105 protein-coding genes, 1 pseudogene and 1 riboswitch (2 of these 107 cut by a window edge) are annotated in these 115,343 nt (G+C 40.9%); of the genes and pseudogenes, 83 read left to right on the top strand and 23 right to left on the bottom strand.

The genetic code is table 11. The features are described 5' to 3' along the window. The 14 genes from AC3ANL_RS24640 to purD form a co-directional block, all read left to right on the top strand. On the top strand, positions 1-140 hold the 3' end of the coding sequence (locus AC3ANL_RS24640) for a DUF2179 domain-containing protein (RefSeq protein WP_488326944.1). Its footprint begins 403 nt before the window's first position; only the last 140 of its 543 coding nucleotides appear in the window; its start codon lies beyond the left edge, outside the window; it ends in the stop codon at positions 138-140. After that, complete coding sequence (locus AC3ANL_RS24635; protein WP_488326943.1) at positions 137-334, top strand: NETI motif-containing protein; 198 nt, start codon at positions 137-139, stop codon at positions 332-334. Before AC3ANL_RS24640 ends, AC3ANL_RS24635 begins: the two co-directional genes overlap by 4 nt. An 89-nt stretch (positions 335-423) precedes the next feature. Then, positions 424-525, top strand: a riboswitch (purine riboswitch). Positions 526-653: 128 nt separating this feature from the next. Further along, entirely contained in the window at positions 654-1,145 is a 492-nt protein-coding gene (gene purE, locus AC3ANL_RS24630; RefSeq protein WP_488326942.1) for a 5-(carboxyamino)imidazole ribonucleotide mutase, read from the top strand. Next, positions 1,135-2,283, top strand: coding sequence for a 5-(carboxyamino)imidazole ribonucleotide synthase (gene purK / locus AC3ANL_RS24625; RefSeq protein ID WP_488326941.1), 1,149 nt, complete (start codon positions 1,135-1,137; stop codon positions 2,281-2,283). Before purE ends, purK begins: the two co-directional genes overlap by 11 nt. A gap of 3 nt (positions 2,284-2,286) precedes the next feature. Next, positions 2,287-3,585, top strand: a complete 1,299-nt coding sequence (gene purB, locus AC3ANL_RS24620) for an adenylosuccinate lyase (RefSeq protein ID WP_488326940.1) — start codon at positions 2,287-2,289, stop codon at positions 3,583-3,585. A gap of 183 nt (positions 3,586-3,768) precedes the next feature. After that, positions 3,769-4,482 carry a phosphoribosylaminoimidazolesuccinocarboxamide synthase gene (gene purC, locus AC3ANL_RS24615; protein ID WP_488326939.1) on the top strand — a complete coding sequence of 238 codons (714 nt, stop codon included), beginning with the start codon at positions 3,769-3,771 and terminating at the stop codon, positions 4,480-4,482. Then, positions 4,475-4,729 carry a phosphoribosylformylglycinamidine synthase subunit PurS gene (purS, locus tag AC3ANL_RS24610; RefSeq protein WP_488326938.1) on the top strand — a complete coding sequence of 85 codons (255 nt, stop codon included), beginning with the start codon at positions 4,475-4,477 and terminating at the stop codon, positions 4,727-4,729. Before purC ends, purS begins: the two co-directional genes overlap by 8 nt. Further along, a complete protein-coding gene (gene purQ, locus AC3ANL_RS24605) occupies positions 4,726-5,409 on the top strand; it encodes a phosphoribosylformylglycinamidine synthase subunit PurQ (protein WP_488326937.1) in 684 nt (227 codons plus the stop codon). Before purS ends, purQ begins: the two co-directional genes overlap by 4 nt. After that, positions 5,393-7,609: a phosphoribosylformylglycinamidine synthase subunit PurL gene (purL, locus tag AC3ANL_RS24600; protein ID WP_488326936.1), complete on the top strand. Its 2,217-nt coding sequence runs from the start codon at positions 5,393-5,395 to the stop codon at positions 7,607-7,609. The genes purQ and purL overlap by 17 nt, the downstream gene beginning before the upstream one ends. Next, a complete protein-coding gene (gene purF, locus AC3ANL_RS24595; protein WP_488326935.1) occupies positions 7,594-9,000 on the top strand; it encodes an amidophosphoribosyltransferase in 1,407 nt (468 codons plus the stop codon). The genes purL and purF overlap by 16 nt, the downstream gene beginning before the upstream one ends. A 5-nt stretch (positions 9,001-9,005) precedes the next feature. Beyond that, positions 9,006-10,037, top strand: a complete 1,032-nt coding sequence (gene purM / locus AC3ANL_RS24590) for a phosphoribosylformylglycinamidine cyclo-ligase (RefSeq protein WP_488326934.1) — start codon at positions 9,006-9,008, stop codon at positions 10,035-10,037. Continuing rightward, positions 10,037-10,639, top strand: coding sequence for a phosphoribosylglycinamide formyltransferase (gene purN, locus AC3ANL_RS24585; RefSeq protein WP_488329826.1), 603 nt, complete (start codon positions 10,037-10,039; stop codon positions 10,637-10,639). The genes purM and purN overlap by 1 nt, the downstream gene beginning before the upstream one ends. Beyond that, the gene (gene purH, locus AC3ANL_RS24580; RefSeq protein ID WP_488326933.1) at positions 10,614-12,152 is read left to right on the top strand and encodes a bifunctional phosphoribosylaminoimidazolecarboxamide formyltransferase/IMP cyclohydrolase; all 1,539 of its coding nucleotides are present in this window, start codon (positions 10,614-10,616) and stop codon (positions 12,150-12,152) included. Before purN ends, purH begins: the two co-directional genes overlap by 26 nt. Before the next feature lie 180 nt (positions 12,153-12,332). After that, positions 12,333-13,604: a phosphoribosylamine--glycine ligase gene (gene purD / locus AC3ANL_RS24575; RefSeq protein WP_488326932.1), complete on the top strand. Its 1,272-nt coding sequence runs from the start codon at positions 12,333-12,335 to the stop codon at positions 13,602-13,604. Between the two features lie 131 nt (positions 13,605-13,735). Here purD and AC3ANL_RS24570 read toward each other — a convergent pair whose 3' ends face one another. Then, a complete protein-coding gene (locus tag AC3ANL_RS24570; protein WP_488326931.1) occupies positions 13,736-14,041 on the bottom strand; it encodes a YgaP family membrane protein in 306 nt (101 codons plus the stop codon). Between the two features lie 165 nt (positions 14,042-14,206). On the opposite strand from AC3ANL_RS24570, the gene AC3ANL_RS24565 reads away from it, so the two are divergent. From AC3ANL_RS24565 to AC3ANL_RS24535, 7 genes are all read left to right on the top strand, one after another. Next, positions 14,207-15,952, top strand: coding sequence for an adenine deaminase C-terminal domain-containing protein (locus AC3ANL_RS24565; RefSeq protein WP_488326930.1), 1,746 nt, complete (start codon positions 14,207-14,209; stop codon positions 15,950-15,952). A gap of 73 nt (positions 15,953-16,025) precedes the next feature. After that, positions 16,026-17,075, top strand: a complete 1,050-nt coding sequence (locus tag AC3ANL_RS24560; protein ID WP_488326929.1) for a DUF3048 domain-containing protein — start codon at positions 16,026-16,028, stop codon at positions 17,073-17,075. A 21-nt stretch (positions 17,076-17,096) separates the two neighbouring features. Then, a complete protein-coding gene (locus AC3ANL_RS24555; protein WP_488326928.1) occupies positions 17,097-17,411 on the top strand; it encodes a YerC/YecD family TrpR-related protein in 315 nt (104 codons plus the stop codon). 170 nt (positions 17,412-17,581) lie between these two features. Next, positions 17,582-18,265: a heptaprenylglyceryl phosphate synthase gene (gene pcrB / locus AC3ANL_RS24550; protein WP_488326927.1), complete on the top strand. Its 684-nt coding sequence runs from the start codon at positions 17,582-17,584 to the stop codon at positions 18,263-18,265. A 71-nt stretch (positions 18,266-18,336) separates the two neighbouring features. Next, complete coding sequence (gene pcrA, locus AC3ANL_RS24545; protein WP_488326926.1) at positions 18,337-20,601, top strand: DNA helicase PcrA; 2,265 nt, start codon at positions 18,337-18,339, stop codon at positions 20,599-20,601. A gap of 61 nt (positions 20,602-20,662) precedes the next feature. Continuing rightward, positions 20,663-22,669, top strand: a complete 2,007-nt coding sequence (gene ligA / locus AC3ANL_RS24540) for an NAD-dependent DNA ligase LigA (protein WP_488326925.1) — start codon at positions 20,663-20,665, stop codon at positions 22,667-22,669. Positions 22,670-22,682: 13 nt separating this feature from the next. Continuing rightward, positions 22,683-23,843 (top strand): CamS family sex pheromone protein, encoded by a 1,161-nt coding sequence (locus AC3ANL_RS24535; protein WP_488326924.1) that lies wholly within the window; start codon positions 22,683-22,685, stop codon positions 23,841-23,843. A gap of 82 nt (positions 23,844-23,925) precedes the next feature. Here the strand turns inward: AC3ANL_RS24535 and AC3ANL_RS24530 are convergent, their stop codons facing one another. After that, positions 23,926-24,738 carry a hypothetical protein gene (locus tag AC3ANL_RS24530; protein ID WP_488326923.1) on the bottom strand — a complete coding sequence of 271 codons (813 nt, stop codon included), beginning with the start codon at positions 24,736-24,738 and terminating at the stop codon, positions 23,926-23,928. A 228-nt stretch (positions 24,739-24,966) separates the two neighbouring features. On the opposite strand from AC3ANL_RS24530, the gene AC3ANL_RS24525 reads away from it, so the two are divergent. The 9 genes from AC3ANL_RS24525 (at position 24,967) to AC3ANL_RS24485 (ending at position 35,824) form a co-directional block, all read left to right on the top strand. Then, positions 24,967-25,194: a hypothetical protein gene (locus tag AC3ANL_RS24525; protein ID WP_488326922.1), complete on the top strand. Its 228-nt coding sequence runs from the start codon at positions 24,967-24,969 to the stop codon at positions 25,192-25,194. Positions 25,195-25,249: 55 nt separating this feature from the next. Continuing rightward, positions 25,250-26,236: a hypothetical protein gene (locus tag AC3ANL_RS24520; RefSeq protein WP_488326921.1), complete on the top strand. Its 987-nt coding sequence runs from the start codon at positions 25,250-25,252 to the stop codon at positions 26,234-26,236. Positions 26,237-26,913: 677 nt separating this feature from the next. Then, a complete protein-coding gene (gene nirB / locus AC3ANL_RS24515; RefSeq protein WP_488326920.1) occupies positions 26,914-29,337 on the top strand; it encodes a nitrite reductase large subunit NirB in 2,424 nt (807 codons plus the stop codon). Next, positions 29,334-29,654 (top strand): nitrite reductase small subunit NirD, encoded by a 321-nt coding sequence (gene nirD, locus AC3ANL_RS24510; protein WP_488326919.1) that lies wholly within the window; start codon positions 29,334-29,336, stop codon positions 29,652-29,654. The genes nirB and nirD overlap by 4 nt, the downstream gene beginning before the upstream one ends. 31 nt (positions 29,655-29,685) lie before the next feature. After that, complete coding sequence (gene cobA / locus AC3ANL_RS24505; protein WP_488326918.1) at positions 29,686-31,140, top strand: uroporphyrinogen-III C-methyltransferase; 1,455 nt, start codon at positions 29,686-29,688, stop codon at positions 31,138-31,140. After that, positions 31,137-31,754: an NAD(P)-binding protein gene (locus tag AC3ANL_RS24500; RefSeq protein WP_488326917.1), complete on the top strand. Its 618-nt coding sequence runs from the start codon at positions 31,137-31,139 to the stop codon at positions 31,752-31,754. The genes cobA and AC3ANL_RS24500 overlap by 4 nt, the downstream gene beginning before the upstream one ends. A 244-nt stretch (positions 31,755-31,998) precedes the next feature. Further along, a complete protein-coding gene (aceB, locus tag AC3ANL_RS24495) occupies positions 31,999-33,591 on the top strand; it encodes a malate synthase A (protein WP_488326916.1) in 1,593 nt (530 codons plus the stop codon). A 59-nt stretch (positions 33,592-33,650) separates the two neighbouring features. Continuing rightward, positions 33,651-34,940, top strand: a complete 1,290-nt coding sequence (gene aceA, locus AC3ANL_RS24490) for an isocitrate lyase (RefSeq protein WP_488326915.1) — start codon at positions 33,651-33,653, stop codon at positions 34,938-34,940. 452 nt (positions 34,941-35,392) lie between these two features. Beyond that, positions 35,393-35,824, top strand: a complete 432-nt coding sequence (locus AC3ANL_RS24485; RefSeq protein WP_488326914.1) for a YueI family protein — start codon at positions 35,393-35,395, stop codon at positions 35,822-35,824. A gap of 226 nt (positions 35,825-36,050) precedes the next feature. On the opposite strand, the gene AC3ANL_RS24480 is transcribed toward AC3ANL_RS24485, so the two are convergent. Beyond that, on the bottom strand, positions 36,051-36,503 hold the full coding sequence (locus AC3ANL_RS24480) for an OsmC family protein (protein ID WP_488326913.1): 453 nt from the start codon (positions 36,501-36,503) through the stop codon (positions 36,051-36,053). 91 nt (positions 36,504-36,594) lie between these two features. Here AC3ANL_RS24480 and AC3ANL_RS24475 point away from each other — a divergent pair, with 91 nt between their 5' ends. Further along, positions 36,595-37,074, top strand: coding sequence for a VanZ family protein (locus tag AC3ANL_RS24475; protein WP_488326912.1), 480 nt, complete (start codon positions 36,595-36,597; stop codon positions 37,072-37,074). A 7-nt stretch (positions 37,075-37,081) separates the two neighbouring features. Here the strand turns inward: AC3ANL_RS24475 and AC3ANL_RS24470 are convergent, their stop codons facing one another. After that, positions 37,082-37,741, bottom strand: coding sequence for a lysozyme family protein (locus AC3ANL_RS24470; protein ID WP_488326911.1), 660 nt, complete (start codon positions 37,739-37,741; stop codon positions 37,082-37,084). A 219-nt stretch (positions 37,742-37,960) separates the two neighbouring features. On the opposite strand from AC3ANL_RS24470, the gene gatC reads away from it, so the two are divergent. The 3 genes from gatC to gatB are packed head-to-tail and all read left to right on the top strand — an operon-like array spanning position 37,961 to position 41,164. Beyond that, positions 37,961-38,254, top strand: a complete 294-nt coding sequence (gatC, locus tag AC3ANL_RS24465) for an Asp-tRNA(Asn)/Glu-tRNA(Gln) amidotransferase subunit GatC (protein ID WP_488326910.1) — start codon at positions 37,961-37,963, stop codon at positions 38,252-38,254. Positions 38,255-38,266: 12 nt separating this feature from the next. Beyond that, positions 38,267-39,724: an Asp-tRNA(Asn)/Glu-tRNA(Gln) amidotransferase subunit GatA gene (gene gatA, locus AC3ANL_RS24460; protein WP_488329825.1), complete on the top strand. Its 1,458-nt coding sequence runs from the start codon at positions 38,267-38,269 to the stop codon at positions 39,722-39,724. A gap of 12 nt (positions 39,725-39,736) precedes the next feature. Further along, a complete protein-coding gene (gene gatB / locus AC3ANL_RS24455; protein WP_488326909.1) occupies positions 39,737-41,164 on the top strand; it encodes an Asp-tRNA(Asn)/Glu-tRNA(Gln) amidotransferase subunit GatB in 1,428 nt (475 codons plus the stop codon). A 423-nt stretch (positions 41,165-41,587) separates the two neighbouring features. Here the strand turns inward: gatB and AC3ANL_RS24450 are convergent, their stop codons facing one another. Beyond that, positions 41,588-42,019: a VOC family protein gene (locus AC3ANL_RS24450; protein ID WP_488326908.1), complete on the bottom strand. Its 432-nt coding sequence runs from the start codon at positions 42,017-42,019 to the stop codon at positions 41,588-41,590. A 282-nt stretch (positions 42,020-42,301) separates the two neighbouring features. On the opposite strand from AC3ANL_RS24450, the gene AC3ANL_RS24445 reads away from it, so the two are divergent. Continuing rightward, positions 42,302-42,844: a DUF1697 domain-containing protein gene (locus AC3ANL_RS24445; RefSeq protein WP_488326907.1), complete on the top strand. Its 543-nt coding sequence runs from the start codon at positions 42,302-42,304 to the stop codon at positions 42,842-42,844. Between the two features lie 43 nt (positions 42,845-42,887). Here the strand turns inward: AC3ANL_RS24445 and putP are convergent, their stop codons facing one another. Further along, complete coding sequence (gene putP / locus AC3ANL_RS24440) at positions 42,888-44,381, bottom strand: sodium/proline symporter PutP (protein WP_488326906.1); 1,494 nt, start codon at positions 44,379-44,381, stop codon at positions 42,888-42,890. A 222-nt stretch (positions 44,382-44,603) separates the two neighbouring features. On the opposite strand from putP, the gene AC3ANL_RS24435 reads away from it, so the two are divergent. After that, complete coding sequence (locus AC3ANL_RS24435) at positions 44,604-45,155, top strand: thioredoxin family protein (RefSeq protein ID WP_488326905.1); 552 nt, start codon at positions 44,604-44,606, stop codon at positions 45,153-45,155. 52 nt (positions 45,156-45,207) lie between these two features. On the opposite strand, the gene plsY is transcribed toward AC3ANL_RS24435, so the two are convergent. Next, a complete protein-coding gene (gene plsY / locus AC3ANL_RS24430; RefSeq protein WP_488326904.1) occupies positions 45,208-45,834 on the bottom strand; it encodes a glycerol-3-phosphate 1-O-acyltransferase PlsY in 627 nt (208 codons plus the stop codon). Positions 45,835-45,940: 106 nt separating this feature from the next. Here plsY and AC3ANL_RS24425 point away from each other — a divergent pair, with 106 nt between their 5' ends. From AC3ANL_RS24425 to AC3ANL_RS24335, 19 genes and pseudogenes are all read left to right on the top strand, one after another. Then, positions 45,941-46,723: a class I SAM-dependent methyltransferase gene (locus AC3ANL_RS24425; protein WP_488326903.1), complete on the top strand. Its 783-nt coding sequence runs from the start codon at positions 45,941-45,943 to the stop codon at positions 46,721-46,723. A 154-nt stretch (positions 46,724-46,877) separates the two neighbouring features. Then, the gene (locus AC3ANL_RS24420) at positions 46,878-47,456 is read left to right on the top strand and encodes an RNA polymerase sigma factor (protein ID WP_488326902.1); all 579 of its coding nucleotides are present in this window, start codon (positions 46,878-46,880) and stop codon (positions 47,454-47,456) included. Continuing rightward, positions 47,453-47,959, top strand: a complete 507-nt coding sequence (locus AC3ANL_RS24415; protein ID WP_488326901.1) for an anti-sigma factor family protein — start codon at positions 47,453-47,455, stop codon at positions 47,957-47,959. The genes AC3ANL_RS24420 and AC3ANL_RS24415 overlap by 4 nt, the downstream gene beginning before the upstream one ends. Continuing rightward, positions 47,956-49,047: a hypothetical protein gene (locus AC3ANL_RS24410; RefSeq protein ID WP_488326900.1), complete on the top strand. Its 1,092-nt coding sequence runs from the start codon at positions 47,956-47,958 to the stop codon at positions 49,045-49,047. Before AC3ANL_RS24415 ends, AC3ANL_RS24410 begins: the two co-directional genes overlap by 4 nt. 72 nt (positions 49,048-49,119) lie before the next feature. Then, entirely contained in the window at positions 49,120-50,049 is a 930-nt protein-coding gene (locus tag AC3ANL_RS24405) for a hypothetical protein (protein ID WP_488326899.1), read from the top strand. Positions 50,050-50,220: 171 nt separating this feature from the next. Continuing rightward, positions 50,221-51,162 (top strand): diacylglycerol kinase, encoded by a 942-nt coding sequence (locus AC3ANL_RS24400; protein ID WP_488326898.1) that lies wholly within the window; start codon positions 50,221-50,223, stop codon positions 51,160-51,162. A gap of 202 nt (positions 51,163-51,364) precedes the next feature. After that, positions 51,365-51,916, top strand: a complete 552-nt coding sequence (locus AC3ANL_RS24395) for a cysteine hydrolase family protein (protein WP_488326897.1) — start codon at positions 51,365-51,367, stop codon at positions 51,914-51,916. Between the two features lie 64 nt (positions 51,917-51,980). Continuing rightward, complete coding sequence (locus AC3ANL_RS24390; RefSeq protein ID WP_488326896.1) at positions 51,981-53,447, top strand: nicotinate phosphoribosyltransferase; 1,467 nt, start codon at positions 51,981-51,983, stop codon at positions 53,445-53,447. A 772-nt stretch (positions 53,448-54,219) separates the two neighbouring features. Continuing rightward, a complete protein-coding gene (rlmD, locus tag AC3ANL_RS24385) occupies positions 54,220-55,590 on the top strand; it encodes a 23S rRNA (uracil(1939)-C(5))-methyltransferase RlmD (RefSeq protein ID WP_488326895.1) in 1,371 nt (456 codons plus the stop codon). 142 nt (positions 55,591-55,732) lie between these two features. Beyond that, a complete protein-coding gene (locus tag AC3ANL_RS24380) occupies positions 55,733-56,272 on the top strand; it encodes a sigma-70 family RNA polymerase sigma factor (protein WP_488326894.1) in 540 nt (179 codons plus the stop codon). After that, the gene (locus AC3ANL_RS24375; protein ID WP_488326893.1) at positions 56,265-57,680 is read left to right on the top strand and encodes a DUF4179 domain-containing protein; all 1,416 of its coding nucleotides are present in this window, start codon (positions 56,265-56,267) and stop codon (positions 57,678-57,680) included. The genes AC3ANL_RS24380 and AC3ANL_RS24375 overlap by 8 nt, the downstream gene beginning before the upstream one ends. 429 nt (positions 57,681-58,109) lie before the next feature. Then, on the top strand, positions 58,110-58,349 hold the full coding sequence (locus AC3ANL_RS24370; protein ID WP_488326892.1) for a sulfurtransferase TusA family protein: 240 nt from the start codon (positions 58,110-58,112) through the stop codon (positions 58,347-58,349). Between the two features lie 43 nt (positions 58,350-58,392). Then, on the top strand, positions 58,393-58,755 hold the full coding sequence (locus tag AC3ANL_RS24365) for a DsrE family protein (RefSeq protein ID WP_488326891.1): 363 nt from the start codon (positions 58,393-58,395) through the stop codon (positions 58,753-58,755). Positions 58,756-58,887: 132 nt separating this feature from the next. After that, positions 58,888-59,601 (top strand): OsmC family protein, encoded by a 714-nt coding sequence (locus tag AC3ANL_RS24360; RefSeq protein ID WP_488326890.1) that lies wholly within the window; start codon positions 58,888-58,890, stop codon positions 59,599-59,601. A 13-nt stretch (positions 59,602-59,614) separates the two neighbouring features. Continuing rightward, complete coding sequence (locus AC3ANL_RS24355) at positions 59,615-60,784, top strand: vitamin-B12 independent methionine synthase (RefSeq protein ID WP_488326889.1); 1,170 nt, start codon at positions 59,615-59,617, stop codon at positions 60,782-60,784. Between the two features lie 22 nt (positions 60,785-60,806). Further along, positions 60,807-61,259 (top strand): OsmC family protein, encoded by a 453-nt coding sequence (locus tag AC3ANL_RS24350; protein ID WP_488326888.1) that lies wholly within the window; start codon positions 60,807-60,809, stop codon positions 61,257-61,259. 12 nt (positions 61,260-61,271) lie between these two features. After that, positions 61,272-61,493 (top strand): annotated as a pseudogene (locus AC3ANL_RS24345) (IS66 family transposase); the annotation flags it as partial. Positions 61,494-61,918: 425 nt separating this feature from the next. Beyond that, a complete protein-coding gene (locus tag AC3ANL_RS24340) occupies positions 61,919-64,282 on the top strand; it encodes a bifunctional YncE family protein/alkaline phosphatase family protein (RefSeq protein ID WP_488326887.1) in 2,364 nt (787 codons plus the stop codon). 156 nt (positions 64,283-64,438) lie between these two features. After that, positions 64,439-67,570, top strand: a complete 3,132-nt coding sequence (locus AC3ANL_RS24335) for an efflux RND transporter permease subunit (RefSeq protein WP_488326886.1) — start codon at positions 64,439-64,441, stop codon at positions 67,568-67,570. A 425-nt stretch (positions 67,571-67,995) separates the two neighbouring features. Here the strand turns inward: AC3ANL_RS24335 and AC3ANL_RS24330 are convergent, their stop codons facing one another. Continuing rightward, the gene (locus AC3ANL_RS24330) at positions 67,996-68,322 is read right to left on the bottom strand and encodes an AzlD domain-containing protein (protein ID WP_488326885.1); all 327 of its coding nucleotides are present in this window, start codon (positions 68,320-68,322) and stop codon (positions 67,996-67,998) included. After that, on the bottom strand, positions 68,313-69,035 hold the full coding sequence (locus tag AC3ANL_RS24325) for an AzlC family ABC transporter permease (RefSeq protein WP_488326884.1): 723 nt from the start codon (positions 69,033-69,035) through the stop codon (positions 68,313-68,315). The genes AC3ANL_RS24330 and AC3ANL_RS24325 overlap by 10 nt, the downstream gene beginning before the upstream one ends. Before the next feature lie 109 nt (positions 69,036-69,144). Here AC3ANL_RS24325 and AC3ANL_RS24320 point away from each other — a divergent pair, with 109 nt between their 5' ends. Next, positions 69,145-70,530: an aminotransferase-like domain-containing protein gene (locus AC3ANL_RS24320; RefSeq protein ID WP_488326883.1), complete on the top strand. Its 1,386-nt coding sequence runs from the start codon at positions 69,145-69,147 to the stop codon at positions 70,528-70,530. 193 nt (positions 70,531-70,723) lie between these two features. On the opposite strand, the gene AC3ANL_RS24315 is transcribed toward AC3ANL_RS24320, so the two are convergent. Next, positions 70,724-70,966 (bottom strand): hypothetical protein, encoded by a 243-nt coding sequence (locus AC3ANL_RS24315; RefSeq protein WP_488326882.1) that lies wholly within the window; start codon positions 70,964-70,966, stop codon positions 70,724-70,726. Between the two features lie 87 nt (positions 70,967-71,053). Beyond that, the gene (locus AC3ANL_RS24310; RefSeq protein WP_488326881.1) at positions 71,054-71,686 is read right to left on the bottom strand and encodes an HNH endonuclease family protein; all 633 of its coding nucleotides are present in this window, start codon (positions 71,684-71,686) and stop codon (positions 71,054-71,056) included. A 717-nt stretch (positions 71,687-72,403) separates the two neighbouring features. On the opposite strand from AC3ANL_RS24310, the gene AC3ANL_RS24305 reads away from it, so the two are divergent. The 4 genes from AC3ANL_RS24305 (at position 72,404) to AC3ANL_RS24290 (ending at position 74,905) form a co-directional block, all read left to right on the top strand. Next, positions 72,404-72,562, top strand: a complete 159-nt coding sequence (locus AC3ANL_RS24305; RefSeq protein WP_488326880.1) for a DUF1540 domain-containing protein — start codon at positions 72,404-72,406, stop codon at positions 72,560-72,562. A 103-nt stretch (positions 72,563-72,665) separates the two neighbouring features. Then, positions 72,666-73,448, top strand: coding sequence for a transporter substrate-binding domain-containing protein (locus AC3ANL_RS24300; protein ID WP_488326879.1), 783 nt, complete (start codon positions 72,666-72,668; stop codon positions 73,446-73,448). Between the two features lie 35 nt (positions 73,449-73,483). Then, positions 73,484-74,149: an amino acid ABC transporter permease gene (locus tag AC3ANL_RS24295; RefSeq protein WP_488326878.1), complete on the top strand. Its 666-nt coding sequence runs from the start codon at positions 73,484-73,486 to the stop codon at positions 74,147-74,149. A gap of 12 nt (positions 74,150-74,161) precedes the next feature. Further along, the gene (locus AC3ANL_RS24290; RefSeq protein WP_488326877.1) at positions 74,162-74,905 is read left to right on the top strand and encodes an amino acid ABC transporter ATP-binding protein; all 744 of its coding nucleotides are present in this window, start codon (positions 74,162-74,164) and stop codon (positions 74,903-74,905) included. Between the two features lie 38 nt (positions 74,906-74,943). Here the strand turns inward: AC3ANL_RS24290 and AC3ANL_RS24285 are convergent, their stop codons facing one another. Beyond that, positions 74,944-76,404 (bottom strand): RNA-guided endonuclease InsQ/TnpB family protein, encoded by a 1,461-nt coding sequence (locus tag AC3ANL_RS24285; protein WP_488326876.1) that lies wholly within the window; start codon positions 76,402-76,404, stop codon positions 74,944-74,946. Between the two features lie 771 nt (positions 76,405-77,175). On the opposite strand from AC3ANL_RS24285, the gene AC3ANL_RS24280 reads away from it, so the two are divergent. The 4 genes from AC3ANL_RS24280 (at position 77,176) to AC3ANL_RS24265 (ending at position 80,502) form a co-directional block, all read left to right on the top strand. Next, the gene (locus AC3ANL_RS24280; RefSeq protein WP_488326875.1) at positions 77,176-78,159 is read left to right on the top strand and encodes a tRNA dihydrouridine synthase; all 984 of its coding nucleotides are present in this window, start codon (positions 77,176-77,178) and stop codon (positions 78,157-78,159) included. A 672-nt stretch (positions 78,160-78,831) separates the two neighbouring features. Then, positions 78,832-79,149 (top strand): winged helix-turn-helix transcriptional regulator, encoded by a 318-nt coding sequence (locus tag AC3ANL_RS24275; RefSeq protein ID WP_488326874.1) that lies wholly within the window; start codon positions 78,832-78,834, stop codon positions 79,147-79,149. A 102-nt stretch (positions 79,150-79,251) separates the two neighbouring features. Next, positions 79,252-79,887 carry an FMN-dependent NADH-azoreductase gene (locus tag AC3ANL_RS24270; protein WP_488326873.1) on the top strand — a complete coding sequence of 212 codons (636 nt, stop codon included), beginning with the start codon at positions 79,252-79,254 and terminating at the stop codon, positions 79,885-79,887. 48 nt (positions 79,888-79,935) lie between these two features. After that, on the top strand, positions 79,936-80,502 hold the full coding sequence (locus tag AC3ANL_RS24265; protein WP_488326872.1) for a DUF4256 domain-containing protein: 567 nt from the start codon (positions 79,936-79,938) through the stop codon (positions 80,500-80,502). A gap of 140 nt (positions 80,503-80,642) precedes the next feature. Here AC3ANL_RS24265 and AC3ANL_RS24260 read toward each other — a convergent pair whose 3' ends face one another. From AC3ANL_RS24260 to AC3ANL_RS24250, 3 genes are all read right to left on the bottom strand, one after another. Beyond that, positions 80,643-81,767 (bottom strand): cupin domain-containing protein, encoded by a 1,125-nt coding sequence (locus AC3ANL_RS24260; protein ID WP_488326871.1) that lies wholly within the window; start codon positions 81,765-81,767, stop codon positions 80,643-80,645. Positions 81,768-81,848: 81 nt separating this feature from the next. Next, positions 81,849-82,799 carry a fumarylacetoacetate hydrolase family protein gene (locus AC3ANL_RS24255; protein WP_488326870.1) on the bottom strand — a complete coding sequence of 317 codons (951 nt, stop codon included), beginning with the start codon at positions 82,797-82,799 and terminating at the stop codon, positions 81,849-81,851. Between the two features lie 103 nt (positions 82,800-82,902). After that, positions 82,903-83,664: an IclR family transcriptional regulator gene (locus AC3ANL_RS24250; protein ID WP_488326869.1), complete on the bottom strand. Its 762-nt coding sequence runs from the start codon at positions 83,662-83,664 to the stop codon at positions 82,903-82,905. 181 nt (positions 83,665-83,845) lie between these two features. Here AC3ANL_RS24250 and AC3ANL_RS24245 point away from each other — a divergent pair, with 181 nt between their 5' ends. Next, entirely contained in the window at positions 83,846-85,039 is a 1,194-nt protein-coding gene (locus tag AC3ANL_RS24245; RefSeq protein WP_488326868.1) for an FAD-dependent monooxygenase, read from the top strand. Between the two features lie 78 nt (positions 85,040-85,117). Continuing rightward, the gene (locus AC3ANL_RS24240) at positions 85,118-85,612 is read left to right on the top strand and encodes a DinB family protein (protein ID WP_488326867.1); all 495 of its coding nucleotides are present in this window, start codon (positions 85,118-85,120) and stop codon (positions 85,610-85,612) included. Between the two features lie 196 nt (positions 85,613-85,808). Here AC3ANL_RS24240 and AC3ANL_RS24235 read toward each other — a convergent pair whose 3' ends face one another. Both AC3ANL_RS24235 and AC3ANL_RS24230 read right to left on the bottom strand, forming a co-directional pair. Further along, entirely contained in the window at positions 85,809-86,099 is a 291-nt protein-coding gene (locus AC3ANL_RS24235) for a GNAT family N-acetyltransferase (protein WP_488326866.1), read from the bottom strand. A 20-nt stretch (positions 86,100-86,119) separates the two neighbouring features. Beyond that, a complete protein-coding gene (locus tag AC3ANL_RS24230; protein WP_488329824.1) occupies positions 86,120-86,305 on the bottom strand; it encodes a (4Fe-4S)-binding protein in 186 nt (61 codons plus the stop codon). Between the two features lie 777 nt (positions 86,306-87,082). Here AC3ANL_RS24230 and AC3ANL_RS24225 point away from each other — a divergent pair. The 16 genes from AC3ANL_RS24225 (at position 87,083) to AC3ANL_RS24150 (ending at position 107,843) form a co-directional block, all read left to right on the top strand. Further along, the gene (locus tag AC3ANL_RS24225) at positions 87,083-89,155 is read left to right on the top strand and encodes a sigma-70 family RNA polymerase sigma factor (protein ID WP_488326865.1); all 2,073 of its coding nucleotides are present in this window, start codon (positions 87,083-87,085) and stop codon (positions 89,153-89,155) included. Positions 89,156-89,619: 464 nt separating this feature from the next. Continuing rightward, entirely contained in the window at positions 89,620-91,143 is a 1,524-nt protein-coding gene (locus AC3ANL_RS24220) for an NADH dehydrogenase subunit 5 (protein ID WP_488326864.1), read from the top strand. Next, positions 91,140-93,743 (top strand): DUF2309 domain-containing protein, encoded by a 2,604-nt coding sequence (locus tag AC3ANL_RS24215; RefSeq protein WP_488326863.1) that lies wholly within the window; start codon positions 91,140-91,142, stop codon positions 93,741-93,743. The genes AC3ANL_RS24220 and AC3ANL_RS24215 overlap by 4 nt, the downstream gene beginning before the upstream one ends. Positions 93,744-93,919: 176 nt before the next feature. Then, complete coding sequence (locus tag AC3ANL_RS24210) at positions 93,920-94,282, top strand: Na-translocating system protein MpsC family protein (protein ID WP_488329823.1); 363 nt, start codon at positions 93,920-93,922, stop codon at positions 94,280-94,282. Between the two features lie 101 nt (positions 94,283-94,383). Continuing rightward, entirely contained in the window at positions 94,384-94,875 is a 492-nt protein-coding gene (locus AC3ANL_RS24205; RefSeq protein WP_488326862.1) for a carbonic anhydrase, read from the top strand. A 414-nt stretch (positions 94,876-95,289) separates the two neighbouring features. Beyond that, positions 95,290-95,610, top strand: a complete 321-nt coding sequence (locus AC3ANL_RS24200; RefSeq protein ID WP_488326861.1) for a heterocycloanthracin/sonorensin family bacteriocin — start codon at positions 95,290-95,292, stop codon at positions 95,608-95,610. A gap of 169 nt (positions 95,611-95,779) precedes the next feature. Next, positions 95,780-97,726, top strand: a complete 1,947-nt coding sequence (locus AC3ANL_RS24195; RefSeq protein WP_488326860.1) for a putative thiazole-containing bacteriocin maturation protein — start codon at positions 95,780-95,782, stop codon at positions 97,724-97,726. After that, on the top strand, positions 97,726-99,666 hold the full coding sequence (locus tag AC3ANL_RS24190; RefSeq protein ID WP_488326859.1) for a TOMM precursor leader peptide-binding protein: 1,941 nt from the start codon (positions 97,726-97,728) through the stop codon (positions 99,664-99,666). The genes AC3ANL_RS24195 and AC3ANL_RS24190 overlap by 1 nt, the downstream gene beginning before the upstream one ends. 22 nt (positions 99,667-99,688) lie before the next feature. After that, positions 99,689-101,278 (top strand): SagB family peptide dehydrogenase, encoded by a 1,590-nt coding sequence (locus AC3ANL_RS24185; protein WP_488326858.1) that lies wholly within the window; start codon positions 99,689-99,691, stop codon positions 101,276-101,278. A gap of 737 nt (positions 101,279-102,015) precedes the next feature. Further along, positions 102,016-103,416, top strand: coding sequence for a purine-cytosine permease family protein (locus AC3ANL_RS24180; RefSeq protein WP_488326857.1), 1,401 nt, complete (start codon positions 102,016-102,018; stop codon positions 103,414-103,416). Between the two features lie 372 nt (positions 103,417-103,788). Then, entirely contained in the window at positions 103,789-104,559 is a 771-nt protein-coding gene (locus AC3ANL_RS24175) for a transporter substrate-binding domain-containing protein (RefSeq protein ID WP_488326856.1), read from the top strand. Between the two features lie 56 nt (positions 104,560-104,615). Continuing rightward, positions 104,616-105,260 carry an amino acid ABC transporter permease gene (locus tag AC3ANL_RS24170; protein ID WP_488326855.1) on the top strand — a complete coding sequence of 215 codons (645 nt, stop codon included), beginning with the start codon at positions 104,616-104,618 and terminating at the stop codon, positions 105,258-105,260. Beyond that, complete coding sequence (locus tag AC3ANL_RS24165) at positions 105,257-105,985, top strand: amino acid ABC transporter ATP-binding protein (protein ID WP_488326854.1); 729 nt, start codon at positions 105,257-105,259, stop codon at positions 105,983-105,985. The genes AC3ANL_RS24170 and AC3ANL_RS24165 overlap by 4 nt, the downstream gene beginning before the upstream one ends. Before the next feature lie 114 nt (positions 105,986-106,099). Further along, entirely contained in the window at positions 106,100-106,966 is an 867-nt protein-coding gene (locus AC3ANL_RS24160) for an MBL fold metallo-hydrolase (RefSeq protein WP_488326853.1), read from the top strand. 86 nt (positions 106,967-107,052) lie between these two features. Further along, on the top strand, positions 107,053-107,448 hold the full coding sequence (locus AC3ANL_RS24155; protein WP_488326852.1) for a VOC family protein: 396 nt from the start codon (positions 107,053-107,055) through the stop codon (positions 107,446-107,448). Between the two features lie 23 nt (positions 107,449-107,471). Beyond that, positions 107,472-107,843 (top strand): MmcQ/YjbR family DNA-binding protein, encoded by a 372-nt coding sequence (locus AC3ANL_RS24150; protein ID WP_488326851.1) that lies wholly within the window; start codon positions 107,472-107,474, stop codon positions 107,841-107,843. A 90-nt stretch (positions 107,844-107,933) separates the two neighbouring features. On the opposite strand, the gene lspA is transcribed toward AC3ANL_RS24150, so the two are convergent. Further along, a complete protein-coding gene (gene lspA, locus AC3ANL_RS24145) occupies positions 107,934-108,386 on the bottom strand; it encodes a signal peptidase II (protein WP_488326850.1) in 453 nt (150 codons plus the stop codon). An 81-nt stretch (positions 108,387-108,467) separates the two neighbouring features. Beyond that, positions 108,468-108,914 carry an Rrf2 family transcriptional regulator gene (locus AC3ANL_RS24140; protein ID WP_488329822.1) on the bottom strand — a complete coding sequence of 149 codons (447 nt, stop codon included), beginning with the start codon at positions 108,912-108,914 and terminating at the stop codon, positions 108,468-108,470. 238 nt (positions 108,915-109,152) lie between these two features. On the opposite strand from AC3ANL_RS24140, the gene AC3ANL_RS24135 reads away from it, so the two are divergent. Continuing rightward, complete coding sequence (locus AC3ANL_RS24135) at positions 109,153-110,016, top strand: SDR family oxidoreductase (RefSeq protein ID WP_488326849.1); 864 nt, start codon at positions 109,153-109,155, stop codon at positions 110,014-110,016. 113 nt (positions 110,017-110,129) lie between these two features. Here the strand turns inward: AC3ANL_RS24135 and AC3ANL_RS24130 are convergent, their stop codons facing one another. The 4 genes from AC3ANL_RS24130 to AC3ANL_RS24115 all read right to left on the bottom strand — a co-directional run. Continuing rightward, complete coding sequence (locus tag AC3ANL_RS24130; protein ID WP_488326848.1) at positions 110,130-111,368, bottom strand: response regulator transcription factor; 1,239 nt, start codon at positions 111,366-111,368, stop codon at positions 110,130-110,132. Position 111,369: 1 nt separating this feature from the next. Beyond that, positions 111,370-113,181 carry a sensor histidine kinase gene (locus AC3ANL_RS24125; protein WP_488326847.1) on the bottom strand — a complete coding sequence of 604 codons (1,812 nt, stop codon included), beginning with the start codon at positions 113,179-113,181 and terminating at the stop codon, positions 111,370-111,372. A 252-nt stretch (positions 113,182-113,433) separates the two neighbouring features. Then, on the bottom strand, positions 113,434-114,774 hold the full coding sequence (locus AC3ANL_RS24120) for an ABC transporter substrate-binding protein (protein WP_488326846.1): 1,341 nt from the start codon (positions 114,772-114,774) through the stop codon (positions 113,434-113,436). 61 nt (positions 114,775-114,835) lie between these two features. Then, positions 114,836-115,343, bottom strand: the 3' end of a protein-coding gene (locus AC3ANL_RS24115) for a zinc-dependent alcohol dehydrogenase (RefSeq protein WP_488326845.1). 518 nt of this gene lie beyond the right edge of the window; the window shows 508 of its 1,026 coding nt (coding positions 519-1,026); its start codon lies off the right edge, out of view — the gene reads right to left on this strand; its stop codon occupies positions 114,836-114,838.

Raw genomic sequence — 115,343 nt, 5'->3', positions numbered from 1 at the left:
CTCCCAGAAAATTTGAATTAAAACTATACGATAAGATTAAAACGTTGGATCCCAAAGCGTTTATTATCTCTTATGAACCGAAAGCTATTCATGGAGGCTTTTGGGTGAAATCAGTGAAAAGAGGGAAGCTATTTTCATGAGCAAAAAGAAGCTGCGATTTGAAGTGCAGGAAAATGAAAGTATCGAGGAGTGCTTGGATCGAATGAAACAGCAAGGATATGCTCCTATCCGTCGAACTGAAAAGCCAATTTTTCAAGAAGTGAAAAAAGCTGGAGAAACGATTTATGAGCCAGTTGGTCGTCAAATTGTCTTCGAAGCCACGTTAATTGAGTAAAACACGAACAATATATTATTTTCCAAAAATAACGTTCGACATATTTGTTGACAGCCCAACGAGTTGGTTGGTAAGATAAAGCTATGAATTAAACCATTTATTTTTACCCTCGTATATCCATGGGAATATGGCCCATAAGTTTCTACCCAATAACCGTAAATTATTGGACTATGAGGGAAAGTCAATAGGTTCGGTATTAAGGGCTGGCCCCTTACTTTATTTTGTATGCATTATCATCGTGCCCGAACAAATGGCTTTCTCTTGGATGAGAAGCTATTTGTTGCGGGCATTTTATTTGGGTAAAAAAGGGGGAGAAGAGATGTCCATTCTTGTTGGCGTCATTATGGGGAGTAAATCGGATTGGGAAACGATGAAACATACGTGTGAGGTTCTCGACCAATTTGAAATAGCTTATGAAAAAAGAGTGGTATCAGCCCATCGTACACCTGATTTGATGTTTACATATGCAAAAGAAGCAAGAGACAGAGGGTTAAAGGTAATCATTGCCGGGGCAGGCGGTGCGGCCCATCTCCCGGGAATGGTAGCAGCACAGACCACCTTGCCAGTCATCGGGGTTCCTGTTCAAACACAGGCCTTAAAAGGGTTAGACTCTTTATTGTCTATCGTGCAAATGCCTGGCGGTGTACCCGTCGCAACCGTTGCAATTGGGAAAGCGGGTGCAGTGAATGCGGGTCTGCTGGCGGCACAAATTTTAGCAACGGGTGACACTGCATTAGCTGAGAAGTTAGACGCGAGAAGAGAAGCAGTGAAACAAGAAGTGCTGGAAAGTAGTGATCAACTTGTCTACTAAAACGATATTACCTGGAGCAACGATTGGCATTATCGGCGGAGGTCAACTGGGCCGAATGATGGCGTTGGCAGCCAAGGCACAAGGTTTTCGGATAGCTGTTTTAGAACCGACAGCAGACTCTCCATGCGGACAGGTGGCTGACGTGGAAGTTATCGGTGCCTATGATGACCGTGAGGCGATCAGCCAATTAGCAGAGATTAGTGATGTGATTACCTACGAATTTGAAAATATTGATGCCGATACATTAGCTTGGCTATGTAATCAGGCTTATGTACCACAGGGTCCGCGGCTGTTAACGATCACGCAGGATAGGATTAAGGAGAAAGCAGCGATCCAGCAAGCGGGTGTGGTTGTGGCACCATATGAAGTGATCGACAGCATGGCTGATTTATTTTTAAAAATAGAAGCGATTGGCTACCCGGCTGTTCTGAAGACGGCAAGAGGCGGTTATGATGGCAAGGGGCAGCAGGTGCTGAGAGAAAAGCAGGATTTAGCGAAGTGTGAACCGCTGTTGAAACATGGTGCCTGTGTTTTAGAAAAATGGATTGCGTTTGAAAAAGAAATATCTGTTATTGTGACCCGAAAGCTTAATGGGGAAACGGCATTTTTACCAGTGGCGGAGAACATTCATGTGGAAAATATTTTACACAAAACGATTGTTCCAGCACGGATTTCACAAATGATACAGTTAGAAGCCGTAGAACAGGCCAAACTGCTTGCTGATTCGTTACAATTAGTGGGGACATTGGCAGTCGAGATGTTTGTGACAAGTGGGGGCAAGCTATTTATTAATGAATTGGCACCACGTCCGCACAATTCCGGCCATTTTTCAATCGAAGCATGTGCGACATCCCAATTTGAACAGCATATTCGTGCCATCTGCAATTGGCCGTTAGGGAGTACAGTGCTATTAAAACCAGCCGTTATGGTCAACCTATTAGGTGAGCATCTTGAACACCTTTTTGCGGAGATTCCAACTATGAATGACTGGAAGATTCATTTGTACGGCAAAAAAGAGGCAAAAGTTAAACGTAAGATGGGTCACGTTACTATTTTGCGTGAAAATGTGGAGGCTGCTCTTACAGAAATTGAAGAAAGCAGCATCTGGAAATCAGCTAAAGAAATGATCGGGGGATAAAACATGATTGATCGTTATACACGACCTGAAATGGGTGCAATTTGGACAGAGAAAAACCGCTTTAATGCCTGGCTTGAGGTAGAAATACTGGCTTGTGAAGCATGGGCTGAATTAGGAGAAATTCCTAAGGAGGATGTTAAGAAGCTTCGCGAAAATGCTTCCTTCAATATTGACCGCATTAAAGAAATTGAAGAGGAAACAAGACACGATGTGGTTGCTTTTACGCGGGCCGTTTCGGAAACATTGGGTGAGGAACGTAAATGGGTTCATTATGGTTTAACCTCTACAGATGTTGTTGATACAGCCTTATCTTATGTCTTAAAACAAGCTAATACCATTTTAGTAAAAGACATTGAGAATTTTATTGAGATTTTAAAAAATAAGGCGATGGAACATAAGTTTACGGTGATGATGGGGCGGACACATGGCGTTCATGCCGAGCCAACAACCTTTGGATTGAAGCTTGCTTTATGGTATGAAGAAATGAAGCGAAACCTTGAACGCTTCAAGCAGGCGGCAGCTGGTGTGGAGTTTGGAAAAATCTCTGGGGCTGTCGGCACATATGCCAATATTGACCCGTTTGTGGAGCAATATGTGTGTGAAAAATTAGGGCTGGGTGCTGCACCGATTTCGACGCAAACATTGCAGCGTGACCGTCATGCTCACTACATGTCAACGCTTGCTCTGATTGCCACTTCGATTGAAAAGTTTGCGGTAGAAGTTCGCGGTTTGCAAAAAAGTGAAACTCGTGAGGTTGAGGAGTTTTTTGCAAAAGGACAAAAGGGTTCATCTGCGATGCCGCATAAGCGAAATCCAATTGGCTCTGAAAATATGACGGGGATGGCACGTGTTATTCGCGGCTATATGATGACAGCTTACGAAAATGTGCCGTTATGGCATGAACGGGATATCTCCCATTCTTCTGCAGAACGCATCATTTTGCCTGATGCGACGATTGCATTGAATTATATGTTGAACCGGTTTGGAAACATTGTGAAGAACTTGACCGTGTATCCAGAGAATATGAAGCGTAATATGGAGCGGACCTTAGGGTTGATTTACTCACAGCGTGTGTTGCTTGCGCTGATTGATAAAGGGTTATCACGCGAGGAAGCCTACGATACCGTGCAGCCTAAGGCGATGGAAGCATGGGAGAAACAAGTACCGTTCCGCGGTTTGATTGAAGCAGAGGATAAAATTACCACGTTGCTTTCAGATGCGGAAATTGCCGATTGTTTTGATTATAATTACCACCTAAAACATGTCGATATGATTTTTGATCGCTTAGGGTTGAATGGGTAAGGATTTTATAGAAGACGGTCGTCAATAGAAGTAGTAGACGACCGTAACGAAGAAAAATACGGATGCACGGCAGCCAATAGTAAGTACCCATAAAGAAAAACGGAATAGAGGCAGCACATGATGGAAATCTGCCTCTTTTCGCAAATTGAAGATTCCCAATATTGCGAATAGGAGTGAGCTCAGATGAAAGAATTGCTTTACGAAGGAAAGGCGAAACGAATTTACGCAACAGACGAAGAACAAGTGGTGTTGGTCGAGTACAAAGATTCTGCTACAGCCTTTAACGGAGGAAAAAAGGCAGAAATCAACGGAAAAGGACGTTTGAACAACGAGATTACTAGTTTGCTATTTTTAAAACTTAAGGAACAAGGAATAGACTCCCACTTTATTAAACGAGTCTCTGAAACAGAACAGCTGGTTAAAAGGGTATCCATCATTCCGCTTGAAGTGGTCGTTCGTAATGTTGCAGCCGGCAGCCTAGCAAGTAGATTGGGAATCGAAGAAGGCCGTGAGTTAACAAAGCCCATGGTTGAGTTTTACTTAAAAAACGATGAATTAGGCGACCCGCTCGTCACGCTTGATCACATTCTTGAACTACAGGTGGCTACAGCCCAGGAGGCAGCCATTTTACAAGAAAAAGCACTCCACATTAATACAGTCTTATCAAGCTTCTTCAATGACCAAGGCATAAGCCTGATTGATTTTAAATTAGAGTTTGGCAAAGACAGTGACGGCCAAATTTTACTAGCCGATGAAATTTCCCCTGACACCTGCAGGCTTTGGGATAAAGAAACAAATGAAAAGCTCGATAAGGATGTATTTCGCCGTGATTTAGGAAGTTTAACAGACGCCTATGAAACTATTTTAGAGAGACTTGGAGGACATCAGCATGTATAAAGTAAAGGTGTATGTAACATTAAGAGAAAGCGTGTTAGACCCGCAAGGTAAAGCAGTTACCCACTCGTTACATTCGTTAAATTACCAACAAGTAGCAGATGTCCGCATCGGTAAATATATGGAACTTACGATTGAAAAATCAGATCGCGATATTAATGAAGTGGTTAATGAAATTTGCACGAACCTGTTAGCGAATCCGGTTATTGAAGATTACCGTTTCGAAGTAGAGGAGTGTGTTACTAAGTGAAATTTGCGGTAATCGTCTTTCCAGGATCGAATTGTGACGTTGATATGTTCCATGCCATCAAAGATGAACTTGGGGAACAGGTTGAATATGTTTGGCATGATTCAGAAACCTTAGATGGGTTTGACGGAATTCTCCTCCCAGGCGGCTTTTCATATGGAGATTACTTGCGCACTGGAGCGATCGCTCGATTTAGTAATGTCATGAAGGAAGTCATCAAAGCTGCTGAGGCTGGAAAGCCAATCCTTGGTGTCTGTAATGGATTTCAAATTCTTCTTGAGGCAGGATTGCTGCCAGGGGCAATGAGGAGGAATGATAGTCTTTCCTTTATTTGTAAACCAGTGGGATTATCGGTACAAAATAATCAAACCATGTTTACATCCGAGTACAAGGCGGGGCAATCGATTACTATTCCTGTTGCTCATGGAGAAGGAAACTACTATTGCGACGAGGAAACACTCGCGAAGCTTAAGGCAAACAACCAAATTATTTTTACCTATAATCAAAATCCGAACGGAAGCTTAGCGGATATTGCCGGTATTGTGAATGACAAAGGAAACGTTCTAGGCATGATGCCACACCCTGAGCGGGCGGTGGATGAACTGTTAGGCGGAGCCGATGGACTGAAAATGTTTCAATCGATTGTGAAAACTTGGAGGGAAGCACATGTTGTTAACGCTTGAACCAAATCCGAACCAGATCAAAGCAGACAAAATATATCAGCAAATGGGTTTGTCCGACGCGGAATTCGCACTGGTTGAAAACATTCTGGGACGTACGCCTAATTATACGGAAACAGGCCTATTCTCCGTTATGTGGTCGGAACATTGCAGCTATAAAAATTCTAAGCCGATTCTCAAAAAGTTCCCGATTACAGGTGAGCGAGTGCTGCAAGGACCGGGTGAAGGCGCCGGTATCGTTGACATTGGTGATGAACAGGCGGTTGTTTTTAAAATCGAAAGTCACAATCACCCATCCGCGATTGAACCCTACCAAGGAGCGGCAACTGGTGTAGGCGGGATTATCCGCGATGTGTTCTCAATGGGAGCTAGACCAATCGCAATGTTGAACTCACTTCGTTTTGGTGAGTTAGACACTGCCCGGATGCGTTACTTATTTAAAGAGGTAGTCGCTGGGATTGCCGGCTACGGGAACTGTATCGGTATTCCTACAGTAGGTGGTGAAATTCAATTCGACCCTTGCTATGAAGGGAATCCGCTCGTTAATGCCATGTGTGTCGGTCTCATCGACCATAAGGATATCAAAAAAGGGCAGGCACATGGTGAAGGCAATACAGTCATGTATGTGGGAGCGAAAACAGGTCGAGACGGTATTCATGGGGCCACATTTGCCTCTGAGGAATTAACGGAACAATCCAATGAAGATCGACCAGCTGTTCAAGTAGGTGATCCATTCATGGAGAAGCTGCTATTAGAAGCTTGCTTAGAATTAATACATTACGATGCACTCGTAGGCATTCAGGATATGGGGGCAGCGGGTCTTGTTAGTTCATCTGCGGAAATGGCCAGTAAAGCTGGCATGGGCATTGAAATGAATTTAGACCTTGTTCCACAGCGGGAAACAGGGATGACTGCCTATGAAATGATGCTGTCTGAATCTCAAGAACGGATGCTCATCGTCGTGAAAAAGGGACGGGAGCAAGAAATCGTCGAGCTTTTTGAAAAATACGGGCTGGAAGCAGTCGGAATTGGGACGGTAACAAGCGATAAACAGCTTCGTCTCATTCATAAAGGAGAAGTCGTGGCGGATGTTCCGGTTGATGCGTTAGCAGAAGATGCACCGGTATACCACAAACCTTCAAAACAACCTGATTACTTCGCGGAATTCCAAGCGATGGAGAACGAGATTCCTCAGGTAGAGGATTTGAAAGAAACGTTATTAGCCCTCTTGCGTCAGCCGACCGTTGGAAGCAAGGAATGGGTGTATGAGCAATATGATTATATGGTGCGGACTAATACTGTCGTTTCTCCAGGGTCAGATGCCGCCGTGGTAAGGATTCGCGGCACACGGAAAGCCTTAGCGATGACAACGGATTGTAATTCTCGCTATGTCTATTTAGATCCTGAAGTGGGCGGGAAAATCGCCGTCGCAGAGGCAGCTCGAAACATTGTTTGTTCCGGTGCAGAACCATTAGCGATCACAGACAACTTAAATTTCGGTAATCCTGAAAAGCCAGAAGTATTTTGGCAAATTGAAAAAGCGGCTGAGGGCATGAGCGAGGCTTGCCGTGTTCTTGAGACGCCGGTTATTGGCGGTAACGTTTCTCTATACAACGAAACAAGCGGAACAGCAATCTATCCAACACCAGTAGTTGGTATGGTTGGATTAGTAACAGATATTGAACATATTACCACACAGCATTTTAAACAAAGCGGCGACCTCATTTATTTAGTAGGGGAAACCAAGGATGAATTTGGCGGCAGTGAGCTGCAGAAGCTTCTGAATGGACGGGTGTTTGGTAAGGCTCCTGAATTACATGTCACGATTGAAAAAGAAAGACAGAATCAAGTTCTTGCTGCAATCCGTGCCGGCTTGGTGAAATCAGCACATGATTTATCTGAAGGCGGTTTGGCTGTTGCTTTAGCTGAATGTCTGTTTGCTAATGAACAGCTTGGAGCAGAAGTAAACATAGCTGGAAACCCAGTCACCATGTTATTTAGTGAAACACAATCTCGTTTTCTTGTAACAGTTAAGAAAGAACAAAAGCTTGAGTTTGAAAGTTTAGTAGAGGCAGTGCAGATTGGCTGCGTGAATGATACGGCCCAATTGCAGATTACAAACGGTGAGGCAACGGTACTTAAAGCTTCAACTGAAGAATTGAAAGCAGCTTGGAAAGGAGCTATCCCATGCTTCCTGAAATAAAAGGATTAAATGAAGAGTGCGGTATCTTTGGTGTCTGGGGGCATCAGGATGCCGCCCAGTTAACGTATTATGGACTTCATGCCCTTCAGCATCGCGGCCAAGAGGGAACGGGAATTGTCGTCAACGACGGAAAAACACTTAAAGTAGTAAAAGGCGAAGGACTGGTAACGGAGATTTTTACGGCCGATGCGATGAAGGATTTAACCGGAAACTCCGCCATCGGTCATGTTCGTTACGCAACGGCAGGGGGCGGAGGCTATGAGAACGTCCAGCCGCTTTTGTTTCATTCGCAAACCGGAAGTCTTGCCCTTGCCCATAACGGCAACCTGGTAAATGCTAATTCACTTAAGCATCAGCTCGAAGGACAAGGAAGTATTTTTCAAACAAGCTCTGATACAGAAGTTTTGGCCCATTTAATGAGAAGAAGCGGCTATTCCCATTTGAATGATCAAGTCAAAAATGCACTGTCGATGTTAAAGGGAGCCTATGCCTACCTCATTATGACGGAAAATGAGTTAATGGTTGCGCTTGACCCGCATGGATTAAGACCACTTTCACTTGGCATTCTTGGAGATGCTTATGTGGTTGCTTCCGAAACATGCGCTTTTGATGTTGTCGGTGCGGAATATATTCGAGATGTTATGCCTGGCGAGCTATTAATTATTAATGACAATGGCATAAAATCCGAACGATTTGCGATGAGTACGACTAAAGCGATTTGTATGATGGAGTATGTTTATTTTTCAAGACCTGATAGCAACATCCAAGGAATCAATGTCCATACGGCCCGTAAAAACCTAGGAAAAAGATTAGCGATGGAGGCCCCGATTGATGCGGATGTCGTGACGGGTGTTCCTGATTCAAGTATTTCAGCTGCGATTGGCTATGCAGAAGCAGCAGGGATTCCTTATGAAATGGGCTTAATTAAAAATAAATATGTTGGCAGAACCTTTATCCAGCCTTCCCAATCTCTCAGGGAACAAGGAGTAAAAATGAAACTGTCACCTGTTCGCGGCGTAGTAGAAGGAAAGCGGGTCATTATGGTTGATGATTCGATTGTGCGCGGAACGACAAGCAGAAGAATTGTTAGGATGCTTAAAGATGCTGGCGCCACTGAAGTACATGTGGTCATTAGTTCGCCGCCGATTAAGAATCCTTGTTTTTACGGAATTGATACCTCTTCCAAGGAAGAGCTAATTGCATCTGATAAATCGATTGAAGAGATCAGAGAACTAATAGGGGCAGATTCCTTAACCTTTATCAGTATAGAGGGCATGATGAATGCATTTGGCCAAGAAGGAACGAATGGTTATTGCCTTGGCTGCTTTACCGGAAATTACCCAACCGAAATCTATCCAGACACACTTCAATATTATTATCAAAAGGGGTGACAACCATGGCAAATGCGTATAAACAAGCGGGCGTGAATATTGAGGCAGGCTATGAAGCCGTTGAGCGGATGAAAAAACATGTGCAAAAAACAGCCAGGGCCGGTGTAATCGGCGGCCTTGGCGGTTTTGGCGGTATGTTCGATCTATCTGCACTTGGATTGAAAGAGCCAGTTTTGGTGTCAGGCACCGATGGTGTAGGCACGAAACTGATGATTGCTTTTATGATGGACCGCCACGATACAATTGGCATTGATGCTGTAGCCATGTGTGTCAATGATATTGTGGTTCAAGGGGCAGAGCCGCTTTACTTTTTAGATTATATTGCCTGTGGCAAAGCTATTCCGGAAAAAATTGAAGCAATAGTAAAAGGGATTGCCGATGGTTGTGAACAGGCAGGCTGTGCCTTAATTGGCGGCGAGACAGCAGAAATGCCAGGGCTTTATCGGGAAGACGAATACGACCTTGCCGGGTTTTCAGTAGGGGCATGTGAAAAGCCGCGATTGATCACGGGAGAAACGATTAAGGCGGGAGATGCCCTCATTGGCCTAGCTTCGAGCGGAATCCATAGCAATGGGTACTCACTTGTTAGAAAAGTGTTTAACAATTGGTCGTTAATTGAGTTTGTCGATGAACTCGGTTGTACCTTAGGAGAAGAATTACTGAAGCCGACAAAAATTTATGTGAAGCCGATTTTGTCAGCATTAAAAAAATTCAATCTAAAAGGAATGGCTCATATTACCGGCGGCGGATTTATTGAGAATATTCCACGAATGCTGCCTGCTGGACTCGGAGCAGAGTTAGATGAAAAAAGCTGGGAAATTCCGTCTGTATTTAAATTGATTTCTGAGGTTGGACAACTAGATTATCAAGAGATGTATAATATTTTTAACATGGGAATTGGCATGGTCATCGCTGTAGATCAGGATGCCAAAGCCGATGTGATGGAGCATTTTAGACAGTCAGGTGAAACTGTTTATGATATGGGTATGGTTACGGGACAAGAAGGAATTAACATAAAGGGCCGTGGTATACGATGATGAAAAATATGGCGGTGTTTGCCTCTGGGAGCGGAAGTAATTTTCAGGCGATTATCGATGCCTTTCTGACGGAGGGACAAACTGCGAATATTTCCTTGTTAGTTTGCGATCAACCGGGTGCCTATGTGCTTGAACGGGCACGGGCGGCTGGTATACCCACTTTTGTGTTTAATGCAAAGGAATATCGTAGTAAGGCAGATTATGAAAGTGAAATATGGATGGAATTAAAAAAACGCGGTGTTGAATTAATCGTCCTAGCTGGTTATATGCGGTTAATTGGCCAAACACTATTAAAAGCATTTGAGGGTCGGATTGTGAACATCCACCCATCCTTACTTCCTGCCTTTCCAGGTAAGGATGCGATTGGTCAGGCCTTGGAGGCCGAAGCGAAATGGAGCGGGGTCACCATCCATTTTGTTGATGAAGGAATGGATACAGGTCCGATTATTGTCCAAGAGCGAGTACAGATTGCGGAAAATGAATCAAGAGCAAGCTTACAAAAGAAAATTCAAGCGATTGAACACAGATTATATCCAAATATTATACACATGTTGTTAACACGAGGAGAGGTTACAAATGACGAAAAAGCGCGCACTTATTAGTGTTTCTGATAAAGCCGGAGTGAGTGATTTTGCAAGAGAGCTAGTGAAACTTGGTTTTGAAATCATCTCAACCGGTGGAACGAAAAAAACGCTTCAAGAACAAGGAATACCTGTTTTAAGTGTGAGTGAGGTTACCGGATTCCCAGAGATTTTAGAGGGACGTGTAAAAACGCTAAATCCGCTTATTCATGGCGGCCTGCTTGCTAAACATGATGACCAAGCACATCAATCACAGCTTATTGAACATGGAATTGAGCCAATCCAGGTAGTTTGTGTGAATCTTTATCCATTCCAGCAAACGATTGAAAAACCAGATGTAACCGTCGCTGATGCAATTGAGAATATAGATATTGGCGGTCCAACAATGCTGCGCTCCTCAGCAAAAAATCACCAATATGTAACGGTAGTCGTTGATCCAGCGGATTATGGCCAGGTGTTGGCTGAGTTAGCGGCTGAAGGTGAAACCAAGTTAGAAACGCGAAGAAAACTAGCGGCTAAGGTATTTCGTCACACGGCTGCCTATGATGCATTAATCGCGGAATACATGACTAACCTTGCACAGGAAGAAGCACCGGAAAAGTTAACTGTTACCTATGAATTGAGACAGTCATTGCGCTATGGAGAAAATCCGCATCAACAAGCAGCTTTTTATAAAAAACCACTTGGTTCCACGTTCTCGATTGCCTATGCCGAGCAGCTTCATGGTAAAGAACTTTCTTATAACAATATCAATGATGCTGATGCAGCCTTGCAAATCGTCAAAGAATTCTCAGAACCCGCTGCAGTAGCAGTCAAGCATATGAATCCGTGTGGTGTTGGGACAGGGGAAAATGTGTATGATGCGTTTACGAAGGCATTTGCAGCTGATCCTGTGTCTATTTTTGGCGGTATTATTGCCTTAAATCGTGAAGTTGACGCTGAAACGGCTACAAAACTTCATGAAATTTTCTTAGAAATTATTATTGCCCCATCCTTCTCGGAAGAAGCGTTAGCTATTTTAACAGGTAAAAAGAATCTTCGCCTGTTAACCATTTCATTTGATAATGCCAAAAAACCGGAATTGAAAATGACTACGATTCAAGGTGGATTGTTAGTTCAGGAACAAGATCGTTACACATTCGAGGATGCTGACATCACGATCCCGACGAAGAGACAACCGACAGATGAAGAGTGGGACGCTCTAAAATTGGGTTGGAAGGTTGTTAAGCATGTGAAGTCGAATGCCATCGTTGTTACAAATAAAGACATGACGCTCGGGATTGGCGCTGGTCAAATGAACCGTGTCGGCTCCGCTGAGATTGCTTTAAAACAGGCAGGTGAAAAGGCAGAAGGTGCGGCACTAGCTTCTGATGCATTCTTCCCAATGGATGATACCGTTGAAGCAGCAGCAAAAGCAGGGATTACGGCGATCATTCAACCTGGCGGCTCCATTAAGGATGCCGATTCCATCAAAAAAGCAGACGAATACGGAATTGCCATGGTGTTTACAGGCGTTAGACACTTTAAGCATTAGACTCGGTTAAGCGATATTGTACATGGAGGGAATCGGCGAGACTCCTGCGGGAGAACGACCGAGGCAAGACCCCGGAGGGCGGAACGACCGAGAAGGCTTGCCCGGTCGCCCGCGGAAAGGGTGCTGATTCCCTCCATTTTCAACTGTAAAATGAACCCAAATTAAAACGAGGTGTTAGGGATGAAGGTATTAATCATTGGCCGCGGTGGAAGAGAGCATGCCATCTGCCGAAAAGCCAGCGAAAGCACGCTTGTTGAAAAAGTATTTGTGGCTCCTGGGAACGCTGGGATGACAGATGTGGCGGAACAAGTTCCACTGGAGGAATCGCAGCATGAACAACTCCTTCAATTTGCCAAAGACCAAAAAGTGGCCTTAACGATTATCGGTCCGGAAGTCCCTCTCCTTGAGGGGCTGGCCGATAAATTTGAGGCAGCAGGATTAGCGGTGTTTGGGCCGCGTAAAGCCGCAGCAGAAATTGAAGGAAGCAAGTCCTTTGCAAAAGAATTAATGAAAAAATATCAAATACCTACAGCTGATTACGCTGTGTTTACCTCCTTTGAAAAAGCGCGCAGCTATATAGAAGAAAAAGGGGCCCCGATTGTTATTAAAGCAGATGGTTTAGCGGCTGGAAAAGGCGTTACGGTTGCTTTAACAGTAGAGGAAGCACTAGCGAGTGTAGAGGAAATGCTCGTTGATGCGAAATTTGGCGATGCCTCTTCCCGCGTCGTCATTGAAGAGTTTTTAAGCGGCGAGGAATTTTCCTTAATGGCGTTTGTAAACGGAGATGTTGTTGTTCCGCTTGAAATTGCTCAAGATCATAAACGTGCTTATGATGGCGACCAAGGTCCAAATACGGGTGGAATGGGTGCCTATTCACCTGTTCCACAAATCGGAAGAGAAACAGTAAAGCTTGCAGTGGATACCGTGCTTATCCCGGCAGCCAGAGCGATGGTTCAAGAAAACCGGAGCTTCTGCGGCGTCTTATATGCCGGTTTGATTAAAACAACAGAAGGACCAAAGGTGATTGAATTTAATGCCCGCTTAGGTGATCCTGAAACACAGGTGATTTTACCAAGGTTAGCATCAGATTTAGTTCAAGCGATTTTAGAGCTATTGGATGGAAAACAGCCGGAGCTGGTGTGGGATTCTCAAGCCATGGTTGGCGTTGTTGTCGCTGCCAAGGGCTATCCAGAGGTTTATGAAAAGGGTGCGGTACTGACAGGATTAGCGGAAATTATTCCGGATGTGTACACCTTTCATGCCGGTACAGTAAAAAATGAACTCGGTGAGTTTACCACGGCTGGCGGCAGGGTGCTGCTGGTTGGGGCCAAGGCTGAAACACTGAAAGAAGCACAAGAAAAAGTGTATCATGAGCTAGAAAAGGTTACCTGTGAGGGCGTTTTCTATCGCAAAGACATTGGGGCAAAAGCGACTTTGCCTGTCATCGGATAAAAGGAATATGAAAAGAGGATGTCTCAAACCAAAGAGTCAGACCCCACAACCTCAACATATCACTGAACTTTTCCTAAGAGTGATTATTGAGTGTAACGTGAGGTCAGACCTTTTGAGGCATTCTTTTTTTGTTAGGTCGGATTATACGGTACGACCGAATCTCCATTCAAGTTGGTAAGTCCTTCTAATCCATCCATTGAATCCATTGTATCATTATGCTCTTGAACCATATTTTTGTATTTTTCATAAAAAGCTGTTAGTGGACAATAGCGGACAATTCCCTCAGCAACCTTCATCGCACCACACATTGCAGCAAATAAATAAGAATCTCTCCACGGGTGTTTGACCAGCTTTGAAGTGCTCCAGGCCAACACCGTTAACCCAAACGTAATCCGAATCAAGGCGTTTAAAATGCCAATATTAGGTTTAATATTCATTATGTTCACTCCTTCACAAATATTTTACAATTTTTATCAATTCTTTACTGCTTTAATTTGTAAAATATGATACTATAGTATCTACAAATAAATTTTGTAAGGGCTTTCTTTATTGTTAAATCAACTTATTATTATATAGATAGTTTTTTAAGGGAGGGACATGGTATGCTGGAACAACGCTACCGCTGGAAAAATAAACACTTACGCATGCATGTATCCGTAATAGATGGGAAAACAGCTCCAACCATATTATTGAAAAATGCCTTGTATTTAAATCAGACATTTCGGAAATGGATGAGAGCTAATATTTGGATTTATGAAGATCGGATTATTTATGTTGGAGAGAATCTGCCTCCATATTTAGAAAACTGTGAAGTCGTCGATTGCACCAACGAGATTCTTGTCCCGGGTTACATTGAACCACATGCACATCCATCTCAATTATATAATCCCCTGACCTTGGCAGCCTATGCATCACAATTTGGAACCACAACCTTAATTAATGATAGCATGGCGCTGATTTTACATTTAGAAAAAAAGGAAGCGTTTTCAATATTAAAGGATTTGCGTTCCATTCCATCAACGATGTATTGGTGGAGTCGATTTGATCCTCAAACGGAAATTTTGAATGAAGAAGAGATTTTTTCACATAGTAACGTTAAATCGTGGCTTGAGCATGATGCTGTCCTCCAGGGCGGAGAGTTAACGGGCTGGCCAAAGCTGCTTGATGGTGACGATATGATGCTTCATTGGATTCAAGAAGCAAAACGGATGCGTAAGCAAATAGAGGGTCATTTTCCTGGTGCATCTGAAAAAACATTAGCAAAAATGAGGCTCTTGGGCGCTGATTGCGATCACGAAGCGATGACAGGTGAAGAGGTTTATAACCGCCTTATGCAAGGTTATATGGTGTCGTTACGATATTCATCGATCCGCCCGGATTTACCGCAAATTTTGGATGACATGAAGCGCTTAGGCATCGAGGCATATGATAGATTAATATTTAATACCGACGGATCGTCATCTACTTTTTACGAGCAAGGGATGAATGATCAAATGATTCGAATTGCGATTGAAAAAGGTGTGCCTGTCATTGATGCTTATAATATGGCCACTATAAATATAGCCAAATATTACAACATTGACCATTTACATGGTAATCTCGCTACTGGCCGTGTTGCCAATATTAACTTTTTATCAAGTATGGAAAATCCTACACCTGTTTCGGTTTTGGCAAAAGGGAAATGGGTAAAGCGTGACGGCGTAAAGGTAGAAGATGTATATCCACCGATAAATTGGGAGCAGTATGGGCTTACGCCAATGGAATTCGATTGGGATCTATCATTGGATGATTTACAATTTTCTATGCCGTTTGGAATAAAAATGGAAAACTCTGTTATCACGAAACCATATTCCATCTCGATTGATGCCTCTGGTGATGAATTATCGTCCGATCATGATGAGTGCTTTTTTACATTGATTGACCGAAATGGAAAATGGAGAATCAATACGTTATTAAAAGGATTCGCCACAACCTTGCCGGCATTGGCCAGTTCTTATTCCAATACGGGAGATATTATTTTAATTGGAAAAAATAAACATGACATGGTGCATGCTTTTAATAGAGTAAAAGAATTAGGCGGGGGAATTGTAATGGTGGAAAATTCCCAAATTGTTTGCGAAGTGCCGTTACATTTAACCGGAATTATGTCAGACCTCCCGGTTGAAAAACTAATTGAACAAGAAAAAAGGTTATTAGTGGAACTGAGAAAAAGTGGATATCATTTTTCTGATCCTATTTATAGTTTAGCCTTTTTCTCTGCTACTCATTTACCATATATTCGGATTACGCCGCAGGGAATGTATGATGTCATGAACAAAACAGTACTCTTTCCGTCAATAATGCGTTAAACTGTAAATAATTAAAGAGTTAAAGCGTGAAAGTGTTCTGTCCTGCTAGGTGATGAAATTGGGGGAACATAAAATGAAAAAATGGGCTGTAGCCGTGGCAGCTTTCCTATTACTACTTTCTGGGTGTAGTCAAAAGGAAACCGTAAAAAGAACGGTTGAGAAAGAAAAAGTGGTTGAGAAGACCGAGGAGAAAGAACTGGAAAAGCAGGAGTTATCTTCCTATTTTCCGTTAACAGGCATTGGTTCCACAACGAGTACGGACGGCAGAGCAATTGCTGTGATGATTAATAATCATCCAAAAGCCAGACCCCAATCAGGCTTGAATAAGGCTGATATTGTCTATGAAATCCTAGCAGAAGGGGACATCACGCGATTTCTTGCTGTTTTCCAAAGTGAGAAGCCAACAAATATTGGCCCTGTACGAAGCGCCCGCGACTATTATATCGACATTTCCAAAGGCCTTGGAGCACTCTATATTGCCCATGGTTGGAGTGAAGAAGCAAAAAAGATGCTTGAAGGCAACTATGTCGATAATCTAAATGGAATCGTCTATGATGGTACCCTTTTTAAACGATCAAGTACCCGAAAAGCACCTCATAATTCCTATATTACGTATGAAAATATTCTAAAAGGTGCAAAGCAAAAAAAATATTCGATGGAAAACAGTCCGCCTAAGTTTCTTTTTATGTCTGAAGAAGAAAGAAAAGCCATCACCGGTAACGATGCAAATTCTGTGAAAATTACTTATTCTAAAGGCGGCATTTCGGATTCAAGGTTCGAATACGATCGTGCACTCGGCAAATATAAGCGTTTTTCAGGCGGTATGCAATCCGTGGATTTAGACACAAACGAACCTGTATTAGTGGATAATATATTTATTATTGAAGCCGTTCACAAGGTGATTGATTCAGTCGGACGCAGGGATATTGATCTGCATTCGGGAGGAAAAGGCTATCTATTGCAAATGGGCAAGGTCAACGAAGTAGAATGGGCTCATAAGGACGGCAGAATTGTTCCAATGAAAAATGGGACTGAGATTCCTTTTGTCCAAGGCAGGACTTGGGTAAACGTGGTACCAACAAAACCTGGACTGCAGACAAGTGTTTCTTTCGATGCAGAATAACTTATTAAAGGAGTAAAGTACATGCAAATTAATAAATTACGGGGCAAAGAACTCGACCAATTATTTCAAGCTGTTTTATCATTAAAAGATTTAGAAGAATGCTATCGCTTTTTTGATGATTTATGCACCATTAATGAAATCCAATCGTTAGCACAGCGTCTGGATGTAGCAAGAATGCTTCGCGAAGGAAACACCTATCATAAAATTGAAACAGAAACTGGCGCAAGCACAGCGACAATTTCACGTGTGAAACGCTGTTTGAATTTTGGTAATGATACGTATGAAATGGTTCTTGAACGGATTAAAGAAGATTCGAGCAATGCTGTAGAAGAATAAGCCAAACCGAAGAGAGCGCTCTTCGGTTTTTCTTTTTGTCCAGCTCCCAGGCTCTTCCGCTTTTCTTTCTGGTTAACATTTCTAGAATTTGAATTACTCTTTTATTTTTTTATCGTTTCCTCAAATGCTATAATGGGGAAATGGATAATGTGTGTGGGAGGATTCTTTTAATGTATGATTTTCGCGAGTGGCGGCATGTGTTTAAACTCGATCCGAATAAAGTGATCACCGATGATCAATTAGAAAAAATTTGCGAATCAGGAACGGATGCGGTCATTGTTGGAGGCACCGATGGGGTGACAATTGAAAACGTCTTGGATTTGATGGCTAGAATCCGTCGTTATACCATTCCGTGTGTACTGGAAGTATCAAGTATTGAGACCGTAACACCCGGATTTGACCTTTATTTTATCCCAACCATCCTCAATAGCAGTGACGCAAGGTGGATTACAGGACTTCACCACCAAGCCGTAAAGGAATTTGGAGAAATTATGGATTGGGAGGAATTCTTCATGGAAGGATACTGCATCTTAAACGAAGAGTGCAAGGCCGCACAGCTAACGTCAGCCAATACCAATCTGACCATCGATGATGTGAAGGCCTATGCGATGATGGCTGAAAAAATGTTCCAGCTTCCGATTTTTTACTTAGAATATAGCGGCAAATATGGTGATCCAGCAATAGTAGCAGAAGTGAAAAAGGGGCTTGAAAACACAACCCTTTTTTACGGCGGCGGTATCGCTACTCCTGAACAAGCATCTGAAATGGCCCAACATGCCGACGTAATTGTTGTGGGAAATGCCATTTATGAAAATTTTGACCAAGCCTTGGAAACCGTAAAAACGGTTAGATAGTATTTGCTTCCGAATGTAATGAACGATAAAATAAAAATAAGAACAAATGTTTGTGAATGGTGGTGGAAGAAGTGCAATATTTAACAGACAAGCTTTTAAATGGACTAAATCCAGAACAACAAAATGCTGTTAAAGCTACAGATGGCCCACTTCTACTGATGGCGGGTGCCGGAAGTGGAAAAACAAGAGTATTAACACATCGAATCGCCTATTTAATCGTTGAAAAACGCGTGAACCCCTATAATATTCTAGCAATCACCTTTACCAATAAAGCAGCCAGAGAAATGAGGGAACGGATTGGCAAAATGATGGGTGGTGTTGCGGAGGAAATTTGGATTTCTACCTTTCACTCCATGTGTGTAAGAATTTTGCGCCGTGATATCGATCGGATGGGTTTTAATCGAAATTTTACCATCCTTGATACAACCGATCAGCAATCTGTGGTAAAAGGAATCCTCAAAGATAAAAATCTTGACCCGAAAAAGAATGACCCACGCGCCATTTTAGGTTCCATCAGCTCAGCTAAGAACGAACTAATCACCCCAGAAGAGTATGCAAAAAATGCCGGGGGTTATTTTGAGCAAACGGTAAGTGAGGTATACACCGAATATCAAAAGCGATTACGGAAAAACCAGGCACTCGATTTTGATGACTTAATAATGATGACCATTCAGTTATTCCAACGGGTACCGGAAGTCCTAGAACATTATCAGCGTAAGTTTCAATACATTCACGTTGATGAGTATCAGGATACGAACCGGGCGCAGTATATGTTAGTAAAAATGCTCGCCAGCCGTTTCCGTAATCTATGTGTGGTGGGAGATTCCGATCAGTCGATTTATAGATGGCGCGGCGCGGATATTGCTAATATTCTATCTTTCGAAAAAGATTACCCAAATGCCACGGTCATTCTACTTGAGCAAAATTATCGATCAACCAAAAGAATCTTGCTTGCTGCCAATAAGGTAATTGAAAACAACATGAACCGGAAGGCGAAAAATCTTTGGACGGAAAACCCTGAAGGAAACAAACTTGTTTATTATCGTGCCGATAGTGAGCAAGGTGAAGCCCAATTTGTGGCTGGAAAAATCAAAGAATTAACGCGGGATCAAAAGTATAAGCTAGCCGATATTGCGATTCTTTACCGTACAAATGCTCAATCACGGGTAATGGAGGAAGTTTTACTTAAATCGAACATTGAATATGCCATCGTTGGCGGCACCAAGTTCTATGACAGAAAAGAAATTAAGGATATGCTTGCCTATTTACGGTTGATTTCGAATCCTGATGATGACATTAGTTTACAACGGGTCATTAATGTTCCAAAACGCGGGATTGGATCTACTTCGGTCGATAAAATAGCTGACTTTGCAGCGATGCATGATATTTCTTTATATCAAGCATTAGAATCGGTAGAATTACTTGGTTTAAGCCCGAAAACGACCAAGGCTGCTGCCCAGTTTCGTGATTTAGTTCGCAATTATACGAATATGCAAGAATTCCTTTCCGTCACGGAATTAGTGGAAGAGGTTCTAGACAAGACAGGATATCGAGAAATGCTGAAAGCGGAAAAATCGCTTGAAGCCCAAAGCCGGTTGGAAAACCTTGAGGAATTATTATCTGTTACGAAAAATTTTGAAGATACCAGTGAAGATAAAACCCTGATCGCCTTCTTAACAGATTTAGCCTTAGTGGCCGATATTGACTCCCTTGATGACGATGGTGAAAAGAATGATTCGATTACCCTGATGACTTTGCATTCCGCAAAAGGCTTGGAATTTCCTGTTGTCTTTTTAATTGGTTTGGAAGAAGGGGTTTTTCCGCATAGCCGTTCTCTTATGGAGGAAGCGGAGATGGAAGAGGAACGTCGTCTTGCCTATGTGGGGATCACACGTGCTGAGCAAACCTTGTTTTTAACCAATGCGCAAATGAGGACCTTGTTTGGCAGAACCAATATGAACCCTGCCTCAAGATTTATCAGTGAGATACCGGAGGACTTAATCGAAGGTGTAGAAACGGAGAAACGGGAGACTCCTTCGTTTGGCTCTAGTGGAAGACCTTTCAGGTCCACTGGTTCCTCTTTTGGAGCACCAAAGAGCACATTTGGAACGCCAGCTGCACCAAGAAAGCCCGTGATGCGTCCTGTTTCAGCTCCTTCCGGCGGAGAGGAAGCTGGCTGGAAAGTCGGCGATAAAGCAGAGCATGGAAAATGGGGAATTGGTACAGTTGTAAGTGTAAAGGGGCAGGGTGAAGGAATCGAGCTCGATATTGCCTTTCCTAGTCCAGTAGGCATTAAACGTCTCTTAGCGAAATTCGCCCCTATTAAAAAAGCATAAAATAAGAAACCTCCAACATGGAGTGAATATCTGGGGACTATGAAATGAAAGGGCTGGATATATGGACCTTCAATTGGCAGAACAGAAAATCACTGAAATAAGAAGTTTATTAACAAAATATGGCTATGAATATTATGTACTAGATAAACCATCCGTACCGGATGCCGAGTATGACAAGTTAATGCAGGAATTATTGAAGCTTGAAGACACGTTTCCAGAGTTAAAAACACTTGATTCTCCATCCGTTCGGGTTGGCGGCACGGTGCTCGATGTATTTGAAAAGGTCGTGCACCGCACCCCGATGTTAAGTTTGGGCAATGCCTTTAACGAACAAGACTTACGGGACTTTGACCGAAAAGTTCGTCAAGGAGTTGGCGATGATTTTTCTTATGTTTGTGAGTTAAAGATTGACGGACTTGCCGTTTCATTAAGGTATGAGCAGGGATTATTTGTACAAGGGGCCACCCGCGGCGATGGAACGATTGGTGAAGATATAACCGCGAACCTTAAAACGATTCAATCCATTCCCCTTCGATTACGGGAAGATGTCTCTATCGAAGTTCGTGGTGAGGCCTATATGCCAAAGCGTTCGTTTGAAGCGTTGAACAACGCAAGAGAAGCACGTGGCGAGGAACTGTTTGCTAATCCTAGAAATGCAGCAGCCGGGTCATTACGACAGCTTGATCCAAAGATTGCCGCATCACGAAAGCTGGATGTCTTTTTATACGGGATTGGCAATCCAGATGTCATTGGCGTTTTGTCGCATAGTGAAGGTCTCGATTACTTGGATCATCTTAACTTTAAAACCAATAAAGAGCGGAAAAAATGTGCAACCATTGAAGAAGTATTGGAATATGTAAGCGGATGGGGTGAAAAGCGGCCGCATCTTCCTTATGAAATTGATGGAATTGTAATCAAAGTAGATTCACTTGAGCAGCAGGCTGAACTTGGCACAACAGCCAAAAGCCCGCGCTGGGCGATTGCGTACAAGTTTCCGGCCGAAGAAGTAGTCACAACCCTGTTGAATATTGAATTAAGTGTTGGCAGAACCGGTGTAATCACCCCGACTGCTATTCTTGAGCCTGTTAAAGTAGCGGGATCGACAGTACAGCGAGCCTCATTGCATAACGAAGATTTAATCCGTGAAAAGGATATAAAAATAGGGGATAAAGTCGTCGTGAAAAAAGCTGGCGATATTATTCCGGAAGTAGTCAATGTTTTAGCAGATCAGCGGACAGGTCTTGAAATAGACTTTCATATGCCAACCCATTGTCCGGAGTGTGAAAGTGAGCTTGTCCGTCTTGAAGGGGAAGTAGCATTACGGTGTATTAATCCGAAATGTCCGGCCCAAATTCGTGAAGGTCTGATTCACTTTGTCTCACGTGATGCCATGAACATCGATGGACTCGGAGAAAAGGTAATCAGTCAACTTTTTGCAGAAAAATTAATTGGCGATGTTGCTGATATTTATAAGCTTACACATGAACAGCTTATAGCCCTTGAACGAATGGGGGAAAAGTCTGTCACAAATCTCTTAAAGGCTATTGAAACATCCAAGAGCAATTCCCTTGAAAAACTTCTATTCGGTCTTGGGATTCGTCATGTTGGTGCCAAGGCTGCCAAAACGCTGGCCCAGCAATTTGAAACAATGGATAAACTAGCGAAGGCTTCGAAAGAGGAGTTAATTGGCATTAATGAAATTGGTACTAAAATGGCTGACTCCATCGTTTCCTTTTTTGAACAAGAAGAGGCGAATGAGCTCATTAAAGAGTTAGTTTCTGTCGGAGTGAATATGGAATATAAAGGGGCCAAATCAGTATCGGCCGAAGCATCTGACAGTATTTTTGCAGGAAAAACGGTTGTTCTAACAGGAAAGCTAGAGCAATTATCGCGTAATGAAGCGAAGGAAAAAATAGAAGCACTTGGCGGCAATGTAGCCGGCAGTGTGAGTAAAAAAACACATCTCGTCATTGCGGGAGAAGATGCAGGTTCCAAGTTAACCAAGGCACAAGAACTAGGTATCGAAGTCTGGGACGAGGAGAAGCTTTTAGTAGAATTAAATAAATAAGAGGTGGATCGACGTGAGAAAGATCTCATTGCTCGCTCTCTCCCTGGTCTTTTTGCTTAGTGCTTGTGCACCTAACTTCCAAAAGCAAAATGAAACCGTCCAAACAAAGGAGAAAGCAACAGGGAAGGCGATTATTCCTAAATATAATATATCGGACAAATATTATAGAACCATCCTGCCATTTTTACCCGGGGAAGCGAGAGGATTGGTCGTCAACAATATTAATACAAGATATGACTTAAATGAGTTTGAAATGGGATTGATGAGAATTGCCCAAAATAGCTTTGATACAGAAAAATACTATTTTCAAGAAGGCCAGCAAATTAAAAGCAAGACGATTAAGCAGTGGTTAAGCCGCAAATATACAGATGCCCAGCTAAAACAAAATAATGTGAAGGCTGAAGATAATATTGGCTTAAACCCAGTGGATAATAGTGCAGCTGGCAGTGAACCGACAAGTCCCATCTATCTTGCGCATATTTTAGAACATGATTATCTTACAAAAGATGATAAAGGGAATGTGGCCCTTGCTGGCGTTACAATTGGTCTTGCCTTGAATTCGATCTATTACTATAAGTTAGCGCCCGGTGGCGATACCCTTGAGAAAAAGATTCCTTCTGCAGAGATGGTAGCAGAAGGCAAGAAAATGGCGGCAGAAGTGGTACAACGAGCCCGTAACATTAAAGGATTAAAAGATGTACCGATCACCATTGCTTTATTTGAACAACAAAGCAGATCATCTGTAGTACCAGGCACATTTATCACTTATACAACCATTGATAAGGGGAGCGCTAGTTTAAATGCTTGGGAAAAAGTCGATGAAAAATACTATCTATTCCCTTCAACAGCTGCTCAAAATGACCACCGGGATGATACGATTGCATTCCTAAACTTTAAACAGGATGTGGAACAATATTTTCCCAATTATAACGGTGTGATTGGCAGAGCTTTTTATATTGGTGACCAACTTCAAGATTTAAATATCACGATTCCGATTCAATTCTATGGAAAAACAGAAGGAATTGGCTTTGCTCAATATGTGACAGGCTTAGTGATGGAACATTTTCCTGAGTACCTTAATGTATCCGTAAGCGTTACTTCTGTTGATGGTCCTGAAGCACTAATTGTTAAAAAAGCTAATGACACGGAACCATTCGTCCATATTTATCAATAAGAGAATGTCCTAACATAAAGGGTCAGACCCCATCCACAACCTCAATGTGGATGGGGTCTGACCCTTTTGGGGCATTCTTTTTTTATTTTGATACGTTGATCACAAAGGGAACTGTAAAAACTTTGTCATTCTGTTTGAATTGGCCCCAAACTTTATAAACGCCTTCCGATGGAAAAATGGTCATAAATGTAACCTTCGGACCATTTCCTGTTGTCGTCATCGGATGAATGTGTAAGTACTTTTCCGTATCTGCACTTATTGCAACAGTATGTCCCAACGCACCTAAATAGGGCTGTAGATTTTTGATTGGTTTATTGGTAGAGGCATCATTGATCGTAAACGTCATATGTAACGTTTTTCCCGTCATTAGGCGGTCAAAGGTAAGTGAGACTTTTTTTCCATCAACCACCTTGGTTAAGCTTGTATCAGGAACAAGTGGCACTTCCTTTGCTGCCTCGCCCTCCACATGCTGCCAATGGGTTTCAATGCTGCTATCTCCGCCGCCTTTTGGTGTGACATCAGCGATTAGCTTGTAATCTCCTCCAGTCGGAAATACGGCAGAAACATTAAATTCTCCGTTTCCATTATATTTTGGATGGATATGAGAAAAATAAGCTAAGTCCTTACTGATAATAAATAAATGCATTTTTTTCTCATGAACCGTTTCAAAGGATTGAATGGGCTGATCTGACGAATCCTTAATGATGATGGAGATTGGTATTTCCTTATTGGCAGAAGGATTGTCTGGTACATTCCACTCGGACTTCGTCGGCACCACATCTCTGGGTGTAGCACTCATTTTGTGATCCATCGTTGATTTCGGTACTTTTATGGAATTACAACCAGAAAGTAGCACTGTGATCAAAAGAGGGATGACCATAAAATAATGTTTCAAGGGGAATCTCCTTTCCTATCCATAGTCCATTCATTTACTGTACATTACCTATTAAAACCAATGCAAGAATTTTATGTAAAACACCTTACCACCTATGATAATATTAAGAAAGCAAGAGAAAAAGGAAACATTTTAGCAAGATATTTCGTTAATAGTTAAGAAGGGTTTTTTTAATGTATGGACGATAGTCCTATTTACTAAAAAGTTATCCCTGGAGGAAATATGCCTTTGATCCCATTATATTTGTCCCATGTTACCACAGTCGAGCATAGTGAAAGCCTGCTTTGGATATTTTTAACATGTAATGTCTTTGTTGTCACGGCCGGAATTATTTTTATGTATAAATTATTTACGCAAAAAAAGATACGCATTGCCGGAACGATATTTGGCATTGCCTTAGCCATCAATTATATCCTAATAGCGATTTTCGGAGATCCATTTGACTTGCTGGGTTAACTGGTGTACGACTTATAAACTAATGACCACTATCAGAGTTGAGAGGAGATGAAATATGAAATATTACCGTTTATGGGTAATAGCTTTTTTATTGAAATTTATTGGGTCTGCCTGGGATGCGTCCTACCACTTTAAATATTTATTTGAGGAATACTCCATTCCCCATATTGTCAATACAATCGGTTTTGCATTGGGAGGTATATTGTTAATTCAAGAGTGGCGGCGCTCCCATCACATGGATCGGTTTTCAAGAAATCTGATTACAATTGGATACGTCTTGTTCCTGATCGGAATTCCGTTAGATTTTACTTACCATATTGCCTATGGCATTGATTTAACAACATGGAGTCCAACTCATTTTATTTATTATATTGGAACAGATATCATGATTTTTGGAGTTTGGCGTGGATATTACTTATTTACAAGGGATGTAAAGCCAACTTGGAAGTCGATGCATACGTGGTTCGCAATGTTTCTTCTTGAATGCTTGATGTTCCCGAATATGCAGCAGGAAAATGGTGCGATTTCTTATGATCAGTATGTCCATGGAAAATCCATCGCCTCACAAGAAATCCTGGAGTTAATCTCGGATCCGGCATCACAAATTTTCGGCGGCATTCCGGAATTTGTTTACCCAATTTATTCCGTCCTAATGGTTACATTGTTAACGATTCTCACCATTCGAATTTGTCGTGATTTCACCATTCCGGTCATGGGAGCGGCTCTCTATATTTTATTAAGATTCATCGGTAAAGGAATATTTGCAGCGGTTGGTTACCCTACATCCTACGTGCCGATCACACTGATCCTAATTCCGCTCGTCTTCTTGTTATTTAGAAAAACCAATTGGCTGGCAGGACTCGTAGGGAGCGTAGCTTACTTCCTGGCCTTATTAGCCATTCATCAGTCAGGACTGCTCATCACACCACCATTGGAATGGTGGGAACTTATACCCGTCGCCCTCATCGGCACCCTTGTTCCCATCATCAGCAGCCTAATCAAAATGCAACCAGCACTAAAAAAGAATAAACAACCTGCGTAACGTAAAAAGGGTGTCAGGCACCCTTTTTTTTTGATATAAGAATTTATAGTTTTAGCTTCGAGAATTGTCCAGCTCCATAGGAGTAAGCTTCGGAAGTATAACTTCGCACGAAGGAAAAGTGATAGCTTTTCCGAGGAGGCCATACGCCGCTAAAAGGGTGCTTGTGCTTTTCTGGAGGGTGTTTAAGGAAGTTGGAAAAATCAGTCGAGATTATTAACGATTGATTTCGTGATGGAGTCGCGGTTCCGGTCGGTTATCAAGTTTGTGATTGACCGAATTTGAGAAAAAAGAAGGAATTCGGTCGCTTATCGCGTTCTTAAACGACCGAACACAAGAAAAAAGAAGGAGGCCGGTAGGTTACAGTGATTCTAAACGACCGAACAGAAGAAAAACGAATCAAACATCAACTCCCCTCACCTCACCCCCTTTTTTAATCCACAAATAATCTCTCTCCGTTCCGTTCGTGGCTTATGAGCCACCGGTACATCCTTTCAGTTTTTTAAGGCAACGTTCAAGTGTAATTTTATTTTGACAATATTGTGAAGATATTCACATTGTTTTGGCGTTTTGTGACGTACCTCACAATTTTTTGGGACTCTACCAATTACAATTTAACTATAGAGAAAACCTTCATTATCTTAATAAATCTCAATTTAACATATAGGAGAGACCCAAATATGAAAAAACTAGTGATGATTGGAAATGGAATGGCAGGCGTTAGAACAATAGAAGAAGTTCTCAAAACAGCACCAGATCAGTTTGAAATAACAATATTTGGACAAGAGCCACATCCAAACTACAACCGCATCAAGTTATCGAATATTCTCCAAGGCGACACCCACTTTAATGATATTATTATCAACCCGCTAGACTGGTATAAAGAAAAACAGATTCAATTATTTACAGGCGAATCGATTATCAATATCGATGTGGATGGAAAACGGGTCATCAGCGACCAAAGTCGTGAAGTGCAATATGATGAGTTAATTATTGCGACAGGGTCAAATTCTTTTATTCTTCCGATACCAGGTGCAGATAAAATCGGTGTAACGGGATTTCGTGATATAAAAGATTGTGAAATGATGATCAAGTCATCTGAGCGGTATAAAAAAGCAGTCGTGATTGGCGGTGGTCTTCTTGGGCTTGAAGCAGCAAGAGGATTACTAAACCTGGGAATGACCGTCGATGTCGTCCACCTGATGCCCCATTTAATGGAACGTCAGCTTGATCCGATTGCTTCTTCTTTACTGAAAGCAGAATTAGAATTACAAGGCATGAACTTTTTAATGGAAAAGGAAACCGTCGAAATCCTTGGGGATGAACGTGTTACCGGCCTGCGCTTTAAAGATGGCTCTGAAGTCGAAGCCGACCTTGTTGTCATGGCAATTGGGATTAAGTCGAATACGGCCGTTGCAAAAAACAGCGGAATCTACGTTAATCGCGGTATTGTGGTTAATGATTTTATGGAAACAAGTATTCCGCACATTTACGCAGTTGGTGAATGTGCTGAGCACAGAGAAATTGTTTATGGGTTAGTCGCACCATTATATGAACAAGGTAAAGTGCTGGCGAATCGGATTTGCGGCTGTGTGGGAGAACCATACCAAGGCTCTATTACCGGCACGCAGCTGAAAGTTGCAGGCGTCGACCTTTTCTCTGCGGGAGAGATTTTTGAAGATGGCTCCACGAAATCGATTATGATTTACAATGAATATGACGGAGTTTACAAACACGTCTTAACAAGAAATAATCTCATTGTCGGAATTGTCCTCTATGGTGATACGAAGGATAGTACTAGATTATATCGAATGTTGACAAAAAAAGAAGATATCAGCGGGGTTTCTATTTTTCAAACAGCTTGTTCTGGCGAAAACGCAAGCGATGATATCGCCTCCATGCCCAATGATGAACTCGTTTGTGGCTGTAATGGAGTGACAAAAGGAGCGATCGTTGAGGCGATTCAGACCCAAGGGTTAACGACCCTTGATCAAGTCAGTCATTGCACAAACGCAGGCCGTTCGTGCGGGCGCTGTAAACCAATGGTTAGCAGCATTCTTGCTCATACACTTGGTGATCAATTCGATGCGGCTGCGGCTCAGAAAACAAGTATTTGCGGATGTACAACGATAAGCCGTGAGGAATTGGTAGAGGAAATTAAAACGAAGGGCTTAACAAGCGTAAAAGAAGTCATGAACGTTCTGGAATGGAACAATGAGGAAGGCTGCTCTAAGTGCCGTCCGGCCATTAACTACTACCTTGGTATGATTCACATGGATGAATATAAAGATGATCGAGATTCTCGTCTAGTTAATGAAAAAATGCACGCGAACATCCAAAAGGATGGAACGTATTCCGTTGTTCCAAGAATGTATGGCGGAGTAACAACAGCCGTTGATTTGAAAAAAATTGCAGAAGTTGCTGAAAAATATAAGGTACCTTTAGTAAAATTAACTGGTGGACAGCGGATTGGTTTGTTCGGAGTCAAAAAAGAGGATCTGCCAAGTATGTGGGAAGAGCTTGATATGCCATCCGGCTATGCCTACGGAAAAACACTAAGGACCGTTAAAACCTGTGTGGGTGCACAATTTTGCCGCTATGGCACACAAGATTCAATGGCACTCGGAATACAGCTTGAAAATAAATTTGAACGTCTTGATACACCACATAAAGTTAAAATGGGCGTTTCTGCTTGCCCAAGAAATTGCTCGGAAGCTGGCATCAAAGATATCGGCTTCGTCGGTATTGACGGCGGTTGGGAAATTTATGTTGCTGGGAACGGCGGCGTCGACCTTCGCCCAGGGGATTTATTATGTACCGTAAAAACGGAAGAAGAGGTTATGAAAATGACCGGTGCTTATTTACAATACTACCGAGAAACAGCCAGTTATTTAGAGCGTACCTCTAAATGGGTGGAACGCATGGGATTAGAGCACGTGAAGGAAGTATTAGCAGATGAAAATACCCGTAAAGCGTTAAATGAGCGTATGGGTCAAACCTTGAAAAAGTATATTGAGCCTTGGCATGAAGCCATTCAAAATGAAGAGATTCAAGACAAATATTATGTAAAACACATGATTCCAGTCGGGAGTGAAACCAAATGATTAACACGATTACCCGTATTCCAGTCGCACATTATAAGAATTTAAAAGAAAGAGCCGGCTATTCTATTAAAATAGATGACCAAGAAATCGTTCTTTTTAAACGATCAAATGGTGAGGTCTATGCCCTTGAAAACCGCAGTCCCCATCCGAAGGGAGGCGTCCTTTCAGAAGGACTGGTCAGTGGTGCCTATGTGTATTGTCCGGTTTATGATTGGAAAATCTCTTTAGTAGATGGAAAGGTTCAAGCACCGGATGAAGGTCAGGTAAAGACCTTTTTAGTAGAAAGGAAAGAGGATATTATTTTTATCGTCTTATAAAATGGACAACAAGGGGAAGGAAGGCTGCAGGATGAAAACAGGAAAAGTATTTTTAGTAGGAGCGGGACCGGGAGACGTTGGCTTAATCACGGTAAAAGGAAGGGAAGCAATTAAGCAGGCAGAAGTCATTTTATATGACCGGCTTGCCAATCCCAGGCTATTAGAATGGGCCGGGAGTGATTGTGAATTGATTTACTGCGGAAAATTACCTGACCGCCACATTTTGCGCCAAGAGAATATCAATGAACTATTGGTGCAAAAGGCATTAGCAGGAAAAATAGTTGTCCGCTTAAAAGGCGGCGACCCTGGCGTTTTTGGTAGAGTTGGGGAAGAAGCAGCCGCTTTAGCTGACTACCAGATTCCGTTTGAAATCGTTCCTGGCATTTCATCGGGGATTGCAGCCCCCCTTTATGCAGGAATTCCTGTGACCCATCGGGAGCACGCCGAATCATTTGCGGTTGTCACGGCCCACGATAAATCTGAAGATGGTAAACCGCTCCTTGATTGGGAAGGTCTTGCCCGTGGAATCGATACGATTGCATTTTACATGGGGGTCGGAAACTTGCCATTCATTTGCGAGAATCTCGTCAACCACGGGAAGCCCGCTGCTACACCTGTTATACTGATCCAATGGGGTACGTTTGGGCGCCAGAAAACCTTACAAGGCACACTTGCGGATATCTCTGAAAAGGTCTTGGCAGCCAAGTTCAGCAATCCTTCCATCATATTAGTTGGGAAAGTCGTTTCCCTGCGCGAAAAAATCAGCTGGTTCGAGAAACAACCTTTACATGGCCGGCAAATCCTGCTTGCCCGTACAAGTTCCAGCCCTAGCGAATTAGCGAATGAATTAATGACGTATGGAGCGGATGTGATCGAATTTCCAAAGTGGAAAAAGACTACATTGCCAGTTGATCTCTCAAACGTAACATCCTTTGAAAAAATTCTATTTTCTTCACCTGAAAGTGTTGCTGAGTTTTTTGCAGCGGTTTTTGAAAAAGGAATAGATATTCGAAAAATAAAGGCAGATTTGTTCGGTTTATCTAGTAAAACGATCAAAGCATTAAACCGACGCGGCTTGGTGGCAAATGTAATGGACCAGATTCTAGATGTAGAGGGTTGGCTGATTGTCGGCGACGATCGAATGGTGGAAAAAGAGTTTGAAAAAGCGGATAAAATAATCACAAGCAAAAGGGAGATTGACCACCAATTCCTGCCTATTTTTCAAAGAATGCTCGCGGAAGCACGTGTGAATACTATGGTTTTCCCTAGCAGTGCCTCTGTGAAACCGTTTATGAGCGCATTAGCAGTATGTGGTGTTAATGGAGAAGAATTATTGAGAGATGCAGAGGTTGTCTGTATGGGAAAACAAACATTGGCAGCAGCTGCCGACGCGGGGCTTGCACAAACTAGAATGCCGGAAAGTCCGACCAAGGAAGCTTTAGTTGCTTATTTGGCTAGCGATTTTGGAAAGGAATTAAAGGTATGAACGCAAACTATCCAATTATGGTACGGCTTGAAGGAAAAAGAATAGTGGTTGTTGGCGGCGGCAAGGTGGCGGAGCGAAAGGTTAACAGCCTGCTCGACACAGGTGCTCGTGTTTTGGTAGTCAGCCCTGAAGCTACGGATGACCTTCAAAGACTGTCACAGGAGGGTGCAATTGTCTGGAAACAGAAGCCCTTTTCAGCAGATGACCTAGAAGAAGCTTTCTTGATTTTTGCAGCCACCGATAACAAGGAGATTAATCATGCCGTAAAATTGTCAGCAGGGAGTCATCAGCTGGTGTCCATTGCCGATGATCCAGAAGGCTCGGATTTTCATCTACCCTCCCAATTGAAACGCGGCCATCTGAGCATCGCAGTTTCAACCGGGGGTGCAAGTCCAATGCTTGCAAGGAAAATTCGCAGGCAGTTAGAGCAGCAGTATGATGATCGCTATGAAGACTATCTTGATTTTCTTTTCGCAACAAGGCATTGGATTTTAAAGGAAGTGGACGATCCTTCTTTAAAAAGAAAACTATTAACAGCGATCGTCAGTGAAACATTTCTAAACAGCCAAGATCGAGCCAAAGACTTTCGGCGCTTATATAAAGAGATGATATAAGAGCGGGTGCCTTCCAAGAGGTTACCCGTTTTTTTATGTTTATTATAGGTAAAAATACCTAATTCAATAAAGCAAGCCATAGCAAGCTTTCTCCTGTTTTTACTGGAGGTTTTTTTAACTTGGACAGGGGAATTTTACCTATTTTTATAAAATTTTCAGAAAAGTAGTTCCATTTTCTGAAAACGTGTTATATAATACAAAACGAGGATGAGTACTGTATTATAACAAAGAGGTGATCTAGTTCATGTCAACCCAAACGACAGGTATTGAAGTGGTGGGGGCTCTAAATGCCCAATATGATGAGATTTTAACACCCGAGGCTTTAAACTTAATTGAAGAATTAGAAAGAAAATTTGGCGGGCGAAGAATGGAACTGTTACAGTCCAGGGAAAAACGCCAACAGGAATTAAATATTGGCAAATTGCCGGATTTCCTCCCTGAAACAAAACATATTCGGGATGGGAATTGGACCGTAGCACCACTGCCAAAGAATCTCCACAATCGCCGGGTGGAAATTACAGGACCAACAGATCGTAAAATGGTCATCAATGCGTTAAACTCAGGTGCAAAATTATTCATGGCTGATTTTGAAGATGCCACTTCACCGACATGGGAAAGCATCATCGAAGGACAAATCAACTTAAGAGATGCAGTAAATCGGACGATTTTCTTTACAAATCCTAATGGAAAAAAATATGCGCTCAATGAAGAAACGGCGGTTCTCATCGTTAGGCCGCGCGGATTACACCTAGAAGAAAAACACGTGCTTTTAGATGGCAAGCCTATATCAGGAAGCTTTTTCGATTTCGGAATGTATTTTTTCCATAATGTAAGAGGACTGCTGGCAGATGGTTCAGGCCCTTACTTTTACCTGCCAAAGCTAGAAAGTCACTTAGAAGCACGGCTTTGGAATGATGTATTTGTTTATGCACAGGAAAAGCTTGGGATTGCCCAAGGGACGATCAAAGCGACGGTATTAATTGAAACAATTCTGGCTTCATTTGAAATGGATGAGATTCTTTATGAATTAAAGGAGCACTCAGCTGGTTTGAACTGTGGCCGTTGGGATTATATTTTCAGCTATATTAAAAAGCTGCGCAATCACAAGGATGTTATTTTACCAGATCGTTCTCAAGTAACGATGACATCACCTTTTATGCGCTCCTACTCGTTACTATGCATTCAAACATGTCATCGCCGCAATGCACCGGCGATGGGCGGAATGGCAGCTCAAATTCCAGTGAAAAATAACCCGCAGGCAAATGTTGAGGCGTTTGCTAAAGTACGCGCCGATAAAGAGCGCGAGGCCCGGGATGGACACGATGGTACATGGGTAGCACACCCTGGACTCGTACCGGTAGCGATGGAAGTCTTCAATCGGGAAATGCCGACGCCAAATCAAATTCACACTGCAAAGCAGCAAAAAATAACGATAACCGCACAAGATTTGCTTGAGGTACCAGGCGGCACGATTTCTGAAGAAGGTGTCCGCACGAATATCAATGTAGGAATTCAATATGTCGCTTCATGGTTAGAAGGTAGAGGGGCAGCCCCTATCCATAACCTGATGGAGGACGCGGCCACTGCGGAAATATCACGGGCACAGCTTTGGCAGTGGATTCGCCATCCGAAAGGGATCCTACATGACGGCAGGAAAGTAACTGTTGAACTGTATGAGCAATTAAAGGAAGAAGAATTAGAAAAAATCAAACAGGAAGTCGGCGGGCAAAACTTTGAAACAGGTCGATTTGCTGAAGCTGTCCAGCTGTTTGATCGCTTAATTTTAAACGATGAATTTATCGATTTTTTAACCTTGCCTGGATATGAGCAGTTATAAGTGTATTAGTTCGTATTTTTTTAAAAAATATTCTAATAGATTAATAGGAGGATTTAACTATGACTGATTCTAGAGTAGCGCAATTACAAGAAAGCTGGGAAATGGATAGCCGTTGGAAAGGAATTACCAGACCGTATACGGCTGAGGATGTCATCAAGCTTCGCGGTTCCATTGATATTGAACATACATTGGCTCGTAAAGGATCGGAAAAGCTGTGGAAGCTTTTACATGAAGAAGACTACATTAATGCCCTTGGTGCCTTAACAGGAAATCAAGCCGTCCAACAAGTAAAAGCTGGGCTAAAAGCTATTTACTTAAGCGGCTGGCAAGTAGCAGCTGACGCCAACCTATCCGGCCATATGTATCCTGACCAAAGCTTATACCCTGCCAACAGCGTGCCAAGTGTGGTTAAGCGGATTAACCAAGCGCTGCAACGGGCTGACCAGATTACTCATTCTGAAGGGGACGACTCGATCGATTGGTTCGCCCCTATTATTGCTGATGCTGAGGCAGGATTTGGCGGACAGCTAAATTGCTTCGAATTGATGAAAGGTATGATTGAATCCGGCGCATCAGGCGTTCACTTTGAAGATCAACTTTCCTCGGAGAAAAAATGTGGTCATTTAGGCGGTAAAGTTTTGCTGCCAACACAGACGGCGGTTCGCAACTTGATTGCTGCTCGCTTGGCTGCAGATGTAATGGGCGTACCAACCGTATTAGTTGCACGAACAGACGCTAATGCGGCCGATTTAATTACCAGCGACATTGATATGAATGATGCTCCATTCATTACAGGAGAGCGCACAAGTGAAGGATTCTTCCGCGTGAATGCCGGGATTGAGCAAGCCATTGCCCGCGGCTTAGCCTACGCACCATATGCAGATCTTATTTGGTGTGAAACATCCGAGCCAAATATTGACGAAGCCAGACAATTTGCCGAAGCTATCCATGAGCAGTTCCCTGGCAAACTATTGGCCTATAACTGTTCACCATCGTTTAACTGGAAAAAGAAATTGGATCAAGAAACGATTGCAAAGTTCCAACAAGAGCTTGGCAATATGGGCTACAAGTTCCAATTCGTTACCCTTGCTGGCTTCCATGCATTGAATCACAGCATGTTTGAGCTTGCCCGCGGCTACAAAGAGCGCGGTATGGCTGCTTACTCCGAATTGCAGCAAGCTGAATTCGACAGCGAGCAATACGGCTACACAGCAACCCGGCACCAACGTGAGGTAGGTACAGGTTACTTTGACCAAGTTTCGATGGTGATCACAGGCGGAACGTCTTCCACCACAGCCTTGAAGGGGTCCACAGAAGAAGCGCAATTTACGGGTTCTAGCAAAGAATAACCAATGATCCTTCCCGCCTGGATAGTGGGAAGGATTTTTTGTATGGAGTGAATGACTTGCGGATAGAGTGAGCCAACTAGCGGATAGGCAGCTCTAACTTGCGGATAGGCGCTTCCAACTTGCGGATAAACGTCTCCAATTTGCGTCTAGCAGCGCAACTAGCGGACAGGCAGCTCTAACTTGCGGATAGGCGCTTCCAACTTGCGGATAAACGTCTCCAATTTGCGTCTAGCAGCGCAACTAGCGGACAGGCGCTTCCAACTTACGGATAAGCACCGCCAATTAGCGGATAAGCAAATCCAATTTGCGTCTAGCAGCGCAACTAGCGGATAGGCGCTTCCAATTTGCGGATCGCCAAATTAATCAGCCATAATAAGCACTTCTTTGGAACGGAACGTTTTTTGGGGTATGATCATACATAATAATAGCCTTTTATAATGGAGTTGATTTGTTTGAAAAAGACAACCGTTGACGAGCTCTTACAGCAAGGCATCCATGGGCCTCTAGAGACTAAACCGGAGGAGCGTCGTAAATACCTAGGAACGCTGCGTGAACGAATCATTGTTGCCCTTAATAAGAGCCAGGTAGCAGAGGAAAAAGTGTATCCTCAAGTGGAGCAGTTCATGAAGAAATATCCTGAAGCACAGCTTTTTTTAAATGGACATATGAATTATGAGGAATTATCTAAATATGTAAAAATGGCCGCGAAAAACAAAATTGAACATACGATTGTGACGAACAAAGAGCATGACACGGAAATTGGATTGGTCCTAGCGATGAGCCAGGCCATTGATAAGGAAGAAATATTTATTACCAAAAAGGTAGAAGAAATACAAAAACCGCAAGCGAAAAAAGGTTTTTTTGCCAAGCTTTTCAAACGGTGAAATTTTAATTTATGTATATGAACCCAAATCGACTTATGAGGACAACCCCGAGGTTAGCTAAATGTAAACTTGTCTTCATAAAGAGCTCATGAGGACAAACCGAGGTTAGCTGAAGGAAAATCTGTCCTCATGATGGGCTCATGAGGACAACCTCCATCGATCCAAGCAAAACCAGTCCCCATAAAGAAAAAAACACCTAAGAACCCGTCTTAGGCGCCTCCGCTTTTCACCCAGCCGTCACTTCCACCCTAGCCTGCAGTTCCATTTCTACATTACCTTGAATGGCACGGCTGATCATGCAGGAGGTCTCCGCTTTTCTGGCTAGTTTCTCAGCTAGTCCCACATCTTTTACCGAAGCCCCCGTTTTTAAGACAATAAGGGGTCGGTGGATGATTTTTTTATAGGTAAACACACCTTTGGTGACATCGACAATTCCTTCCGATTCCATCGTTAAGCTGTCTTTTTCCAACCCGCTGCGTTCCATCATCGCCGCAAGAGTAATGATGTAGCAGGTTGCAGCAGCCCCCAGCAGCATCTCATCGGGATTGGTTCCGATTCCCGGTCCGTCCATTTCCGGTGGGATTGAGATTTTTGTTTTTAAATTTCCGGCTTCAATTGCTCCGACATCATTTCGTAATCCCGGCCAGTTTGCTTTTAGGTGAAAGTGGTGTTCAGCCATACTAATTTCCTCCAATTTACGATTTGTCCCCATATATTTTGGCAAATATGGTATGGTTAGTTTGATATGTTAAAAATGGAGCAGTGAATGAATGAAAATTTTTTTTAAAATTGTCCTGTTGTTAATTCTTTGTTTATACATAGCGATTCTTTCAAAATTAATCTTGCTTAAATATATACCGTTATCGGAAATTATTCAGCATTTTAACTTTACTTATGATGAATATCATTGGAGGGATAATAATTTTGTCCCGTTTAAAACCATTTATTTTTATTTGTATTTAGCTGATATTAATTTAAATATTCGAATTGAGAACTTAGTTGGAAATGTAATTGGTTTTACCCCGTTTGGCTTTATTTTACCATTGCTTTCAAAAAAGTTTCAAAAACTTGTTCCTGTGGCCGTGACTACGTTGGGCTTAAGTCTGACGTTTGAAATTCTCCAGCTTGTATTTGAATTTGGCAGCTTTGATGTAGATGATTTGATCCTAAACACCTTTGGGGGAATACTGGGCTACATTCCTTTTAAAATAGGCTTCATCATCTTTCAGCGAAAAAAAAACAACCGGTGAATCTTTTTTAAAAGGATCCATCGGTTGTTTTTTCAGCGTTTGTCACGGGGACGCTATCAACTAATAATTGAATATTTTTTGTTACCTTTGTGCTGTAAGTAAAATCCCCATAGCAGTAGGGGTAACGGAAATTATCTTTATTGCCGCCGCAAGTATACAGATTCGGCTTTTCTTTTACACGAAGGAGTGAAAATTCCTTCGCAAGCTTCTCACTATGCTTTCCACCGTGCTGTGCCACATAATCTACATAACCAACACCCATATTGTAAGCCTGTATGATGGTTGGGAAATCTACCTTTTGCTGATTTCCATAGGTTAGAACACGCTGGAAATGTTGTACCCCAACTTGAATGCTTTGTTTAGGATCTGTAATCGAGTTCCTTGCTAGACCGGCTGATTCCGAAGCCTGCATCGGATCTCCACCGATTCCGCGGCTTTCTTGCTGCATGACGGCAACTAAGACTGGTGTTTGAGCCTCTAGATGATATTTTGCTAATTCCCCTTCGATTAAAGAGCTATATTTTTTTACATCAGCAAACGGATCATTTTTTGCAATCGGAGGGGAACTTTGCGGCTGTTGAAAATAATGTTGAAACATCGCCAAACCGCAAAAAAGCAAAAACAGCACGAAAAAAGTTTTGAATTTCTTCCGTCTTCGTTTTTTCATTTCTATACTCTCCCAAAAACATTTCTACTCTGATTATTATAAGGGAAGTCCTAATTGCGGTCATGTCAAAACGGTTAATAAATTATGAATTAATGCTAACGTTCATCTAAAACTCATTTTGTTTGTTAATACTGAAAAAGGAATCATTGCGGTAAAGCGGAAAAGTTTGGTATCATCAATATTAAATTAACTGATAAAAGGGATGGGAGGGAACAAGCGATGTCACGAATTTCAAATGAGCAAGTTAAACACGTTGCAAACTTGGCCCGATTGGCCATAACGGAAGAAGAGACTGAAAAATTAACCAAGCAATTAGATGCCATCATTACATTTGCGGAGCAGTTAAACGAACTGGATACGGAAAATGTTAAGCCTACATACCACGTGCTTGATATGAAAAATGTATTACGTGAAGACATTCCACAACAAGGATTGCCGCGTGAAGAGGTACTTAAAAATGCCCCAGAGCATCTGGACGGCCAAATTAAGGTACCATCGATTTTGGGAGAGTAGGGAGTGAAAACGTTGAGTTTATTTGATTATAGGGTCTCAGACCTTCATGAGCTTTTACATAAGAAAGAAATATCCGTAACGGACCTTGTCGATGAATCGTATAAACGAATTGGCCAGGTGGACGGCAAAGTTCAGGCTTTTTTAACATTGGACGAAGAAAGAGCCCGCCAAACCGCTAAATTGCAAGATGAAAAGTTGAGTACTGGCGATTCAAAAGGTCTCTTATTTGGAATGCCAATTGGTGTCAAAGACAATATTGTCACAAAGGGATTACGTACTACTTGTGCGAGTAAAATTCTTGAAAATTTTGATCCGATTTACGATGCAACTGTGGTTCAAAAGCTGCAGCAAGCTGAAACGGTGACAATTGGAAAGCTAAATATGGACGAGTTCGCAATGGGATCATCGAACGAAAACTCCCATTTTCAAAAGACACATAATCCATGGAATCTTGACAGGGTTCCAGGTGGTTCTTCCGGCGGTTCAGCAGCATCTGTTGCAGCAGGAGAGGTGCTTTTTTCATTAGGCTCTGATACAGGCGGTTCCATCCGTCAGCCAGCTTCTTTTTGTGGTGTCGTGGGCATGAAGCCAACCTATGGCCGCGTTTCTCGTTTTGGTCTTGTTGCCTTTGCATCATCACTTGATCAAATCGGACCGATCACAAGAACGGTTGAAGACAATGCTTATTTGTTACAAGCAATTTCTGGACTTGATCCAATGGATTCAACATCCGCAAACGTGGACATTCCAAACTTTGCCGCTGCGTTAACAGGTGATATAAAAGGCCTTAAAATCGCTGTGCCAAAAGAATATCTAGGCGAAGGTGTAACGGAAGCAGTTCGTCAATCCGTTATGAATGCCTTAAAGGTTCTTGAAGGTCTTGGAGCGAAGTGGGAAGAGGTGTCCCTGCCGCATTCAAAATACGCCCTAGCGGCCTACTATTTGCTATCTTCATCTGAAGCATCAGCTAACCTTGCTCGTTTTGACGGAGTGCGTTATGGATACCGTGCTAAAGATGCGGAAAGTTTGATTGAATTATATAAAAAGACTAGAGCAGAGGGCTTCGGTGATGAAGTAAAACGTCGGATCATGCTTGGAACATTTGCGTTAAGCTCAGGATATTATGATGCTTATTATAAAAAAGCACAGCAAGCTCGGACGCTTATTAAAAAGGACTTTGAAGATGTGTTTGCCCAATATGATGTTATTATCGGACCAACAACACCAACACCAGCGTTTAAAATTGGAGAAAAAATTGATGATCCTTTAACGATGTATGTAGAAGATATTTTAACAATCCCAGTTAACCTTGCCGGTGTGCCGGGAATCTCAGTTCCATGCGGCTTTGATGGCGGTTTGCCGTTAGGTTTACAAATCATTGGCAAGCATTTTGATGAAGCGACCATTTATCGCGTTGCCCATGCCTTCGAGCAGGCAACAGACTTTCATACACAAAAGCCGGAATTGTAGGGGGTGGAAACGATGGAATTTGAAACAGTAATCGGACTTGAAGTCCATGTTGAGTTAAAAACAGAATCAAAAATCTTTTCAGCAAGCCCAAACCGTTTTGGGGCTGAGCCAAATACCAATACAAGTGTAATCGACCTTGGTTATCCTGGAGTACTGCCTGTTCTGAATAAAAAGGCAGTCGAATTCGGAATGAAGGCTGCAATGGCCATCAATTGTGAGGTTGCGACTCATACAAAATTTGACCGTAAAAACTATTTTTATCCAGATAATCCCAAGGCTTATCAAATCTCGCAATTCGACCAGCCGATTGGTGAGCATGGCTGGATTGAGATTGAGGTGAACGGTTATACGAAAAAGATTGGGATTACGAGAATTCATTTAGAAGAAGATGCCGGTAAATTAAACCATGAAAAGGGCTATTCTTTATGCGATTATAACCGTCAGGGTACACCGCTTGTGGAAATCGTCTCCGAACCGGATATCCGGACGCCTGATGAAGCCTACGCCTATCTTGAAAAATTAAAGTCGATTATCCAATATACAGGTGTTTCCGATTGTAAGATGGAAGAAGGATCACTTCGCTGCGATGCCAATATTTCAATTCGACCAGTTGGACAAGAAGAGTTCGGCACGAAAACGGAATTAAAAAACTTGAATTCTTTCAACTTTGTCCGTAAGGGGTTAGAGTATGAAGAAAAGCGTCAACGCGAAGTGGTATCTTCAGGCGGAACGATTGATCAGGAAACACGCCGCTTTGATGAGGCAACAGGCACAACCATCCTCATGAGGGTGAAAGAAGGTTCTGATGATTACCGTTACTTCCCAGAGCCGGATTTAATGGATTTATATATTGATGAGGATTGGAAAGCGCGAATTCGTGCTGAGATTCCTGAGCTTCCAGACCAGCGCCAAAAACGTTATGTGGAAGAACTTGGATTGCCAGTGTATGATGCAAAGGTACTGACAGTAACAAAAGAAATGGCCGATTTCTTTGAGGCAACTGTTAATGGCGGGGCAGATGCTAAGCTCGCATCAAACTGGATCATGGGTGATGTTTCCGCGTATTTGAATGCTGAAGGGAAAGAGCTTGATCAGGTTTCATTAACTCCAAAAGGACTAGCAGGCATGATTAAGCTGATAGAAAATGGAACCATTTCCTCGAAGATTGCTAAAACTGTTTTTAAAGAGTTAATTGAAAACGGCGGCGTTGCAGAGAAAATCGTCAAGGAAAAAGGGCTTGTGCAAATTTCTGATGAAGGGACACTTCTTAAGATTATTGCAGAGGTACTCGATGCTAATCCGCAGTCAATTGAAGACTTTAAGAATGGAAAAAATAAAGCAGTTGGTTTCCTTGTTGGACAGCTGATGAAAGCGACAAAGGGTCAAGCTAATCCACAAATGGTCAATCAATTATTGCAGCAGGAATTGCAAAAACGGTAAAACGAAAGCTGGCAGAATTGTATCTGCCAGCTTTTTTCGTGCAATAAAAGTCGAAGCGGATTTCGACATTCGTCAGACCATTTCCCGGGAAAATTTCTTTCATTACAGGGCATTCCCCGAATCTAATCAAACGTTTGGTTGATAAGGAAATATGGGAGTATGTGTCGAAGCATGAGATATTCGTAGAGAAATGATGTTATCCGACATTATTTGCAGGAAAAAACACTAATGTGAACCTGTATTTCGACATGGTTTTCATCCTCTTTAGGCTGAAAAGCCTTTATTTATTTGGTCTAAATGCATTTTAATCAAACGTTTAATTAGTATGTTTAGAAACTAACTAAACGTTTGATTAAATAGTCAAAGGTCCTTGGTATTTAACCTTTTCTTGATAATTCATCGTGAAAATTTTGTAGATAGATCTTAAAAGGAAATCATCGCTCCGCGCTCGTCAAAAACGGAACTTGGATTCCAGGCCACTTCCCATAAGTTATTTTCAGGATCGGCAAAATAAGCTGTACGCCCACCCCAAAAGGCATCGCTAGGTTCCCTTAAGATCTTCCCGCCAGCTGTACGGATTTCGGTGATGGTGGAGTCTACATGTGCCGGTTGCTCTACATTGATAGCAAAGCTCACGGGACGGAAGGTTTCTGGGGATTGTGTGATCTCAATCCCTGCGTCTTTGGCTAATTCCGCAATCGGAAACAAGGATAGCAGGACACCGGCCGTTTTAAAGACCGCATATTGGTCTGAGCTAAACTCTGTTTCTTGCCAGCCTAACGATTTGTAAAAAGTACGAAGAGCCGGTAAATTATAGGCGCCAATGGTCAGTAAAGTTACTCTTTGTGGAATCATTCTTATTCCTCCATTAAATGTTATTTTTGTTTAGTAACCTTTTTCTTCAACTTATTCCTATTCTCCTTCCTAGCTCCCTAGTCAATTTTCGACATGTTTTTCTCGACTTTCAGAGTAAATGTCTTTAATCAATAGGGTTGGCACGGTTCTAATTAAACGTTTAATTAGTTTCGAAGGGACAGGAAACTGGTCGAAACAAGGCAGTTTCCACTGTTGTTTAGTTTATCCTAAAAATGGTAAGATTTAGAGATGATAAAAAAGAAAATAAGGCGAGGTAGATGAATGACGATTTATATTGCTCTGTTACGGGGAATAAACGTTGGCGGTCATCATAAATTAAAAATGGCAGACTTGAAAAGTCTATTAGAAGAGATGGGCTTACAGAAGGTAAAAACATATATTCAAAGTGGAAATGTTTTGTTCGAATCACCAGAGGAGGCAGAACCTCTCCGCGTACGGATGGAAGAGGAAATTAGCAAAACATTTGGCTTTCCTGTACCTGTTGTGCTAAGAACTGCGGAGGAGTACGAACAATTGATTCAAGCATGCCCGTACCCTATAGATTCGTTAATCGAGGGAGAAACTGTGCAAATAGCCTTTTTAGCAGACCTGCCTTCCGAGGAAGGGATTTGTTTTTTAAGCTCCTATAAAAGTGGTCAAGATGAATGCAGCATTGTTGGAAAAAATGTTTATCTATTTTTCCGTCAGAGTTTTAGAGATTCGAAGCTAGCTACTCAGCTGCCAAAGCTAGGTGTACCGGCGACAGTCCGAAATTGGAAAACGGTTATGAAGTTAGCTGATCTAGCAAAAGACATGGCGCAATAAAAAACGCTCGGATTATCATCAATAATCCGAGCGTTTAAGAATGCTATTCTTGTTTTAATAAGCGTACACTGTGATTAAATTCCTGTTCAATCTCATCATTTTTCTTATAAGTGATTAAGCTGACAATAACGGCTACAACTAAGTTTAAAAGAAAGCCTGGGACGATTTCATAAAGAGATTCACCAAAAAGGACTTTACCAAGGTCGCCATTCTTCCAAATGATGACGGTCACAGCGCCGACAATCATTCCAAGCAATGCTCCCCAGTTCGTAATCTTTTTCCAAAATAAACTTAATAAAATAATTGGACCAAAGGAGGCTCCGAAGCCTGCCCATGCATAGGCAACAAGCTCTAAGATTGTATTGTCTTGTTTGAACGCCAGTGCAACAGCAACGACAGCAACGAGGAGTACTGCCATTCTCCCTAAAAATACGAGTTGCTTTTCCTTCGCATTTTTGTTCATGACCATTTTATATAAGTCTTCTACAAGCGCACTTGAAGTCACAATTAATTGAGAAGAGATGGTGCTCATGATCGCTGCTAAAATGGCGGCTAAGACAAAGCCGGCGAAAATGGGATGAAATAAGATTTGTCCTAGCTGGATGAAAACAGCCTCGGGATCATCTAAGGTATACTGTGGATTTTGTTTAAAAAAGGCTAACCCAATCAGTGCAGTAAAAATAGTACCTAACAAGGAAAAAATCATCCATGCCATGCCAATCCGGCGGGCACTTTTTGTTTCTTTTATGGTTTTAATCGCCATAAAGCGAACGATGATGTGCGGCTGTCCGAAATAACCAAGCCCCCATGCCATTGCTGAAACAATGCCTATAAAGGATGTTCCCTTTAAAAAGTCTAGTTTAGTAGAATCGATCGCACGAATCGTATCAAAGGTTTCGGCTGGTCCACCTGTTTGAAAGATACCAATGGCTGGTACCAGAAGCAGGGCAATCAGCATCATTAACCCCTGAATAAAGTCAGTATAGCTAACCGCCAGGAACCCGCCAAATAAGGTGTAGGCGACCACAACACCGCCAACAATATATAGGCCTGTATGGTAGCTAGTTCCAAATGAGCTCTTAAAGAAAACAGCACCAGAAACCATCCCCGATGAAACATAAAAAGTAAAAAAGAGAAGGATTACAATACCTGAAACGATACGGAGAAGTTTGGTTTTGTCTTTAAGGCGGTTTTCAAGATAGCTTGGAATCGTAATCGAATCATTGGCAACTTGAGTATATGAACGAAGACGGGGAGCAACCAAAAGCCAGTTTAAATAGGCTCCGATTGTCAGGCCGACGGCAATCCAGGCGTCAGCTAAACCGCTAACATAGATTCCCCCTGGCAACCCCATTAGCAGCCAGCCGCTCATATCCGCAGCACCAGCACTTAAGGCGGTTACAGCCGGTCCTAATGACCTTCCACCCAACATGTAATCTGTCAGATTGTTAGTCTTTCGATAAGAATACCAGCCGATGAATAACATCATGATGATATAGATTCCAATCGTAACAAGTTGCAGTGATACATTGGACATAGATTTACCTCCTATTTTATTGTACAAACTAATTTATATAATATTTATTATATAAAAAATATTCTATCAACTTTATACTCCTATATCTACTGTAAAAAAGATTATTTTTTTGAAATAGGAAAAAATACTTGTGAGATAGTATAGGATGCACGAGGAAGGCAGTTCTTTTGTAACATGAAGTTGAATCGATTATCATAAAAGAAAAGTAAGGGGTGGTTGTAATTGAATTTAAATGAATGGTTTGAAAAAGGCTTGACCGCGGATGAGTACATTCAAGCGATGACACGAAATAAAGAAGAAATGCTGTCTATTTATGAGAAGTTTAGCTTATCGGCAGAGGATCAAAGCCAGCTGGAGACTTTGCGGGCACAACAACTACGAGGGATTGTGCTAACCGAGGATTGGTGCGGAGACGCGTTGCTGAATAACCCAATTTTGATGAGAGTAGCCGAAGCGGCGGGAATGGAACTTCGTTTTGTCCTACGAGACCAAAATCTCGAGTTAATGGATCAATACCTGACAAATGGCACGTCCCGAGCAATTCCTATTTATATTTTTATCAATCAAGAAGGGAAAGAAGTAGGAGTTTGGGGACCAAGGGCACCTAAAATTCAAGCTCTTGTGATGGAAAGGCGTGCAGCTTTACCTGACAAGGAAGCGGAGGATTTCCAAGCGAAGCAGATGGAAGTGTATAAGCAGTTAGGGGTTACCTATCAAAAGGATGCAACGATTTGGCAAACGGTTGCCGATAGTATTAAAGAATCTCTTTTATGACGAATAGGGGCCTTGGCGGATTTTAAATGCTGCCAAGGCCCTTTTTTTGTTCTTACATTTTAAAATCTCCGTTTTTGGGGGGAATTCGGTCGTTTAGCAATTTTTTATCCGTTATTTTGGGTTCGATGCCTAGGATGAAATTACGAATATTGGAGCGGTGCAGGTAAATGAGAAATAAAGAAAATAATAGAAAGATAAGTTCTAATTCTAGTTTTGGGGAGATGAAGGCATAGACCAGCATGGTAAGTCCGACAGAGATGGATCCCAAGAAAACGTATTTTGTTAAAAATATAATAAGAAAAAAGGTTACATAAGCAATTATAAGTAATGGAAGGTTGGTCATTAATAAGGCGCCAGCTGTTGTCGCAATGGCCTTGCCGCCGCGAAAGCCTGCAAAAATCGGAAAGCAATGTCCCGCTACTGCTGCTAGTCCAAAATAGAGCGGCTCAACATCCAAGTTAAAATAGATGGGCAGGTATGTGGCGATGGCGCCCTTTGCGAGATCAACCAGGAGCACGAATACAGCGGATTTCTTTCCAAGAACTCTGAGAGTGTTAGTGGCACCCGGGTTTTTACTGCCGTGTTCCCGAATATCAACACCATAGATAAGCTTGCCCACAATCAGCGCAGTGGGAACGCTTCCAATCAAGTAGGAAGCCACGAGTAACAGCCACAACATATGCATCATTCCCTCACTAAAATTTTTTTCTAATAGCATTCTATCATACATAAGTGGTATTATTTTGTTAAATTATCATTATAAGGAAGTAAAGGGAGCGCGCGCCATGAGACAGATTGATTTTGGTCAAGTTGCTAATAGCTATGCTCGGTCAAGAGAAGATATTCCCGTAACCTTAATGGACAGCTTACAGCTGCGCAATATTTTTTTTGACGGAAAAAAAGTGGCGGATATTGGTTCCGGTACAGGTGTGTTAACAAGAAAAATGGCAATGAGGAAAGCCGATGTTGTTGGCGTGGAGCCGTCACAAGAATTGCTCTCATTGGCAAAGGATATGAACCTGGTGAAAAATTTTACGATCCCTTATCAACAAGGGCGAGCGGAAGATACTGGGTTAAAAGAATCGCAGTTTGATATAGTGACGGTGATGCGGGCTTGGCATTGGTTTGATCGGCCTAAAGCGATCCAAGAAATACAGCGGATTTTAAAAGCTAACGGGACACTGATTGTAATTGATTCTGGTTTTCTATCTGGTTCAACGGTTGTCGGAAAAACCTTTGAGGTGTTAGCAAAATACGTAGAGGGCGGCTTAAAACCGGCTGGGTCGAAGGCAGATTCGAGGAGCCGGATTAATGGATTTCCAGTTGAATGGTTCGAGGAATGGCAAGGGAACGGCTTTGAGCTGCGGGATTTTTATAAGCTAAATTACATGGTTCGTTTCTCGAAAAAGGACTGGATGGAACGAATTGAACCTATTTCGTGGCTGGCAGGAATGGATGAGAGTGTTCGTAAAGAAGCTTTGAAGGTATTGAATGATGCTATAGCTGAAAAAGAGCCTTACGAGATTCTCCATGACTGTAATGTTTGTATACTAAGATTAGTAAATTAGAATATTTAACGTGCGGGGGCGGCCTCGCACGTTTTTAATTTGTTATGACAACTAATAAGTGGGTGTAAGTGGTAAAACAGCAATGGTATGATAAAAAGTAAAAAGTTTTTTTAAAAAAGTGTAGGGGTATGACTTAAACCGCTCGTCTATTGAAGTGAAAGATAAAAAAAGAAAGGGGGAGAGAACGATTAGCGACACAGCTTTAATTAAAAAAGTGCTTGAAGGCAATGATCATGCCTTTCGCCTTTTGGTGGAGAAGTACCGCAATGATGTGTTCCGGACCGTCTTTGCTGTTCTTCGCGATCAAAAGGAAGCGGAAGACGCGGCACAGGAAGTGTTTATGAAAATTTACACCTCTCTCCCCAAATATGAAAATCAAGGTTTTAAAACGTGGATGACGCGCATTGCCGTTAACCATGCGATAGATGTGAAACGAAAATTAGCGCGAAGAAAAGAGGATGTTGTTGACGCCATTGAACAACAAGTATTAGGAACACCGATGGATGGTGTGGAGAAGGAAATCATTGATCAAGATCGACGAAGTCTTGTTCGAAAGAAGCTGAATGAAGTACCAGAGAATTATCGTGAAGTGATCTACGGCTTCTACATAGCTGAAAAAAGCTATCAGCAAATGGCAGAGGAACAAAATGTTCAAATCAAGACTATTGAGACAAAGTTATACCGGGCACGAAGCTGGATGAAAAAGAATTGGAAGGAGGACGATTTTTCATGAAGCATTACAGTTACAAAGAATGGCTGCAATACGTTAATAACGAAATCAATGAAAACACCCGCGAGGAACTTGAAGACCATTTGTATACATGCGACCAATGCCTTGAACACTACCTGCAAGCTGTAACAGCAACTGAAACATCGCTTCCCGCACTTTCAAATGAAAACAGCTTCACCGACCAAGTCATGGCCATGGTGCCTGACACCGTTAGGACTCTTAGCACTATGTCAACAGTGGCTTCGGTGCCTGACACCGAAAGTGACACCAAGGGTCAAATTAAGAAGAGGCCGTTTTATCAGCAGGCGGTGTTTCATTATTTTTTGGCGGCGGCTGCGACGCTGTTGTTGATGTTTTCGGGGGCGTTCCGCTCGCTGGCAGCGTATGCGGACTCAATGGAACATCCGCGCGTGGAGGAAAAGAAGCCTTCGGTGACGGAAGGCGTAATTGATAAAACATTTGCATGGATGGATTCACTAGAAAAGAAGGAGGCAAATAAGAAATGAAAAGCTCGACGAAGGCATTAACATTATCGCTATTTCCGGGCCTCGGTCATATTTACTTCGGAAACATGGTGCGCGGAGTTCTCTATTTACTTTCAGTTGTAGGCTTGGCGTTCTTTACCGTTTTGTCATTAGCCACGGATAACAATGAAATTGCGATCATCACTTTTATGGCTGGAATCTTTATTTATTTGGTCAGTTTCATTGATATGGGTGTACAGATATCCAAACAAAAGAAAGCGTTGTTGGCTGCAAATCCTGATCCGCAAAATCCAAAGGAAGCACAGGATTCAGAACGCTTTTACACTATTGTCTTATCCTTTATACCGGGACTTGGCCACTTTCAAATTGGCCTGATGAACCGGGGCTTAACACTATTGGCTTCCTTTTTGGGACTGGCGGTCATGGTCAGTTTTGTGACAGCTTTGTCCAACCGTGGTGAATTTATGGTCTTTATGGCAGGTCTCCCGATTATCTGGGTGTACGGATTTTTTGATGCCGTTCAACAGGTTAATAAAAAGCAGCGTGGTGAGGAGCTGATCGACCGAACTATTTTTGAAGATTTTGAAATGCGCCGCGAGGATGGAAAAAAGAGTAAATCGATTGCAACCTTTCTGTCGATTTTCCCGGGAGCCGGGCATCTGTATTTAGGTTTACAGCGCCGCGGCATCCAATTAATGGCGGCCTTTCTTTTCTCTATTTATATCTTAGATGTCTTGCGACTCGGCATCTTCTTGTTCTTAATTCCGATTATCTGGTTCTACAGCTTTTTTGATGCGATGCAAAAGGTGTCAAAGTATGGAGATGAAAAGATCGAGGACGAACCGATCATCGCTTACTTTCTCAATCATCAAAAATGGGTGGGGATCGGCCTTATCCTCTTAGGGGTCTATTATTTAGTCATGAACGTTTTAGTACCAGCCCTTTCACCAATCATAAATCGATTGATCAATGTCGATATTATGTATTGGGTTCAAGGCTACATGCAGACCGGTCTTGTTTGTATCTTGTTGATTGGCGGCGGAATCAAGCTTTTATCGGGAAGTAAACAAAAAAGGGAGGCAAAGAACCATGAGAAAGTGGGGGAATAGAATTACAGGTGTAGTCTTAATCGGAGCCGGGATTGGGTTCCTTTTAAGAAAAAGAAGAGAGGTGTCAAACGGATGAGAACATGGCGTGTAGGGACATTTTCGATGGGGGCTTCGCTCGTTTTGCTCGGCCTCTTGCTTTTCTTTTCTAAGTTTCTTGATTTAAATTTGGTTCAAGTGATGACAGCGTGGTGGCCGCTCCTATTGGTCGTGTTGGGAATAGAAATTCTCCTCTATTTGTTTTTATCAAAGCAGGAAAAACCGCTGTTAAAATATGATTTTTTAAGTATTTTCTTTGTGGGATTGCTCGGAACAGCGGGAATTGCCTTTGCTATCTTAAGCTCCATAGGGGTAATGGGCAAGGTGGAAGAGGCGATGGTGAGAGAAGAACGCTCGTTTGAACTGCCAGCCTTTTCCTATAAAATGAATGATACGATCAAGCGAGTCGTGGTGAGGACGGTAGGTTATGACCTGACGGTGGAGGCATCAGCCGACAAAGAAACCGCCATGTTTGGTACGTACCGCGTGCAAACGGCGAAAAAGGCAAAGCTGCTCAAAAGTGCAGATGATCTTATCGTGGCCAATCAGAAGGGGGACACGCTCTATTTAAACTTTAAGATGCTCCCGACTGAAATGGGTCCTTTTCATTCGCAAGGTATTGTGGCAGCGACCCTCCTCGTTCCAAACGATGTGAAGCTAGAAGTGATCGGAAGCGCAGATTCTCTTACCTTGAAGCCTCGAACGCTCGAAAATGATTGGAATATTGAGAGTGCTTCGTCCGTTATCGTCAATGTTGCGAAAAATAGCAATTTGCAGGTGAGGACGTCGGGAATTGACGATCTGCGCGGAAAAGAGGGCGAGTGGCAGGTTGCAGGAAAACCGAAGGCAGGGGATGAAGAGAATCAGCCGCCGACATCGACAAGCGCTTTATACCAAGCTGGAGAAGGAAAATATCGAATTCAGATTGTGAATGCCTTTGATGTCAGCCTGAACACGAATCAATAATTTTTTTTCGTTAATTTTTTGCAAAAAATTAAAAAGGTGTTATTGTAGTAAATGGAATTGGAAGGACATAATATTTTTATGGCTTTGCAAGATGTTTGTAAGCATTCATAATAATTGGTAGAATATTGAATTGACAAAGCTAATTGTTATTTGAAAAATAGGATGATGATAATGAAAAGAGCACGACTGATTTACAATCCTACATCAGGACGAGAAATTTTAAAGAAGAACCTGCCTGAAATCCTTGAAAAATTAGAGATGGCCGGATATGAAGCTTCTTGTCATGCAACTATAAGTGCAGGCGATGCCACGAATGCAGCCCAATTAGCTGTTGAGCGGCAATATGATGTAGTAATTGCGGCCGGAGGCGACGGAACGATTCATGAAGTCGTAAATGGTCTCGCTGAACAGGACTATCGCCCAAAGTTGGGGATTATTCCAGCAGGGACAACCAATGACTTTGCCCGTGCCCTTCATATTCCAAGAGATATTGGGTCTGCCGTTGATATCATTACCAGAGGTGAATTGATTCCTGTTGATATTGGCCGCATCAATGATCGATATTTTATTAATATTGCGGGTGGCGGTAGAATCACGGAACTTACATACGAGGTACCTAGCAAATTAAAAACGATGCTCGGTCAGCTGGCCTACTACTTAAAAGGGATGGAAATGCTTCCTTTTATTAATGCTTCGGATCTTCACATTGAGTATGATGGAAAGCTGTTTGAAGGAGAAGCGATGATGTTTCTTATCGGTTTGACGAATTCGATCGGCGGATTTGAAAAGCTTGCACCGGACGCTTCGATTAACGATGGATTGTTTTCCCTGCTGATATTGAAAAAGGTAAACCTTGCCGAGTTTGTTCGGATCGCGACGCTAGCGATTCGTGGTGAGCATGTAAATGACCCGAATGTAATTTACACCCAGGCAAATCGAATTAAAGTTTATTCCGATGAAAAGGTACAGTTGAATTTGGACGGTGAATTTGGCGGATTGCTGCCGGCGGAGTTTGAGAATCTGTATCGTCATCTAGAGGTGTTTGTGCCCCTTGATGATATCCGCCCGAATGATCGGCCGACAGATTGGGTATCAGGAAAAAGATATAGCTAAAAAAAAGTTCGTTCCAGCCGGAGCGGACTTTTTTCAATTGGAGCGCTCCATAAGGAAGGCTTCGGAAGCATTGGCATCGTACGAAGGGAAAGCGTTAGCTTTTCCGGGGAGGCCATAAGCCGCTGAACAGGACGCTTCCACTTTTCTTAACTTTCTGTGTATAATGAATGAAAGACAGTAGTCAAGACAATAAGGGGGGCGTATGGATATGAAGGCATTAATTAATATCGATTATACATATGATTTTGTTGCAGATGCTGGAGCGTTAACCTGTGGTGTACCGGGACAGAAGATTGAAGGGAAAATTGTCGAGTTGACAAAGGAATTTATCAACAATGGCGATTACATCGTCTTTGCCATCGATGTGCATGATCCTGATGATGAGTACCATCCGGAAACGAAGTTATTCCCACCGCATAACCTTAGAGGGACTGCTGGAAGGGACTTGTTTGGTGCCCTTCAGGGAGTTTATGAAGATAATAAACAGCGTGAAAATGTTGCCTATATAGATAAAACTCGGTACTCAGCATTTGCTGGAACCGACTTGGAAATCAAATTGCGCGAGCGGGGCATTACAGAGGTTCATCTGGTTGGGGTTTGTACCGATATTTGTGTCCTCCACACGGCTGTTGATGCATATAATAAAGGCTTCAAAGTGGTTGTTCACAAGGATGCCGTGGCATCTTTCAATCCAGCAGGTCATGAGTGGGCGCTCGGGCATTTTGAACAATCACTTGGTGCTATAGTTAAATAGATTTAATAATGATATTATTGGATATAATGGTGAAAAGCTGTAATCGTATTCTGGAGGTCTAGTTATGAAACACATTTATCATGATGATAGTTTAGCTCTGCATACCGATCTGTACCAGATTAATATGGCAGAGACGTATTGGAGAGATGGCATACATAATAAACGTGCGGTCTTCGAGCTATTTTTCCGCAAGTTACCGTTTGGGAATGGCTATGCTGTTTTCGCAGGCTTAGAAAAGGTAATTCAATTTATTCAAGACTTCCGTTTTAGTGAAGAAGACCTTGAATACTTGAAAGATGAAGTAGGCTACAAAGAGGATTTTCTCGATTATCTAAAAAATATGCGTTTCACAGGCTCCATTCGGGCCATGAAAGAGGGCGAGCTTGTCTTTGGCAATGAGCCGATTATACGGGTGGATGCACCGCTAGGGGAAGCCCAGATTATTGAAACCGCCCTGCTTAATATAGTGAACTACCAAACGTTAATTGCCACAAAAGCTTCCAGAATCAAACAAGTGGTTGGGGATGCTGGGACCGCAGAATTTGGAACAAGACGGGCCCAGGAAATGGATGCCGCCATCTGGGGAACTAGAGCCGCCTATCTTGCAGGCTTCGATTCCACCAGCAACGTGCGGGCAGGTAAACTGTTCGGGGTGCCTGTTTCCGGAACACATGCCCATTCAATGGTGCAGGCCTATAAGGATGAATATATAGCTTTTAACAAATACGCTGAAACACATAAGGATTGTGTCTTTTTAGTAGATACGTATGATACGCTTCGTCTTGGCGTGCCAAATGCAATCAAAGTCGCTAAAGAGTTAGGCGATAAAATTAATTTTATCGGAATCCGCCTTGATAGCGGCGACCTTGCCTACCTTTCGAAGGAAGCGCGCAAACTGCTTGATGAGGCTGGCTTTAAAGAAGCCAAAATTGTTGCTTCCAGTGACCTTGATGAATACACGATTATGAGCTTGAAATCTCAAGGTGCAAAAATTGATAGCTGGGGAATCGGGACGAAGCTGATTACGGCTTATGACCAGGCCGCCCTTGGTGCTGTCTACAAAATTGTTGCCATTGAAAACGAAAATGGGCAATTAGAGGATACGATTAAAATCTCCTCCAATCCTGAAAAGGTAACGACTCCAGGAATGAAGAGGATTTACCGGATTATAAATAATACGAATAACCATGCCGAAGGGGATTATATTGCCATGGAGGATGAAAAGCTGCCGGAAAAACGGCTGCGGATGTTCCATCCAACCCATACATATATGAATAAGGTAGTGACGAACTTTACGGCAAAAGAACTTCATGAAGATATTTTTATGAACGGTGAACTCCAGTACGAAGTCCCTTGTTTGGAAGAATCCCGTGAATATTTAGAGCAAAATTTAAATGCCCTTTGGGATGAATACAAGCGTACGATGAACCCTGCAGAATACCCAGTGGACTTGAGTCAAAAATGCTGGGATAACAAAATGAAGAACATTGAAGAAGTGAAAGAGAAAGTAGCAGCAATGAAAGAAGAATAACATCTTTTTTAAAAAAAGAGGGTGTCCCATCAGGGTTTGACTGAGATGACCTTCAAGAGTTAGATTTTACTCTAACTCTTGGGGTGCAGTCCTGACCCTTCTCCTGGGACATCCTCTTTCCTATTTTTGTTTAAAGAAGTCGACAAACGCATGGTAAATTTCAATTCCCTGGTAAGTGAGCATTCCTGCTGCTGTTAACGAAAAAAATCCAATCATCACAAAGCGGAACCACATATTTACTTCCTCCCTTTATTTTTGATTTTACTTTTTAAAAGGGAGAGAGGATTACATAATTTGATTGGTGAAAGATCGGGATCAGAAAGCTTTTTTTTCTGTCAAAGTTGAAAGGTACATACGTGAGTAAGATGACAGCTGTTAATAGGATGCAGGTAAATACGAAAAGTACGTGAAGGGTGACTGGCTGTTTTTTCTCACCGTCAGTTTGCGTCTTTACCTTCCAATCATCTACACTAATGATGGCTTTGATTTCAGAATGGGAGTGGTTAGTTGTGAATGTGAACTGTGAAAAGCTGAAGGCAAGGAAGGCAAGAAGTAATGGAATAGAAAGGGTTTTGATCACTTTTATCGTTATCCACTCCTTCCAATGAGATTGTTTTAATCATATACACTTTTATTATATTTGAAAATAGAAATATTCTGACAATTTTTTCAGTTTTTTTTTTAAAAGGGCGATCTTTAGGGCGGATTTTCGCAATTAACCGTTCTTTGTGATACAATCTTAGCTAGTCAAAATGAGTAAAGGAAGAAACAAATGACCAGAACATTACCGGTAAACAAAAATGATTATATAGATGTTGTCTTTGAAGACTTAACCCATGACGGAGCAGGTGTGGCAAAGGTTGAAGGCTATCCATTATTTGTTCCAAACGGATTGCCAAGGGAAAAGGCAAAAATAAAGGTGATTAAGGCAGGCAAAGGCTACGGGATTGGACGATTAATGGAGCTTTATGAAAAAAGCCCTTATCGGGTTGAGATTCCTAGCAGTGAAAAGCATAAGTACGGCGGCTGCCAGTTGGAGCATATAAGCTATGAAGGTCAGCTGAAATATAAGGAAAATCAAGTCCGTCAAGTACTGACCCGCATTGGAAAGTTGGAGGATGTGATCGTCCATCCGATTTTAGGCATGGACAGTCCTTGGCATTACCGCAACAAAGCACAGGTGCCGGTCGGTGAGAGAGATGGCAAACTGATTGCTGGTTTTTTCAAACCAAGAAGTCATGAAATTGTGGATACGAATGAAAGTTTGATTCAACTGCCGGAAGTGAATGAAGCAATTCAAACGGTAAAGGAGATCGCAAGAGAGCTGGGAATTCTGGCCTATCATGAGGAGAGCCATAAAGGTGTTCTCCGCCATATCATGGCGCGCTATGGGAGGCAGACCGGCGAGCTTATGGTGGTCATCATCACGCGAACAGCAGATCTTCCGCAAAAAGATAAGCTGGTGGAGGAAATAGTGGCACGCCTCCCTAAGGTGAAATCAATTGTTCATAATGTAAATTCGAAACGAACCAATGTTATTCTTGGTGAAAAAACGAAGGTCCTATGGGGCAATGAAGTCATTTACGACTATATTGGCGATGTTAAATTCGCTATTTCGGCCTTATCTTTCTATCAGGTGAATCCTGTACAAACAAAGGTTTTATACGAAAAGGCACTTGAATATGCAGACTTAAGCGGCGAGGAAAATGTCATTGATGCATATTGTGGGATTGGGACGATTTCTTTGTTTTTAGCTCAAAGGGCAAAGATGGTATTTGGTGTGGAAGTGGTACCTGAAGCAATAGAAGACGCGAAACGGAATGCAGCCTTAAACGGAATAGAGAATACGGAGTTTGCGGTCGGGGAAGCTGAGGTTGTCATTCCAAAATGGTACAAGGAAGGCAATGTTGCCGATGTGTTGGTCGTTGACCCTCCCCGTAAAGGTTGTGATGAGGCTTTGTTGCAGACCATCATTGATATGAAGCCGAAAAAGGTTGTTTATGTATCTTGCAACCCTGCCACATTAGCGCGGGATTTAAGGATTTTGGAAGATGGGGGATACAAAACCGTTGAAGTGCAGCCGGTTGATATGTTTCCACAGACGACGCATTGCGAAGCAGTTGCGAAAATAGTATTAAAATAAGCAGAAACCGAACCAGGTTTCTGTTTATTTTTTTGGACTTAGGATTATATTTGCATGTTATGCTTTTTTAGAAAATACTTTAACTTTTTGAAACTTTTCTTGAGTATAGATTCCACTAATTAGTAAAGGGGGTCAAAAAAATATGGAAAATGAAAGCCACCGGCTAGTTAAAAAAGCAATCAAAGGTAATAAGAGCGCCTTTGAAAAGTTAGTTCAACAGCATTATGAAAGAATCTACCGGACTGCCTATCTTTATGTACATAACGAAGAAGATGCGTTGGATGTTGTCCAAGAAGCAACCTATCAGGCCTTTACATCTATCCATTCGTTAAAAAATCCAGAGTATTTTATGACCTGGCTCACCAGGATTGTCATACGATGTTCGGGACATGTCCTAAAGAAAAAAAGCAATGTTGTTCCTTTGAGTGATGAGATATTGTCAAACCTGCCAGGTAAAGCAAATTCAAACATTGAAGAATCTTTACAGCTCTTAAATGCAATTCAGCAGCTGAGAGAGAATTACCGTACTGTTATTATTCTATTTTACTATTACGATTACTCGATAAAAACGATTAGCAGTGTCATGGAAATTCCAGAGAGTACCGTAAAAACTTATTTAAGCAGAGGGAAAGCGGAGTTAAAAAAGTCCTATAAAAATGAGGAGGACAAATGCCATGGATAACAAGGAACTCAAAGAAGCAATAGAACAAATAGCTGTACCGAAAGAAAAAGTATTTAGCGCCATTTCCAAAGGGCTAAACAAGGAAGTGAATGGGGGAAAGGTAAAGAAAAAGAAGGTTCTTGCAGGTGTAGCGACTACAGCTGCTCTTCTTGGAATCACCTTTGCTTCCGGATTCGTTAACCCTACAATGAATAGAGTATTGGCTAATACCCCTTTAATAGGCGGGATTTTTCAAGAATTTAATGATGCAACAGGTGTACAGTTAGCTAATCAGAATGCAGTCACAGAATTAAATCAAGCAATTACAAAAAACGGGGTAACTGTAAAACTGACCAGTGCCTACTTTGATGGCAATGTGGTGTCAATTACAGGATTTGTAGATGAAGATGTTGAAAAGGGGGGTAACGAAAAAGGGGAAGTAAGCTTTGATATGAACTTCGAACACTATAAAGGGGATCATGACCCTTGGCTGCGTGGAAGGTCAAATAACATTAAGAAAGTGGAAAATGGATATAACTTTCAATGGAAAATGGAATATCCATATAAATCATTTAAGGAGAATTCTACTCTTCCTATTACTATTCATAATATCAACGGGATAAAAGGCGAATGGAATTTTGATATCCCAATTCAACAGGAAAAAAATAGTACACTTGCTATTAACCAGGAGCAAGGATATTCGGAAGACGAGGTAAAAATCCGTATTAAAGAGATACTCACTGCAAAAGCAACATCTTCGCTTATTTATGAGACCGTGGAGAAATACAAGGGTGATGATATTTATATACAAAAAGCTGTTGATAATAAAGGAAAAGTGTATAGGTTTGAAAACCCAACATTTCTCGAGGAATCAAAACAAGAAGATGGATATCATAGTACCATGAGAAGAGAAATGACCAAGCTGAATTCAGATATAACATCCCTTACTTTCTATCCTAGCTTATCAGCCGCAGATCCAAAAGTACAACAGCTATTGAATATTAAATCTTTCACCCTAAAAAGCACACGGTTCAATTTAGGCCTGCAGGTAAATGATGTTACTCAAAAAGGGGGGGAATTGGTAATAGATTATCAACTTACAGGGCTTCCAAAGAATTTGAGTAAAGGTAAACTTGAAACGATTAACCATAATTTGAAATACGGTTTCTGGCTGGTTGATAAGGAATATTTAACTAAGATCGACCCGGAAAATCCCTGGCCTCCTAAAAACCACGGTATTCCCTTTAATAAAGTAAAAATGATTGATAAGGCAACAGCACACTTCCAATCTACTTTTGACATAAACGGAGAAGAAAGGATTGAGAATATTAAACTGGAAAATACAATGTTGTTATTTGATTTTTCAAGCTTTATCTCAGCCAAGGAATTAAAACCATTTACTGTTCAACTTCCAGTGGAAAATGAATAAACCCGCCAGCATCTCGTGTGTTGTCAGTTACAGTCCACACATTAGGAGTGTGTCGTAAAAGTAGTAATAAAATAATTTAAAGAGTCTATTTCAAAAGTAGAAATGGGCTCTTTTTCTGCAAACGTTGTACTTTCGACAAAATCTAGCAAACTTCGGGTCGTGACAGGCACCGCAAATCCTTTTACAATCCGCTTTTGTATAGGTATAAAAATGTTAATGTTTTGTGAATAACGGACGATATGAATCTATTGGGGAAGTTAGAAAACATTGGTAGAATAATGTTTCTGGTGTTGGTATCTAAAAAATAGATATTTATTAATCAGATATATCGATAAAGTCATTTCATATTAAAATAATCTTTGTTTATAATTTATGAGTATGAAGCCTACATAGTTTGAAGAAATGCACATGCTGAAGGGAACGTAATAAATGGGTAAGAAATATTTTCCAGTTGTGACTTATGATGCAGGTCCAACCGGTTGCGGCGAATTAATTATGAATTTGTTTCTAACCATGAAAAAAATGAATAGCGGAGAAATTATAGAGGTTATCTCTTATGATCCAGGCGCACGCGAAGATATTCCAGCGTGGTGTCGATTGCAAAATCATCATCTATTGGAAAGAATTGATGATGGAAATATTAGTCATTATTTTATTGAAAAAGGCTGATTTAGTCTTTTACATATTAAATGATTTTTAGGAGGATATAAAAATGGCAGGGAAATTTTTAGTAAGTTTAACAAATGCAAAAAACGATCCAGATAAAGCGACAGTTGGTTTTGTTGTGGCAAATGCGGCTGTTGCATCAGGTCAAGATACTGTTGTCTTTTTAAATGTTGAAGGAGCATACCTAGCATCTAAAGGCTATGCGGATGATATTCATGAAGAAGGATTTGCTCCATTAAAACAACTTATGGATCAGTTTATTGAAGCTGGTGGAACTATTTGGGTTTGCAGTCCATGTTACAAAAAACGTAATTTTACCGAAGAGGATTTAATTGAGGGTGCTACGATTGTCGGTGGAGCTAAAGTCGTCGAATTCTTAAGTCAAGGCGCTGCTTCTATCACTTATTAAGAAATTTTTGAAACAATAGAAGGATTAAATAATTGAGAACATTTTACTCCCCTTTTATTAAATGAAAGGGGAGTAAAAAATATGGTTTCTATCAATAAGTGAAAAGGTTAACAAAATGAAAAAGGTGATTTGATGGACAATCCAAAAGCAGTTTGCGATGGTGGAGATTTAGATTGTGGTTCTGGTCTATTGTTAATCATCAAAAAAGCAATGGATCCCTTATTAAATGGAGAAATATTAGAAGTTCGAAGTCGTGAGCGGACGGTTGCTGATGATTTACCTGCTTGGTGCAGGATGGTGGATCACAAGTTTCTCGGTTCAGAGCCAGGGGACAACACGACAAGATATTTTATTCAAAAAGGGTCGCAACAAGAAGGGTTAGCATCTGACCTAAAAGCTGCAAAAGGATATAAATGGAATGTTCGAGTTCGCGATGAAAACGCTTTAATGGCTAAAGTCCATTCCAGAAATCATACTTTCGTAGTCGGGCAGCCTGCTGATTTTAGTTCTAAAGTGGATGCCCCTAGTGCGATCGATTACTTACTGGGGGCTCTTGCATCAGATTTAGCAGTTGGTTTTAAGGCGCAAGCATCAAGAAGAAATATTGAAATTGACCAACTAGAAGTATCAATCAAAGCTGGGCTAGAAAATGTTTTGTATCATCTGGAATTGGAAGATGAGGGAAGCCCAAGAATTCAAGAATTGAAAGGAACCTTTTATGTATCCTCTCCACAGTCAGAGAATGACTTAGAAAAGCTTTGGGAAAATACGCTTGATCGGTCTCCAATTTATCAAACTCTAAAACAAACGATTAAAATCGATATACAGTTTTCAATTGTATATTGAGGAGGTTTTCTAAATGACATTACCAATGTTCCCTACGACTACCATCGGCAGTTGGCCACGCTCGAAAGAAGTACAAAGGGCCATGCGTGATAAACGCGCTGGCCGAATAAGTGATGAAGAATTCCAAGTTGTTGCCAATGAAGCAGTGTTACAATGCTTGAAATGGCAAGAAGAAGCAGGCATTGATATTGTAACAGACGGTGAACAGCGCCGAGATAATTATATTTCCTTTGTAGCTGAACATTTGAATAATGTTCGCATGCTAAGCGTTTCAGAATTGCTAGATTATATAGAAGATAAATCTAGTTTTGAAGAAATTTTAGGGACGTTAGATGTACCAGCTTTTTCAATGTCTAATCCTGCAGCAATAGGCAAAATTAGCCGCAAAAAACCGCTCGCATTAAATGACTTTTTATTTTTAAAACAACATACAAACAAAGCGGTGAAGGTGACTTTACCTGGACCTTATTTATTAACAAGATCGATGTGGGTCGAAGGACTATCACAGGATGCTTATCCAACCAAAGAAGATCTATCTATTGATATTGTAAAAGTCTTACGAGAAGAATTAGAGGATCTCATTGCAGCAGGAGTTGAATTTGTCCAATTTGATGAGCCTGTCTTAACCGAAGTTGTGTTTACGAAAAAGAATGCAAACAGAACCTTCATGTGCGGTGCATTAACAGCAAAAGCAGATGCAGAAGAAGAGTTAGCGTTTGCCTTAGAGTTAATCAATAAAGTAACCGATGGAATGTTAGGGAGAGGCACTACCATTGGCGTTCATATTTGCCGCGGAAATTGGAGCACAGAGGATGACATCTTACTACGTGGCCCGTATTTTCCATTAATTCCTTATCTTGAAAATGCAAATGTGGACCAACTAGCTCTAGAATATGCAACACCACGAGCAGGAGAAATTGATGCGATTAAGAGCATTGGAGGCAAATCATTAGGTTTTGGTGTGATTAATCCTAGAACCGTTCATGTTGAATCTGTGGATGATATTATCGCACGTGTGGAGGAAGTAAGAGCCATCTTACCTGATGAAAGGATCCTTTTAAATCCGGATTGTGGTTTCGGCACCTTTGCACAGCGCCCGATGAATAGTGATGAAATTGCTCTTGAAAAATTAAAAGCCATGGTTGAAGCGGCAAAAAAACTTCGAGAAACGGTAAGAGTTTAAGATTAATGGAGGTATGATAAGCATGGCACAAAAAATGACTGTAAAAATAGAAGGAATCGGTAATGGGATGAGAACAGATTCAGTGGCAGGAGAGCATAAAATTGCCATTGATGAACCAGTACCAATGGGTGGAAAAGATTCTGCGATTGACCCACTTTCTACTTTTTTAGCATCCCTGATTGGTTGTGAAAACGTAATGGCACAAATCATTGCAAAAGAAATGGATTTCGATCTTAAAGGGATCTCATTTAACGTAGAAGGTGAACTTGATCCTAGTGGTTTAATGGGAAATTTAGAAGTAAAACCATATTTCGAAAAAGTAATGATAAAAGCAGCTGTTGAAACATCTGAATCTCAAGACAGAATTAATGAAATGCAGGCTGCTGTTGATTTGCGGTGCCCGGTCTTTAGAACCATTAAAGACGCTGGAATTCCTGTTGTAAATCAATGGGTTAAAGCACCGGTAGTAGCTTAAATGTGACATAAAAGAAAAAACTGGCCTTTTTCAATCAGCAAAGCTGGTGCAAAAGCAAATGCCATCTGTTTGAGTATTGCAGAAACTGCCAAAAGTAACGGCGTTGATTTCTATGAATACACAAAGAAACTTTTGACAGACCTACCGAATCTCGGCATCCATCAAAGCCCCGAAATTTTAGATCAATACATGCCCTGGTCAAAAATGATTCAGGCTGAATGCAATAGGCCTTAATTCGATTAAAAAAGTCAGAATGTAAGGCTTATTTTTTTATGTTTCGGGCTTACGTTATTAATACTTAATTAGATATCGAAAATTTAACCCGCCAGCACTCCATGTATTGCTACATACACTCGGCACATGTGGAGTGCGTAGCAAAAGTAGTATTCAAATAATTCAAAGAGCCCATTTCAAAAATAGAAATGGGCTCTTTTTTGAGGAATGCTGTACTTTTGACAAAATCTAGCAAACTTCGGGTTGTGACAGGCAGCGCAAATCTGTCGCGTTAAATCTGGGCTAAAACTACTAATTTTAAAAAACAATCCTAATATTATCCTGATTTTCTTTATATTTATTTATCCAGTATTTACCTTAAATTAACAAATTAAGAGTAAGATTATGAGTTGAATCAATCTATTAATTTTAAGGAGATGTTTTCTATGAAAAAGAAAAAGATAGCAGCTCTATCACTCGCTGCAGTGCTGCTTGGTTCAACGTCAGCCTATGCGGGCTATACTCAATTAGTCGGCCCAAAGCAAGATGGAACGGCTGTGACACCGCATGGATGGTCCGTAACCCCCGCCGGCAGCCAATTGACATTAGGTGATTTCCCAATGGGCGGGGCGCTCAGTCCGGATCACCGGTATCTCATCGTTTCTAATGATGGACAAGGCGAACAATCGATTCAAGTAGTCGACATCGCTGCCCAGAAAGTCGTACAGACAATTCCTTACAAATCTCCAGAAGCTCTTTACTTGGGCGTGGCCTTCAGCCCAGACGGAAAAACCGTCTATGCATCAGCAGGAGGCAATAACAAAATCAGAGTCTATCAATTTGATAATGGAACATTAACAGAGCAAGCCCCGATCCTGATTACAGACAGCAAGAAAACCAACTTCTACCCAGCAGGCATTTCCGTATCCCAGGATGGAAAGTCACTTTACGTTGCCAATAATTTAAATCACTCCGTTTCAAAAATTAACCTTGCCACCAACGCCATTGAAAAAACGACAGCGGTCGGAAGAAATCCTTATACGACTCTATTAAACCAGGACGGGACCTCCTTGTATGTCACCAACTGGGGAGAAAGCAGCATCAGCGTGCTGGATCCACAAACTCTTACCGTTAAAAAGACCATTTCTGTTGGTCTCCATCCAAATGCGATTGTAGAAAATTCTGCGGACGGAATGATCTATGTGTCCAACTCCGACAGTGATTCTGTTTCGATTGTTGACCCGCATCAGCAAAAGGAAATCAAAACGATTTCGCTCAGCCCATACAAAAAAGCACAGATGGGAAGCCAGCCAAACGCTCTATCGTTAAGTGCTGACGGGAAAACCTTATACGTTGCCAATGGCGGAAATAACGATGTAGCCGTCGTGGATCTGCAAAAAGAAGAAGTGACTGGGCTAATTCCAACTGCCTGGTATCCAAGCGGTCTCTTCACGAAGGACAACCAGCTTATGGTGCTGAACGCAAAAGGCCTGGGAGCAGGATCCAACCGGGAAGGGCAGTACATAGGCAACATGATCAAAGGAACCATGTCCTTTATTGACGTTCCTGATGAAAGACAGCTTAAGCAATATACGAATCAAGTAGAAAAGAATAATAAAATCACTCAGCCAACCGGATTTAGCACCAGTGAGAAATTCCCGATTCCTCGTTTTGAAGGTCAAGAATCGCCAATTAAACACGTTATCTATGTGATTAAGGAAAACCGCACCTATGACCAAGTGTTTGGCGATATGGAAAAGGGCAATGGTGACCCAAGCTTAACCATCTTTGGAGAAGATATTACACCAAATATCCATAAGCTTGCTGATCAATTTGTTCTGTTAGATAACTTCTATGCTAACGCAGAAATCAGTGCTCAGGGACATAACTGGTCAACAGCGGCACAGTCCAATGACTATGTGGAGAAAACCTGGCTTGCCAACTATTCAGGTCGGAACCGTGGCTATGACTATGAAGGCGGAAATGAAGCAGCTTATCCAAAAGCCGGGTTCTTATGGACCAATGCCCTTCGCTCAGGCGTGACCTTCAGAAATTATGGCGAGTTCATCAATTATGACAGTAAGACAGGAAAATATGTAGCAGCTGAAGCCAGCATGGGCAATAACTTTGACCCTGATTTCCCTTCTTATAATCTTAAAATCTCGGACCTTGACCGCTATGCAGCCTGGGAAGAAGAATTCAATGAATACGTAAAAAATGGGAACCTGCCTCAGCTGCAAATCGTCCGCCTGCCTAACGACCATACGCTTGGAACAAGAGTAGGAGAACTGACTCCGCAAGCGATGGTTGCCCAAAATGATTATGCGCTAGGAAAATTGGTTGAAGCAGTCAGCCGCTCTCCATACTGGAAAGACACGGCTATTTTTGTAACAGAGGATGACGCTCAGAACGGCTGGGATTCCGTTGACGCACACCGTACCACATCGTTGGTGATCAGCCCTTACACACAAACAAGTAAAGTAGACAGCACGTTATATGATACAACCTCGATGCTTCGGACGATGGAAATGATTTTAGGCATGAAGCCGATGACCCAGTTTGATGCTTCGGCGGTTCCGATGGTCAACTCGTTTACTCATAAGCCAGACTTTAAACCATTCGAGCTGGAAGAGCCAAGATACCCGCTTGACCGCAAAAATGGGGAAAATGCACCGATGGCGGCAGAATCAGCCGAGCTCGATTTCTCCGGAGTCGACCATGCTAACTCGGATAAATTAAACAAGATTCTCTGGAAAGCGACAAAAGGGGACCAGCCATATCCTGGTGAGAGAAAGGGACAAAATAAGTAATCGTATTACGGAAATAAAGCTCATAAGACAAAACTCTCGAGTCATTTGGGAGTTTTATCTTTAAGAGTCATTTGAATGGCCCAGGCAGGTTAATCTTTAAGCCAGGTTCTGGGCCGTATTTTTTTACATACTTTTCTAAAGGAAGGTACATATCCAATGATTCGGTTTATTGAAGGAACAATGAAGCGGTCGGTTTTGATTCTTACTTGCGTGGTGCTGATTATTGCTTGGGGGGCCATGTCGGCATTTCAGATGCAGCGGGATTATCTGCCGCCGATTAATAACACGGCGCTTATGGTCACCATCCAGGCGGATGCCTACCAAGCAGAACAGGTTAAACAAAGCATTACCGCCAAAGTTGAAGAAGCGGTCCGGTCGGTTGATAAGCTTGATTATATGGAAACCAACTCGTTTGATGGCGGTCTAATGGCGAGCCTATTTTTCCCTAGCCATACCGATATGGAAAAAGCAGAAGAAGATGTCAGGGCAGCAGTTGAAAGAGTCCATTTTCCAGATGACGTGAAAACCCCTGCGATAAAAAGGCTGAGCACGAACTCCTTTCCGATCATGCGGTTAAGTTTAGCGGCAGGTTCAGAAGATATGAAAGAAAATGAGCTGCGTACGTCGGTTCAAGAGAAAGTAGCAAATGAAATCGAACGCGTTTCAGGAGTAAGGGAGGTTCGTGTTACTGGGGCTGGAACTGACGGATATGTGTTGACAGTAAGGCCGGATGCCTTGCAAAAATATGATTTGACTATTAAAGATGTGCAAGCGGCCCTTTCGTCTATGCATCCGGTGTGGCCGCAAGGAACCATAAAAGAACAAGGCGGGCCGGCTGGGCAAGTCACGATGCCCCTCCGTATTACCGGCTGGAAAATCAATAGTGAGGACTTAAATCAAGTAACCATTCCTGTTAATGGCGGGGAATCCGTAAGGCTGGCCGACATCGCCAGCGTCGAGTCCAGCATTGTGGACTTACAAACCATTTCCCGAACAGGCGGGCAGGCCAGCGTCCTGCTGGATGTTTTAAAAACACCATCATCCAACATTACGGATGTGACCGAACGAATCAATGATAGAATCAAGGAAATCCCGGAGATCCAAGCGGATGCCGTAAAGCTTTCCGTTTTAGTGGATCAGGGACAAGATATCAACTCTGCTTTAAAAGGGTTGGTTAAGGAAGGGTTATTGGGCATTGTATTCTCGGTCATTTGTGTGTTTTTATTTTTCCGAAATATCCGCTCTACCTTGATCATTGCTTTAACACTGCCAATCTGTCTTCTGTTCACTACGGCCATCCTGAAAGCGATGGACGTCAGCTTAAATATCTTAACCATTTCCGGATTAATTGTGGCGATGGGACGGGTGGTCGATGACTCGATTGTCGTAATGGACAATATGTACCGGAGGCAGACGGAAAAACACAACGGGCTGATTACGGCACAAGAATTGGCCAGAGGGGCTGCCGAAATGATTCCGGCGATTGTTTCCTCCACAGCTACGACGGCTGCCGTGTTTGTGCCGATTTCCATGATCGGCGGCATGATCAGTTCGGCATTTTCCGGATTTGCCTGGGCCGTGGTGATTGCCCTTGCAGCCTCGCTGGCCGTTTCGATTATTGTCGTCCCGGCTTTAGCCCATCTATTATGGCAGCATAAACCAGTGGCAGCGTCTTGGGATATCGAGCCAAAAGCGAGAAAAATGATTCAATGGGCATTTTTGAAGAAAAAAGTCGTGGTTGGTTTTGCGTTGGTGATTTTTGCAGCGACGATCGTTGAAGCCCTGTTCCTGCCGGTGAACTTTTTTCCAAGAGGCAGTTCAAATGATGCTGCCATTCAGGTTGAGCTTCCGGAAGGAGCCCAGCTGTCTGAAGTGGATGCCGAGGTAAAAAATATTGAAACCATCTTAAAAAATAATGCGGATATCGAGACATTTTCTTCGACGCTTGGTTCGACCTTCACACCTATGTTTGATGATGTGTTTGACGAAGGCGGCGGCTGGATGCAAAAGCAAAATATCGCCTATGTTAACGTCGGGATTAAGGATCAAGTTGATATTGATTCCTTTGTAAAAGATCTGCGCGGGGAGCTGGGAAAACTATCAACAACGGCTGTCTATACTGTATCGAATCAAAATATTTCCGGCGATGATTCCCGTTTAAAGGTCATTTTGACAGGGGGAGACCAGCTGGAGTTAGCCGCAGCCGGCATTTCCGCAAGAAGCAAGCTGCAGATGATTCCCGGATTAAGTATCGAAGGAGCGGCTAATGATGCGGATGCACCCATCAAACATTATCTTTTATTGAATCAGGAAAAAATCCAAAGCTTAGGAATTAATGTCGATGAGGTCCTTAACGGGATTCAAAATTACTTACCTCAAGATGTGAGGATGGATATTTCCTCCGGTGACATTCATACACCTATTGCCATTAAGCTGGACAATAAGGATTTTCAAATTTCCGCAGCGGATCCGAGCCCGGAAACCACGATTTTATCCGAAATCGGTCATGAAATGTTCACGGCCAAGGATGGTTCGCAGGTATCATTAGCGGAACTCACGACGCTGGAAACGAGCAGCCAAACGGTAATCAGCGAGCGGGACGGACGTCCGTTTGCCGCGGTGACGGGTAATATTATTACAAGGGATATTGGCAAGGTAACCAAACAGGTAAAAGCGACCATGAATGAGTTGGATCTTCCACCGGGTGTGGAATACTCGCTGGGAGGAATTTCGCAGCAGGTGAAGCAAATGGTCGTCGAGATGGGTCTTGCTCTCGCTTTATCGATTCTGCTGGTTTTGATAATTGTAAGCAGTGTGTTCCGCAGCTGGTATGCCCCTGTTGCCGTTCTGATGTGCGTACCGATGGCGCTGATTGGATCGGTGTGGAGCATGGCGGTTTTCGGAATGGAATGGAATCTTGCGGCATTGATTGGTGTGTTGATGCTTGCCGGGATTGTGGTGACCAACGGAATCGTGCTGGTTGATAAAATTGAACGGAATCTCGCCGGCGGGATAGAAGCGAAGCAAGCGATCTTGCTTGGAACCGCGACAAGGGTTAGACCCGTATTGATGACAGCTGGGACAACAATCTTGACATTGCTGCCGTTAGCTTTCTCCAATAATGCGAATACCATTGTTTCGCAGACACTAGGAGTTGTGGTGGCTGGCGGTATGATTAGTTCCACGCTTATCTGCCTTTTGGTGATACCGATTATGTATGAATGGCTTGGCGGAAAAGCGGGTAAACCTAGAAAAATGAAATCCAGCCGGCAGCAGTTGTCTGCTTAAATTTTTAAAGGGATACTTTATTCGGAATCGGGGACTGTTAATGTGAGCAGTCCTCCTTTTCGATATAGAGGGGGGCAGCGCCCTTTCGACTCTAAATAAGTAGGACCGAGCCTTTTAAAATACTCACCAACATCCCATGTGTTGGCAAACACACTCTGCATATGTTGAAGCCCTGGCGAAAATAGTTTCGAAATAAAAAAACTGTCGCTCCTGAATATAGTCAAGAAAATCGACAAAGTCCGGGTGGTGACAGGCGCTTTTTTTTATATGTTTCCGCAGACCACACACGTGGAGTGCGTAGCAAAAGTAGTATTAAAATAATTCAAAGAGCCTATTTCAAAAATAGAAATGGGCTCTTTTTTTTGCATAAGATGTTCATTCGACAAAATCTAGCAAACTTCGGGTCATGACAATGCTTTACCAATTTAAAACAAAAAACGTAATACCATTATAGAGATGATTCCAGCTACAACAGTTCCTAATAAACTGCGTGTTACAATGGCAATAATAAAAGCAGGCAACGCGGCGATTAGTTCAAGGTTATTTTGCACAGGTTCCAATTTTCCGTTTGGCATTAGTAATTCTTGCCCCACTAAGGCTGCCATAACGGCAATGGGAATGTAGTTCAACCATCTCATGGTCCAATCTGGCAGTTCAACACGACTTAGAATCGCAATTGGAAGCACTCTTGGAATGAATGTTACAAGGGCTGAGCCTAAAATGATTAAGAAGATAGACCACCTTACTTCCATTTTTCCACCGCCATTCCTATGGTTGAGGCAATGATTGTCGCCACAATCACACCCACGCTTCCAGATGCCACTAAGCTTACCCCAACAACAATGGCAACAGCACTTAGTGCAACAAGAACATCTTTCATCCATTTTCTTCGGCTGAACATCTGCAGGACAAGAAGGCCAATAAACATACCCGGCAATGCAAAATCAAGACCGAATTTTTCCGGATTCGAAATCCATTCTCCGAAAAATGCTCCTGCAAGATTGGCAATGAACCAATTTAAATAAGCGGTTATATTTAAACCGTACATCCATTTTTCGCTGAGCCATTTCTTACTTGCTGCTTCATTCATTGCCACACCAAATGTTTCATCTGTAAGTAAAGAACCGATTAATATATTCTTGAAGGGGGAAAGATGACGGAAATAAGGCGATATAGCCGCGCTCATTAACAGATGGCGGAGATTAATAAAGAAAATAGTAAAGATAATCGCTAGAGTGGGACTATTAGCCCCAATCATCGCGGCAGCAATAAACTGGCCAGAACCTGCGTATAAAAGCAAGGATATTAGTCCAATTTCAACAATCGAAAGTCCTGCTGTTTTTTCCACAACACCGGCCGCAAATCCAATACTTAAGTAACCAAGTACAGTGGGCAGACAATCCCGTACACCGGCAAAGAAACTGTTTTCTTCCCGCAACAAAGTGCTATCACTTATGTTCAACATCCTTCCCTCACTTTTAAAAATAATTTGTATGTACACTACCTTATCATCCTTATTGTATGGCTTCAATGATATAATTGTATGCAATACAATTTTTCGTGGAGGGTGTTTTATGCCAGTTAATTCATTTGAAAATTATCCTATGTCGTGGAAGCCGGATAAAAAACAGCTTATCCCTCCATTGTATCGATCGATTGCCAGTTTGCTGGAATATGATATTCTCAATGGCTTTCTTGCACCCAACACGAAACTTCCACCGCAACGGGAATTAGCAGATTACCTTGATATTAACCTCAGCACTGTCACAAGGGCATTTAAAATATGCGAAGTGAAAGGATTAATCTATGCCGTTACCGGAAGGGGGACCTTTGTTACTCCCAATATAAAAAATGCTATTTTCATGGCAGAAAGTGATGAGAATAAGAATTATATAGAGATGGGGATCATCAAGCCCCTTGATAGCACAAACTCATTAGTCGCAACAGCGATTAAAAGAATAGCCACCAAAGATTATCTGGAAAATTTATTAGATTACAGACACCCGTTGGGAATGCCTTATCATCGAATGGCAGCCAAAAAGTGGATGCAGCGCTTTAACATGGATGTACCCATTGAAAATATTGCGATCACTTCAGGAGGGCAAAATTCGTTTTCATTGATTCTAATGGCCTTGTTTCATCCGGGAGATAAAATAGCGGTGGATATATATACTTATCCTAATTTTATTGAACTGGCCAAAATATTGAATATCCAATTAATCCCTATTGAGGGGGATGAGTTTGGCATGAAGCCGGAGAGATTAGATGCCGTCTGCAGAACAAATTCATTGCAGGGAATTTATTTGAGTCCCTCTTGCAATAATCCTACTGCTGTAACTATGAATATGAATCGCAGAAAGGAAATAGCAGAGGTCATCAATAAACACGGGCTCATTTTAATAGAGGATGACGTATACTCTTTCCTAGCTCCGCTTGGCTATTTCCCTATATCACATTTTGTGCCGGAAAGGTTTGTTTATATCCTGAGTATTGCCAAATCACTCTGCTCTGGTATTCGAGTTGCATTTATCGCTTACGCCAATCAGTTTGTTGAAAAAATTACGTATGGAATTTTTAATCTCAATGTAAAAACATCTGCCTTAAATGCAGAAATTATAACAGAATTAATTAATACAGGGACTGCTGAAAAAATCATTAAGAAAAAGAGGGAAATTTCACAAGACCGGAATTGGATTTACCAGAAATATTTTCAAACCGATCATCCGATTGAAAATCCTATTAGTTTTTTTCGTTGGTTACCATTGCATAAAAAATGGCAGCTAAACCAGTTTGAGCATATTGCTTTAACCCGGGGGATTCATGTTTATCATTCTCATCGTTTCTTGGTCAAAAAAGATGAAGCTCACCAATTTGTTCGTATATCACTAACATCTCCTAAGGACTCCGATGAATTGGAGAAAGGGCTTTGCATCCTAAAAAAATTTTTGCTAGAGTCGTAAATACCTGGTCACCAACCTCTCATGTGTTGCCACATACACTCGGACATGTGGAGTGTGTAGCAAAAGTAGTATTAAAATAATTCAAAGAGCCCATTTCAAAAATAGAAATGGGCTCTTCTTGCAAATGTTGCACCTTTGACAAAATCTAGCAAACTTCGGGTTGTGACAGGCACAGCAAATCAAGGTAAGCGTCTCAAGAGCGCTCTAGAACGGTAGCGAGCATGCGGTGGACGACCTCGTGATCACGCAAATCGTGCAGGCGGTAGTCTTTACCCGGAAGCGTGTACCACTCCTCGGCGCCAACATATGTGATGGCGAGCGTGAGGGCACCGTCGTCATCGCAGGTGGTGCGCAATTCAAGCTTCCCGCTGATCACGCCGACCTCATTGGTCATTACACCATGGGTTGCGGTGAAGATTGACGTCTTCTTTTCCATGTGAGTGACTCCCTTCTGTGGTTGGATAGTTGCGCTGCAAGTACTACAAACGGTCGGTTGATTTTACTTGAAGAAGCAATAACGGACTTAGTAGGAGCAGGTGTTAAGCATGCTCTGCAGTGCGGTCTTCTCCGACGACTGCAGGCTTAGGCCCCAACGATACTTGGTGTTGATCCACCACTTCGAGTACGCGCAGCGGGCGCCGGAACGCGGTGGTTGCCACGTCGATGGATCCTGGTCACCCTTAGAACGATTGACACTGGCGGTCACCGCGATTAGCTGGGTGCCGTTGAGGTCGTTGGCGAAGTCCTGGCGCTTTTGCGTGGTCCAGCTGCTGGCTCCGGAGCGCCACGCCTCGGCTAAAGGGACGATGTGATCGATGTCCATTTCGGACGGTGAGTACACGGTGATACCGTCGTAGTAGCTGTACCACTTGCCGGACGTGACGGGGCAGTTTCCACTGTAGTAGTCGGCGTCGCGCTTGAGCACCACCTGACGGGTGTCACAGCCACCGCCTTGGCTGATCCAGTGCGGGAACAAGTCACGAGAGTAGCCTGTCATGGAGCCTTCGGATTTGACGGTCAGCGAATTCAGCTGGGATTGGGCGGTGGACAAGGACGGTGTTCCGGGCGGCTGCGCCGAGGCTGTCGACATGTCAAATTGAAAAACAGCAAACGACAGAACCAACCCCAAAACAAACAACATCGATTTCTTCAACATAGAAATACCTCCTATATGTAATTTTTTATATTAACATCTATGATCATTATTAGTGAATGCGATGTTAATACTAAGGTAAAGATTGAAACCAAAGCGAAATGTGGCACGATAACGATTCAGTACTTTTAGGGCATTTTTGTGAAAAGCAACATAGAATTAGTAATCTGTATCATTTTTAAGTAGTGTTCAATGAAAAAAGGTAATTAATTGAACTTGCCTCTACTTGCAATGATATTACATGGATTATTTTCCTTAAAGTTAAAAAATTGTAAATAATCTAAAGATTGTAACGAAATACATAGTTGTTTCTCTTTCTCAGCACGTCAAGAGCCCATTTCAAAAATAGAATGGGCTCTTTTTTTGGAAATGTTGTATTTCCGGCAAAATCTAGCAAACCCCAAAGGCTGTATTTACAGCATTTTTAAGGGTTTTTTTGTGTGGAATTGAAGGATCTTATTGATGATTTATTGCATGGTACTGTTCTTGGTTCTATTGTTCTCTGTAATCACAGGGTGGGGCCGCGAATATGAAGGCTTGGAAGGGAAAGCGGTTAGCAATCCTCAAGAATAGTAAACAAAATACTAAGTCCCGGTTCTCATATATGATGAGGGCCTTTTTTATTTATGGCAGTGGCAAAGCAATGGTGGAAAAATCCTGTTTCAACCAACTTTGACGGGGGTATTAAATTAGAAAACCTTTTAGAGGGGGTGGCAAGATATGAAATTGGATGTGAAATGTAATGTTAAAAACTGCAAGTATTGGGCTGATGGCGACCAATGTGTGGCTGACTCCATTTATGTCATAGGTCCACACGGCAGCAGAAAGGCTGATACTGTGGAAGAAACAGCTTGCAAAACTTTCGAGCTTCGAGAATGAAACATGGGGACTGCTCTTCTGCTTCTGAAGCAGAAGAACAGTCCTTTTCATAAATGCTGGGAAAGTAACGGTATAGCTTGAAAGAGAGAGGAGAAAATCAAGCATGGAAAAACGATACATAATGATTCTATCGTGCTTGTTTCTGATAGGGATACTGACTGGCTGTATCCAAAAGGACCAGCTGGCAGATGGAACAAAGCTGATAGATAAGCAGAAGTTTATTTTTGCAGCTTCAGGAGAATTTAAGCCCTTTAGCTATGTTACCAATGATGATTTATCTATGACTGGTTTCGATGTTGAGGTAGGAAACGCAGTCGGAAAAGAACTGGGCCTTGAACCAGTCCAGAAGAGGATGAAATTCAAAGGACTCATCGAGGGCATTAAAACGGGACGGGCAGACGCAGCCGTTGCCAGCCACACCATTAACCCCCAACGCGCCAAACAAGTTGCTTTTTCCACACCCTACTATTACTCAGGTCCACAGATCTTCACAAGACCTGACAGCAAGATTAAAACAGTAGATGACTTAAAAGGAAAAGAAGTTGCCGTAGCAAAGGGCTCCACCTATGCGGATACAGCCAAAAAGTATACCAGCAATATTAAAATGTACGACAGTGATATTACGGCATTAAAAGCGCTAAGTATTGGCCGGCATGACGCCGTTATTACCGATTTTGTTACTGGTAAAAGTGCAAAAAAGGAAGGATTCAAAATTCAGGGGCAGCAGTTAATCGAGCGAAGCGAGCAGGCTATTGTTATTCCGAAGGATAATCCAATCCTGCTTAAACGGGTTAATGACGCACTTCAAAGACTTCGTAACGATGGAACACTATCCCGAATCAGTCAAGAGTATTTTGGGGAGGATATTACGAAAAAACCAGAATAATAGATTAATCATTAGAAAGAAAGGATGTCGTTATTTTGCCTAGTTTTTCGCACTTTTTACATACGTTTATCAGTAGCAAAAACCTTTTCATAGATGCAGCGCTGTTGACGTTAAAGCTTACGGTTGTCTCTATTTTAATTGGTATTTTATTCGGATTATTTTTTGCTCTTTTAAAAATTTCAAGGATTAAAGTATTGGGCTATATTTCAAATTCGTATGTATTCCTTGTAAGGGGAACTCCACTCATTGTCCAGATTTTCATTCTGTATTTTGGCTTCAGCGGAATTTTCCTCATTCCTGACTTTTGGGCAGCGGCACTTGCACTCGCCTTCCATAACGGTGCCTATATTGCAGAAATTTTTCGGGGGACGATTCAGTCCATTGATAAAGGGCAAATGGAAGCGGCACGCTCTCTCGGCATGACTAGAATACTAGCAATGCGCCGTATCATTCTTCCACAGGCTTTCAAGAGGGCACTGCCTCCCCTTGGAAACCAATTTATTATTGGACTTAAGGATTCATCTCTGGCAGCCTTTATTTCCATGAATGAACTGTTCAATGTTTCGACAACGCTGGGTTCCAATAATTTCGATGAAATGACCTACTTGTTAATAGTAGCCGTTTATTATCTAGTACTTGTTGCAGTCTTAACAATGCTGGTGAGCTTGTTCGAAAAGAGATTGGCAGTTAGTGATCGATAGGAGGACGATAAAGTGAATGAACGAGAAATGATAAAAATAGAAAACTTACATAAATCTTATGGCAGTTTACATGTATTAAAAGATATAAATATGTCCGTGTATGAAAGTGAAGTTGTCTGCTTGGTCGGAGCATCTGGCTCTGGTAAAAGTACTCTGCTGCGATGCCTTAACTTTTTAGAAAAAAGGGAAGGTGGGAGAATTTTAATCCGCGGGGAAGAGATTAGCCCGGAAACCCACAATATTAACAATGTCCGCCAAACGGTGGGGATGGTTTTCCAGCACTTTAATCTATTCCCACATAAAACCGTCCTTGAAAATGTCATTGAAGCACCAACCATGGTAAAGAAAACCCCTAAAGACCAGGCCATTGCCGAAGCAAAGGAGTTGCTCCAAAAGGTGGGTCTTGAGGATAAGGCGAATGTTTATCCTAGCAAATTGTCAGGCGGTCAAAAGCAGCGTGTGGCAATTGCCAGGTCGCTGGCCATGAAGCCGGATATCATGCTTTTTGATGAACCGACATCTGCCCTTGATCCGCAGCTTGTTGGTGAGGTATTGGCAACAATGAAGGAGTTAGCCGATGAAGGAATGACCATGGTAGTGGTTACCCATGAAATGGGCTTCGCTCGTGAGGTTGCTGATTGGATTGTCCTCATGGACGATGGTAAAATTATCGAAAGAAATCGGCCAAATGAATTCTTTGATCATCCAAAAGAGCAACGTACAAAAGAATTCCTTCAAGCAACCATATTAAAATGAACCTCTCATGACTAAAGTCACGAGTTTCAGGGTTAGTGCTAAAGCACATTGACCACTTGTGGCGAGGAACACACCGCCGCTATCCCATTGGCAAAAGCCTTTGGGATTACTTTTCGTAGAATATTTGCTGCTCCATTTACATCCGCATTGATGAGAATATGATTCTGGGAGCGATATAGCCCTCTGCTTATTCGTTTTCCACTGAAGATAGATGGTTTTTTATCCCCCGATTGATAGGTCGGGATATCATCTTCATCTAAAAAGCTTGCTTTCGATGTATAACTTTCTTCCGTTACCATTACTGATATACCCGCAGAATTTGCCTTGTAGGTGATCATTTCAATCAAAACAGAATGCGGGAGTTGAACAAAGTTTTGATTATTTTTCTTTCCCAGATTGATTTCTTGTTTCCAATGAACATTTTTTCCAATAACAATGGTATCAATCTCGTTTTCTTTTGCAACATTAACAATATTGAAACTTAGTTTATGAAAGAAATCTTTTACTTTTCTATACCTTGTCTGATCTAAACCGACCAATCTTTTGGAGTTAAAAGGGCCTTCATTCGTCTTTTTCCCATTACGAAGGGCAGCGTAATAGTGACTACGCATTTTGTTATACCACTGATTAATCGATTTTATGGGTCCACCTTTAAAAAGAACGGGGGTCATACCGGTGTTGGTGATAATTGTGGCCATATTATCAAGTCCTAAGTCGATCCCCATGCATCGTTCCTTTTTGACTTCTACCTCTTCTTTTTTTTCGATCAAAAGGACAAACTCTACGGTAAAAACATCATATTTCGGTACAATTCTTACCTGTTGAAAATGACCGCCCATTTGAGCTGTTTTTCCGATATTTAACCTCCGTTTTGTTTTAGGAAAATGAAGATATTTTTCCTCTTTTATTTTACATATTTGATTAGAAAGAATCGTTTCTTTCCGACTGCCCTTTGGTAGATATCCCGGAATAGAGGGCCTGCCACTGTATTTATCTGGATGAAGTTTGTAATCTTTTAGGCTTTCAAAAAAACTTTTCCAGTTTTGAATCACATTTTGGAGGACTTGTTGGTTGATTTGACCTGGCAACGAATAATAATCTTTTTGTTTCATTGTTTTAAACAAACAATCAAGAAAGTTGTATCCAAGAAAAGATTTTTCTTTGGTTGGCCATTCAAAAAGATTGAGCTTGATTTCTTTTCGTTGTTCCTTTGGTTTTAATTCCTCTTTTTTCAATCTTTTATGATAGGCTTTTGTTTGATTACCATTCATTTTTTGAAGGTTGTTTCGGATCGCTTCCATTACTTCCTTTTGCAATGGTTGTAAAGGTTTATCTTGATTCAAAGCAGTATAGACCTGTCGGATATAGAAATTGGCGGTGTTGTACAGATTATTACTATTTGCACATAGATCATCGAAATATCTATACAATTTATGTCCGTTTTTAATATCCATTTGATAGGTTCGATACTCTTTTTTACTTTCATTTTCCTTGCTCATATGGTCACCTCCCCTTTATGAATATTTTATAATTTAGAACGTATGTTTGTATATATCTTTTAAAGGCATGAAAAAACCAAAAAGCCAAGAAAACCCAAGAAAACCCAAGAAAACCCAAGAAAACCCAAGAAAACCCAAGAAAACCCAAGAAAACCCAAGAAAACCCAAGAAAACCCAAGAAAACCCAAGAAAACCCAAGAAAACCCAAGAAAACCCACGACTGAAGTCACGGGTTTTCTTGGCTTCTTCATACAGGTTCAAATAAAAAAGTTAAAGCTGTTATCAAGAACTTGAGTAAGAGCCTGTCACTACCCTAATTCGTCGGAATACCCTTGACAATATTCGGGTGATGCCAGGCACTTTTATTAAGGTCGATCCGGAAAATCCAATGTTGCTATTTAATTTTTCAAGCTTTGTCCCAGCTAAGGAATTAAAACCATTTACTGTTGAACTTCTAGTGGAGAATGAATAAACCCGCCAGCATATCGTGTGTCAATTACAGACCACACATTGTGAAGCGGTCGCGTGGTTGGAGTTGGTATAATAGAAAACCAGTTGATATAGATAAAATCTATACCATCTGCTTTTTTGTTTTTAAAAATACCATTCAGGACCGATTTTAGTTAAAATAAATATTGCCGATTTCACAACTTATAAATGACTAAATGGAGTTGTGTTTGATAATAAGTTATTAAACATGATATAAGTGTAAAAGAAGTGGAACATATGGCTTGATATTTTTTTGACCGAGAGTTTTAAGTTGTATTCATAGTGAGAGGATTTGAGTTTGAAATGATAGATAATTTTTGGCGTGATTTACCACGACCATTTTTTGTACTTGCACCAATGGAAGATGTGACAGATCTTGTTTTTCGTCACGTAGTAAGTGAAGCCGGTCGACCGGATGTATTTTTCACAGAGTTTACAAACTCGGACAGCTATTGTCATCCAGAGGGCATGAAAAGTGTGCGTGGCCGTTTGCTTTTTACAGAAGATGAACAGCCAATGGTGGCACATATTTGGGGGGATAATCCCGAATATTTCCGTCAAATGAGTATTGGCATGGCAGAGCTAGGATTTAAAGGCATCGATATTAATATGGGCTGCCCTGTACCGAATGTGGCGTCGAGAGGGAAAGGTAGTGGCCTTATTCTGCGTCCCGACGTTTCAGCAGAACTTATTCAAGCAGCAAAAGCGGGGGGACTGCCTGTCAGCGTGAAAACACGACTTGGCTATGAGGATGTAAGTGAGTGGGAGGAGTGGCTAACCCATATTTTAAAACAGGATATTGCGAACCTTTCTATTCATTTACGAACAAGAAAGGAAATGAGCCAAGTAGATGCACATTGGGAGTTAATTCCGGAAATCAAGAAATTACGTGACCGTATTGGACCCAATACGCTGCTAACAATCAATGGAGACATTCCTGACCGTCAAACAGGGCTGCAGCTTGCTGAACAATATGGTATTGATGGCGTAATGATCGGGCGAGGGATTTTTAAAAATCCTTTTGCTTTTGAAAAAGAGCCAAAAGAGCATAGCAGTAAAGAATATCTTGATCTTTTAAGATTGCAGCTTGATCTTCAAGATCAATATGCGGAAGCACTTCCACGTTCGATCACAGGGCTTCATCGCTTTTTCAAAATTTACGTCAAAGGATTCCCTGGAGCTGGTCAATTAAGAAATCAATTGATGAACACGAAATCAACAGATGAAGTGCGTGCGTTGCTCAATAACTTTGGAAAAGAATGTTGATGGGACGGGGACAGTGAAATGATATAACTCTAAAAGTTAGAGGAAAAATGAATCACAGCAACATATGTGTACTTATTTTATTCAGTCTTTTAAGAAAGCAGACTTTATCAAAACAAAAGTTGGCGGCTGCAAAGGAACTTGAAAAGTATAACTCATTAAAAAGGCTATCCTTTCTTATCTAATAAAATAAGAAAGGATAGCCTTAAACGAATGCCAACTTTAGCTGTTTCTAATGCTGTTGTTTGGGTAAAGCCAACCACACCGAAATTAGCTGCTGCATATGCTGATTTATAAGCATCGACCTATAACCTGAATGATCTCCATGAGTTTTTCCTTTCAAAAGAAAAAGATATAAACCATATTTTTTTTATAACTTTACTTTGATTTAAATATATTTTAATTGAATAATCTCTAATTCGAGATATAATAGTAAAAAAAACTTACTTCTTATTTGCCGTTATAGTAGATTTTATCACTCCCTATTAAAAATAGGTTACATTTAATAATCTAGATAACTTTATGTAACTGAATTAACTCTTTGAATATGGTTCGTCAAGTATTTTAATCATTTTTTTGTTATTATCCATTTTTCTCTGTATAATTTCTTATGTAAACAAGGTACTTTAACCATATAAGATATTTATATTAAAAAAGGGAAAGGAAACAGTAGATATGGATGAACAGCCAACTTTAGGTCCTAAGATAGAAAAAAGTTTTGAATTAATAGGGAAAAGATGGACGGGTTTAATCATTTACGTATTAATGAGTGGACCCAAACGCTTTAATGAAATCCATTCGATCATTCCTGATTTAAGCAAGCGCATGCTTACAGAGAGAATGAAAGAGTTGGAGGAACACGGAGTAGTTGTCCGTCACATTGTCACAGAGCGACCAATTCGAGCAGAGTATCTATTGACAAAGAAGGGGACAGAATTAGGAAAAATTCTAGGTCCGATTAGCCAATGGAGTGAAAGTTGGATGAGTGAGTAAATAGTAGTGAATTTGCAATGAATGTAAAAACGAACTTGTCCGTTAGAATACGAAAACACAGCAAAGAATCTGCATCTTATACAGTAAAGGAGAAAATAATAAATGGCTAATGTTCTTTATATTACAGCCAATCCACATGATGAGTCTAAATCGTACAGTATGTCTGTAGGAAAAGTATTTATTGATACATATAAAGAATTGCACCTTCAAGATGAAATCGTCCATCTGGATTTATACGAAGCAAATATACCTTATCTTGACATTGATGTATTTAACGGTTGGGAAAAGCTTCGTTCAGGTGCTTCCTTCAGCGATTTATCATCCGTTGAAAGATCTAAGGTAGGACGACTAGCAGAATTAGGCGGACAATTTTTTTTAGCGGATAAATATGTATTTGTCACGCCTTTGTGGAACTTCACAATCCCAGCAATAATGAAAACATACATTGATGCTGTGACTGTTTCTGGAAAAACCTTTAAATATTCAACTGAGGGACCGGTCGGTTTACTAAAAGGAAAAAAAGCCATACACATTCAAGCGCGAGGAGATATTTATTCAAATGGACCAGATGCAGAGATGGAAATGGGCCATCTGTATTTGGAAATGATGATGAACTTCTATGGAATCTCTTCCTTTGATGGGATATTTATCGAAGGACACATGAGGTATCCGGATCAAGCACAAGAAATAATAGAAAAAGCAAAAACAGAGGCTAGAGAGGCAGCGAAAAAATTTTAAATAAAACAAAACACTATCTACTTTTTACATCATAAAAGGAGGTTTAGTATGAATAATGAAATAAGGAAGTTGTCACCAGAACAACATAATGAAATACTTGGAATATTGAAAGTCCGTTTTGAGAAAAATATGAATCGCCATCAAGGACTTGAATGGGCTGAAGTACAAGCAAAGCTAGAAACGAATCCTGAAAATTTGTGGTCGCTTCATGAAATGGAAAGAACCGGCGGTGAACCGGATGTGATTGTTCATGATAAAGAGTCAGGCGAATACATTTTTTATGATTGTTCCGCGGAAAGTCCGAAAGGCCGCAGAAGTGTTTGTTACGACCGTGAAGCGCTGGAGTCAAGGAAACAACACAAACCACAAAACACTGCTATAGATATGGCTGCTGACATGGGCATTGAGATTTTATCGGAAGAACAATACCGGGAGCTGCAGAAACATGGAAATTTTGATACTAAAACATCAAGCTGGGTGAAAACGCCTGCTAATATTAGAAAACTTGGCGGGGCCATCTTTTGTGATCGCCGCTACGACACTGTCTTTGTGTACCACAATGGAGCAGAATCCTACTATGCTGCCAGAGGTTTCCGTGGCTCGCTAAGGGTCTAAATTTTACAAACAGTGAAGTCATTCGAAAATGGCATCCTCCTCTACAGCACGAAACGCTTGGTAATGAACCAAGCGTTTCGTGCTGTATAATCTTAAGATCTATCCTTATTTAACATTAAAAATATGAATGTCCCAATCTATTAGCGGAAGTCTGCTTTAAATTCACCAGTAACCTTTTGGTGGCCGTTATTTTCTTCAAACGATTGCTCTTGTTCTAAGTCGAATCGGTCCATAATTGGTAAATCGTTTACAGAGAATAGGTAAGAGTCCTCTGATGCTGAGTGTTCATACCAAGCCCAGTTTGGCACAACGAAGTAATCGCCTTTTTTCCAATCAAAGCGAATGCCATTAATGACTGAGGAACCTGAACCTTTGTGTACTTGGTACACAGTTGAGTGGGTATGGCGTAATGCCTTAGTTTTGAAACCATGCGGCAAATGCTGCATTCTAGTGCCAAGCGTCGGGTTAGCCGATTTACCTGTAGATGGGTTAATGTACTCGACTGCATATCCATGGTGTGGATTTGGATCGAATTCCATCAAGCCTTTAATCCCTTCTACCGTGCGATCCCATTTATAATTAGCAAGTGGAGCAACGGTGAATTTATCATCACCTACAGGACGAACCATGCCGCCGCGATAACGTCTCTCTGAGAAATTATCTGGTATATCTGGCTCTTGTAATCCATCTTCATAAGGTTCGAAGAATGTACCGCCGATTGCGTAAATAGTAGGAATGTCTAAAGCATCCATCCAATACATAGGCTCTGTCCCTAAATGGGCATGCCCATGCCATAAGTTCTTTGGAGTAATTAAAAAGTCGCCTTCTTCCATGAAAATACGCTCACCCTGTACAATCGTGTAAGCACCTGAACCTTCAGAAATGAAGCGCAATGCACTTTGTGAGTGACGGTGAGATGGCGCTTTTTCACCAGGCAATAACATTTGCACCGCTGCATAAATCGTTTGGGTAGTAGATCCCCATCCCCAAGGTTCACGATAAGTTAAGCCGGGATTTTGGAAATAAATAGCACGACGTTCGCCGCCACGTTCTGGTGTGAAGATTTGAGCAGCCTCAGCCATTTTCTTTTTGATTAATTCATCGCTCCAAAGATATGCCTGTGCTTGAGGCTTTGGTGTTTTGTGCATAATGGCAGGAATTGCTTCCCAAAGAGGTCCTAAGTTGTATTGTTGAATATCTTTTGTGTAATCGGTTACAATTGAACTTTTCATAAACTCTTGTACTTCTGGATTTACTTCAGCCATTTCACATTCCCCTTTACTATTCAAATTTTATAGAGAAAAGGGGAGCAGCGTATATGCTGCTCGACCCCTTGTAAACCCTAATTAAACAGTTGCTGCCACTTCTGTTGTTTTTACCTTATTTTCAAGCGCACCAATTTGGTCGATCTCAATACGAACTACGTCTCCATCTTTTAAGAATTGCTGAGGATTCATAGCAAATCCCACGCCCCCAGGAGTTCCTGTTAACACAACATCTCCTGGCTCTAACGTCATTAAATTGGATAAGAAAGCGACTAATTTTTGAACTGAGAATACTAGATTGGCAGTATTCGTTTTTTGGCGTACCTCCCCATTTACTTTTAGGACAACATCTAAGCCAGATGGATTTTCTAATTCATCGGAAGTTACTAAATAAGGTCCCATAGGTGCAGTGCCATCTACAGTTTTTCCTTGTAACCATTGAAGCGTGCGGCGTTGAATATCTCGATAGGTGACGTCATTTGTAATGGTATAACCTGCTACATAGTCTAATGCCTCTTCTTCGGAAACATTGCGGGCTTGTTTGCCAACCACAAATGTAAACTCTGCTTCATAGTCAAGTTGATCAGAAATTGGATAGTGTGGAATATCGTCCTCAGGCCCTAAAATGGTATTCGCAAATTTTGCAAAAATAACTGGGTTTGAAGGGAGCTCACGACCCATTTCTAAAATATGCTCACGGTAGTTGTGACCAACACAAATAATTTTGCCAGGACGCCCGACAGGTGCTTCTACCTTAACTTCCTCGCGGTCATAAATCACTTTTTTATCAAAGCTTTCAGGATTAGCTAAAATGAAATCGATTGCATTTTGCGCTAGCTTTAACGATTCTTTACCACCTTGGTATAACTCATCTGTATTATCTGGCACATATGCATTTGCGATTGCTTCATATCGGTATTTTCCTTCTGCTTTTAAGCGTGCTTGGCAGGCATAGTTTAAGTCGATGACTTTGTTACCTACGATTGCCCCTGCACGTGTATGGCCAGCCACTGTAAAATTAATAAGTTTCATTGTGTTGTCCTCCTCAATTTCACTAATTATGAAATTAGTTCACTATTTATAAAAATTTTAAGTTAATTCAAAAAGATTGTCAATATTATTTGTTTTCAGAAATTTATTTTTTAAAACCAAAATACGCTGAAATTTCCTTGGCGACATGGAGAACGTATTGTCCAATCGGATGGTCAGCCGATGTTGGTACTGTCTCAGTAATACCAACGACAGTAATGGCACCGAGTAGTTCATTGTTGAAATTTAATATCGGGACACTGAAGGAAGAGACATGCTTTATTAAAGGTTCAGTTTTTGAGGCAAAATACACCCCTCTTGTTTTTTTAATTTCACTTTGTAATTCGTGTAAATCGCTTTCAGTGACCTTCGATAATTCTTCATCTTCCCAATCTTTCATAAGGAAATTCTTTTCAAAAGCAGAAAAAACGATGCCAGTAGAGGAGGAGAGCGGCAAGTGTGTCCCCATTTGAGCACCGATATTTATTCCATAATCTGCACTTAAAATATATGAGATTAATGGACCTTTTAGTGAAGGCACAGCCAGTAGTACGGTAAGGTTCGTCTTCTCCGTGATCTTTTTGAAATATGGAATAACCACTTCAATTAAAGAAGATTGTCCTAATGCAACATTTCCTAACTGTACTAATTTATGTCCAAGAGTATACATGTTTGTATGAGGATGACGATAGATTAATCCAAATTGGCATAGTGTTGCCAAATATTTATATAAATTACTTTTTGTCATAGAGGTTAGGTTTTGAATATCAGTAAACTTTAGAGGTTCTTTTTCCATTGCTAAGATTTCTAATATGTTTAACCCAATCTGTAATGACTGTATACCGATAGTTTTAGTTTCAGTTGTCATAAGGATCACCCTATTTTCAGTTGATTTTGGATCGTAAAGCAGAAAAATTGGTTAAAAGAAATTTCTAAATTTTTAAATTTTTATGTTGACTAAATAGTGAAAAATGATTTAAAGTTTTCTTATCAGGTAACAAAGTTCTCTATTTGTGGAAGATAATAACTCAACCGAGGAGGAATTGTCAATGGTTAATGTAAGCGATATCATAGTGGTTGGTGGAGGAATCGGTGGTTTAGCAGCTGCACTATCAATCCAAGAAACTGGTAAATCAGTAGCAGTGTTTGAACAAGCTCCTGAATTTGGAGAAGTAGGTGCTGGTATTCAGTTAGCACCAAATGCATTAGAAGTTTTAGATCGTTTAGGTGTAAAGGAAGAAATTTTAAAATATGCGGTAATACCAAAACGTCTTGTCCTAAAAGATGTTTATACGGCAAAGGAATTAGCAACTCTTGATTTAGGGGAGGGTTTCCAAAAGGAATTCGGTCAACCCTATATCGTATTGCATCGCTCTGACCTACACAGAGTACTTTATGAAGCATGTCAAAAACACGGTAATATCAAATTTTTTACAAACCAAGCGATTCAAACGGCCGAACAAAATGGTGATACTGTAACAATTGTCAATCAAAATGGTGAAACGTTTAGTGCAGAAGCAGTTATTGGGGCAGATGGGGTAAAATCAAACATGCGTAAGCTGTTGATTGAGGACAACCCAGTAAACTCTGCGTATGTAGCTTACCGTGGAACGATTCCAATTGAAGAAGTGTCTACTAACGCAAACTTAGACCTAGATGATGTAATCATGTGGATTGGACCAAACCTGCACATGGTACAATACCCAGTTCGTCGTGGAGAACTTTACAACCAAGTTGTCGTTTTTAAATCCTATGATGCTACTGTAGAAGACTGGGGAACCCCAGAAGAAATGGCACGTCGTTTTGAAAATTGTCATCCAAAAGTTGAAAACGCTTTAACATACATTAACCGTCAATTCCGTTGGCAAATGTATGACCGTGAACCAATCGACAATTGGACAAAAGGCAAAATTACGCTATTAGGAGATTCTGGTCATGCCATGCTTCAATATTTAGCTCAAGGCGGCGTTCAAGCACTCGAAGATGGGTTTGTTTTGGGTGAGAAATTAAAAGAACATAATTCATACGAAGAAGCATTTAAAGCATACCAAGAAATTCGAATCCCACGTTCTGCAATGGTACAATCATCAGCACGCAGATGGGGCGAAATTATTCACGCGGAGGATCCAACTACACTTTCACTTCGCAACTTTATTTTCGAACAGCACAAACCAACTGATTACAATGTTGTTGATTTCCTATATGGTTATTTCAAAAAAAATTACCAACGTGTAGATTGCTAATTTAAAAAACGCGTTAGAGCTAACTCTAACGCACTTTTTAAATGTATGTATGATGTAATTTGAAGGAGGGCGTAAACTATGGCAACAGCAGTACTTAATGAAAAATTGGTAGTGTTTAAAAAGAATATAGATGATATTGTAGCGGTATTGAAAAATACTGAAGAGGCGACACTTTATGTTAAACCTTCTGAAAAAGAATGGTCTGCAATGCAGATTGTTTCTCATATTTTAGAAGCTGTCGACTTTTGGGTTGCAGATTTGGAAGCGCTGCTAGTGGTTCCAGGTGCAAAATGGGGCCGTAATCATGAACATGTGCGTCGTTTAGCTGCAGTAGATGAAAATGTTGTATCCCGTATTAAGAAAGATGATGCTATATCTGCCCTACAAAACTTAGTTCCGAAAGTAGAGGCAGCACTTGTAAAAGTTAAAGAAGAGGATCTCGTAAAAACAGCTCCAAGTTATAATCCAAACTTTGATGGAAAACCGTTATCATTTTTAGTCGACCATTTAATCGTTCAACACGTTGTGGGTCATTACGGGCAACTTGTTCGTCATTTAGAAAAAGTTCAATAAGCACGCTATACTTGGATTCACATAGAACAAATAAACGGTGACTCACCATCACAGAGGTGCCGCATACGCTCGGGACATGTGGATTGTGCAGCCTATCTAATGTTAATATAAGTGTAAAGCCCATTCAATAGAATGGGCTTTTTCTACCATAAGAAATTTAATATCATTGGCTTATTTGCATACAAAAGCAGTCCACTTAATTCGCAAGAACAGAATGATACTCTTTTTTACCTTCAATTATACCTCTAGCAAAGGGGCATAAAGGTATAATATATTTATTTTCGTCTTTTGCATATTCTACAATTCTGTTTACTAATTTTTTCCCTAATCCCCTGCCTTCGTGTCCTTTGTTAACTACGGTATGATTCACAATGATTAAATCTCTTCCATTTACATCTGTTCCACTAGGGATAAATTGAATTCTAGCAATAATTTCACCAGACTCTTCAATATAAAATTCATTTTTACCAGACTTTATTTCTGTCATTTCAACATTCACCTTCCTTTTTACTTCTGCTTGTTTATTTGTTGATAACTAAGGGCTTTGATTGGACATCGATCAATCGTTTTCATGATTTTTTCAGGTGTTGCGTTTTGCGGGGAAATCCAAGGTTTATTATTTATATTGAATACATTTGAAAGTCCTCTTACACATTCACCCGCATGTTGACAAAGTTCCGGTTTCCAAAATATTTTGATGCCTTCTGATTCTAAGTTTTTACGTTTTGGCTCATAGTGTTATTAACATCCCTTTACTTGTACTGAAAGAAATCCATTTTCAATTTCTCTTCTGAATTTACTTAAGATAATTATACAAAATAATGTGGAGTTTTTTAGTATGGAATAGGAGAAAACTGTGAATCTCCTTTTTCTATACTAAAAAGATGAAACGAAAAAAGTACGAAAGAATCAGGAGTAAGATTACATTGAGTGTCATTCGTAAATTGCATACCCACTACAGCACAGCACAAAACGCTTGGTACTGAACCAAGCGCTTCGTGTTGTAGAATCTAAGATCTACTCTTATTTAACATTAACAATATGAATGTCCAAATCTATTAACGGAAGTCTGCTTTAAATTCACCAGTAATTTTTTGGTAGCCGTTATTTTCTTCAAACAATTGCTCTTGTTCTAAGTCAAAACGGTCCAAGTGGATTGGACCAAACCTACACTTAGTACAATATCCTGTTCGTCATGGGGAACTTTACATGCCATGTTTCAATATGTAGCTTAAGACGGCGTTCAAGCACTCGAAGATGGGTTTGTTTTGGATGGGAAATTAAAAGAACATAATTCATACGAAGAAGCATTTAAAGCATACCAAAAAATTCGAATCCCACGTATATACGCTGGGGACATGTGGATTGTGCAGCCTATCTAATGTTAATATAAGTGTAAAGCCCATTCAATAGAATGGGCTTTTTCTACCATTAGGGATAAAGAGAATGTTAAAGGGGGGAAACACATTTATGATCCCAGCAAAAATAGATTCCATTTCAATCACTACGATAAGAGAAAAAGGCATGGAATCCATCATCAATTGGTTCGAACAGCATAAACAAACGTTCTATGCACTTGGTTGGTCCTATCTTAATAATCAGCCGCAAATGGAAGAGCTTTTTTACCGCTCCATTATAAAAGTCCACAAGGAATTAGGTCGATTTAAAAGTGAAACATCATTCGACACGTGGGTTACCTCGATTTTCATACATACGTGCCGGGAGCTTTCTGGTGATAAAAGTTTACTAGCTTCACAGGAAAATGAACCACGTCAGGATTTATTTAAAGCGCTTGATCAATTGAAAGAGTCCGAGAAAGATGCGATGGTTCTTACATATATAAAAGGAATCTCTAAGGAGGAAGCGGCCCATCTTCTCCAAGTTTCAGTGGAAAAGATGAAAGAGCTTTTGTTTTCCGGAATCCAGTCCCTTAGAAAAGAAATGGGGTACGGATCAACCTTTAATGGCTGTAAGGAGTATCATAAGGATTATATCGATTACTTAGAAAGAACCTTGGAGCGTTCGAAAAAGATTGATTTAGAGAAACATATTTATCATTGTCAACACTGTCAAGAGGATTTGGCAGCCTTTCAGGATGTCATGTTAACCATGTTAAATCTTACTGATAGGATGGAACATTGGCATGTACCAGTTGGTTTTATGGAGACCGTCAAAGATAGGCTGGCAGAAAAGGAAAAGCACAGACAACAGAAGAACAAGAAACGTAAAAGGACGGGACTTGTCTTTGCGGGTGTATTCGCATTATTATTCGGTATCGAGTTTTTTACGGGAGCATTTAACAACCTTTACTATACATGGACAGAAGAAGATCACGAATTGCGTGCCTTTCTGCAACAGGACCTAGGTGAAAGGCTGAACCTGGAAGCGGAAAGCAATGGGGTAAAAATAAAAATCAGGAGTGCGATTGCTGATGAGGTTCAGACGCTTGTTTTTTATGAAATAGAAGATACAGAGGAAGACAATCAATATGTGATGAATGTTCATGATGGAGTTGATGTAGAAAACGAATATGAAATCATGAACCGTGAAGCAAATTTACTTTACGATCCTCCTAACCTTGAATCGGATGGAAAAAACCAAAAAAAGAACGTGTATCAAGGGAAGATTAGTCTGCAGCCACTCTCCAAGAATGAAGGGACAATTAAATTAAAGGTCACAAAGCTTCTGAAATTGATTCATAATTCCTCTGATCAGAATGGCTTTAGGACTGACGAGGAAGTGGAATATGAAACGGGGGAGTGGAACTTCGAGATCCCTGTAACAAAACAACCTTCCGTCGAATATGCATTGGATGAAGAAACAGAAGTCGAGGGAATCCCTGTTCGATTTGATAAATTAATCATTGCTCCAACAGCGACGATGTTACATTCTAGTATTTATAATGACCAGTCAGAAAAACGCATAGAAGTTCTAAATTTTGCAAATCTAGAAGTGAACAATAAAAAAGTGAAAGCTGATCTGTATGGAAGCTCTTTTTTAAATGCATCTCAAGACATGAATGCTAGTACTTTTCAAACATACTTTGACCCTCTTTTTGGAGAAAAGCCAAAGGAGGTGAATATACAATTCGGATCTATTATTTTAACGGTTGAAGATCCAAAAACCATCGATTTAGATCCTTCTCAGAAATATCCGCAAACCTTTGAATATGCAGGCAGCACCCTCTCCATCGATAAGGTGGAAGTTGGACAGCCGACCCAAGTTGTCATCAGCAATCATGAAATTGACAATCGCGCATATGAGTCGCTTCAATTCAATATTGTGGGTGAGGATGAAAATGAACCTAGTTCAATGGAGATGAATAATGAAGGAGTACTCGTTGATAAAAACGGGGTGGAATACGATAACGATAAGCCTGTCCCATACGAAGCAATCGAGCCACCTCGTTATTTCTTTACAGTTCTAAGCATGAAGTTAGACAATGAAACCACTGGAGAAAAAGTGATTCCGAAAAGGCTGGAGATTTATGGATATAATACCACGAAATATTTGGATGATGTTGTGAAGATTTCGTTGGAATAACAGATTTGTGCATGTCCAAACAAAGGAATCCTTGAGCAAGTTTGGAACAAGTTCCAACTTGACAAAAATGTATGCTAAATAGTAACATTACTATCATAAATAAATTGTTTAATTGATTCTCTCAATATATAGCTTACTTTAGCATAAGGTTAATTACGATCAATTGGCACTATGAAAAAGTTAATCTATCATAATGAGGGTAAACTGTAAATATACTTCCTTATTGGATGGAAAAAAGAAAATATTACATTATTAGGTAGACGATTAAAAGGCCTGACTGGGCCCGTTAAAAGTAAACCGACAATTTTCAAAGTTTAATGGTTTTGACCATTATGCTTAAAAATTGTCGGTTTTTTTGTTTTTAAAAAAATAAACAGATAGGAATGCAGCGTAATGAAGAAAAAAGTCAAAATCATCTTTTTTGGAATGTGGGTTGCATCCAACCATCTATGGGGGGAATTAGAATGTTAACTTCTCTGCCTGAAATATTTTTTGTATTACTTGCAATATCGGTGCTCAGCGCGCTATTCCTATTATACCCAAGGGCTCCTCTGTCTTTTGTGCGGTTTCACGTCGGGATCACATTACTGCCTCCGATTACTGCCCTCTTGGCCCTTGTTACGAACAGTGAGCCCGTGATTTATGGACCTTGGCGGTTTGATTCCTTATCATGGCTGCTGGCATTATTTGTTCTTACCATCGGTTTTATCGTACAGCGTTATTCTGTTCGTTACTTACTCGGAGATCGTGCCTATCGAAAATATTTTGCCCTGCTGACTATTACTACTACTGCTGATTCAGGCGCCTGGTTGAGTAATGATCTTCGCCTGCTGCTGGTTTGCTGGGGGATTACACTCTTGGGACTGACAATGCTTATAAGCTTAAAAAAAGAGTGGAGTGTGGCTAGAAACGCAGCCAAGCAATCCGGCCGTCTATTTGCACTAGGCTGGCTGTTCCTGATGGGAGCTGTCTTTTGGATAACCCAAGCCACAGGGCATTGGCAGCTATCGCTCGTCTTCACTCAAAGCAGTCTTGCACAGCTTGATTCATGGGAAAAGACTTGTATTAATCTTCTGCTAATCCTAGCTGTCGTGATTCCGGCAGCACAATGGCCTTTCCACCGCTGGCTGTTAGATTCAGTAGTGGCTCCAACGCCTGTCTCTGCGGTAATGCATGCGGGATTAGTGAATGCAGGCGGAATAATTCTGACTCGGTTCTCACCGCTTTTTAGCGGAGATATAGCCCAACTTGTGTTGCTTCTATTGTCCAGTGTTTCAGTCATCATAGGAACCGGAATTATGCTCGTTCACGTTGATTATAAACGGCAGCTGGTCGGGTCTACGATTGCCCAGATGGGGTTCATGTTAATCCAATGTGCCTTAGGTGCATATTTGGCAGCCATTATCCACGCTGTCTTACATGGTCTATTCAAATCAACCCTTTTCTTACAGGCTGGTTCCGCGCTTCATCACGATGCGGCGCCTTCTTCTAGGACGCACCAGCCAACGTCATTATTATGGACCATCACTGGCGGTATTTTAGGCCTCCTGGTGGCACTTGGTATTTGGATGACTTCTCCTGGAGAGAGTTATCAATTAATAAGCGCTCTTACCTTAGGATGGTCCGTTTCTTTAGCCTGGACCAAGCTCGTGGCTTTTGGCTCCGGACGTATCGGGCGTATCGCGGGACTTTTTATGGTTACAGCAGCGGCATTTGTTTACAGTTTAGTACATGATACTTTTTATAATGTGTTACAGGATGCCATCCCAAAAGAAATTCAACCACAGGCACCGGCGGCCATTTTGCTCCTGATGATCCTATTGGCCGGAAGTATTGTTGGTGTTTGGCTGGCTCGCCATCGTTCATCAACTGCTTATGCTGTCATTTATCTTTGGCTTGTACGATTGGGTGAGCCTCAAAATAATTTAGTCGAAAGTCATCCTAAGTATTTGACACAATCATTCTTTAGAGGAGGTCATTTACGATGAATACAACATTAGCATCATTACATTGGGAAAAGCTTTCCGAACCCCTTGATCTTATTGATTTAGTAAAATCTGCTAGCAGAGTCATTGCACCGCTCGGACCGATTACCACGTTTGCAGCACGCAACCCTTGGGTAGGCTTAGAGGGACAAACGTTTGAAAAAACAGCGCGGTGGCTTAAGGATACTTGTGAAGTAGATATCTACCCCAATGATTCTGTATTTCTGTCTGCACGAGATCGAGGACAGATTCATCAGGATTTATTAGAAGAAGGACTTAAACATTGGTTAAACTCACAATCTTTGGATTTGCCGCGTAAGGCAGCCGAGCAATTCTGCCGGGCTGCGCTTTTACAGAATCAACCATCTTCCAGCATTTTGGAAACACCTGAGATAAAAAGCATGGCAAGAAAATTAAACCGTTTCACAGCCCAAATGACCGAAAAACACTCGGCCAAAACTTATAGCCAGCGCTTGGAACAGCTGGGAAGGGTGAATGGGGCCCACGAACTTAACCGCCATATGATCAAGTGGTGTAAATTGTTTTTGAATGAGTCCCAGGCGGTCTGGTCAATGCCCAATCGAGAGGAAGGCTTCTTTCATGCGTGGCGGAAACTAGTCCGACATGACCCGGCACTTAGCCGTAAGGTACGTAAACAACTAAGTGAACTGCCGTCAGAAGCCAACGCTGCCTTAATGGAAGTTTTGCTCGAACTCGAAATTCCCTTTTCAGAAATGCAAGACTATTTTGAAGCACATTTCCTTGCATTACCGGGCTGGGGTGGTATGATGCTTTGGCGCTCACAGCAATCAACTGAAGAAAGTTCACTACTTCTTGATTATTTAGCTGTTCGGATTTGTCTGGAATGGGCCTTAGTTAAACCCTTTCTTCCTTTGCCTGAAAAAAGAAATGATAGAGTTCATTTAGAACCATTGATTGCAGTCTGGTCCGAATGGGGGAACCTGCCAATTGATGCTTGGTCCCAATTATCTTCTACAGAAATAAAGGCTCGTTTGACCCTTGCCTATCGGTTTGATAAGATGCTACGCAATCGGCTTTGGCTTGAAGCATGGGAAAAAACATATGAAGACCAATTAAAGAAAATGATTACATCCCAACAGCCTGCTGGAGCCGCTGAACACGTAAAACCTGCACTCGCCCAATTTGTATTTTGTATTGATGTGCGATCAGAGCTTTTTCGCCGAAAGCTTGAAACAGCAGGTGATTTTGAGACTTTTGGAACAGCAGGCTTTTTCGGATTGCCGATTGAAACCTGTGAGCTGGGCAGTAATCATACGCATAACTCTTTGCCGGTAATGTTTAAACCACAATATAAAGTAAAAGAGCTTTCACTGGATGCTGAATCCTTTCAACAACGTCATCAAGTGGCCAGCTCACTGGGTGATACGTTTAAAACAATGAAACATAATCTGGTTTCCAGCATGGTACTGCCAGAGATTAGCGGTCCTTGGCTAAGTCTGCAAACGCTGGCACGCAGTTTTGTTCCGCGAAGTGCAGGACGGACATTAAGCAAACTGTATGAAACCTGGCTGCACAAACCATCCACAGAACTCTCGCTTGACCATACGGATACATTGGAAACAGGTTTGACAATGGGCTTTTCAGAGAAAGAAAAAGTAAACTATGTACGGCAAGCTCTAAAAATGATGGGGCTGACCGATCACTTTGCACCACTAGTGGTTATTTGCGGACATGGAAGTCACAGCACGAACAATCCATATAATTCCGCACTCGACTGCGGCGCATGCGGAGGGGCATCAAGTGGATTCAATGCGCGGGTGCTGGCAGCCTTATGTAATCTTCCAAACGTGAGGAAGAGCCTTGAAAAAGAGGGAATTATCATTCCGAAGGATACCGTTTTTACGGCTGCCGAGCATATTACCACACTTGATGAATTGCGGTGGCTTTATGTTCCAGAACTATCAGATGTAGCAAAAGAAGCATTTGATCGTGTGCAAGCCGCGCTGCCAAGTGTCAGTGAGAAAGCCAATGCCGAACGGATGGTAAACTTGCCAAATCTTGGAACCTATCTTAAGAATCCGAAGGCTGAAGCGCAGCGTCTCTCAGAGGATTGGAGTGAAGTGCGTCCGGAATGGGGCTTGGCGCGTAACGCTGCCTTTATCATTGGGGAACGCCGGCTGACCCAAGGCTGCAATCTGGGCGGAAGAGTTTTCCTCAATAATTATAATTGGAAGAAGGATAAAAACGGTGCGATCCTGGCCAATATTATTTCCGGGCCGGCAACGGTAGCTCAATGGATAAACCTGCAATATTATGCATCAACTGTAGCCCCTCATTTTTATGGCAGCGGAAATAAAACTACTCAAACCGTCACAGCCGGTCTTGGGGTCATGCAGGGGAACGCCAGTGACTTATTAACTGGGCTTCCTTGGCAGTCTGTAATGAAATCAGATGAAGAGGTATATCATGAACCACTGCGTTTACTGGTGGTCATTCAAGCACCGCGAGAGTATGTGAAACGGATATTGGACCACGATCATGCCTTTAAGCAAAGAGTGAAAAATGGATGGATTCGGCTTGCGTCCATTGATGCAGAAGGACACTGGGAGAGTTGGTCTTAACCTCTTTCCCGGTTATATATATGCTGGTGTAGGGGCTGTTTTTTTCGGCTTAATAGCAATGGTACATAGCTTGCCGAAAGCAAGTGATCACATGGGAAGAAAAGATTGTTTTTAGAATATGATAGGGAATGTGGCTATCTATGAATGTAACTTTGAATAAAGGAAAAGGAATCGGTATGGATAAATCAAAAGGAATGCTTGAAGCAGAAATTAGCAAGGCTTTAACACATTGGGAGAAAAATTATCTTGGACGAGGCTCTGTATCTGTTAAATCAGATATCATCCGAGATATGGTGATAGTGATATTGACCGGCATATTAACTCCTGCTGAATATACAGTATGTCAAGATAAAGAAGGATTGTTATCAGTAAAAGAGCATCGCAACAGTTTAGTGGAATCAGGTTTGGATGATTTAAAGGAAATTATCTTAACGATAACAGGGGAAGAAGTAGTGAGTTTTCACACCGATATTAGTACACAAACTGGAGAACGAATCATGGTCTTTAAGCTTTCCAGTGACTTGCAAAACAAATTATGATAACAAATGGATATGTCCGAGACTTGTTCGTTTTTTTTCATATAAGAAAGAATCAGGCAACTTATTAGGAGCAAAATTCACATTATTAATGGGGTGATTTGGTGTCTAGTGATGAAAAGAAAAAAGTACTATTTGTGATTGGAATGGAGCATAAATTAGAACGTTTCATTAAAGAAGAAACCAATGTCCATCCGGATAACATGATTCTCCTGCAAAGTTATCAGTCGGTCATTTCAAATCCCTTCGACGATTTAATGAGGGACATCATTATTGCGGTGTATCAGGAAGATGTTGAGGAAATCGTTGTGGTTTCTACAAAAGATGATCAAACGAATACAGGGGATGTACTGAACAAACTATATAAAAACAAAGAATTACAGGACAAGATTCAAACACTGGATTATCTTTTTAAAAATACCATGCCGGAATTTCATGAGGGTACGGTAAGTGAATGGTTACAGGGAGGCAGAGCCGGAACGGATCGCGTACAAAAAACGATCAACATCATTCGCAATCATCCTCTGCTGCCGTCACATGTAAAGGTCAAGAAATTATTTATTGATCAAGGGAATAAAAAGCAAACAGCAATATAGTTTTCTTTTTTAGCTAAAAGGCACCTTTCTGAAATAAGAAGGTGTCTTTTTTTATGAGATAAGAAAGTATAAAAATCTTCGAAAATTGTCCAACTCCAGCGTCCTAGCGGCTAGTGTCCTTCGCTCTCCGCCCTACGATAAGTCAACATCGAATCGCCTCCGGCTCTTCGTGTTTCCTTTATCTCAGTTGGAGCGCTTCTAGCCATACGCCGCTGACCAGGGCGCTTCCGCTTTTCTTATGATACTTTCAGCATGAAATAGGCTCTTAAATCAGTCACAACCACCTAAACAGATACATAATTTGTTGAAGAGAGTACACGGATTATTTGATGGTTTCATTATAAAACAAATTTCTTCGCTCAACTCTCTTACCAGGTGTCTAACCTGTTTATTAAATACAAAGGGGAGGAAAAAATGCATAATTTTCAAAATGATTTACAAATGTTGGGGATGGATAATTACCAAGTTGGTCAGCTAATTCCTGTAGATTATCAGAGCCAAGATGCGCTTCAGTTTGGTGATATGCGTCGTTGTGGAGGCTGTGGTCGCTGCGGAGGATTTGGTCGTTGCGGAGGCTTCGGTCGTTGTGGAGGATTTGGTTGTGGCGGTTTTCGTTGTGGAGGCTGTTTTGGTTGTGGCGGATGTGGCGGATGTGGCGGATGTGGCGGCTGCTTCGGTTTTAGCTGTGTCGGTTTCGGTATCGGTTTTAGCTGTTTCGGTATTGGTTTTATTTAGTTGTTTTGGAATCGCAGAAAAAAATAGTTATTTTATGAAAAGAAAGTGCCCCCTGCATGGACATGTGCCGCAGGAGGTACTTTCTTTTTGGTTATATCATAATGGACAAATAATCGTACATAAAATGATAGTGCGTAATTAGGCAGGAATAGAATGAAGGAGGAGCTGAATGACAAAACTTAACTCGTCCACACGTTTAAAGGTCAAAAGGGATTCATTTTATATACCAGATTCAGAGGGTGGTGTGTATTTTAGAAATAACTTAAGTTCATTCCAAATGGAAGGAAAAACGATTTACCAATGGATTGAAAAATTAGTGCCGATGTTTAACGGGGAGCAATCATTGGGAGATTTAACAGAGGGATTAACGGAGCCGTATCGCAACAGGGTATATGAGATTGGAGAAACGTTGTACAAGAATGGCTTTGTTCGAGACGTCAGCCAAGATAGGACACATGATTTAAATCGCAAAGTCCTAGAAAAGTATGCTTCACAAATTGAATTTATCGAAAACTTTGTAGATTCTGGTGCGTACCGTTTTCAAGAATACCGTCAAGCTAAAGTTCTGGCTATCGGTTCTGGATCCTTTATGGTTTCTCTGGCTGCCGCATTAATTGAATCGGGACTTCCCAAATTCCATATCATGTTGACCGATTCAGTACCTACCAATCAATTGCGGATAAATGAGTTAGTACGCAATGCCTACAATGTTGACTCTGAAGTGGAGGTTGAGCAGGTACTATTTGAAAAAAGGGACGGAAGGAGTTTTTGGGAAGAAGCTTTGCATCCATATGATTGGATTCTATATGTCACTCAGGATGGAAATGTAAATGAACTTAGGAACCTGAATATGGTTTGCAAAGAGCAAGGGAAAGTATTTTTTCCTGCCATATGTTTAGACCAGGTGGGGCTTTCTGGTCCATTGGTTCATCCGGAATCAGAAGGATGCTGGGAGTCAGCATGGCGCCGAATCCATCAATCATCATTGCAATTAGATCGGCAGCCGCAATCTTTCTCTACAACTGCCGGAGCCATTCTGGCCAATGTCACCGTATTCGAATTTTTCAAAAGGGCTACAGGAATTTCCGGGTCAAATCAGAATAACCAAATTTACAAACTTAATCTTGAAACGCTGGAAGGAGACTGGATTTCATACATCACACATCCATTGGTTACAAATAAAAGTGACTTGCCTAGACTGGTGGAGGATCTTGATGTAAGGATAAAGCAAGAAAAGAGTAAAAACGAACCTTCTAATAACCTTTTGGAATATTTCAGTCTATTAACTTCGGAAGAAACAGGGATTTTCCATACCTGGGAGGAGCGAAACTTGAAACAGCTTCCTCTTTCACAGTGCTATGTTCAAGCGGTTAATCCAGTGTCAGAGGGACCGGCAGACCTCTTGCCAGAGGTGGTCTGCTCGGGTTTTACACATGAGGAGGCAAAGAGGGAAGCGGGACTGACTGGTATTGAAATGTATGTTTCACAATTGATCAAGGGATGTAGTGATCAAAAAGATACGGCTGGTGAAAACATACCAGGAAGGTTGATCGGCATTGGTGCAGGGGAAACAATTGAAGAGGCAGTTTGTCGCGGCTTGCAAGCCTATTTAGAGAAAGAATTGAGAAATAAAAAGGACGATCCACTGAATCCTATTTTTCGCGTACAACTGGGAGAAATTGAAGATCAACGCTGCAGATTTTATTTAAATGCCCTGACTACCTTAAATGGTGCACCGACCATCGGTTTAGAAAATGAAATACTAGGCTTTCCCGTATTATCGGTAAAGTCGCAGGGGCGCCGCTACACTAGTACAGGTTTAAATATAACGTTGGCTTTACGGAATGCATTACAACAAGCGCTTTTGGATAAACAAAATCAGGTGCATGCAACCGAAAGGCTATTGGAGTCAGCTGTTTTTTTGAAAGAAAAGGAATTTAAACTCGGCATCCCTTCTTGTGAAGAAATAACACAATTGGAGCTATTACAATCTTCCATTCAGGTTTTGAACCAAAACAGCAAACGCCTACTCGTTTATGATCTTGCGTTCGAACCTTTTTTAAAACAGGAATTGGCAGGGGTGTATGGTGTGAAGGTTCGAGAGGAGGAGTCCTAATGGCCGCCCATATTCTCATTGACGGAGAGGGTTTATTAGCGGATTATGTCTTTGAACAATTGTCCGGCAATTATCTCGTAAGGCGTCAAAGCCTATTAGAAGAGGTTCCCGAAGAAACAGTATTAGCTCTAGTATTGCACGATGCCTGGAATCCAGCCATTCATCAAAAAGCGGAAGAAAAATATAGGAACACTGGTATTCCGTGGCTTCGAGGCTTCGTTTCATTTGGGGAGGGAATTATTGGTCCTTTAGTTCGGCCCGATACACCGGGATGTTCTTGCTGCGCTGACATACGGCGCTTGATAGCTGGCTCCGATCGGAAAGAAATGTGGCAGTTACAGCTAAGGATGGCAGCAGGAGAAGGTGTAATGCAAGATGCATGGGCATCAAGAACAGGACTATCACAAATGGCAGCTTTGATATGTAACGAAGTGCAGAGGGTTCTTCAAAGAGAACCCAGCAATTTAGAAGAAAGAGTCTTCATTATTAACTTGAGAACATTAACGAATGATAGTCACCTTTTTTTACCTAATCCCTCGTGCCCGATTTGCAGGCCATTACCTGATGATACACCAGAATTAGCCCAAATTAGGTTAGAATCTAGCCCTAAATTTAATGGCCAAGGATATCGCTGCCGTTCGATGGATGAATTTAAAACAGTACTAGTCAAAGACTATCTCGATTACCGTACTGGTGTCATGAATGGGAAAATCCAAGATTTCACACTGCCATTTGCTGATGTTTTAGTGAACATGCCGTTATTTGAAGCGGACGAGGGAGTCGCTGGCAGATCCAATTCTTATGAAATGAGTGAGCTAACTGCCATTTTAGAGGGGTTGGAACGATATTGCGGGATTGAGCCCCGAGGCAAAAGGACGGTAGTTCGTGATAGTTATCATAATTTAAAGCAAATTGCACTAAATCCTACACGAGTAGGTCTGCATGAAAAGGAACAATATGAAAAGCCTCATTTTCCGTTTAAACCGTTTCATCCTGATACCCCAATGAATTGGGTCTGGGGCTATTCGCTTTCACAAGAACGTCCTATACTGGTTCCGGAGTTACTCGCCTATTACAGTTTGGGCTATGGGGAATGCTTTGTTTATGAAACCTCCAACGGATGTGCCTTAGGGGGGAGTTTAGAAGAAGCTATTTTCCATGCCATTATGGAGGTTGTCGAGCGAGATTCATTCTTGTTAACCTGGTATGCCAAACTTCCCCTTCCGCGTCTTGACCTTAGATCAGCTAACGATAAAGAATTACAGCTGATGGTCGACCGTATCCAGGAAGTGGCCGGATATGATCTGTATGTTTATAATTCGACAATGGAACATGCGATTCCAAGCGTATGGGCAGTGGCAAAAAACAGAAGATCCAAGGGTGTAAACCTCATTTGTGCAGCCGGAGCTAACCCTGATCCTGTAAGGGCTGTAAAAAGCGCGATTTACGAGCTTGCTGGAATGATGGTTAGGCATGACGAAAAATTGGAGGCAAACCAGCAGAAATATGAACAAATGTTACAGAACCCGTACGCGGTACGTACCATGGAGGACCATGGTTTGCTTTACGGATTACGAGAAGCAGAGGAACGGCTGAATTTTTTACTGGATGATCAACGGCCATTACGTACGTTTGCTGAGGAATTCAAGGAGCCGCCTGCAAATACTGATTTGAAGGATGATCTTCAGGAGATTCTTCAGAGGTTCCACCGGTTAGATCTGGAGGTTATTGTAGTGGACCAAACAACACCGATAACCAAACGAAACGGATTATTTTGTGTAAAGGTATTAATTCCTGGAATGTTACCGATGACATTTGGACATCACCTGACCCGTGTGAAAGGGCTGGAGAGGGTCCTTAAAGTGCCAATGAAACTTGGATTTATTAAACAGCCGTTATCGTATGAACAGCTTAATCCATATCCCCACCCATTCCCATAATTGAAGAGTAGGAGGTGTAAGATTGGAGTTAGAAACATTTGTACATCATCTTCACTTTAACACGGAAAAAATCTTTCCGCCGGATTGGCAAGTGGATTGGGAGGATGCACCACTTCCCTATAAACTGTATCGCGGCTTACCGGAGATTCTACTGAGCGCAGATGTACCGTTAACACTGGGCAGACGGGAAGCTAAGGCAGAACCTAGTCTTGAGGAGCTGGGGCATTTTTTATGGTATGTATACGGCCTTACTCAATACTCTCAGTCCGCTTTAATCGAAGACACCAAGGAAGAAAAAGCGGCTGTGAGCTATGCCCAGTTATTACGCAGATTTGTCCCCTCTGGAGGGGCGTTATATCCCAATGAATTATATGTGTATGTAAAGCTGAAGGACGCACCAATGGGAATTTACCATTATGATGTGGCCCATCACCGCCTCCTTTTGCTGCGAGAAGGAAATTACGATTCCTACTTATCAAGAAGTCTTGGGAATAGCTGTGATCTTTCTGACTGTTTCTGTACTGTTTTTGTCTCGACGCTTTTTTGGAAAAATTTTTATAAATACAATAATTTTTCCTACAGGCTCCAAGGGTTAGATGCAGGTGTGATAATTGGGCAATCTTTAGAAGCGGCCAATACAATGGGGTTTTCATCTCGGGTATGCTACCAATTTCTTGATAGGTCTATTAATCATTTGCTTGGGCTCTCCGACCAAGAGGAAAATGTATATGCCGTTATCCCTTTCTCTATTAATCAAACTATCAATAGTGTTGACAACAATCATAGTAAAGAGGAAATTGTTTCTGCTGATGAATTGTGCCGGGAAGTGCCGCTGTTGGAGCATGTTTCCTATAACCGTTCAAAGAAGGTTATTGATTATCCGATGCTGAGAAAAATTAATGAAGCATCAATGTTTGAAACAACACAATCATTTGTGAAGATAAAGAAAAATAATAATGTGAAACGATCCATAGATGCGGAGATGATTTTGCTGCCCTTTGCTGAGCGCTTTTCGTACGATTTCGCCTCCGTTTGCAGGGAGCGGCATTCTCCGGATATCGATTTTATGTTAGGTAAAGTGAGTCAAATACAGCTATCAACCTTGTTAAAAGAGACATTTTCCTTTTCGTATCAGAATGATCTTGATGGCACACATAGGAATGTAGAAAGTCGTGTTTCTTTGTTTGGCAGTTTATACAACGTGGAAGGAGTTCCAAATGGTGCCTACTTTTATGACAATACCACTCATTCACTTCGGAAAATAACCCGGGGGGATTACCGGGAGTTTTTACAATTTGGATTGACCATGCCCAATGTAAATCTGTATCAAGTTCCTCTCTGTTTGCATGTCGTTGGAGACAAGGATCACCTCAAAGGAGAATTGGGGTATAGAGGATATCGTATTCAACAAATGGAAGCGGGAATTCTTGTTCAACGGCTGCTCTTGGTGTCGTGTGCCTTAGGGATGGGGGGGCATCCACTGCTGGGATTTGATGCGAACCAATGTGATGAACTTTACAGGATCGATTCAAAAGGAAAAACCAGCTTAATCCAAATCCCGGTGGGTCCGTACCGTCCCCGCGCCTGGTTAAAAGGAAGCTTGCTTAGCTAGGAGAGGCTGGGTAGTGTTTTGTTATTAAAAATTTGGCTCAGTCTTATTAGGACTGAGCCTTTGATGTATAGGAAAAGAAATAACAGTACATCCTCCATTATTTCTTACTCATTTTTACAAAACTTGATTATGTAAACTGCTTGTGTTAAACTAATAACATATTAAAAAGGTAGTTTTAATATGTTATTTATTTTTCTTATTCAGCTAGCGTTTTTTTTTTTTTGAATAAAAAGGATATTTAACCTCTTCCCAAAAGCAATGAATTTTTAGAAAAAACTACATGGAACGCTTCGAAAAACACTAAATGTTGAGTTGGGAATGAGTTCGGCGGGCACTAAATGCCCCACATCGTACTCATTTTTTTATTGTATGAAAGGAAAGTTGCATGTATTTCCTTTTAATCATGGCAGTTTTATTTTTTTGCTTGAAAATATCCTCCACTTTACACGTAGCTGCCTAATCGGCGATTTAATCCTTCTGAAAAAACTACTAAGATCTGATTGAAACGATCGAATGATTTATCCACAGGAATGATGAATCATAAAAAAATCCTATTTTCAGGTTTGGCCTTAACACAAACCAGTTGATTCCAATTCATATCGACATTTAGCGTTTATTTGAGTTATAGAATCGTTAACTTTCGTTGCGAAGCATAATGAAAATAAGAATTTTTCTTATTTTCATAGTAATTAGGGAGAAAAATATGTGAAAGCATACACAAAGAAAGGAATGGTAAAATGGGGAATGTCCAAACAACAAATTCCAAAGTAAAAGAAGAGATAAAAGATGATTATTCGTACGATAGTGTACCAATTGAAAAAAGGAATATGGGCTGGTTTAGTGTTACAAACATTACCTTTGGAATCGCAACAGCTATTTTTTACTTTCAAATGGGAAGTGTAATGGCTCTTCAATTTGGGGCGGTTAACGCAATCATATCAGCCATTTACGCCATCGTTGTCGCTGGAATACTCGGAACTATTATTGCTTATTTATCAGCTAAATCTGGAATGAATGTTAATTTATTATCCAGAGGCGGATTTGGATATATAGGTGCCTCACTAACCTCTTTCATTTACGCATCCAACTTTATCATGTATTGCGCATTTGAAGGCATGATATTAGTTGCTGCCATACATGCATTTTTTCCTTTCATCCCAGTATGGCTGTTAATCATTATCTTTGGTTCAGTTGTTATACCTTTAAATTGGTTTGGGATCAAACAGTTGGATAAATTACAGAAATGGTCACTGCCAATATTCGGAGTGTTTTTAATAACAACCATCATAGTAGCCTTCAATAAAACCTCGCTTTACGACGGGAACTTTTGGACCTATTTGCCAGAAGGTGTTCAAACAGGAGGAACAGCTCTGCTTCTTTGCATCGGGATGCAGCACGGTATAATGGGGTTAACCGCTCTTCTTGGCTCAGACTATGCACGGTTCCTTAAACCAAAGGATATTAAAATAGGCTCATTTATGATTGGATTTGTCCCGCAAATTTTCTGTTTTGGAGTGATGGGCGGTCTTGGAATATGGTTTGGTGTTCGTTTAGGAGAGTCCAATCCAGGTGTTTACATTGTATCACTCCTTGGTTTAGGTGGAGTTCTATTTACTTTATTGACTCAAATTAGAATTAATATTACCAATATCTATAGTGCTTCACTGTCACTCTCTAACTTTTTTGAGAATGTCTTTAAATTTAAACCAGGCAGACATTTTTGGATTGTTGTCGCAGGAGTAATATCCATGGCCTTGATGTTGGGCGGCATCCTGGATCATTTAGATACTGCCATGACATTCCAAGGGGTTTTTCTTTTGACGTGGGCAGCTATTTTGGTTACTGATTCGTTAGTAGTGAAAAAGACCTTGAAGATTGGTCCTGGTTATTATGAGGCCAGACAGGAGAATTTGTATAAATGGAATCCTGTTGGAGTCATTCCGTTAGTTATTGCAAGTGTTTTAGGTACGGTGGCTGCATTAGGTTATATGGGAATGTTCTTACAAAGTACGGCAGCCTTTTTCGCGGCGATTCTAGCTTCCCTCCTCACTGTTGTTTTTGCTGTGTTAACAAAAGGAAAATATTATAGCATGTGTAATGCTGAGGATATATCGAAAGAAGATTATCTTGCATCATAAGTTATTTTGGAACTATGAAAAGAACATGATCGGAATCTATCTAGTACTATAGTTGGGAAAATAATAAAGCTGGCTCTAAATTGGTCCGTCCAGACCTTATAGAGCCAGCTTTTTAAGTAAAGTCGGGAGCCGCAGCATTAACCTTTTAAGAAATTAAGTGTAAAAATAGCTATACATATAAGTAAAAATATTATATAAAATATAGTTAAATTAAGAAACATTTCCACCCATTGAATGGAAATGTTTCTTAATTAATTAGAGTTATATTTATATTCCAAAAATTAATACTTTTCTAATGTTTATGACCTGTGCTATATTAACATAGTATTCTTTTATTCTATTAAAAATAATCAAAAAATAGGGGTGCTTGGAATGAGGAAATTTGGTTTATTTAGTTTGTTTTTAATTCTTACTGTCTTTATCGCAGCTTGCGGAGGCAAGGATACAACAGGAGAGAAAGCAAATAGTGAAAAGGTATATAAAGTTGGCGTGGATACCACTTACCCTCCATTTGAATATAAAGTGGGAAATGAGAATAAGGGTATCGATATTGACTTGATCAATGCCATTGCGAAAAATCAGGGCTTTAAAATTGAACTTAATCCAATGGATTTTGGTGGAATTATTCCAGCCATGCAAGCCAATCAGCTTGATGTAGCTATTGCTGGAATGAGCATTACAGATGATAGAAAAAAGGTAGTAGATTTCTCTACTCCGTATTTTGATGCAGGATTAACAGTTGTTGTAAAAGAAGATAATACAACCATTAAATCAGCTGAAGACCTTAAAGGGAAAACTGTTGCGGTTAAAAAAGGAACAACGGGTGCAAAATATGCACAAGATAATGCAGCGAAACTAGGAATTAATGTCGTTCAATTTAACGATAGTCCAGCCATGTTCCAAGAAGTTTCTAATGGAAATGCAGATGCACTTATTGAAGACTACCCTGTTATCTCTTACGCTATTGCCCAAAAGGACCTTGGTTTGAAAATTGTGGGTGATCGCTTAAATGGCGACCAATATGGAATTGCTGTTTTGAAAGGGAAAAATAAGGATTTATTAGAAAAAATTAATAAAGGTCTTGCTGAACTCAAAAAAGATGGAACATATGATAAAATTGTAAAAACTTATCTAGGTGAATAAAGAAAGCTTAAAGGGCGCGCATTAAGCGCGCTTTCTTTTTGAAAGGGGATGAAAACGTGGATATTATTATTGCCGCTTTACCGATATTATTAAAAGGACTTCAAGTTACGCTTTATATATTTGTTATTGCCATTATTCTTGGTTTTTTTATTGGTTTAGTGATCGCCATGTTACGGCTTGCACCTATTAAAATCTTGAATTGGATTGCAAAGGTGTATGTTGATGCGATTCGAGGAACTCCCTTTATTGTACAGTTGTTTTTTATTTATTTTGGAATAAATTCGTTAAATTTGGTTTCTTTAAACAGTACAACAGCAGGTATTATCACTGTAGCTATCAATGCAGGGGCATATTTTGCAGAAATTATCAGAGCAGGCATTCAATCAATTGACAAAGGACAAACAGAGGCAGCTAGATCGATTGGTTTTACTGGAGCACAAACCATGCGCTACGTGGTTCTCCCTCAAGCTTTTAGAAGAATGCTGCCTACGATTACGAATCAATCGATCATTAGCTTAAAAGATACGTCTCTTTTATCTGTTATCGGTATAGCAGATTTAACACAGCAGGGCCAAATTCAGGCCTCAGCGACTTTTGAAGCGTTTAAAATTTGGCTGGCTGTAGGTGTTATTTACTTTATCATCATTTATTTATTAACCATACTTGCTAATTTCGTAGAAAGGAGGATTCAGCTACGATGAGCATTATAACTGTAAAAAACTTACGAAAATCATTTGGAAACCTAGAGGTTTTAAAAGATATTAATGCTGAAGTCAAAGAAAAAGAAGTAATTTGTGTAATAGGCCCTTCGGGATCAGGAAAGAGTACATTCCTTCGGTGCCTAAATCGCCTGGAGGACATTTCAGGTGGTGAGGTAGTGATAAACGGGCATAATATAACGGACCCAAAAATTAATATAAATAAAGTTAGACAAGAAGTAGGAATGGTATTTCAACAATTTAATCTGTTCCCTCATAAAACCGTTTTAGAAAATATCACTTTAGGACCTATTAAAATTCTTTCTATGGATAAAGCAAAGGCTGAAAAAATTGCTCATGAGTTACTTGATAAGGTTGGACTTAAAGAAAAAGCAAACAGCTATCCGGGAGAACTATCTGGCGGGCAAAAACAGCGGGTTGCTATCGCAAGGGCCCTGGCAATGAAACCAAAAATCATGCTCTTTGACGAACCGACTTCTGCACTTGACCCAGAAATGGTCGGGGATGTTTTAGAGGTCATGAAGCAACTCGCTAAAGAAGGCATGACCATGGTAGTTGTTACCCATGAAATGGGCTTTGCTCGTGAAGTGGGGGATCGTGTTATTTTCATGGATGGAGGGTATATTGTAGAAGAAAATCTGCCTAATGAGTTATTCAGTAACCCTCAACATGTGAGAACCAAGGCTTTCCTGAGTAAGGTACTATAGATAATAAATTTTGGTTATTATAAAAGGCGAACCTTAAAGTAGAAAAAACTTATGAGGTTTGCCTTTTTTTAAAGTTAAAAAATAGTTTCGGTTTAAGAAGGGAGAAAGTAATATATGCTAGAAAAATTAACACCACACGTGTACTATATGCCACATTATTCAGAAACAGATCGTCCTGCGTTAGGGTTAGTTTGCGGCGACCGATTTAGCTTAGTGGTGGATGCTGGGAATTCACCTGCACATGCGAGCGATTTTCTCCGTTTAGTTGAAAGGATGGATGTTCCATCCATCGTGGGTGTTGTCATCACACATTGGCATTGGGATCATATTTTTGGTATTCAAACAATGGGGTTATTAACCATCAGCCATGAGGAAACAAAACAAAAAATCGCCTATATGAAAACGCTAAAATGGGATGATGCTTCATTAGACAATCGCGTTGAGAACGGTGAAGAAATCGAATTTTGTAGTGAGATGATAAAACGTGAAATGCCTACAAGAGATTACTTGGAGCTAAAAGTGCCAGATATAACATTCGACCATCAGATTGAAATTGATTTAGGCGGCGTCACTTGTATAGTGGAACATGTTGGCGGGGTGCATGCACAGGATTCATCGATTATTTATGTTCCAGAAGAGAAGGTGCTATTTTTAGGAGATTGCGTATATCAAGATTTTTATAGTGGCGATTGGAGCTATGACAAAGACGAGTTTGAAAAATTATTAAATAAAATTAAAAAATACGATGCAGAGTGGTATGTGACAGGTCATCAGGCTCCGAAAAAGTACGATGAAATGTGGCATGTTTTTAATGAGATATCTATGATTGGAGAAATTGTTGGTGAAGAGGATTCTCTTCACAACGCTGTTGATAGATTTAGGGAAATGAAACAAGCAGCTCCAAATCAAGATCAGCTGGAGTTTATCGAAAACTTTGTGAATGATAATGTTAAGAAAAAAGGCCGTATTAATAGAAATTGAATTTATTTCCATTAACGTTATAATAAAAAATAGGTACTGGTAAACGAGCAGGAAATGGGTAAGTTTCTGAAAAATAGGAGGAAATCATGGGAAGATTAGTTCATTTCGAAATTCATGTCAGTGACATGGAACGGGCAAAGAAGTTTTATGGTGAGGTATTCGGATGGTCATTTCAAGATTGGAGTGAGTATGCAGGAATGCCTTACTTTGGAGCCGTAACGGGCGATGAAAATGAGCAAGGGATCAATGGTGCATTGATGCAGCGTCAGGGTGCTGCGCCGGAACCCAATCAAGCATTAAATGGATATGCTTGTACAATGGGAGTTGAAAATTACGATGTAACGGAAGCGAAAATTATTGAGAATGGCGGCAAGGTCGCATTGGCCAAATATGCCCTGCCTGGAATGGCGTGGCAAGGATACTTTATTGATACTGAGGGCAATACATTCGGAATTCATCAACCCGATGCGAATGCAAAATAGAAGTATAATTAGGTGAATAAATTATGAAGTCACAAGACACGGCAGGCATGCTTGAAAATCTGCGCAAAATCTGTCTTGCTATGCCTGAAGCTTTTGAACTTATCGATGGTTTCGGTCACAATACCTTTAAAATCAACGGGAAATCCTTTGTGATATCAGGTGAAAGTGAGCAGGGATTCAACTTGTCTTTCAAGTCAGACCGGGAAACTCAAGCGTTATTGCTGCAAAAAGAGCATTTTTATAAAACCCCATACATAGGACATCACGGCTGGGTCTCTACTCAAAATCCGGCTGGAGAAAATTGGGATGAATTGACCGATCTCATTCAAGAAGCCTATTTACGTGCGGCGCCGAAGCGAATGGTTAAGAAATGGATTGAGTTGCAGAAAAAGTGAAGAAAGGCGGATGATCTGCCTTTCTTTATTTTAATATCAGAATTTATAAGTTCTGGCTTCGAGAATTGTCCAGCTCCAGCGCCCTAGCGGCTAGTGTCCTTCGCTCTCCGCCCTTTTGTTAATCAAGCTAATGACTCCAAAAATAATAAGCAGAAGCACGCCTATCTCAATAGCATGGTCGGCCAAGTTTAGAACTCCACGGGAGCGAATGATAAAATCTGTCACCTGCCCGTATAAAAGCCGATCAATGCCATTTCCAATTGCACCTCCGACAAGAAATCCAAAACTACAATCGACAAGAGCCCCTTTCATTTCTCCAGTTCTGCGAATATATAAAACACCTATCACAAACAATACAGCCGCAACTCCGAAGAGGTGCGCATAACCTTGAAATAAGCTCCCGGCCATCCCGCTATTTTCGATATGTGTGAGAGATATTCCCCACAATGTAAATGTTTCGTGGATGTCAATGGAGGTACGAATTAGATATTTGGTAAGCTGGTCAGTGATAATTACAAAGATTGCAATAATATAAAATAACATATATTGTCCTTCTTTCTTGCAGAATTCATTGTACACCTTACAGATTGTGTTTCACTAAAAACGTAAAAAGACATTCTGTTATCAAGAATGTCTTTTATTCAAATTCTCTTTTTCAGTAATATCCTTCACAATATCTTCAATCGTTACATGTTCTAGCACTTTTTCCAGCGCTGATTGAGCAGTTGATAATATCGGGATAATCGTATCTTGAATATTCCTGCCTACCACACATTTTATATTTGAATTTTCGTGAACACTAAATAATTCATGTTCCTGTACGACATTAACTGCCTTATATACATCTAGTAATGTAATATCAGATAATTGCCGAGCAAGTTTTGTTCCCGCAATACCGGGATGTACTTCCACTAACCCAGCTTTTTTTAGCATTCCGACAATTTTTCTTATTAGGGCAGGATTGGTGTTTACACTTTCTGCTAAATACTCGGATGAGCTTACCCCGTCCTTATTAAACTCAATTAGAGATAATATATGAATTCCTACAGCAAATCGACTGCTGATAGACATCATTTATTCACCGTCCTTGCATTTTATATTATATATTCACTGAAATGTAATTATAATGATTACAACCTTATTATACTCTAAAGCTTGGGTATACTATCATAAAAATTGTTAATTAAAATGATTGACAAAAACCTCATATGTAACTATTATGATTACAGGTAATTAAATTAGTTACAGTTAACCTTTGAACAATTGTATCAAATAGATTTAAAAAAACAAATCTTGGAGGAATTATACAATGAAAATGTTAGTAACAGGAGCAACAGGAAAATTTGGCACCAAAGTGGTAGAGACATTATTGAAGACTGTACCAGCTAGTCAACTGGCTGTCAGTGTTCGTAAACCAGAGAAAGCGGAAGGATTACGCACTCGTGGTGTAGACGTTCGCCAAGGAGATTTTGACCAACCAGAAACATTGGATTCTGCTTTTGCTGGTATTGATCGCTTATTAATTGTATCTGCGGATGGAGACAATGACACAAGAATCCGTCAGCATGCCAATGCAGTAGCTGCGGCAGAGCGCGCTGGAGTTAAATTCATTGCCTATACCAGTTTAGCGAATGCACAGGAAAGTAATAACTTATTCGCTCCAACGCATCAGGCAACAGAAAAAGCTATCATAAAGACAGGGATTCCTTACTCCTTTTTACGTAATAACTGGTACTTGGAAAATGAAATTCCAAGCATTCAAGGTGTCCTTGCAGGAGCTCCTTGGGTAACATCAGCAGGAAACGGCAAAGTAGGCTGGGCCCTGCAACATGATTATGCAGAAGCGGCAGCTGCAGTTCTAGCTGGTTCCGGGCACGAAAATACCATCTACGAGCTTTCTGGTAAGTCATTGACTCAGGAAGAATTAACATCTGCTCTTGGAACGGTACTAGGTAAAGAAGTACCCGTGCAACAGGTTGATGACGCAGCATATGCCGATATTATGAAGGGGGCAGGCGTACCAGATTTCCTTATTCCTTTACTTGTTGACATCCAAAGAAGCATTCGAGAAGGCTCATTAGATTTTGAGAGCAATGATTTTGAAAAACTTCTTGGTCGTCCGGCTACTCCGATCAACGAGGGTTTGAGCCAAATTGTTAGTCAAATCTCTTAATAGATAGTGCCTGGCACTCTCAAAAATTTGTCGTTATCCTTTCAATAGGGTCAGTATCCCGCTGCGTTAAAATAGTGGGTAACTGACCCTTTTATCTTGAGCAAGCCGCGGCATCATAAATTCATTTCTCTTTTGTTGGATCGATTTCGATATCCAAACGGAGAAATGCCCACGGATGCCTTAAAGGTTTTATTAAAGTAACTTTGATTTTCATAGCCTAATTGTTCACTAATTTTAAGAATCGAATAATTGGTTTGATCTAACAATTCTTTTGCACGATTCATTTTCATATTTACCACATACTTAACGAAAGTTTCACCGATTACTTTTTTAAACAAACGACTAAAATAACTAGAATTTAGATGAAGCATACTCGCAACTTCCTCCAAGGTTATTTTTCGGTGGATATTAGCTGAAATATACTTGCAGGCATTGGCAATTTCGTTGTTTGCGCAGAGGCGAGAATCCTTAGAATCAATGAGCTTCATCATTTGTTCTTTTATATCTAGAGGCTGGGAAGCAGGATTACCTCTAATAATTGACAGTGAAATTCCAAAAATTTTATCAAAAGTGAATTGCAGCTTTTCAATGAAGCCATTTATCTTTCGAATATCCTTTTCACTTTCCTGGTTGATGGGAACAAAAAAGAAGGATTCAGTATGATGAAATTGGCCATGAACGGCACTAACTTTCTCATTCGTTATCACTTCTGTTATCACATTATGGACAAGAAAATGGATTAAATCGGTTGATCGAAGCGATTGAAGGATTGTTTGATAATGATCAATTAAACAGAGGATCACCATATAGCTTTGGTTTGGAAGCAAGCCTAGTAACTCGGCTTCTTCCTGCCATACTTTCTCACTATGGATGGGCTGGTGAATGGTTTTGTTGATAAACCTTTCTAACATCAATCCTTTATTTTGTTCAATTGTGTGGAATAGGCGTAATTGATTATCCTTTTTGTTCTTCTCTAATTCAAGTGTTTGGACAAACTGGCGGAGTAATTGGACAATATCATCCACATTCAACCTATCTTTTAAAATATATTCCTGAACCTGTAATTTCAGCGCCTGTTGGGCAAATTCAAATTCATTATGGCAAGAAAGAATCGTAACCAATAAAGAGGGATTGATTTCCTTTAATTTTTTAGTGAGTTCAATGCCGTTTAATTTAGGCATGCCTATGTCAGTTATTAAGATATCAGGCATATTATTCTTGGATTCTATGAATGCGCTTATCCCATTACTATGGATGCTTTGTAATTGCAGCCCAAGTACATCCCAGTCAATCATTTCGGATAGAAACTCTAGAACCGGATAGTCGTCATCTACTAACATCACTTTATACATGCTATACCTCCTTTTGAATAGGGATATACATAGATACCTTAGTTCCCTTAGCCCATTCACTATGTAACTGCATCATAAAGTCTTCTCCAAAAGTTAATTTCATTCTTTCATATACATTTGATAAACCAATACTTGAAAACCCTTTTCTTTGTTCATTCTCATCCATTGACTCTGAGCCTGTTTTATTTAAGGATTCCCTAATTTTTTTAAGCTGCTCCTCGAGCATTCCCATCCCATTATCTTCAATTTCAATCGTGAATCTATCACCAAGATATCTTGCTGTTATCAAAATGGTACCCTCATGATCGCTAAACCCATGAATAAGTGCATTTTCGATGATGGGTTGTAAAACCAATCGAGGAATTTTAATCGGAAGGATTTCAGAAGGCACCTCTACCTTCAATTCAACCTTGTGTCTTTGCCGCATATTCATTAAGCGAACAAAATCTTTATTTATTTCGATTTCCTCTTGAACAGGGATCATTCCTTTATTTTTATCAATCGTAATTCTTAGTAGCTTGGACAGAGAGCTGATCATTTCTGCACTATCATGATCACGTTTCAACAGAACTTTCATTCTAATTGAGTTTAAAACATTAAACAAAAAGTGAGGATTGATTTGTGCTTGTAACATTTCTAACTCTGCTTGCCGTTTTCGGGTTTGAGTAAACGTATTCTCCTCGATCACTTCATTCACTTTATCAAGCATTAAATTAAACGACCTTGAAAGGACGGCGATTTCATCGTTCCCTTTAACATTTGAACGGACTGTTAAATCACCCTTTTTTACCTTTTTAGCTAAATTTCTTAAATCCACCAAACGGTTTAATATTTTCCTTAAAAGAAAGACTAATATAAATAAAAATACTAGAAAAGCGGCCAATTGCACTGTAAATACTTGATTAAAAATGGAATTAATTCTTGATATAGCATTTTCATAAGGATTCAAGGAGATTAATTTCCATCCTGTAATTGATAGTTTACGAGTACTAATGAAATACTTTTCTCCTTTTATTTTAATCACATCGTTTGTATAGCCCATGATTCTTTGATTAACTTCCTCTGATAAAACCCCATCTAAATGATTATTTTTAGCAATTAATTTAGCTTGTTCATTTAGTAATACCATGCCATGATCGGTGTTATCACTACTTAATATATCTATGATTCTATCTTCCATAATCGTCACGATGGCGTAGCCATATATCCCAGAATTACTGTCCCGCAATGGTCTTGCTACAGATAATTGAAAGGAGTTATTTTTAATTTCAGAAGCAATCATTGCCGGCCGAGGAGCAATCCAAATCGAGCTATAGCCCTTTAGCTTACTAATTGTTTGAAACCATGCTTCTTTTTTTAGATTGAGGGGATTAAATTCACGAATTGAGTAGTTCGTGTAAAATTTTCCGTTATTAAGCAGAATGGTAACATAGGATTTCTGACCAATTAATGTAATCGTATCCAACTTTTGTTGGACCTTCTGATCATTTACGAACTCTTCATATTGAGTTCCGCTATCCAATGTCTCAATTTGATTATTTGAATATTTTAGGATGGCATTTAACTCAGTGTCGATTTGAATAAAGTTAAGTGTGTATAACATATCTTCTAATACACTTTTTAAATATTCGTCTGCTAGCTGCAATTCATTCTTCGCGCTGATTACAGCTTGTTCCTTCACGGCATCTTTGGTTAGATAATTATAGGCAATGAATGTACTAATTGAGGGAAGGATTAAGCACATGATTGCAATGATCAGTACTTTATCCCGAAAGGATAGGGAAGTGGCTAGTTGTGTTATTCGTGTTTTCATACCTCACCACACCTCATCTCGTAGTGGAAAAAATCTGGGCAAAGTACTTCATCGCCTCTGTCCATATTCTATGCTCAACGATATTAAAATAAAAAGTCTAAATTTTCAGTTTTCGTTACCTAAAGTCATTGTAACACCATTTTAATAGAACTCAACTATAATCTAATGATTAAGGATTAGTGGACCATTCATTATAAGGAAAAACGGCATAGCATTTTTTATTTAGCTATGCCGACCCATATTTATATAAATTTATTTGTTTTTATTAATGATATCCTGCACCACTTTTTTGGAATTTGCTACAGTTGTATCTATGTCTTGTTTGTCCAAAATCAATTTTTCAAATTCTACCGCGAGTGCAGCATTAATTTCATTAATGTAGGGTACTGGTTGAGCGGTTTTAGCAGATTTGCTAACCTTAATCGTATGCAATAATGACTCTTTGTCTAGTTTCTCTGGGTTTTTTGAATCAGCGTAGATTTGATCTATTAGACTCTCAATATCTTTATCTGTTGGTTTTGACCAAGAAGGGAGGAAGGCTGCTTGCTCAATTTGTCCCTCTGTTGAATACCATTTAATAAACTTATAGGCCGCTTTTTTATGTTTGGAATTTGCATAGATACCTAAAAGGTCCGCGCCTGTTGGATTGTATGAATATTCATCAGAGAGATTATTTTTTGGCATTGGTGCAACAGCGATATTGAAGTTGACTGGGAAGCGATCAGACCCACCCAGTTCCGATAACAACCAGCTTCCAGTTACAATCATACTTGATGCTTGTGTAAAGAATTGGTCTCGGTAATTCAATTTTTGAGAAATCATTGTGGAATATGGTACAGCTGACTTATCTTCTTTTTCCATTTTCACTCGTAATTCTAATGATTTTTTGTATAATGGATCATCTATATTTGACGAACCATCCACTTTCAAGAAACCAGCATTTGATTCTTGCGTTATTAACCTTAAGCTCATATATTGCTGCCAAGCGAATTGAAATGGTCCGTGAAAATAAGTACCATAATATCCTTTACCTGTCAGTTTTTTTGCGTACTCCTGAAAATCATCCCATGTCCACTCTTTAGGTACCGCTAGTCCTGCAGCATCTAAACGATCTTTATTTAATAAAACATACATTAAATTAAATTTTCCTGGCAATGCATAATAGTGGTTGCCAACTTTTAGGTCTAATTTGTATTCCTTTTCCATGTTTATATTGTCTGCTTTAATATATTTATCCAGTTCTTCTAGCATTCCTAAATTAACGCGTTGAGCCAGCGCTTCTATGAATGGAAACATAATAATATCCATATCTTCACCAGATGCTGCAGCTAAATCAATCTTTTTCAGTGCTTCCTGTGAATCCTGCTTTTCACTTAATTGAACTATTTCTACATGAATATCTGGATTTTTCTTTTCAAAAGCGCTAATTGTTTTTTTCCACTTATAGGCATCTTCTGTCCCATATGTGTGCAATTTAATCGTGACAGGTTCATTGTCTTTTTTAGTGGAGCTAGATGACTGTTGTTCACTACAAGCAGCCAAAATTCCAATTAACAACATAAGCGTTAAAAATAAGGTAAAGATCTTTTTCATGTGCTCATCGCCCCCATTTTTTTATGGTTTAATCTTTCTATTAATTTTTATAAGAGATTGCTTAACTGCTCCAATCCAGTAAAACACCAAGCGCCTCGTCCTGTTGGTTTTGTAACATCTCATAGCCATGTTTGGCTAGGTCGTTTGGAAGCTTATGGGTAATAAGCGGCTCAATTTTAAGTGCTCCTAATTGGATTAATTTTAATACATAGCTGCTTAGTTTCGATCGGGAAGGGAAACCATTTTGGTCTTGTAATCTTTCATGGGCACCTGTAAAGTTTACACCTTTGCTATGAATATACTGATAGACATTTAAATCCACATTTCCTCTGGTTGAACCGAGGGCAATTACCTGACCTAAAGGCTTTACCAATTCTAGTGCTGGAATTATCAGTTTTGGAGAACCCGAGGCTTCTATTACAATATCAGCATGTTTCTGACCGGTTAATTCCTCTAATTTTTCACTTAAATCTATGGAATCTCCCGATAAAATCGTTTTTTGGATACCTGTCTCTTGAGCAATTTTAAGACGCTGTTCAACAACATCAACAGCAATTACTTCCGCTCCT

The organism is Neobacillus sp. DHD-1R (genome assembly GCF_057747995.1).
This window is presented reverse-complemented; position numbering and strand designations above follow the sequence as displayed.

Coding starts and splice junctions, on each gene's coding strand:
- AC3ANL_RS24635 (WP_488326943.1), top strand. CDS start 137: ATGAGCAAAAAGAAGCTGCGATTTGAAGTGCAGGAAAATGAAAGTATC.
- purE (WP_488326942.1), top strand. CDS start 654: ATGTCCATTCTTGTTGGCGTCATTATGGGGAGTAAATCGGATTGGGAA.
- purB (WP_488326940.1), top strand. CDS start 2,287: ATGATTGATCGTTATACACGACCTGAAATGGGTGCAATTTGGACAGAG.
- purC (WP_488326939.1), top strand. CDS start 3,769: ATGAAAGAATTGCTTTACGAAGGAAAGGCGAAACGAATTTACGCAACA.
- purS (WP_488326938.1), top strand. CDS start 4,475: ATGTATAAAGTAAAGGTGTATGTAACATTAAGAGAAAGCGTGTTAGAC.
- purL (WP_488326936.1), top strand. CDS start 5,393: ATGTTGTTAACGCTTGAACCAAATCCGAACCAGATCAAAGCAGACAAA.
- purF (WP_488326935.1), top strand. CDS start 7,594: ATGCTTCCTGAAATAAAAGGATTAAATGAAGAGTGCGGTATCTTTGGT.
- purM (WP_488326934.1), top strand. CDS start 9,006: ATGGCAAATGCGTATAAACAAGCGGGCGTGAATATTGAGGCAGGCTAT.
- purN (WP_488329826.1), top strand. CDS start 10,037: ATGAAAAATATGGCGGTGTTTGCCTCTGGGAGCGGAAGTAATTTTCAG.
- purH (WP_488326933.1), top strand. CDS start 10,614: ATGACGAAAAAGCGCGCACTTATTAGTGTTTCTGATAAAGCCGGAGTG.
- purD (WP_488326932.1), top strand. CDS start 12,333: ATGAAGGTATTAATCATTGGCCGCGGTGGAAGAGAGCATGCCATCTGC.
- AC3ANL_RS24570 (WP_488326931.1), bottom strand. CDS start 14,041: ATGAATATTAAACCTAATATTGGCATTTTAAACGCCTTGATTCGGATT.
- AC3ANL_RS24565 (WP_488326930.1), top strand. CDS start 14,207: ATGCTGGAACAACGCTACCGCTGGAAAAATAAACACTTACGCATGCAT.
- AC3ANL_RS24560 (WP_488326929.1), top strand. CDS start 16,026: ATGAAAAAATGGGCTGTAGCCGTGGCAGCTTTCCTATTACTACTTTCT.
- AC3ANL_RS24555 (WP_488326928.1), top strand. CDS start 17,097: ATGCAAATTAATAAATTACGGGGCAAAGAACTCGACCAATTATTTCAA.
- pcrB (WP_488326927.1), top strand. CDS start 17,582: ATGTATGATTTTCGCGAGTGGCGGCATGTGTTTAAACTCGATCCGAAT.
- ligA (WP_488326925.1), top strand. CDS start 20,663: ATGGACCTTCAATTGGCAGAACAGAAAATCACTGAAATAAGAAGTTTA.
- AC3ANL_RS24520 (WP_488326921.1), top strand. CDS start 25,250: ATGAAATATTACCGTTTATGGGTAATAGCTTTTTTATTGAAATTTATT.
- nirB (WP_488326920.1), top strand. CDS start 26,914: ATGAAAAAACTAGTGATGATTGGAAATGGAATGGCAGGCGTTAGAACA.
- nirD (WP_488326919.1), top strand. CDS start 29,334: ATGATTAACACGATTACCCGTATTCCAGTCGCACATTATAAGAATTTA.
- cobA (WP_488326918.1), top strand. CDS start 29,686: ATGAAAACAGGAAAAGTATTTTTAGTAGGAGCGGGACCGGGAGACGTT.
- AC3ANL_RS24500 (WP_488326917.1), top strand. CDS start 31,137: ATGAACGCAAACTATCCAATTATGGTACGGCTTGAAGGAAAAAGAATA.
- aceB (WP_488326916.1), top strand. CDS start 31,999: ATGTCAACCCAAACGACAGGTATTGAAGTGGTGGGGGCTCTAAATGCC.
- aceA (WP_488326915.1), top strand. CDS start 33,651: ATGACTGATTCTAGAGTAGCGCAATTACAAGAAAGCTGGGAAATGGAT.
- AC3ANL_RS24480 (WP_488326913.1), bottom strand. CDS start 36,503: ATGGCTGAACACCACTTTCACCTAAAAGCAAACTGGCCGGGATTACGA.
- AC3ANL_RS24475 (WP_488326912.1), top strand. CDS start 36,595: ATGAAAATTTTTTTTAAAATTGTCCTGTTGTTAATTCTTTGTTTATAC.
- AC3ANL_RS24470 (WP_488326911.1), bottom strand. CDS start 37,741: ATGAAAAAACGAAGACGGAAGAAATTCAAAACTTTTTTCGTGCTGTTT.
- gatC (WP_488326910.1), top strand. CDS start 37,961: ATGTCACGAATTTCAAATGAGCAAGTTAAACACGTTGCAAACTTGGCC.
- gatB (WP_488326909.1), top strand. CDS start 39,737: ATGGAATTTGAAACAGTAATCGGACTTGAAGTCCATGTTGAGTTAAAA.
- AC3ANL_RS24450 (WP_488326908.1), bottom strand. CDS start 42,019: ATGATTCCACAAAGAGTAACTTTACTGACCATTGGCGCCTATAATTTA.
- AC3ANL_RS24445 (WP_488326907.1), top strand. CDS start 42,302: ATGACGATTTATATTGCTCTGTTACGGGGAATAAACGTTGGCGGTCAT.
- putP (WP_488326906.1), bottom strand. CDS start 44,381: ATGTCCAATGTATCACTGCAACTTGTTACGATTGGAATCTATATCATC.
- plsY (WP_488326904.1), bottom strand. CDS start 45,834: ATGTTGTGGCTGTTACTCGTGGCTTCCTACTTGATTGGAAGCGTTCCC.
- AC3ANL_RS24425 (WP_488326903.1), top strand. CDS start 45,941: ATGAGACAGATTGATTTTGGTCAAGTTGCTAATAGCTATGCTCGGTCA.
- AC3ANL_RS24415 (WP_488326901.1), top strand. CDS start 47,453: ATGAAGCATTACAGTTACAAAGAATGGCTGCAATACGTTAATAACGAA.
- AC3ANL_RS24410 (WP_488326900.1), top strand. CDS start 47,956: ATGAAAAGCTCGACGAAGGCATTAACATTATCGCTATTTCCGGGCCTC.
- AC3ANL_RS24405 (WP_488326899.1), top strand. CDS start 49,120: ATGAGAACATGGCGTGTAGGGACATTTTCGATGGGGGCTTCGCTCGTT.
- AC3ANL_RS24400 (WP_488326898.1), top strand. CDS start 50,221: ATGAAAAGAGCACGACTGATTTACAATCCTACATCAGGACGAGAAATT.
- AC3ANL_RS24395 (WP_488326897.1), top strand. CDS start 51,365: ATGGATATGAAGGCATTAATTAATATCGATTATACATATGATTTTGTT.
- AC3ANL_RS24390 (WP_488326896.1), top strand. CDS start 51,981: ATGAAACACATTTATCATGATGATAGTTTAGCTCTGCATACCGATCTG.
- rlmD (WP_488326895.1), top strand. CDS start 54,220: ATGACCAGAACATTACCGGTAAACAAAAATGATTATATAGATGTTGTC.
- AC3ANL_RS24380 (WP_488326894.1), top strand. CDS start 55,733: ATGGAAAATGAAAGCCACCGGCTAGTTAAAAAAGCAATCAAAGGTAAT.
- AC3ANL_RS24375 (WP_488326893.1), top strand. CDS start 56,265: ATGGATAACAAGGAACTCAAAGAAGCAATAGAACAAATAGCTGTACCG.
- AC3ANL_RS24370 (WP_488326892.1), top strand. CDS start 58,110: ATGGGTAAGAAATATTTTCCAGTTGTGACTTATGATGCAGGTCCAACC.
- AC3ANL_RS24365 (WP_488326891.1), top strand. CDS start 58,393: ATGGCAGGGAAATTTTTAGTAAGTTTAACAAATGCAAAAAACGATCCA.
- AC3ANL_RS24360 (WP_488326890.1), top strand. CDS start 58,888: ATGGACAATCCAAAAGCAGTTTGCGATGGTGGAGATTTAGATTGTGGT.
- AC3ANL_RS24355 (WP_488326889.1), top strand. CDS start 59,615: ATGACATTACCAATGTTCCCTACGACTACCATCGGCAGTTGGCCACGC.
- AC3ANL_RS24350 (WP_488326888.1), top strand. CDS start 60,807: ATGGCACAAAAAATGACTGTAAAAATAGAAGGAATCGGTAATGGGATG.
- AC3ANL_RS24340 (WP_488326887.1), top strand. CDS start 61,919: ATGAAAAAGAAAAAGATAGCAGCTCTATCACTCGCTGCAGTGCTGCTT.
- AC3ANL_RS24335 (WP_488326886.1), top strand. CDS start 64,439: ATGATTCGGTTTATTGAAGGAACAATGAAGCGGTCGGTTTTGATTCTT.
- AC3ANL_RS24330 (WP_488326885.1), bottom strand. CDS start 68,322: ATGGAAGTAAGGTGGTCTATCTTCTTAATCATTTTAGGCTCAGCCCTT.
- AC3ANL_RS24325 (WP_488326884.1), bottom strand. CDS start 69,035: ATGTTGAACATAAGTGATAGCACTTTGTTGCGGGAAGAAAACAGTTTC.
- AC3ANL_RS24320 (WP_488326883.1), top strand. CDS start 69,145: ATGCCAGTTAATTCATTTGAAAATTATCCTATGTCGTGGAAGCCGGAT.
- AC3ANL_RS24315 (WP_488326882.1), bottom strand. CDS start 70,966: ATGGAAAAGAAGACGTCAATCTTCACCGCAACCCATGGTGTAATGACC.
- AC3ANL_RS24310 (WP_488326881.1), bottom strand. CDS start 71,686: ATGTTGAAGAAATCGATGTTGTTTGTTTTGGGGTTGGTTCTGTCGTTT.
- AC3ANL_RS24305 (WP_488326880.1), top strand. CDS start 72,404: ATGAAATTGGATGTGAAATGTAATGTTAAAAACTGCAAGTATTGGGCT.
- AC3ANL_RS24300 (WP_488326879.1), top strand. CDS start 72,666: ATGGAAAAACGATACATAATGATTCTATCGTGCTTGTTTCTGATAGGG.
- AC3ANL_RS24285 (WP_488326876.1), bottom strand. CDS start 76,404: ATGAGCAAGGAAAATGAAAGTAAAAAAGAGTATCGAACCTATCAAATG.
- AC3ANL_RS24275 (WP_488326874.1), top strand. CDS start 78,832: ATGGATGAACAGCCAACTTTAGGTCCTAAGATAGAAAAAAGTTTTGAA.
- AC3ANL_RS24270 (WP_488326873.1), top strand. CDS start 79,252: ATGGCTAATGTTCTTTATATTACAGCCAATCCACATGATGAGTCTAAA.
- AC3ANL_RS24265 (WP_488326872.1), top strand. CDS start 79,936: ATGAATAATGAAATAAGGAAGTTGTCACCAGAACAACATAATGAAATA.
- AC3ANL_RS24260 (WP_488326871.1), bottom strand. CDS start 81,767: ATGGCTGAAGTAAATCCAGAAGTACAAGAGTTTATGAAAAGTTCAATT.
- AC3ANL_RS24255 (WP_488326870.1), bottom strand. CDS start 82,799: ATGAAACTTATTAATTTTACAGTGGCTGGCCATACACGTGCAGGGGCA.
- AC3ANL_RS24250 (WP_488326869.1), bottom strand. CDS start 83,664: ATGACAACTGAAACTAAAACTATCGGTATACAGTCATTACAGATTGGG.
- AC3ANL_RS24245 (WP_488326868.1), top strand. CDS start 83,846: ATGGTTAATGTAAGCGATATCATAGTGGTTGGTGGAGGAATCGGTGGT.
- AC3ANL_RS24240 (WP_488326867.1), top strand. CDS start 85,118: ATGGCAACAGCAGTACTTAATGAAAAATTGGTAGTGTTTAAAAAGAAT.
- AC3ANL_RS24235 (WP_488326866.1), bottom strand. CDS start 86,099: ATGACAGAAATAAAGTCTGGTAAAAATGAATTTTATATTGAAGAGTCT.
- AC3ANL_RS24225 (WP_488326865.1), top strand. CDS start 87,083: ATGATCCCAGCAAAAATAGATTCCATTTCAATCACTACGATAAGAGAA.
- AC3ANL_RS24220 (WP_488326864.1), top strand. CDS start 89,620: ATGTTAACTTCTCTGCCTGAAATATTTTTTGTATTACTTGCAATATCG.
- AC3ANL_RS24215 (WP_488326863.1), top strand. CDS start 91,140: ATGAATACAACATTAGCATCATTACATTGGGAAAAGCTTTCCGAACCC.
- AC3ANL_RS24210 (WP_488329823.1), top strand. CDS start 93,920: ATGGATAAATCAAAAGGAATGCTTGAAGCAGAAATTAGCAAGGCTTTA.
- AC3ANL_RS24200 (WP_488326861.1), top strand. CDS start 95,290: ATGCATAATTTTCAAAATGATTTACAAATGTTGGGGATGGATAATTAC.
- AC3ANL_RS24195 (WP_488326860.1), top strand. CDS start 95,780: ATGACAAAACTTAACTCGTCCACACGTTTAAAGGTCAAAAGGGATTCA.
- AC3ANL_RS24190 (WP_488326859.1), top strand. CDS start 97,726: ATGGCCGCCCATATTCTCATTGACGGAGAGGGTTTATTAGCGGATTAT.
- AC3ANL_RS24180 (WP_488326857.1), top strand. CDS start 102,016: ATGGGGAATGTCCAAACAACAAATTCCAAAGTAAAAGAAGAGATAAAA.
- AC3ANL_RS24175 (WP_488326856.1), top strand. CDS start 103,789: ATGAGGAAATTTGGTTTATTTAGTTTGTTTTTAATTCTTACTGTCTTT.
- AC3ANL_RS24165 (WP_488326854.1), top strand. CDS start 105,257: ATGAGCATTATAACTGTAAAAAACTTACGAAAATCATTTGGAAACCTA.
- AC3ANL_RS24160 (WP_488326853.1), top strand. CDS start 106,100: ATGCTAGAAAAATTAACACCACACGTGTACTATATGCCACATTATTCA.
- AC3ANL_RS24155 (WP_488326852.1), top strand. CDS start 107,053: ATGGGAAGATTAGTTCATTTCGAAATTCATGTCAGTGACATGGAACGG.
- AC3ANL_RS24150 (WP_488326851.1), top strand. CDS start 107,472: ATGAAGTCACAAGACACGGCAGGCATGCTTGAAAATCTGCGCAAAATC.
- lspA (WP_488326850.1), bottom strand. CDS start 108,386: ATGTTATTTTATATTATTGCAATCTTTGTAATTATCACTGACCAGCTT.
- AC3ANL_RS24140 (WP_488329822.1), bottom strand. CDS start 108,914: ATGTCTATCAGCAGTCGATTTGCTGTAGGAATTCATATATTATCTCTA.
- AC3ANL_RS24135 (WP_488326849.1), top strand. CDS start 109,153: ATGAAAATGTTAGTAACAGGAGCAACAGGAAAATTTGGCACCAAAGTG.
- AC3ANL_RS24130 (WP_488326848.1), bottom strand. CDS start 111,368: ATGTATAAAGTGATGTTAGTAGATGACGACTATCCGGTTCTAGAGTTT.
- AC3ANL_RS24125 (WP_488326847.1), bottom strand. CDS start 113,181: ATGAAAACACGAATAACACAACTAGCCACTTCCCTATCCTTTCGGGAT.
- AC3ANL_RS24120 (WP_488326846.1), bottom strand. CDS start 114,774: ATGAAAAAGATCTTTACCTTATTTTTAACGCTTATGTTGTTAATTGGA.